Here is a 99,924-nt window from a genome sequence, read left to right on the forward strand (position 1 = left end):
ACAAAATGCACATGCATTGCAATCATCCTACGTTCTTAATGTCGTGCTCTACGCTTTGAATTTCGTCCTGCATGATGTCCTCAGTAATAATCCCATCTTCTTTGAATTTCACTAGCACCCACTTATACAAGTCAAAGTAGACACGTCCCCAACTGCTCAGAACGCCTCTATAAATGTGGTTGTCTCCTGAAACCACATTCTGTTCAGCATTTTCCTTTAGAGCATTTAAACATACCCTACGGGCCGAAACGGAGCCATTTCTAACAGCTGCAGTAATTTTATCAGACTGGTTCAGAAGCATTTTTTTGCAGTCATCGCGCACTTTGCCTGACAGAGAAGCTCCCTCTAGTGTACTACCAAAACGCTCAGAAATCTCCGTACTAAAAGCATCAAGGGCATTCAATACTTCTTTTATCTCTCTGGTTGTAAATAAATTAGAGAAAAAGTTCATGCGGTCTAGAGTTAGTGGTAAAAGAGTTTGAACTGCTGCTCATCGCAAAAGAATGCCGTAGTCTTTCCAGTTTCTTGGCTTAGGTACTGCTTTGGGAATCGGTAATGCTAACGCTCATTTCGTAGCGGTCAGCCTCGGCGGGTGCCCCGCTAGGTGGGGTAATGACGATTTCGTAGCGGTCCGTCGCATATTCGGCATAAATCCGGGTACGAGCGGCTTCTACAGCTTCTTCGGAGTTGGTAACGCCGGTTACTGTTACGGTGGTGGCATGGGAGCCAGGGCCGGGACTTTCAAAGAATACTTCCATCGTAGGAGAACAAAAGGGAGAAAAATAATGACATTGACTTGTGGAAAGTGCGCCCATATGGGCTTAGGCTTTTACTCTGATACCATTGGTCCTGCCGACTATCTAGAGGGTAAAACAACTGCGGATATTTGGATTGTAGGGCTCAACCCAAGCCATGACATTGGCCACGTTGAGCAGCGAACAGCCGCCGAGTTTGCAGATTTCGACCCTGATTGCCATAGCTATTTCAGGGATTTTAGAAAAGTCTCACCTGCTCTGTATGCGAATTGGAAAAGCCCAAACAGTCGTATTGCTCATACGGACTTGGTGAAGTGCTTCTCTCCAAGCTTTCCGCCCATTGTATCAGTTAATGGCTTTTCAAGGGCGGTTGACAAGAACCAGGTGGTGAATAACTGCAGCACGCATCTACTTGAACAGATTCGTCGATTCAGGCCCAAAGTGATTATCTGTAATGGTGCCCCGGTATGTTACACCGTCATGGGGTTCTTTCCTCCCAATATCGAGGCGCAGACCAATCGGGCTACCTCTTACAAGTACGACCTAGACTTGGGGAATGGCACAAAGCATTCCTTTTGGCTCGTGCTCTCGGGCTTTATCGGAAGGATAGACGACTGGAACAAAAGAAGGCTAGGGGTTGAAATTGAGGAAATACTGGCGAGTGAAGGAATTGAGCTGCATTCGGGCACAAGCAGCTACTCATAACCTTTGAGAAAGGTAAGCTGCTCCTGAAAGGCAGCCAGCGCCTCGGCCGATGACAATACAAAGCGGTGGGTTTTACTACCTGGTGGGTACTGCAGCAATCCAGTAGGCATGGCAAGGCTGCCGAGCAGCCGGTGTAAAAAGCGGGGCTGGGGCCCTTTGAGGGTGTTGTTTTTCAGGCCAACAACATTGGTGTAGGTTAGCTGCTGCGCGTCGCAAAACGACTTTAAGTTACCGCTACCAAGCATTTTCAGGCGGGCCTGGGCATAATGTAGAGCGTCCTCATAGGACACAGATAAACGCAAGTCCGGCAGGGTGAGCGGTGCTGCTTCTTGGCGGCATTCTTCTTTTATCATGCTTTATAGCTGCTTGAAGAGGGGCTGTAGGGGTGCCAGATGAGTTGGGAGCCACTCGGGGTAGAGTTTGTGGCAGAGATAGCCAAAGCTCAGGCTACCGGCCAGCATCAGCACCCAAATGATGCGCTCCGTGCGACGGGCAAAGACTAATTCGGTTTCAATGGCCAGCGCAGTCGTTTTATCCCCTTGGTGCAATGCTTTCAGCTTCAGGTCGACTTGGCAAAGGGCTGTTGAATTATCAATCAGCTGCTCTAGCAGCCGTTCGGATGGGTGGGAATAAGGATTCATCGGCAAGGGTACTAATGCATGATTAGGGGCGGTGCTGGGAACTGGGCTTGTACCCAATTTCCGAAAAGCCAAGCCAGGCCAAAAATGGCCGTAGTGCCGCCGATGATGATGGCGGCCACTGCGCGGTTGTACCGTTTCTGGTCCTGGGCCAGCTTTGGGAGTGCCTGGCGTAGCAGCTCGTCCCCGCGACGGCTGACCGCGTAAAGCGTCTGGCTTAACGGGTCCGTGGCAAGGGGAAGCGGTGGTAAAGGCCGGTGTTGCCGGCGACGAGGGAGGAACCTCATGCGGCGTAGGGCAATGCGCGCCACGCCAGCGCGGGGGCCTGGCCGCTGCTCAGCTGCTGCACCAGCGTATCGACTTCCTCCGGGCTGAGCATATCCCGGCGCGGGCCTAGAAACCGGATACCATCGAACAAGTCCCGCTCCCCGCTCACAAAGCGCACGGCGTACACGTTTTCGTAGTTGCCGGTGTAAGCGTAGCGGGTGAAGAGCGTAAGGGCCTGGGGGTCGATGTTGTACTCCTGGCAAATTTTAGCGGCCAGCGTTAGCGGGCACTGCGCGAGGCCGGCTGCGCCACCTTCGGCCAATTCGGTTGCAACGGCCCATCCCTGCTCGGGATGAACGACCAACTCGCAACGGGTCGGGGCCTGCTTCACGTCGTCGTATAGATGGAATGGCAGTGCATGAGTAACGCCGGCCAGCGTGACTAAGCTGTTCATAGGAAAGGAAAATAAGTGGTAGGGAAAGGCAGATTTAGGGGAGTGCTACAAGCCAGCCCTGACGCTGAAAACGCTCGCGCAGTTCGTCGGCCGACGTGTCCTCCCCGATGAATTGCAGCCACTCAGCCACGGTAGCCAGGTCCGGGGCTTCGGCCAGAAATTCGTTTGGGGTGTTGAGCGCAGTGGCCGCGGTCAGGCGCTGCTCCGGGTCGGGGTAGCGCAGTAGCAGCTCGGCCATCTGATAGAGCATCCCCCGGACGCCTAGCGTTGGCGGAGTTGATTCAAAGGGAATATCCATCCGGGCTGGCAATGGAAGGAATAGGGATTAGTGTTGCCGGGAAGGCCGGCCGGGCTGCGAGGCCGGAATCTCGCTGGGGTTCTGCATCTGGTAAACGGCCAACTGAAAGACCTGCTCCAAGTCCAGTTTGGCCAGCACGGCCAGCCGCTGCAGTTCGTCCAGCGTGGCGGTTTCGGGCTTCTGCATCCGGAGCGTAAGCGTCCGGTAAACGACGCCCAATTCCTGAGCGACTTCCGTTCGGGGGCCTAGCGCATGGATTAGCTCAGCCAGCGTATGGCAGGCCACCGGGCCGGGGCTGGTCGGTTGAAGGAGTGGCATAACTTGAATGCTGGGGACCGTCGGGGCTTTGGGGCTTTTCATGGGAGCAAAAGAAGGCTGCTTTTTTGTCAACATTACGGCTTACCGTAAAAAATGACAATTTGATGCCCTCACATTGCTCAACTCAAACAAGGCCGGCGCGTCGTAGCAGACTATCTGGAGGCCGTCCGGCTCGGTGATACAGGCGAGAAATATCAGCACATTGCCTTGCCGCGTCTGGCGCTCGCCGGCCCGCTGCAGGATGGCAAAAGTTGAAAAACCACCTTTTATAAGCCAAGGCCAAGCTATTGGCTAGGGTTGCTCGGACCAAGGGGCACTTGGTCAGGAATGGGCAAACTGTCCTCGGTGCGAATGCTGGGGCGCGGGCCGGTGGGGATAGCTGGCTCGTACCAGTCGCGGTAGGCCGTGTTAAGCCGGTCGGCAACGATGGCCAGTCGCTCGGGGGTACCCTCGCGCTTCAGCCAGATATGGGAGCTGCCGCAAACGACTTGGTAGCCCTCGCCCATAAACTCGCGGATGTAGGGCGCCAGCGCCCGCAAATCGTCCTGACGGGTGTGGGCCTGCACGTACTTGCGAATGGCCATCAGACGCTCCTTCTCGGCCGCGTCGGCGGGTTGTATCTCAATAGCCAGGTAGGATTCCTGGTGGTATGTGCTCATAGGGAAAAGAACAAAAGGGAGAAAAGAGACTGGGGGAATTAGACTAGAAGTAAAGAGTACTGCCCGCCTTGTTCCTCGCGGGTCCGGCGCAGGCCCTCCTGGGCTATCGGGCGGGCCGCTTTTACGAGCTTTAGCAGCGCCTCGTAAGCTTCGGGCGTGTCGATTAGCATACCCATGTGCTCCGCTACTTCCTCGGCCAGCACTTCGCTGTTGATGCCTTTGCCTAGTTGCTGCATCAGGGCCTCGACGTCGGCAATGGCGGCTATCACCTGGTTGCGGTACTGGTTCCACGTCGGGCTTTGAATGGTCGGGGCTTCGCTGGCTTTCATAGCGGGAGCAGATTACTTGACGGCCCATTGCAAGGCCTGCCATGTGGGTAAAAATTCGAGTTCGGCGTCCTAGCGCTGGGCGCTGGCGTAGGCTTTGCCCTGGCTGAGCACCACCGCCTGGGCGCTGTGAATCGGGGCCTGGTCCTGGACCCGAAAAAAATGGCCGGCGTGGTAGGGGTTGTAGCTGATGGGCTCTGTGGCCGTGGGCTGCGGAGCGCTACGGAAGGTTCCGATGGCGTAGGCGTGAACATTGCGCTGGCGCTGGGAAAGGACACGCTGCCGGCCTGATTCCGTCACTTTGAACACTACTCCGGTCAACTGCACCGTGGCAAGATGGGCCACTACCAGCCCCCCAAACTGCACCGAAAACAGGCCCTTGTATTTCAGGTTGCGGTACACCTTCACTTGCTGGCCTTCTAGGTCGATGGAAAGGGCTCGGGGGGCTTTCATGGCGCGGCGCTTAGAGGTGGGTATCGTAGCCGGTAACCGACGTAAAGAGGGCTTGCAGGTCATCGCCGTACACCATCTCAAAAACTTGCTCGTGGCTGATTACCGGCTCCCAATCCCAATCGACGAGCACCTGGCGGTAAAATTCCACTTTGTAGGTGTCGGAGGGCATGAGCGTAATTTTCATACGGTTGACCTGGGCCTGGTTCTTCCGCAAATTCATGCGAAGCCAAGGGTTCGGGTTGCTGTCTGACCGACCAGCTGCCATCAGCTTATCGGCTCCGGTCATCATCAGAAACTTATTGCCGCCAAGCTGCTGCAAAATGATGTAAGCTTCTTCTACTACTTCGGGCTTCGGGGCTGGGGCGTTGCTCATAGAAAAGGGCTTTTCGATGCGTTGCTGATACTTATTAAACGCAAAAGGACGTGTTTATGTTGCTTTTTTAGCAATAATAATCTTATTTTTTTGGCAATAAATTGGCATAAAAATGACTTTTCCCCTCTTGTAGTTTTTGTAATTGCAATCTCCTTTTGTGCCCTGCCCTGCCCCGCCCGGCTCGGGGCCGGGCAGGGCAGCCGCTCCTAGTAGGATTGTAGCCAGCTTAGCTCAGCCGTGTAAAATTGGCGGTCTGTCTCGTCGGCCAGTGGCTCGGCAACGGTCAGTTCCAGGCCCTCGGCCGTGTTGGTCAGCGTGGGCGTGTGGCCCTGGGCAGTCAGCGCCTCGGCAAAGCGCTCCAGGTCGCCAAAGCTGCTATCACTGGTGACGCTGTGGATGCCCTTGTTCTGTCCGTAGCTGGTCTGCATCGCGTGGCGCTGGCGGTGGTGCCAGTCATGGAAGGCAGCGAACTGCTGGGCTAGGCTGGGGGCCTCGCGCAAGTCGAGCGAGTCAAGGAAGAAACCGTAAGCCGCCGAGAAGCTGCGGCGCTCACTGATGTACTTGGCTCCGTAGCTCATGCGGTAAAGCTTGCCGCTCTCGTCTAGGCCTTCTTATAGCAGCGGGGGGATAAAATTACGCTAAGCTCTTTGTAGCGTTTTTAACATTGGTAAAAAGAAGAGCGTGTACTGGACCGGACCTTTGTGCCAGTACATTTCTTATTTGTCATGCAGTGGTTGTTATTGATATTGGCCGGGTTAGCCGAAGTCGCGTTTGCCTTTTGTCTCGGCAAGGCGAAGCTGGCTATTGGAGCCGAAGCGGTCGGGTGGTACGCCGCCTTTGGGGGGTGTGCGGTTCTGAGCTTTTACTTGCTCAACCTGAGCCTAGTGCAGATACCCTTGGGCACGGCTTACGCTGTCTGGACCGGCATCGGGGCGGTGGGTACGGCGGTGGTTGGTGTCGTGGCCTTCGGGGACCAGCTGACCGGGCCGCGCCTGTTTTTCCTCACCACCCTGATTGGGTCGGTGTTGGGCCTGAAAGCTGTAGCGCATTAGCGATGTGGCGCCTACTTGAGTTTGGCGCGCACGCGGCTCAGCGTGACTTGGGTAATGCCCAAATACGACGCCAGGTGCCCCAGCGCCACGCGGTGCAGCAGGTGAGGCTGCTGGGCCAGCAGGTCGGCGTAGCGTTCCTCGGCGGTGCGAAACTGCCGGGCAATCAGTTGCTGCTCGGTTTGCTGCCACACGCGCTCGACCAGCGCCCGCCCCCAGTTGGCCAAGTGGATGTCCTCCCGGTACAAGGCGTGCAGCGCCCGCATGTTGAGGCGAAACAGGCCGCTGTCTTCTAGCAGTTCTATCGTCTCGTAGCTCACGGCCTGCTCGGTATATCCCCGAATCGAAGCCAACACAGACCCCTCTTCGGAAAACCAAAACGTGACCTCCCGGTCCGCTCGGCGGGCATACACCCGCGCCAGGCCCCGCTGCACCACATACACGTGGTGCGCCAGCGCGTCGTCCCGAAACAAGACGGACCCCTTCGGCAGCTCCACGTATTCGGCCAGCGCCAGCAGCTTATCCAGCGAAGCGGGCGGCAACGGGTACGTGGCCAGCAGAATCTCGGAAAGGGTCAGGTTGGGGGACATGCCCGCAAGATAACCGCTCCTTTTTCTGGTGGGGCTCCGCCTTGCCGCCTTTTTTACCCTTCAACAACTCCCCCTATGGAACCCATCACCCTCCGTCAAGCCACTCCAGCTGACGTTAGCCAGTTGCAGCACATCGGCCGCCAAACCTTTTTCGAGACGTTCGCTGCCAGCAACTCCGAAGAAAACATGCGCGCCTACCTGGAAGAAGGCTTTGCGGCCGAAAAGCTGACGGCCGAACTGCAAGAACCACACTCCTCCTTTTACTTCGCCGAGCAGGCCGGCCGCGTTATCGGCTACCTGAAAGTGAACACCGGCCCGGCGCAAACCGAGCAACACGCACCCAACGCCCTGGAACTCGAACGCATTTACGTGCTGCAGGAATTTCACGGTCAGCGGGTCGGGCAGCTGCTCTACGAGCAGGCCCTGCACCTGGCCACGCAGGCGCGGGCCGAGTGCCTGTGGCTCGGGGTGTGGGAAGAAAACCCGCGCGCCATCCGCTTCTATGAGAAAAACGGCTTTGTGGCTTTCGACAAGCACGTGTTCAAGCTCGGCGATGACGAGCAGACCGACATTATGATGAAGCTGCCCTTGCCTCACAACGGCTAGCGATAAGGGCTATGCCAAAGAAACCGCTTTTTCTGGGCCTGCTGATTCTGGGCACGGCTTTTTGGGGCATTTCCTATTCGGTGGTGAAGACCGGCGTAGGCTACGCCGACCCCTACAGCTTTCAGACCTATAAATTTTTGATGGCCGCGGCGGCCGTGGCCCTGCTGTTTCCCCGCCAATTCGCCCACCTGAGGTGGCGCACGGTGGGCTGGGGACTGCTGCTGGCCCTGCCACAGTTCCTGGGCAGCACCCTGCAAACCATCGGCCTGCAAACCACCAGCGCCGCCAATGGGGCTTTTCTCACCGGGCTCAGCGTGTTGCTGGTGCCGCTGGGCAAGGCCCTGCTCTACCGCCAATCCGTGGCGCCTAAGATGTGGGCAGCGTGCGGGCTGGCCCTGGTTGGCCTCTACGTGGTGGCCGTGCCGGGGGGCTGGCACCTGCACGCGGGAGATGGCTGGATACTCGCCTGCGCCGTGGCCTTTGCCGGCTACGTGTTGCTGGGCGGGCGGACGGCCCGGGAGCCGCACTTGATGGCGATGCTGGTGGTGCAGCTGCTGGGCTGCGCAGGGCTGGCCCGGCTCTCGGGCTGGGGCGCGGGCTACGCGCTGGCCGTGCCCACGGCCGGCGCGTTCTGGCAGGCCGTTGGTTTTACGGCGCTGCTGGCCACGGCCTACGGGTACGGGGTGCAGCACTATGCCCAGCAATACCTGAGCGAAGAAAAAGTGGCCCTCACCCACTTAGGCGAACCCCTTTTCGCGGCCCTCGCGGGGGCCGTGTTGCTGCACGAGGCGCTTACGCCCCGCACGGTACTGGGGGGACTGCTTATTTTCGGGGCGATGGTGCTGGCGGAGGTACAGCTGCGCGGCTGGGGGCGCCGCCCGAAGCCAGCCAAAGCGCCCGTTCCGCCCCTTCCGAATTCTACCCTACCCTCCTTACCGTAACCTGCCCATCATGCCTACTTCCCTTTTCCGCGTGGACTTAGCCACGGCCGCCGACATTCCCGCCCTCTTACCGCTGATGGAGGGACTAGCCGACTTTGAGCACTACCGCGACACCTTCGCCATCACGCCTGAAATACTCTACCAGCAGGGTTTTGCCCAGCAGCCGCCCGATTTCTACTGCCTGGTGGCCCGGCACGTAGAGGGGCAACTGGGGGGAATGCTGGTGTATTACTTCCTTCCCTTTACGGCCAGCGCCAAGCCGACCCTCTTCATCAAAGAGCTATTCGTGGACGAAGCCTATCGAGGCCATCGATTGGGCGAGGAATTAATGCGTGCCGCGGCGCACGCCGCCGTAACGCACGGCTGCGGCGCGATACGCTGGGCCGTGGCGGCCTGGAACGAAGCCGGACGACGCTTCTATGAGCGCTTAGGTGCGCAGGCCAACCCCGTCTGGGTGGACTATAGCCTCAGTGGCGACGCTTTAGTGTCCCTCGCCAATACGCCATCCCGTAGCTAGTTGGCTCTGTGACGGAAAGCCGTGGCCGCTACGCTAGGTAGGTGTTATTCACGAATGCAATGATTCCTTAATGGGATAGCTGCCCGGAGTGCTTAGCGTAATTTTATTCCCCTGCTACTGTAAAAGGGCCCGGTAGGGATGGGAAGGGAGCGACCAGCGGGAGCTGTCCGTCAGGACCGGAGCGCAGCGCAGCCCTGGACAGCCCGGCCATCCGCCCAAATGTCTTCCAACTGCCTTGCTGTGGGCGTCCACTCCTCTAACTAGGAGGTTTTATAAGTACAACCCGATGCTCTTCTGGTCAGAGGCGTTTAGCGTTTTGAGCCAACGGCAATGGGCACTGATGGAGAATGGGCCAGCAGTAGTCCGAGTTGCGAAACCCTGCCTGGTTCACCTAAATAGGATTCTGAATCGAAAGAGGAGGAATTATAAGTCCCTTTTGCTTGACGTGGGGCCAATCTAAGTAGGAGGTTTTATAAGCCAGACGATATGAGTTGTCTGCTTAAGAGGGGTAGTGGCTTGCTAAGTAGGAGGTTTTATAAGCTGAAAGGGTGTTCTCACCTGTTGGGGAGTAGTTTCTGTAGTTCTAAGTAGGAGGTTTTATCAGTCAAAAAGGAGGCAATAAAGCGGTCAGTGAAAAGTGCTCTGGGGCGGAGGCGTAGCATATCTTTGAGTGGCTAGGGGGTATCCAGGAATGTTATATTAGTAAAATAGTAATAAATAGTAGAAAAGTGCAATCACGGTTTGTGCTATTATAAACCCTCCCTTTTTGTTGTTTTTTCGTTCTGGAGCCCCTCTTTTATACTTAAATGCTTTTTTTAGAGGGGCCATCACCAAACTTGTGGTATTTTAAGTATTTAACAGTATTTGTAGGGCGACGTAACAGCTTATTTACCAAATACTTATAGCACATAACTAGGAGGTTTTATAAGCCAACCAGGAGGTTTCATAAGCTTAGCAGGAGGTTTCATAAGCTAAGTAGGAGGTTTTATAAGTTGAAGCAGGAGGTTTTATAAGCTAAGTAGGAGAAATTATTACTTCCCTCCTACTTGGGTTTTTTGGCGTATGTTTGAGACGTCGAACCTTCCCTCGCTGCTATGTCTACCACTGCTGCTGAAACTGTTGCCTCTGTCCAGGTGCGACAACATAACGCCATCACCAACGCACGCTATGAAATGAGCGCTTGCGAGATGGACATTGTCTTTGCCTTGCTCTCCAAACTAAGCAGCAACGATAAGCCCGGCACTATGTACTTGGTACGGGTTCGGGAGCTGGAGCATTTGACTGGACGCCAGTGGAACTACAAGCAACTGCTTGATTCGACTGAGCAGCTCAACAGCCGCATCTACCATATCGAGGATAAGGCCAAAGTGCTACAAATAAGTCTACTGGCTTCGGCCGAGTACTTGAAAGGCAAAGGGGTGATTGAGCTGGAAATCTCGGAGAAGATGCGCCCCTACCTCATCGACCTGAAAAGCAACTTCACTAGCTACCACCTGCAAGCGGCCTTGAGCCTGACGAGCAAATTTGCGAAGCGTATCTACCAGCTGGTTTCGCAATGGAAAGACGTCGGGCACACGAAAACCTACACTCTGGATGAGTTTAAGTACATGCTCAACCTGAAGGACCCGAAAGGAAAAGAGCCGGAACAATACGTGGCGATAGCCAACTTCCAGCGTGATGTGCTGAAGGTGGCCATCAATCAAATAAACGAGCACACCGATTTACGGGTCAGCTACGAGCTGCTGAAGTCGAGCCGTGCATATGACCGGATTAAGTTCTACGTCAACGCACAAGAGCCCAAGCAACTGCTGATACCCTTTGAGTTGCCGGCCGATGATGCCAAAGCCCAAATGGCCAGCAAGCACCTAGAGTCGTTGGGCATTGTCGAGCCCAAATTGGTGCAGGAGATTTTGCAGAGCCCCAAGCATACAGAAGCCCTTTTCGGCTTCATTTACAAGCTCAAAACCGACAAAATCAAGGCCGACAAGAACCCTGGGGGGCTTTTCCTGAAAATGCAAGGGCTTCGCTAAACCAAAGCAAGTTGCACGCTGATGGATGAACAAGTGGGCGCAGCTAAACTTCCACCTCATCTGTCCCTCATTTGACCTATATGAAAAAAAGTATACTCGCAGCTTGGTGCTGCTTGGTGTTCACGTCGTGTAGCAGCAATGGCCCAAGCCAAGAAGAATACCAGCAGTTAAAGAAAGAGAACGAGGTTCTCACGCAACAGCTAGACCAGTGCCAAAACGGCTCGGCTCACTTGCTGGAAGGAGCCCGCATTTTGTTGAAGCGTCGGGACTTCCCGAATGCCTTGTCCACGCTACAGGATTTGCTGCGGCGGCATCCTGATTCGGAAGAAGCCAAAGAAGCGCGGAAACTGGTGGAAACGACTAAAGTAGCGGCCAAAAAAGCTACCGCAGCTGAAGAAGCCAAAGCCGATAAGCTGGCTGTACTCGGGGAGAAAAAGAAAGCGGAGCGCAGCCGAATAGAAGCCAAGTATCTGGCCATTATCAACACCTTTCAGGGGGAGACATTTGATGCGACGGCCTTTCAGGAGCGTATGAAAAGGGAGGGGTTTAAGCAAATTGGCGGCGACTATTCCAACAATTTCGATGGCCGATACAAAGGCCACTCAGTGGTCATCAAATATGGCGGTGCTACAGCTTCATCCAACGGCTGGGTTCAAAACTGGACAGTTACAGTAGAGTAATATATCAATACTATCCTTGTCTTTACTTAAACGCATGGACCCTCAACCACTAAGCTTCACCTACGACCTGCGGGATATGTCCCGGAGCATGAATACGCCTACGGAAGTCAATCTTTGCGACTGGGACCAACTGCAAAAGCTGCACCTCCGAGAGCTACGCCTCGCTGGCACTATAGACCTTTCCACGGCATCGCGATTGATAAACTTCAACGGATGGCTAGCCATAGCCAGCTTTTCGCTAATCGTGGGCAAGCAATTTGTGACCGAGCCAAAGGGATGCCACAAGGTCGAATTAAGCGACGAAAGCACGGTAACTATAACCGCCTCACTGACGTGTAAAAACGACTTCAACGCCTTGGCAATGGAAATGCTCGAACTACTACGCCCCATGCATGAGAGGCAGCAATAGGCAACGTTTTCAGCAATTATCCAATGATATAGCCGAACTTGCACTATGGGAACAAAACGACTCCGCGGCGAAGCCCGCATAGCTGATGCTCAGGGCCAAACTCTGATTCATGATAAGAATGCGCTAGTGGTCCTGAACCGAGACGCAGCCAACAATTTCACTTGGTCAGCCAAAATGGAACAGATGGATATTGGCATTTCCGCTTTTGGACTAAAAGGAGTGACTTATACCCTTCAGTTTCGCAATTCTTACTTGCGCTTCACCGGTACTGTTTCAGTGCCTGGGTTCCGGGGCAATCGCGGCCACGTTACCATTCACGCCGAAGGCCAAGGTGTACCTGCTGGTGTCAACCCGGCTACTGTTTAGCAGCAAATTTCTCTCTCGTTCGCGGCCTCCAATTCAATAAGGGAAACTCTCCTACTTGGAGGGTTTCCCTTATTTGGTTCACAACATCCTGATTTATAGAACGGGTTCTTTAAAATGCGCAGACGCTGGATATGGTCGTTAGTATCCTGGCCGGAAAAAGCCGCTTCCTGGCAATCATGCCCGACGAGCTGCCCCTGCGCCCCACCGACTTTGTGGCCTACTGGTACTGGCAGTTGCCGGCCGGGACGCATTCATTACCCTAGCCGTGAACCTTTTCGCGGGGCGTCATCTTGATACCCATTGGACCAGGCTGAATAAAGTCACCAGGAGCATGCTCCTACCCCTTTAAAACCAAAACAAGTCGTACCGTTCCCGCATGAGACAGCTTAAAATCAGCAAACAGATTACCAACCGCGAAAGCCAGTCCCTGGACAAGTACCTGCAGGAGATTAGCAAAGTGAGCATGGTGTCGATAGACGAGGAAGTAGAGTTGGCCCAGCGCATTCGCGAAGGTGACCAAATGGCCCTCGAAAAGCTGACCAAAGCCAACCTGCGCTTTGTAGTATCGGTGTCCAAGCAGTACCAAAACCAGGGCCTGACCCTGGGCGACCTCATCAACGAAGGCAACCTGGGGCTGATTAAAGCAGCCAAGCGCTTCGATGAGACAAAGGGGTTTAAGTTCATTTCGTATGCCGTATGGTGGATTCGCCAGAGCATCCTGCAGGCCCTGGCCGAGCAGAGCCGCATCGTGCGCCTGCCCCTGAACCGGGTGGGCTCGCTGAATAAAATCAGCCGCTCGTTCTCGGAGTTGGAGCAAAAGTTTGAGCGTGAACCCTCACCCGACGAGATTGCGGAGCTGCTGGAGCTGAGCACTTCCGAGGTGGTGGACACGTTGAAAATCTCGGGCCGCCACGTCTCAATGGATGCGCCCTTCGTGCAGGGTGAGGAAAACCGGCTCCTCGATGTGATGGCGAATAAGGACACGGAAAGTCCCGATGCCGGCTTGCTGAACGACTCCCTGCGCCGGGAGGTCCAGCGCGCGCTCTCGACCCTGACCCTGCGCGAGGCGGACGTCGTCACGCTGCACTTCGGGCTGAATGGTCACGCGGCGCAGACGCTGGAAGAGATTGGTGAGCAGTTCAGCCTGACCCGGGAGCGGGTGCGGCAGATAAAGGAAAAGGCTATTCGCCGCCTCAAGCACACCACGCGCTCGAAGGCATTGAAACCGTACCTGGGCTAGCATCAGCGGTCGTTCTGATGGTTCACTTCAGAAGTAAGGGGTTATAGGGTGTTGTTAAACCCCTGCTGTTGCGTGCGGCCGACGTGTAGGGGTAGCACAAGAGTAGGAACAGAAAATATCGCTAGGCCCATTCGCCAAGCGATGCTTCCTAGGGAGTGAGGGTGCGCAAGGGACGCAGTTGCCCGGCCGCAACGGCTTCGGGCAGCGTAAAATCGTAGCGGCCCAGCATATTCACGTGTTCGTGCAGCAAGGGGTGTTGTTAAACAAATAGGGCAAAACCTCCGACTCAGTTGCGTAACAGCATACTTTTCCCGCTTAGTACGCTATTTGACAGAAGCTTACCCGGAGATGGGGTAAAACGATAGTCTTAACGTTCGTTTTGGCTATTCTCTTCCGATTGTATTAAGGGACTTGTAAAACTATCGACGCTCGCTACTCTTATGGCACATTTGTGCCTTATCAGTAGCATTCAAGCTGTCTGGCTTCCGAGTCGGAGGTTTTGCCCTATTTGTTTAACAACACCTAGCTTTGGAGGGTGGGGGGTGGAGCGATAGGTTTGGGAAGTTGTTGAGGGTTAAAATAGGAAAGCGCGCCAGCCTCAAGCCCACCAACTCTCCGTGGAGACCAGCACCCACGCTAAAAAACGGGCCTTACCAACCAAACGTGGCGACATTACGCACCAAGCACCATGAAGATGATACAGGAACTGTTTTACGTTTACTGGCGCTGCAAAAAGTGCGGAGCCGAGAGCAACAAAGGCACTAGTAATGCTCCTGACCGTGACGGCTGTCCTAAAGCAGGTGGTCGCCACGATTGGGCATCGGTGTAAGTGAAAGTTCACCCAAACCGCCTCAAAAACACCCCGCGAAACGGTTATGCGGGGTGTTTTTAAAGGGTAGCTGATTACCCAAAAAACCCATGCCAACGGTCGACCAGGAAGAATACCAGAGCCATGAGGGCCGGGCGCATCACTTGGCCCGAGCCCAACCGCTCGACTATGCTGCCCTGCTGCGTGATACCCTGGCCCTGGCTAAATGGAAGCTCACCAGCCACGACGTGTACATGGTGCACATAAAGCACATCTACCGGGCCAAAAACCCGGCCGGCGCGTTGCAGCGCAGTGCTTTCGACTTCGACTATTTCCCGAAGCGCGACAGCCTGGTGCTGGTAGCCAACAACCCCACCTACACCGACGGGCCGACCGCGCCATGAGCACCGGCCTGCCCACCCGGCTGCTGGTGGCGCTGCTGCTGGCCGCCCCCGTTGCCCGCGCCCAAACCAGGCCCGCCCCCGCGCCCGCCGGCCCAGCCTGAAAACCTGGCCTTGGTTAAAAGTTTGGTCCAAAGGTTAAGCGGATTGCTTACGATGAACACATTCACCCTTCAAAATAGGGCGCCCACAGGTTAATGAGGCTGGCTTGTTCAGTAAAATGTCCGTATTCTGAAACAGCCGCCCACGCAGTTTTTCCCTACCGATACTTTCTGTTCCTACTCTTGTGCTACCCCGTGTACTGCAACTTCTCGGTAGGTTACCCACGTGTACGCCGAGGACTTATAACAGATATTCATCGCCGCCACCGGCTTTGGTACCGGCGGGGCCAAGGACGATAAGTAACGCGCCCCCGGCTTTGGCAGGGGAGGCGGTTAAAGCCGGATGCCGGCCGCAAGCCCCAGGCCCAGGAGCATCTGCCCATTGGAAAATCCCTCTATGCCCCCGTTGAAAAGGCCCCCGCTTACCGTCACGCGCACGGCGCTGATGGAGGCGGTGGCGCCAAATTCGGCGCCGTGGAAGGTGCGCTCGATGGAATTGAACACGTCCAGCAGCAGCCGCGGCTGGTGTTGAACGTCCCCAAAGAGGTGGCGCAGCGCGTAGCGGGCAAAGAGGCGTATCTGCGGCTGACTGGCCTTACTCGTGTGGTAGCCGTCAAATACGCGGTAGCTCAGCCCGACGCTGGGCGCTAGAATATTGACCGTCGTAGCCGAGTCGCGGGTGCTCCAGTTGGTGGTGGAATAGAGCAGGGTGCCGTCGATGCTGAGTTGGTGTAGTCCGTGGCCATAGGCCGCAAACGGAAGAAAGCTACAGCTTATCAACCCGGAGCTTCCATTTTGCGACAAGCCCCCAGGGGCCAGCAGCGTCTGGGCAAAGTTGCGCGAAATGTCCCGCGACGCGCGTTCTGACTTTGCGGCCCCGGCTTTGACGCCGGATGTCAAGGCGGCACCTTCCCCGAACAGGGTAAACAGCCCCGTGAAGGTGAAGGTGGGGACAAAGACGTTGCGGCGGCCCACCAGGACGGGGAGCTGCTGCTCGGTGCCATCGACTTTGCCGGTGTACGTGTACTTGCGGTAAATCGCCTTCATGCGAACGGCATCCAGCCCGATGGTGCCGGCCTTGGGGCTGGCTTGGCCGTTGCTGCCCGTGAGCTTGTTGAAGTCACCGTCGGCAATGACCTGGGGCAGCCACCAGACTAATTCTTTGTTGGTTTCCCATTCGGGTACCACACTGTCATACGCGGCCAGCAACCGCACATCGGCGGCAATGTCCACCTGCCCGAGGGGCAAGGTCACATCCTTTGTTAAATCTTCTGTGGGCTGGATGAGAATTTTGGGGGATAGGGCCAGGAGGAGCTTTTTGTTCTGGTCCACGGGCAAGAGCCCGCGAACTAAGCTATCGCGCAGCGTTTCGCGGATGTAGGACGTTTGGAATGTGATAACCGGCTGGAGTTGGGCACTGAACCCCTGGCTGGTTTGCCCGAAGGCGCGAGATAGTGAAAGAACGAAAAGGAAGCAGTAGAAAAGGTGTTTCATGGCAAAAGGGACTGAAGGTGAAAATATACAGGCTCTAATGTACCGGCCCCAAACGAAAGCGCCCCGGTCAACTGACCGAGGCGCTTTTGTTTAGTGTTCAGGTGGGCGAGGTTACCGGCTTTGGGCCTGCTTCCTTGCAAGCATCACGCTACCCACCATCGGGGCCAGCTCAGTAGCGCAGCTAAACAAACCCAAGTCGAGCATCGTGGGCTTGGGGCCATATATGAACTGCATTTCCTTGAACAGCTTCCCGGCCTGCTTGTAGTCGGCATCCAACCAATGGGCCATGTCTGCTACGGTCACGAGTTGGCCAGCCAACAGAAATTCTATGTTCGGACTCAGTTCTGCGAAGGGTTCCGGCTCGGGCTGCAGCCGTAGGCTTAAGTAAACCGTAGCCTCGTGCTCGGGCCAGGGTTCTGTGGTTACCCACGTATCCGCGGCCTCCGTGCCGTAGCCCTTCACCCTGGCGGCGGTGTAGGTTCCGGGGGCCGCGGTGCTGCCGGCCTGGCGGGTGGCTTCGGCCACAAGCTGCGGGCTGGTAAGGAAGTCATAGCCGGATGGGAACTGGTACGGCAAGCGGTGCTGGGCACTCAGGCGCAACTCGCCCAGCAGGTTGCGGCAAGCGCCCTGCATCCAAACGGCCTGCACCTGGCCGTTAATGCTCGAGAACTCCCGGATAGGTGCGGCCGTGTCGGCATTGCGGGTACTCATGTGGACGTAGGCACCGACGCGAAAGCCCTTCGCTGCGGCCTTAGCGCTGATTTCTTGGGGGGTTGGATAAGCCATAACAAAAGGGGGAAATGATAAGCAGGTTTTGCAATAGGAAAACGATGGTCCTAGGCGGCTGCCTGCACCTGCGCGGCCGTGGTGTTGGCCTCGCTCATGGGGTGGCGGGTGCCCCTGGCTCCTCCGTAGAAGTAGTACCAGGCCGTTTTGCCGTAGTTCAGCCGGTCTTTATAGAGCGCCAGGCCGCTTACCGTGTGGGTCGTGTGGGGGCTGAAAAAATGCACCTGGTGGCCTACCAAAAACTTAGGGGCCGGGCGCTCCTGGCGGTGACTCACGTAGGCGAGTTGGCCCACGATGCCGGCGCTGCCCCGAAACCGTACCTCGTCGAGCGGCCCGGCTTCGGCCCGCTGCTTCAGGTACTCTACTTCGCGCACCTGGTCAGCCAGGCCGACGGCTGCCGCGACCAGGGCAATGGCCTGCTCGGCGGTGTCGGCAAAGTATATCCGGTCGCCCTCTCCTGGAAGCAGCACCTCAAAATTGCCGCTTAGCACCTGCTGGGTGTGGGGGTTTACAAAGGTGAAGCCTGGCCACGTCGGGACGCTTAGCAGCTCAAACTTGCCCGCGTCGTCGCGGTGCCGCTTATCGACTTCAAGACTGAACTCGTGGCCGTTCCAAAAAATGGAGGTTACCAAGCCCTGCACGTTGGCGTAGCGAGTGCTGCGGACGGTGGCCCCGATGATGATGCGACCGGCGCTGGTTTCAATGGCGGTGAGGTTGGGTAGCATGATAAAGAGGTTTTGCAATTGTAAAATGATGGGGCTAGGCAGCCTGCTGGTAGTAGGGCTCCTGCACCCCGGCTCGGAATGATGCGGGGCTCAGGGCGGCGCGTACTGCCTCGGCGCGAGTGGCCGCGTTGCCTGTCTGTGTCCTGGCGGCGGGGCCTTGGCCCTGGCGCAACTCCCACACCCACCGGCTGCCCTGCTGGTGGACGTGGACACGAAAAACCGGGAGCATCCCTTAGTCGCGCTGTTCGTCGGCCGGGTGCTCGGGGTACTCGCTGCTGTCATGGTTGTCGTCGGCCAGCTCGTCGCCCTGGGGCGGGTACTCCGGAATCCAGTCGTCCGCCTGCTCTGGCCCGTCCTGGCTGTGTAGCTGCTCGGCACTGGCCAGCGCCTGCTTAGCCTGCTGGGTGCGCTGCATGGCCAGCTCGACCATCTGCAAGGCATCCTGGCAATGCTGCTGCTGCTTCTCCTGGTCGTGCGGGTACGCCTGCTTGGCCTCGCGCTGCTTCGCCCGATAATAGCGGCGGTCCTCGTCCTCGCGGGCTACGCAGATGTTGTAGTGCTCCTGGGCCTTGCCTATGGGGTCCGCTACCGGCTCAATCTCCACTACTTCGGGCACCTGGGGGGCGGCAGCTGGGCCGGGCGTGTAGGGCTCAAGCTCCCGGCCGAAAAAGTGCCCCAGCGTAACGCCGTGCTTCCGTAGGTGCTCAGGCATCGTGTCGGGTTGGCAAAGCACCCCTAGCCAGCCCTCGGCGTGAAAATACGCCTTTACTTCGGCCGGGCCGATGCCATTCATGTAGATGTGAACGCGGGCACCGATGGCGGGCACCTCGCCCTTGCCCGACCATTTGAGGCCGGCCGGTAAACCGGCGCGGGTGGGGAATCCTACCCACTGCGGGCACTGCTCGGGGTCGCCTACCCAATCCAGGGGGATAATTTGGGGCTGCTTGGGGGCGGGGGCTGGGGTTATCATAGCGAAGGGAAAAAGGAAGTGGTGAGAAGATGGGCCGGGGGCTAGGCGGCAAGGGTCAACTGGCTGCCGAATACCACTCCGGCGCGGGGGGTGATGCGCTTCCTGCGGCTGGCGGTCTTGGCGTGGTGGGTGGTTTCGGTGACTAGGCCCAAAAAGCCAGCAGCGTGGGTGTAGCCCTTCACCTCGGCCCGCTCCTGGTGTCCGTCGCGGTTCACCGTTACCGTAGCTCCGATGGCGGGCACCGGGGCTTGATTCGACCAATGCAGGCCACCGGGCAGCATGGTTAAGCGGGGCGCGGGCTCAAACTCGGGCGTGGGGTTCGTCAGCTGCTCAAGGGCATCCTGGCGGGCCTGCCAAGCTTCCTCGCGGGCCTGGGCCTTGGCGGCACTGGCGGCACGAATAACGGCCAAACGGGCGGCGGGAATGCGACGGGCGGGGCGAAAGGTTTGGGCGGTTTTCATAAGATATAAGCTGCTGGTGTGGGGCGAAAAAGAGGTTAGAACCAAGGGTTAGCTTCCCACTGTGCGACTGCGGCGGCGCTGGCTGGGGTCACGGTCTGGTTGGCTTCGTCGGCTGGGTCGTAACGGTCAGCGGCGACTTCTCCGGGGGCTAAATCAAAAGCTTCGTTAAGCATGGCTAAATGACTGTTTCTTTGTTCGTTGCTTATAATATATTAAACGAAAAGCGGCCCCTTTAAGTTGCCTTTTTAGCAATAGTAATCCTATTATTTTAGCAATAATTGGCACAGTGTTGGTATTTTCCCCTCTTGTTAATATTGAGGCTCTATATGCATAAAAAAGCCCTTCCTGTAGCGGGAGAGGGATTTTCATTTTGTCGCGGCCCTGGGCCGGCCGGGTGGTTCCGGCCGGCCTGTTGGCCCCTCCCCTACTCGCTGTCGGCCTCGCTGGCTTCGTAGCTGGGCACAATACCTAGAATGTGGTTAAGGGCTTTCTGTGCTTGGCTGGCGGCCGATATAATCAACGTCTTATCGTTGCGTAGGGCCTGCAACCAGCTTTCTATATAGGCGGCGGTGTTATTCTCGGTCACGCTCAGGTCGAGTCCTGCGGTGTTGCTCAGGAATGCGGCTCCCAATTCGGCCACCAGTTCTTCCTTGGCATAGGTCGGGCTACCAAAAGAAGCTTTTTCGGTCAGCGTCGCCCGGTCGAGGCGCTTGCTGTGGCCGGTGCTGTGGACCAGCTCGTGAAAGGTGGTAAGGTAATAATCCTCGGCTGTGTGAAAGGTGCTGGCCTCGGGCATCGTCACGGTGTCGGTGCTCGTGCGGTAGTACGCTTCGCTGCCTTTATGCTGAATGCGGGGGCCACCGGCATATCCGGCAATTATCTGCTCTGCGGCCTGCTGGGGAGTGTGCTCCCTGCTGGGCAGTTCGGGGAAGTTCCATGCTACTCCGTCAATCTGCGCGACATTAAAGACGGTGGAATACTGCAGGAAAGCTACTTTCTTCTCCTTGCCTTTGGCGTCTTCTTTCTTGCTCACCTTCCAGAAAACGACGGGCATGCCCTTCTCACCTCGGCGCACCTGCCCGCCTAATTCCTGGGCCTGCTTATAGGTCAGGTAGTACGGCTGCTCGTAGTCTAGCATTCCAAGCAAAAGGGCATTAACGCCGGTATATACGTGCTTGCTGCGGTAGTTTCTCGGCGCGCCGTGGGCCGCGTTCCACGGCTTTTTCCACGGCGTAACACCGTTTTCCAGGGCCAAAATAATGCGGTTCGTGATAATCTCCTGAACGTCGGTGCGGGGGGCGAAGGTGGTTGCAGCTTTCATGTCGAAGGGATTAAGGGGTGAGGTTGCGGGTTAATAGTTGTACTCAGGATGGGCAGGCGGCCCGGGCTGCTCCTGCTCTGCTTTCAGCTTTGCATCTTCCCATGCTTCGCTTTCGGCAATGGCCAGGGCTTTCCACTTCATCAGTTGGGCCGCGTCGGTGCTAGTGCTAATCAGGACCTCGGCTTTCTGGCGGCGCTCCTTGGTAAATGCGGGGTGGTTCAGGACTTGCCGAAGGTTGCGGCGGGCCGATGACACCATGAGCATATATCCGGAAGAAAGAACGGGGGCGGCGACGGTCGTTTCCATGAATAATAGCCTGTTTGTTTGCTTGTTACTTATAGTATTTAAACGCAAAAGCCTTGCTTAATGTTGCCTTTTAAGCAATAATAATCTTATTATTTTGGCAATAAATTGGCATGCTTTTGGTATTTTTCCCTCTTGTTCTCCTTTGCAATTGATGATAGGTAGCACCCGGCCAGGGTCGAGTAGCTATTTACCTGCTGCTGCTACCACCCCGGGGCATAAGCAATACTGCAGGCGCGTAGCGCGGCGTAGCACCAGCAGTATTGCAGGGCGGTTATTCCTTTGGTTCGCGGTAGGGATGGGAAGGGAGCGACCAGCGGGAGCTGTCCGTCAGGACCGGAGCGCAGCGCAGCCCTGGACAGCCCGGCCATCCGCCCATTTAATAGGTCTTGGGGTAGCCTGACGGTTGGAACGCACCACAATAAATAGCGCATTTGTTCACTAAAAACAGTGTTTTTGATACCGCCATAGCACTATCATGTGGAAACAACCCTTTCCCAAGGAGAATTTTAAAAATTATTTCGTACATTTGGGTCATTAATCCTTCGCACGCCACTGATTCAAGCGCATCTGCGAAGCTATTTTTACCGACATCACGGCGCCTCTGGCTTAATTGCTAGGGGCGTTGCTGTTTCTTAACGTTTGACAACTGCCGCCTCTCGCTGCATGAACTACTACACGAAGCAGCCACAAACAAGCGCGGCGCTCATCCAGCTACTCCTGAGCCGGGGCCTGCTGATTCCGGACCATGCCCGGGCCATTAAGTACTTGGAGAGCATCGGGTACTACCGCCTTAGCGGCTACATGTACCCCTTGCAGGTGCCCGGCAAGTTGCACCACTTTGTGGCAGGCATAAGCTTCGATGATGTTGTGTCCATGTACAAATTCGATAAGCGACTGCGTGCTATCGTTATGGAGTATATGGAACGCATTGAAGTAGCCTTGCGAGCCAAATTGACTAACTCTTATAGCGCGGTCCACGGCTTCTTTTGGTACGCCGATGCTTCCTTATTCAGCGATAAATCGACGGCAGCCGCTATCCTCTATGGCATTCAGGAAGACTTTAAGCTACCCAAAGACCAGTTTCTGAGGGCGTTTAAAAACAATTACCCTGGGGAGCCGCTTCCGCCGTCGCAGATGGCGTTAGAAACTTTGTCGCTGGGTGAGCTGGCCCGCTTGTACAAGGCGCTCACCACCGACCCGATAAAATTGCAAATCGCCTCGGATTTCCGCGTAGCTGCTTCCTCGCTGGAGACTTGGTTTGTTTGGTTAACCAATGTGCGCAATGTGTGCGCGCACCACTCCCGACTCTGGAACCGAAACATGTCCGCGTTGCGCCCGCACATGCCTTCGCGCAAGGCCTACAAGTTCGCGGTGCCCATGCCCGATGATGCCAACACGAATATGTACGGCGTCGTGGCGCTCATGCACCGGCTGCTGAAGTCCTTCAATCCGAACAACACTTTTGCCCGCCAGGTCGAGGCATTGATTCAGCTCCATGGGGTGGACGCGACGCTTATGGGATTCCCGCCAGCTTGGCAAACCGCTGCGGTTTGGCATCACGAATAAGGTAAAACGGTGATGCAAAACACGGACATTTTGTGAGGCACTGGCCTGGTAAAACCTGTATCTATTAGCAATTCTAAGTAGTAACTTGGGCTTCTCATTAACCCATTCCTACACATGGAACCCCAAAATCCCAACCAAGACAATCGCTTCAGCGGAACTATTAATGGCGGGTCTGCCTCTACGCGTGACGAAGACTTCAGCGGTACCATCGACGGTGGCAACGCTTCCACTCGTGACGAGGATTTCGCAGGCACCATCAACGGTGGTAACGCTGCTACTCGTGACGAGGATTTCGCCGAAACCGTTGATGGTGGCAGCACTTCTACCACCGACGAAGAATTCACAGAAACCATCGATGGCGGCAACGCCTCAACCACCGACGAAGAGTTCACAGAAACATTGGACGGTGGCGGAGCAGCCAGTTAGCCTAGTTGCCATTGCTGATGGGAGCCTTTACGCTAGTTGCCAGACTATCCGTAAAGGCTCCTTTCTAGGGGTAGCGCGAGAACAGGAACAGAAAACACCGCTAATGCATTTCGGCTAGGTGCTCTTCCCTGTTTGTCGGGCTGCACAGCGGATGAAGCTCCCAAACTACAATGCGGTCAGGCAGGGTGAAATCCTAGCGGTCCAGCATGTTAAGGTTCTCGTGCACCAAGCGAGAGAGACGCGCTGCAAATAGCGCGCATTCTACAGCACCCTCACATTGACGGCCTACATTTGCGCGACCACCTTATCCGCCTATCTGATGCGCCGTTTCCTGTTGACCGGATGTATTCACATCCTCGCCCTGAGCCAAGCTCATCTGGCTTCTGCACAATCCCCTCAGCAAAAGTTGCAGCAGAACGTGGCCAGTATTTACTTCAAAAAGGGTCTTAAATGGGCCTCAGCAACAGCGTTTATCTTAGACAACGGCGTCCTAGTGACTTGTGCGCATAATCTTCGCTGGTTAGGCGGGAATGTGACAAGATTGGAAATAACCTTGCGTGACTCTGTGCCGGGTGCCAAGGTCGAACGCCTGAACCTGCCGGCAGACTACATCAACCGCAACACGGTAACAAACGCCGACTTTATTTACCTGCAGGGCCGGCGTCACCGAAATGCCCGGGCGAAGTACGATTATGCATTCATCAAATTGAGTGATGCGATGATGCAGCCCTTGCGTGCAGGCTTAACGGCAGTCACGGTAGCCGATAAACTGCCCGTGTTAACCGATACCCTGTACTCGCTGGGCTACCCAATGGGGATACTCACCTATCAGGCCTTTGGCCCGGGCAAGTGGGCCTTGGCACAGGAGCGAGTTGAGGCACCGACTGCCCCACCCACCCGGGTGTGGTATAGCACAGCGAAATCAAAGGTTGGTGCAAGCGGTAGCCCGCTCTTTCAAGTCCAGGGTGGGGTCATTACCCTAGTTGGAGTCCACACCGATGGGGCGGAGGAGAAACCATATTCGCCAGGGGATGAGACCACCGGTGTGGCCAGTTGGAGTAAGTTCTACGAGGCGTATAAGGCGGCCTTGCTAAAAACAGGGCAATAAGGTTAAGCGTATTCCTACCTGTTCCACTGCTTGCTTTTACATATCAAAGCTTAGGACCGCGCCTCCGTGCTTCCTGGGCAGGCGGCTCGGGTTTATGCTGCACCGAGCCCAGCTCTCGCTTTACCACCTGCTGCATCTGGCTCTCCTTCAGGTCCTGGTTCCAATCCTTGCCCCGCGACTTGACGATTTCAATCTTATGGTCGAAAGTCAGACTCTGCGTCATGCCCTGATTGAAGGCCCCCAACGCCTCGCGGTTCATGGGAACGTGGAACTGGTAGGTATGAGGTCCTAGCTTGGTCGAGCTAATCAGCTCGTCGCGCAGGGTCTGACTGACGGCTTGCGTGTTCGTTTCGCCGCTCTGCTGGCCGTACTGGCGGGCGGTCTGGTCATTGTACGCCTTGAGGTGATTCGTCAGCGCCTGCACCCCGGCCGGGTTGATGGCCGTGACTTCGACGGTTAGCAGATGCTTATGCTCCCGAACAACTTTCATCGGATTTTGCTCACTTGCAAAGCCCGCGAGTAGGCGCGTGTCGTAGTGGTGGCCCTGGGTATCGTTATCAAAAGCGGCCTTGACTGTACAGATGCGTTCCTCGTTGAGCAAGCGCTTCATCTCAAAAATCTTGTTTTGAGTAAGTACGCCGGCTGTGGACGCATACAGGGCCTTTTCGCCAGGGTGCATCTGCGCGTAGGAAAGCGCATCGAGTGCCGATTCTGCCACTACCATGTGAGCAGCAGGCCGGCCCTCGGGTAGCTTACTTAGCCACAAAGAGCGGGAAAACTCGCTTTCCGGGGCCTGGCCCTTATAGCCCTCCCCTTTTAGCTCCAGGCCCACTACGCGCCCTTCATGGTATGCTGGGAAGGCAGTATTCACAAAAGTCTTGGCCGGCATCCCCTCCTTCTGCACGGTATGGAACTGGTTAAGGATGCGGCCAGCGAACTGCGGGGTTTCTATCGTGCTTTTGGTAATACCCCGGCTTTCCAGGTAGGTGGTATTTTCCAGCGGCCGGCAGTCCTTGGTGTAGATGCTTTGGAACTTCTCACCGGGCGCAGTCTCGCTGATGGGAGGCAATTCCAGCTTAGGACGCTGGTCCTCGGGCAAGTTCAGGTAAGCCCGGAAGTGGTCGTTCACGGTTTGCCACACGTTGCGACCCGGCTGCTGCTCGATGCCGACGATGCGGCCGGAGTTCACCCGGTTTTTCATCCAGTCGATGACGCTTCCCTTGTCGCGGTCGTCGTGGCTGTTGAAGTACATCCAATCGTTCCCGCGCCCCTTGAACACGACGAGCGTATCATCTCCCTCGAAAACATGCCACTTGCCTTTGCCTAAGTCCTCCCCTTTTTTAAGGTTGTAGCCGAAGTGGGTCAGCAGTTCGGGGAGTTCTACTTGCTCCTTTATCTTCTGGAAAGTCAGGGCGTGGTCCATGCAGGGGTCGTTAGGTGGGGAGGGTAAGTTAAAATGATAGAAGCCCGAAAAAGGATTTCCGGGCTTCTACGAGGTTCAAACGGCCTGCCGGGGCCGGCTCATTAGAGGCGCGGGGCGCGCTTCGTTAATTTCGGCGCTTCCACCTTGGCCGTTTCCACGGCAACCGCTGGGCGGGCCCCCTTCGCCGTCTGCTCGACGCGGGGAGCTTGGCGCTGCTGCAACTCATGCGCGGCGGGCCGAATCTCGATACACGCTTTTGCTGCGTTTACCTGCACGGTCCCATCAAACTTTCTACCACCGTCGCCACTGGCCATGTTGGCCAGGTCAACCGCTTTGCCTTCCTTCAGGTCGTGGCTCTGTTCAGGAGTCAGCTTTACGCCGGCGATGGTTTCGTGCAAAGTAACCTTGTTCTCCGGCAGAATGACAACTTTGTTCATGGACTTATCCACCGCTACATAGCCGTTGTACTCTTGGCCTTTCTCGTCTTTGAGGCCGCGAATGAGGCCGGCGTTCCCTTCCGTTTCGAGCTTCTGGCGCTGCTCCGGCGTGAAGGGCTGGCCGCCAATCTCGTTCGGTATCACGAGCTTTTCCTGGGGCAGTTCCAGTTTGAGGGTGGCCGTACCATCGGCCTCACGGTGCAGCACCATCTTGCCCTCAAACTTCACGGCTTCCTCCCCGTCCTTGCCGGCAACCTGCATGGGCAGCAAGTCGGTTTTCTGGCCATTCAGCAGCTTTTGCAGCTGGCCGTTCTGCTTAAGGTCAGCGGCGCTCAGGCCAAGCGAAGCCAGTACTTTTTGCGGCACGTCGGATGCCTGAAACTGTGCCGGGGCTTTGGCCGGGGTCAGTTGCTCGGGAGCAGCTTCGGCACCTGGTACTGCAGCTGACGCGGCGGCCACTGCCGGCGCTCCGGGGCCGGGGAGCACTTGGCCCTGGGGGGCCTGCTTAACCTGCTCGTCGCCCTGGTCCAGCTGCGCGGAGCCAGCTCTTTTCAATAAGCGAGCCTGCAACTCCTGACGGGTCTTATCATAGTCAACTTCCAGAGTCTGGCGGGTTTTGGGGTTCCCGGTCAAGTGCTGATAGAAGTTCTTTAGAAAGGCAGATGCGGGGTTGCCGCTGGTGTCGATATCAAAGATGCTTTTCCCTTCCTTCAGCACCTGCTCCTTGGTCTTGCCCTGCTGCTCGGCCAACTGCTCTACGCGCTTCTCTCCGGCGCTCTGCTGCACCTGCTCCGGCACAGTGAGTGCCGTTTTCGGCACGTCGGCCAGGTTGGCGCTCAGCGCGTCCCACTGCTTCGCACCAAAGGCTTCTTTTACCTGCTTGCTGCGCGTAGGTTCGTAGTCGTCGTCGTAGCCGACTTCCTGACGACGAGCGGCGGCCTGTGCTGGCTTTTCAACCACTTCCAGGCCGTTGCCCACCTGTTTGAAACCTTGCAAAATCCCTTCGAGCTGGGCCAGCTTGTTGGATTCCGGGTCATAACTCACGCCGAAGCTGCCGGTCAGCTTCCCATCTTCCCCACGTTCCATCTTCATAGCGCCGACGGCAACTCCGGCATCTTTTAGTTGGTCGAGGTAAGCGCGCATTTCCATCAGCGGGGCAACTTCGTCGCCTTTCTGCTTCCACTGAATTTGCACCTCCCCTACCGGGTCTACCGTGGGTGCGTCTGTGGCTCCTGGGACTGCTGCGGCAATGGATGTGAGCTGCTGCTCGGCGGCGGGCTGCTGGTCCGCAGTGCTCTCACTAGGTAGCGCCTGGCTCTTGTCGCGCAGCTCGTCAGCGTAAGCGGCCTTTCCGGCGTCCGGTCCTTGTTCGGCTTGGTTGGCTACCATGTCCAAATCCGCGGCAGCTTCGGTGCGAGTAGCGCCTGGGGTGCTGGTAACCTCCCTGGCTAGTCCTTCAGTCTCGACCGCCTGCGCGGCCTGCTCGCGGGCCTGGGGCGCTGCCTCACCAAATACGTTCAGTGCTGGCACCGGCGTGTCACTGAACCTGAGCTTGCCCATGTCGATGATTTTCCAGTTGCCCTCAATCAACTCAACCATCGTCGGCTTGTCTACCTTGATAAACTCCTGGCCGGGTTTGGGCAGTCCGTTTATCTGATAAGCCGGAGCCAGCACGTCGTTGAAGCTGGCAGCCAGCTTTCCATCGGCACCGGGGGCCGGGAGAAGCGCGGCCTGGTTGGGATTGTCGGGGTTGATTTGAAGCTGATACAAGGAATAGTGCTCGGCCTGGTCGGTTACGTCCTGACCGCTGATGTTGCCGTTGCTGGTAGGCACCGAACTCACGTAGCGAATGCTAAGCGACGTAGGGGCCGGCGTCGGATTTTCTGCTTGTTCTGCCATTAAGAAAGGAATTTGGTGGGAGGATTTTCCAATAAAAAAGGCAGGAGCCTGCTCGGCCCCTACCTACGGATTTACTCCATTATTGAAAATGGGTTACCTTATTGACCTCACCAATTAAGCTTGCCATTTAGCAGCAGTGCCCGCAACTCGGCTAGCTCCCGAATGTGCACCTCGTTGTACTGGTCGAGCTTCTTGAGCAGCTCAGCCCGAACACACGCCCCGGCATCCTGGGTCGCCTCCGTAAGCTGAAGCTTACTGACAAGGCTGTTATTCTCGCTCAGTATCCAGTTCAGGTTATAGCCCTCCTTTTCATAGAGGGCCATCACTTTCAGCCAGTTCTCAATCTGCCCGCCCTTGCCGTTTTCCATCCGATGAATGATGTTTTGGGTTAGGCCGGTCCGTTGAGCTACCCGCGCCTGGCTCCAGGCGTGTTCCCCCTGGAACCGGCCTAGCTCCTCCCGGATTGCGACCAGTCGCTTACCGACCCGCGCCGTCATAGGGTGCTCCGTAGGGCCACTGGTCTTATCCTTTGTCATTGTTATTCGTTCTTTTTCTTGATGAGGTGCTGCAAGTTCGGGTCATTCCCAATCCTGATTAGCTCCCGCTGGCAAAGCTCCTTCACATCGGTTTTAATCCGATTAAAGTTAGCCTTTATCATTTCTTCGGCTTCATCCTCCCCGGTGGCCGGGTTAATGAAGCTGGTAATGTCCGGGATGGGCTGGTAGTTTTTGGCCTCGGCCGTCACGGCTTTCACGTCCACCTGAATCTTGGCGTGAAATACCTTCTGGTCGATTTCCTCCCCGAAGTTATCCGCTACGGCGCCCACGAAATTACCTTGGGTCAGGTTGGCAATGGTGCTGGGCGGAATCATGCTGTCCATCTGCGTGGATAAGCTGGTGCTTGTCTCGCGCATGTTGATGCTCAGGCTCTGGCGCTGCTGCAGGATTTTGCCGAACCGTTCGCTCAGCCACTTGCCACTATTACCGGACACCTGGCCACTGAAAACGTTGCCTACCGTGTTCTTAATTACTTCGGCCTCCTTCTGGCCGTAGTCGCGCTCAAGCTGGGAGAAGTCCTGAAAGCCCAGGCAGGTACTCACCTTGTTACTACGAGCCGTAGCAATGAGATTGTCGAGACCTTTGAAGTAGATGGTTGGCAGCTCGTCAATGATGATGGAGGATTTGCGCATGCCCTTCTTGTTGACCAGCTTCACGAGGCGGGCATTGTAGAGCCCCAACGCGGCCCCATAGATGGCCTGCCGCTCGGGGTTGTTACCTACACAAAGCACCTTGGGTTCCTCGTTGCTGTTGATGTCGAGCGTGAAATCATTGCCCGACATAACCCAATACAGCTGCGGGCTGGCCAGTCGGCCTAGTGGAATCCGGGCGCTGGCAATCTGGCCTTCCAGCTGCTCAATCGCGTCCTTCTGGAACGCCGACACGAAGGGCTTGACCAGGTTTTCAATCTCGGGGTATGAAGCCAGCACCGGGAAAATCTCCTCGTAGTCGCGGCTCAGGAACTCAATCACGTGGGGGAAGGTGCAGTACTTGCCCTTCTCAAACAGGCGCAGAAACCAGATGATAGCGGCCACAAAGTTTATCGGGCTCTCCACAAAGAAGTCCCCCTGCTTGCTTATCCAGCTTTTGTTAAGGTTGAGCATGATGGTCGAGGCGCTTTCGTAGGCGTCTACAATGTCCGTCATCATCTCCGGCAGCAGCGGATTGCAGCGGTGGCTTTTGCGCGGGTTATCGAAATTGATAACGTAGAAGCCCACCGGCTTATCGAACTTGTCCTGGTGCTTCAGTAGCTCATTGTAGCAGATGCGGCTCAGGTCGTCAAACTTGTAGTCGTAGATGTACATGCAGAAGCCCTTAGCCAGGTGCTGGCGGATGAACTCGTTGATGACCGCGAAGCTCTTGCCGCTGCCCGGGGTGCCGAGCACCATCGTGGCCCGGAAGGGATTTACCACGTTTAGCCAGCCCTTATGCATCTTTCCGCGCAGCTGGTAAGTGGTGCGCAGGTTCACCGAGTACTCATTTTCCATCAGGCGTTCCTCCTGCGGGAAGCTCTCGTTGTCCTTATTGAAAATGTCTTTCATCAGGTTGTTATTAAACAACCGGCTCAGCCAGGCCCCAGCGCTCAACAGCAGCAGAAACCCGCCGCTGACGGCCGCCACGTAGATGATGGTAGCCAGCCCTGGGCTCATGCTCATAGAGCGTACCACATCGGACCCAAACAGCAGCGCAACGCCTATCACGGCATAGCCTAGAATCGTCTTGCCTTGCAGCTTTTCATCAGCACGCCCCTTGGTGCCAAGGCAGCTCAGCAGCAGAAAGACCGCTGCCATTGCCTTGCTTATCCAGCTAGCCTTGAACAGAAAGGTGTTCCGGGTGAAGTTGCCCATTATCGTCTCAATGACTTTATGGCTCCATCCCATAGACTTGAAGTAGCCGAAACAGAAGTAGTAGATGTTCACAACCAGGAGCGCAATGGCGAGTAGGCGCATGAACTCCATTATCTTCTTTAGTCCTTTTTCATCTTCCATTGCTGGGTAATGGGTGTAGGTTGATAGGTAGAAAAATACAGTTTAGAGGCGTGGGCCCCGTTTTTTCGGTTCTGGGATGGGCTGCCTGGGCACGGGGGCTACTTGCTGCTGCACCTGGGCCGGGGTTGGAGCGGCTTGGAATGCCTCGCGCAGCTCGGCCCCTTTAAAGCCGACTTCCTGGCCCTTTACGGCTACTCCGTTCAGTTCAAAGCTCACCCCGCGTAGTACTCCCCCTTTGTCGTGGGTGTAGCGTACGGCTATCTGCTGCCGCCGGAGCTGTTCCTGGAACCACGACTCCCCTCCCCTACCCTGCTCAGTCAACAGGCGCTGCACGGCCTCCCGGATGGCCTCCCGCGCTAACTCCTTACTCGGGTCCACGTCCTTGATGCTCTGCCGGCGCTCCGGTAGCGGCTGCATCCCGAGTTCTTCGCTTATCTGCTTCGTGATAGCTGGCTGCCGGTAGAAGTTGTTGCTCGTGCGCAGGGCGGGGCCTCCATCGAGGGGAACCCGGTTCAGGTAGATGTGGACGTGGGCATGCTGCTTATCCTTGTGCTCATAAACGACTACCTGGTGCCGCGCCACGGGAGCGCCCATCAGCTCACAATACCGCTTCACGGCCGCAACCTTTTGCGCTTCGGTTACCACCTCTCCTGCCTTCCATGAGAGCACGGTATGCCACACTGGTTTCTGTATGCGCCTGCTCTCGGAAGCTACGCTTTGCATCTGCTGGGCCATGAGCTGCGGTGTGGCTCCCACCAGGTTTGAAATGTATAAGGGCTGTACTTCACCCGGCTCTTTTGCTTTGCCTTTTCGCAAGCCGGCACCGTAGGTCAGGGCTCCTTCAAAGTCGCTGCCAGTAACTGTCTTTGCTATCATGCCAGGAAGCCAAGGATTGTAGACAGGGCCTGCTTTAGCTGGGCTTCGTGGCTGTGAAACGGCTTGCCGGAATGAGCCATCCGGGCAATCTGATTTAGGTTGTTTCCAATCCCGACAAGCTGACGCCTTACTTCCAATGGAAGCTTCTCTCTTATCTCGGTGCCCTGGCCCAAGTCCCGCAGGTATGCGGATACGCTTTTGTATCCGGCCTGACCAGCCTTCAATTCAATAGCCTTTTTCTCATCCTCCGAAACGCGAACGGGTATCATCTTGTCGCGGGCGGGTTCCTTTGCTTCGGTCGCGTTATCGACAGTCATTCTCTGTTTTGTAGACTAGTTGAGCCTAAGTACGGCAAATTCAGTTTTAAGGCTACTTTTTAGGTCGTCTGCTTTAGCAAGCCAAGCCAAGTGAGCCTGCGAACCTGGCGGTGCCATTGTATGATGCAAACGAAGTTTGTATATACAATGGCATGGCTTGCTGGACGAAAGAACGAGCTAAAAGAACGGGGGCGTTGAACGATTCCAGAACGAGGCTAGGACTAAGCTAGAATGAGGCTTTGACGCTTTGATACTTTGAGGCTATGAGGCTCATCCACCAATCTCAATTAGGCTTCTGATTAGGAGGGAAGGGCTATGCTACTTGGATGAAAGGTGAGTGCTATAGGCAGTGGTTTTTTGAGGCTGTGAGGCTATGATACTTTGAGGCTATGACGCTGTGATAACGCGAGGCTTTGAGGCTGAATCTACACTGGTTGATACCCGTACTAAAAACCACGAGCCACACTTGATACTTTGAGGCCTTGAGGCGAATGAGCTTTGGGGTTTTGGCTATTTGAGGCCGCGGTACTTTGAGGCTTAGAGGCTGTGATGTTTTGAGGCCCTGAGCCTATGACCCAAAGATTTTTTGAGTCTATGATACTTTGAGGCTAAGAGGCTGTGATAACGAGAGGCTATGAGGCCTTGATATTATGGGGCGCAACCTCAAAGTTTCTTTGAGGCTATGAGGCTTTGAGGTTTCGTAGTTCCGTCTATCTTTGTTTATCCCCTAACTAAAAAACTGACCCATGAGCGAACCAATAGTAATTGCCTTTGCCACCCAAAAAGGGGGTGCGGGCAAGTCCACCATCGGCGTACACGTTGCCTCAGCCCTGGCCTATGTCTATGGCTACAAGGTGGCTGTTTTGGACTGTGACTATCCCCAAAACACTGTCCAGGTATACCGCAACAACGAGTTACAGAAAATCAAGACGGACGAGTCGTTCAGTAACCGACTGCTCAATCAGGGAATCACTCCCTACCCGGTCAGCATATCGAGCGTGGAAAAGGCGGTAGATTCCATTGAGGCCCTGGAAAAGCAGGGCTTCGATTTCATTTTGGTAGATACACCTGGTACTATCAACATCACCGGCCTGCCCGAATTGCTTCGCATGGTGCAGTACATTTTCCTGCCGATGGAAGCCGACCAAGGCACCGTAGCATCTACGGTGGGCTACATGCAGGTTTTGGCGAGCTTCCTAAAGTCAGCTCAACCAGACCCCGACGAATCCAACCTACTCGGGTACTACGCCTTCTGGAATCGCTATGTAAAAGCGGAGAAAAAAGCCACTTACGACAACATAGAGAGCTTTTTCAAGGAAAAGGGCTTGCCCTTGCTGCAAAGCCGGGTAGAACTGCTGATTGGCTACAAAGAGAAGCGTTCGACGCTCTTCGCGCTTCCTGAGCGTGAACTGGAAAAGCTGGGTCTGGGCAAGCTGATAATGGAAATCCTCTATATCGTCCTGGGGCCTGGTAAAACAACACCCTCCGGCAAAGCCATTGAGATGCCGGCTATCAATGCAGTCGAGGCCGCGGCTTCGGATGATTCGCTTTAACACCTAGTGCACGCACACCCTCTAAAAGCCCTACAGACCCATGGCCAAACCTAAACCAAAAAGCGACGAGGAGAAGAAAGCCGCGCTTTCTCAAATGCTCAGCTTAGCCGAAACCACAAATCACCTCACCAACGCGGGACCTGCAGCAGCACCAGCAGGGTCGGAGAGTGGCCAGCAGGCATCACCCACGCCGGCACCCACCTCGGATAATCAGGAACAAAAGGGAGAAAATGTTTCGGTGGCACCGACCCCTGAAGCCGCAGTTCCGGCTGCCTCTGAGCCGGCGACTAGCCCTGCGCCGGAAGTCCCTGCGCCGGAACCCACGGCTTTGACGCCGGCGCCGGTGCCAACACCCGAACCTGAACCGAAAGCACCCGCACCAGCGGCGGCTGCCGCAACTAAAGACAACGACTCGGCCGTAGAACCGTCGCCAGGGGCTATACCTGACTCAGTGACTACCGTAGAGGTGGGGGCAGTGGAGTTGGCGTCGCTTTTCAAGCCCTCAGCCGACAAAAAGGTATTTACCATGCGGCTGACAGATGCCCATTACCAATATCTCCTCCTGCTGGGCACCATCGTAGGCAATGGGGCATCCGCGCCCGATATCGTGCATAACATCATCGAGCACTTCATCGACAAAAACGACCAACAGATACAAAAGGCCATCGCGAAGCAGCTGCGACAACGCCAGGCCAAAAAGTAAAACCCAACCTTTCATTTCCTTTCCAAAATGCTTAATCAGTATACCTGGGGTGACTTTGCCCTTTTTGTCCTGGTAGTGGTCACCCTCTACTACTTGGTGGTCGGCTTCCTGTATTACCGGCAAGAATTGACAGATTTCTTAACCCGGAAGGGTAGGGGAGGGGCACAACTCGCCGGGGTGGGGGCTGCCTCTGCAGCCTCAGTTCCTCCTTCGCTGGTCCGTACTCAGTCAGCCTTTGTTGTAGCTACCCCTACCGCAACGGAATCGAAAGCCGACGTAGAAACCCCGGAAGTAGAGGACGGCGCTGCTTCAAACCTGCCTGATGGCCAGGAGGTAGCGGAAGTAACCGGGTCGCTGCCGGATTCTACGGCAGCAGCTACCGGCCTGGATGATGGTGAGTCCGCCGCGGTGCCAATGGATTCAGCTGGTGGAGCGGAAACAGAAACCGACACAGCCGCCGAATACGACGAGCAGCGCACAGAGGAACTGGACGAGGTAGATACCGAACTGGCAGCCCGGGCACGGCAACTAGCCGCTCAGATGCCGGTCGAGGAAACCAATGGGGAGGAGGAAGGCGTTATTGAAAAAAACAATAACGAAATAGTCGATATTGAAACCATCAGTACCTTCAGTCACGTAGAGGCCGAGACAGCTTATGAGCATGGCTCTTCAACCACTGGAGACTTGCTCTATGAGTTTCAGGAACCCATCGGTTCAACCGCCGATGTATTACCTGCTGCTGAACAGCTCTTTTCGGCTACTTCAGTGGTGGACTTCATCGCTCAGGCGCGAGCTGGCAACCGGCCAGCTGGACCAGTTGCATTGAATGAAACTTCCCTGGCTACGCTAATTGCAGACAAGGTTTCAGCAAGCAATCAGGAATTGAATGCCCTGTTCGGAGAAGACGAATCGTAGCGCTTCCTTTTCCCTTCCTACCAACACCATCTTCCTTTCCATCTTCTATGAAAAACCAACGCACTGTTCGCACCCTTTCTACCGCCATACTATTACTGGCTACCCACGTAATGTATGGTCAGGGCGGCAACGGCACGGCTGGCATCCAAGATGCTACGACGCAAGTAACAAGCTACTTTGAGCCGCTAACCAATCTGATGTATGCCATTGGCGCGGTACTGGGCCTGGTAGGGGCCATAAAGGTGTACAGCAAGTGGAACTCGGGCGACCAGGACACGCAGAAAACGGCCGTGTCGTGGTTTGGCTCGATGATTTTCCTGGTTATCGTGGCTACGGTCATCCGCTCGTTCTTCCTGTAGCCCTGGGCTATGCCTGCCTATGACCTAAACCGGGGCATTAACAAGCCCGTCGAATTCAAGGGGCTGGTGGGAAGCAACATCTACTTCCTGGTGGCTGGCATCGGCCTGACGTTCGTTCTGTTCGTGGCCATGTACCTGGCCGGCGTTCCGCTAGTGATTACGATGCTGGTAACCTTCGCCGTGGGCGGGGGAATGTGGGCTGGGGTATTTGCCCTCAACCGCAAGTATGGGGAGCACGGCCTGATGAAAGCCAGTGCTCGGCGCTCATCGCCCAAGTTCATTACGAACCGGCAGAGTCGCTTATTCCAACATCTCAACGAGGACCGGACCGGGCGCGCATAGCGCCCGGTTTTGGTTACTCTCTACCGCATGAGCAACAAAGTTCTGCCTTCCGTTTCCCTGGAATCCAAGCAGCCCATCTACAAGGTTGAAAAGGACTGCCTCATCTCGAAGAACGCCGATGTTACGGTAGCCTTTCGGCTGGACCTGCCCGAAATCTTCACCCTCTCGCGGGAAGATTACGCGCAGCTGCAGTCGGCCTTTGTCAAGGCCGTGCGCCTGTTGCCGGACCACTCCGTAGTGCACAAGCAGGACTGGTACGTGGAAGACAAATACGCACCAGGCTTCGAGGCGGAAAGAACGTTGCTCTCGGCGTCCTACGAGCGCCATTTCAACGAGCGGCCCTTCCTCAACCACTTTTGCTACATCTACATCACCAAGTGCGCTTCGGAGCGTCCGGATTGGGGAAGTGCCTCGGGTCTGCTGGCCCGGCGCAACATCGTGCCCAAGGAAATGCTGGACCCGAAGGAGCTGGAGGCTTTCTTTGACAGCGTAGGTCAATTCGTGCGGACCCTGGAAGGAGTGGGGCCAACCAATGCGCCCTACATCAAGTCGCATCGGCTCACGTCCGACGAGCTAGCCGGCACCGAGCAGGCGGCGGGGCTGCTGGAAAAGTACCTGGCGCTGGACCTGTCCGACCAGGCCGTACAAGTAGACCTGGACCTGACCGAAGGGCTGAAGGTGGGCGCGGAGATATGCAACATGTTCTCGGTCGCTAACTTGGATGATTTACCCATTGGCGTAGAAACGGATATTCGCTACGAGCAATACAGCACCGAACAATCGGACTTTCCCATCAGCTTTGCCGCGCCTCTGGGGCTACTGCTGGGGGCCAACCACATCCTGAACCAGTATGTGTTCCTGGATAACACGGCCAAGACCGTGAAGATGTTTGAGCAGAAGAAGGACCGGCTCAACTCGCTCTCGCTCTACTCGCGGCAAAACGCCATCAACTTCGAGTACTACAACTCCTTCCTCAACGAGTTGATTGCGACCAAGCGCCGCCCGGCGCGGGTGCACTGCAACGTGCTCACCTGGGGCCAGAATGAGGACCAGCTGACGGAGGTTCGCAAGCTGGTGAACGCCGCCTTCAACGCCATGAACTGCAAGCCGCGGCAAAACACCGTGGACATTGCCGCGCTCTATTGGGGCGGCATCCCGGGCAACGCCGGCGACTTCCCCTCGGAAGAGACCTTTTACACCTTCATCGAGCAGGCTGTTTGCTTCTGGGCCAGCGAGACCAACTACCGCTCCACGGGCGCCACGAAGGGCATCAAGCTCTCCGACCGCCTCACCGGCAAACCGGTGCTGGTCGATATCTCGGATGAGCCGATGAAGAAGCAAATCATCTTCAACCGCAACAAGTTTGTGCTCGGCCCCTCGGGCTCGGGCAAGTCGTTTTTCACCAACCACATGGTACGCCAGTATTACGAGCAGGGCGCGCACGTCCTGCTGGTCGATACCGGCAACTCCTACAAAGGGCTATGTGAGTTGGTGGGCGGCGTATACTTCACCTATGAGGAAGATGACCCCATCGCCTTCAACCCCTTCCTGATTTCCGGCAAGCTCGACGTCGAGAAAAAGGAATCCATCAAAACGCTGCTGCAGGCGCTTTGGAAGAAAGACGACGAAAGCGTGAGCCAGTCGGAGTACGTCTCGCTCTCTACGGCCGTGAGCACCTACTACGTGATGCTGGAAGCCAACCCGGCTGTTAAGCCTAGCTTCAACTCGTTTTACGAGTACGTGAAAGGCCCTTATCGCAAGCTGCTGGAAGAAGACAAGGTCCGGGAGAAAGATTTCGACATCGACAACTTCATCTATGTCCTGAAGCCTTATTACCGGGGCGGAGAGTACGACTACCTGCTCAACTCGGAAAAGGAGCTGGATTTGGTGAACGCGCCTTTCATCGTTTTCGAGCTGGACAACATCAAGGACCACCCCATCCTGTTCCCGGTGGTCACGCTCATCATCATGGAAACCTTCATTTCCAAGATGCGGAAGTTGAAAGGCATCCGCAAGATGATTCTGATTGAGGAAGCCTGGAAGGCCCTCACCACGCCGGGTATGGCCGCCTACATCAAGTATCTGTTCAAAACGGTGCGGAAGTTCTTTGGGGAAGCCATCGTGGTCACCCAGGAGATAGATGACATCATCGGCAACGAGATTGTCAAGGATGCCATCATCAACAACTCGGACTGCAAGATTCTGCTCGACCAGCGCAAGTTCATCAACCGCTTCGATGAGATACAGGCGCTGCTCTCCCTGACGCCCAAGGAAAAGGACCTGGTGCTGAGCATCAACCGGGACAACAAGTCTACGCGGGGCCGCTACACCGAGGTATTCATCAGCCTGGGCGGGGTCGTATCGAAGGTCTACGCCATCGAGGTGTCGAAGGAGGAATACGTGACCTACACCACCGAGGAAACCGAAAAGGTGAAGCTTTTCGAGAAGTTCAAACAGACCGGGGACATGCCCACGGCCATCAAGTTGTTTGCCGCCGACCTCCGCGAAGGCCGGGCGTAAGTCTCACTTCAACAAAAGGGGAAAAACATGAAAACGAAAGTCACCATCCTTGGCCTAGCTGTCCTGTGCCTGAGTGCCGGCGAAGCCTCCGCGCAGCTCGTCGTAACCGCCCCGGTGCTGGAAGTCCAGTCGGGCGTACAGACCGGCCTACAGAACACCATGAAAGGCCTTTCCAAAGCGGCCAATGTGCTGGTGAAAGCCGGCGTGAAGGAGCAGGAGTTGACCAAAGTCTTCTCGGAGAAAAACCTGCAGTTGGCCAAGACCTGGTACGACGGGCTGCTGCAGGTCAGCTCGGCCGTTCGGAATTACCGGCGCGTTCAATCTGTGTTTGAGAAGCAGGGAAAAATCATCCAGACGTACTCAACTGCCATCGAAACGCTGCGGCAGTCGCGCTATGTGCAGCCGGAACAGCTCTCGCTCATGACGGCGACCTACACCAAGATGCTGACCGAAAGCGCTAACACGCTTTCTGACCTGCAAACCATCGTGAGCCCGGCCATGCTCAAAATGACGGATGCCGAGCGGATGCGCTTCATCGATAAGCTGGACACCAAAATATCCGACCAGTTGGGTCTAATCCAATATTACACGGAACGCAATTTCGTGCAGATGCACATGGCTGAGCAAAAGGCGCAGGACACGCAGGCACTCAACGCCTTCATGGGTGCCCGCTAGTCCTGTTTACTCCTTACCTCTCTCTACTGCCATGAAAGCAACTACTAAGATATTCGCCCTGGGCCTGGCCCTACTTGCCGCTCCGTCTTATGCCCAATCGGTTATCTCGGCCCCCATTGCGGAAAGCCAATCCCGTAAGCAGGTCGTTCACCAAGGCGTTTCTACCACCCTGCTGGGGCAAGGCAAACTGCTGGCCAACGACATGAAAGTGGTCAGCGGCAAGATTAAGGGCATCATTGACAAAACACAGCAGCTGCACGACCAATGGTATAGTAGCCTGCTGCAAATCAGTGCCGGGGTCCGCAACTATCGCCGGGTACGCGAGATTTACACGCACCAAAGCGAGATGATTAACCAGTTCGCTACCGCTATCCCGGAACTGCGGACCAAGCAGCTCTCGCCCGCGCAGCTTAGCGAAGCCTCAACGGTGTACCAGGCGCTTTTGCAAGAGAACGTAGCCTTGCTGGGGGAGCTGTCCGGGGTGCTCAGTGCCAGCCGAGCCAAAATGACGGACCCGGAGCGAATCGAGTTCATCGACAACATCGCGGACCGCATCGCCAGGCAGCACCACTTGATGAACTACTTCAGCAACAAGTGCCGGGCCATCGCGCAGCACCAGGCCCAGCAGGTGCAGGACCGCGAAGCCATGAGTGCCTTTATGACTGCCCGCTAAGAGCGCAGTCCTTCGTCCACCTATCGCCTTTTGTGTTATGAAAACCTCCCTTATCCTGGGGCTTGGGATACTATTGGCTGGCTGCGGCTCGGACGCAACAACCAGCACGGCAACAACGACGGCTCCGGCCGTTACTGCTTCTGCAGCCAGTGCCAACCCGGACCCCCGCGTAGATACCGTTCGCCAGCAGCACCAGCGGCTGCTCAGCATCCAACAAGAATACCTGGTGCAGCTCGGCCAACTTAAAGGCAACGAGAAGTTGAGCCCGAAACGGGTGCAAAAGTCCAAAGAGGACTACACCTACTTCATCGGACAAAGCCAGGCCAATCTTACCGCCCTCGACCAACTCGACCCTTCCAAAGCCCAAGACCCGGCACAAGTCGCCCTGGTCGGGGAAATAGCCGAAAAGCAGGCCAGCGTGCTGAACCTGGCCAAGAAAAAGCTGGCTGGCATCCACAACGAGCATTACCTGCCCCAATAGGCCCGTTCTGGCCCTTTTACCCCCATCCTGAATTCTCCTTTCTCTCCAATGGACCCTACCGCTATTGATTTGAACATGGCGGCTTATGAGCAAAAGCTCGAAGCCATTTACACGGAAATGCTCACGTTTACCTCCCTGTTTATCAACCTGGGCCGCGCCGTTGGGGGCATTGGAGCCCTGTTGTTCATCAGCAGCCGGGTATGGGGCAACATTGCCCGGGCTGAACCCATCGACTTGTTTCCCCTGCTCAGGCCGTTTGCTATCGGCTTGGCTATCCTGCTGTTCGTGCCCCTGTGCGGAGCGCTGCGGGGCATAACCATGGCCGTGGCGCACGGCACCGATGACATACGGATGGGACAGATAGCCGAAGTCAACCGGCTCACCGCTACCCGGGACCAATTAGCCGCCGACGCCAAAGCCAAGTCGGATATGGCCATCAACGAGGAATATGAGAAGGAGCTAGGCAAGCTTGGGGCGCTGGACGTTGGCCGCAAAGCCAGCCTGGCCTTTAACCAAGTGCAGTACTCAGTGGGCCAGAATTTCCGGGAGTGGACCAAATCCATCCTGGAGCTGGGCGCCCTGGCGGCGAAGCTGGCCATCAGCCTTATCTCCACCTTCCTGCTGGTGCTGCTTAGCGTCGCCGGACCGCTGGCCTTCGGCATTGCCATCATCCCCGGCTTTGGGGGCGGGCTGATGAAGTGGTTCGGCTACTTCCTCACCATTTCCCTGTGGGTGCCCGTCGCGAACATCTACGCGGCGGTACTGGCGCATGTGCAGGTAACCATGCTCAATGAGAACATCCGGCAGTTGCAGGCAGGCGGCAGTGTGGAGTCGGCCGACATCGCCTACCTGTGTATGCTCGTGCTGGCTATCGTGGGCTACATTTTTGTTCCCAAAGCAGCGGATATGCTCATTGACGGCTCGGGCGTGGGTAACGCGGCCACCTCGTTCATTACGACCACGACGGCTACGACGGCGGCCGTTGCCGGTGCTGCGGGTGGTGCGGGCGTTCGGACCGGCGCGGATGTACTCGGCGCTGGGGTAGGGGCTGGTCAGGGAATACTCGGCCGGGCAGGTGCCGGCGAGAATGCGACGCGGGGAGAAGCCTTTGGTCAGCGGGCGGGCGCTTACGTGCGGGACCGGCTTACGCCCCGCAAGCAAAGCTAACCGGGGCAGCTCTACCCTTCACCTCAAATTCAGACCTACATGTTTGCTTCCCTTAAAACCATCGACTCTGCTTTTCAGCAGGTCAAAACGCTGGCCTTGATTTTCATTGTCGCGGTGCTGCTGCTGGCCGGCACCATTGCCTACTTCGCGTTCAAAACGACCAACGCGGCAGCGAACCGCATCTACGTGTTGGAGAACGGCCAGCTGCTCACCGCCGGCGCGCAGGATGCGCGGGCCAACCGGCCCGTCGAGGCCCGCAGCCACGTCACCCGGTTTCATGAGTTGTTCTTCACCCTGGACCCGGACCAGAAGGCCATCAACAACAACGTCAACAAGGCCCTGTACCTGGCGGACAACTCGGCGAAGAAGCAGTACGAGAACTTCAAAGAGAAGGGCTTTTACAACGACCTGATAGCGGCCAATATCAGCCTGGAAACGACTGTGGACAGCGTGGTAGTAAGCGGCTCGCGGCCCCTCACCGCCCGCTGCTTCTCGCATCAGCGCGTTATCCGGGCTACGTCGATAACCAACCGCAATCTCATTTCGGAGTGCTCGCTGCGCGACGTGACGCGCTCGGAGAACAATCCCCACGGCTTCCTGATGGAAAACTGGCGGGTGCTGCAAAACAAAGACCTGAATACTACCCCCCGCTAGTACCTATTCTCATGGCAACACCTGCTAAACCACACGACGCGCAATTCTTACGAACCCGTAAAATGGCGACCTTCCTACCCATCGTAGGGGTACCGTTTATGGCGGTCATGTTCTTCCTGGGTGGCGGTGGCAAAGGCACCCCGGCTGAAGCGCAAAACGTCGAATCCGGCTTTAATACCGAACTACCGACTGCTGAAAAGGCTACGATAACGGATAGTAAGCTGGAAGCCTACGCCAGCCCGGTTGACTCCATGCGCAACCGGGGCCTGGTTGATTCCAGGATTGATACCGCGTCGGGTGGAGGGCTTTCCTATGGCATCCAGGCCGACGGGAAAGCCGGCCCGAACGGCTCGGTTGATAATTCGGTCGCCGCGGCCCAAGCGCAGCTCATTGCCGCGCAGCAGGCCCAATTGAACGGGGGCAACACCACCGTGCAGGCGGCCACGCAACCGGGCTTCCTTACCCCAGAAGAAAAGATGGAACTGATGCGGACGGAGCACGAGCGGGAATTAGCGGAGGCGCGGGCACAGGCGCAAATGGCTACGCTTATGGCGCAGTCGAATGCAGCCAGTGCCGGTGCAGCCCCTCGCACGGTGGCCGCAGCCCCCAAAAAGAAAAAGCCGGTCACCAAGGTGCGGGCCATTGACGAGGACGCGGTGGTGTCGCGGCTGGGCTCAAATGGTACCGGCCGGAAGCGCACGGCTTCATTCCAGGGCTTTGATTCGGAAGGCAACGCGGGCACGGAAGCCAACACCCTGCCGGCGGTCATCCACGAATCGCAGGAGGTCGTTTCGGGCTCCCTGGTGAAGATGCGCCTAACGGAACCGGCCGTCATCAACGGACACAAGCTGCCGGCCAACACCTTTATCTACGGCAAGTGCAGCCTGGCCGGCGAACGCCTCAGCATTGCCATTGAAACGCTCAAATCCGGCAACAACGTGTTCCCTGCCTCGCTGGAAGTGTACGACGTGGACGGCCTGGAAGGGCTGCACATTCCCGGCGCTATCACGCGGGACGCGGCCAAACAGGCCGGCGCAAACAGCATGGACGCGGCCGATATGATGACGATGAGTGCCGACCCGGCAATGGCCGCGGCGGGGGTGGCGGTTAGTGCCGCCAAAGGCCTCGGCAAAAACAAGATTCGGATGGTGAAAGTCCGCCTGAAGGCCGGCTACAATATCATGCTCAAAGTGGACAAAGAATAACTCTTCCTTATGAAAACGACCTCCTGTCTGGCGCTGGCCCTGGTGCTGCTCACCGTTCGCCCCACTAGTGCGGTGGCTCAAACTACCGCGTCATCTCAGAAGCTACCCAATGCGACCGAAGCCACTAAGCTACCCACCTTGCCACTTTATGTGAGCGACCAGAAAACGACCCACCTGGTCTTTCCCAGTCCGGTTACCTATGTCGATTTGGGCAGTACCGGCCTGATTGCCGCCAAGGCAACCGGCTCGGAAAACATCGTGCGCGTAAAGGCCGCCAGCGCGGGTTTTGGGGAAACCAACATGACTGTGCTAACGACGGGCGGTAAGCTCTACTCGTTTGTGGTGAATTACCAGCGGAGCCCGCGCATGGTGGGCATAGACCTGGGCACGGCCAATGGCAGCGCCGATAAGGGCAGACTGCCGACTACAGCGCTGTATGTGAGCGACCAGAAAACAACCCACTTGGTCTTTCCTTACCCGGTTACCTATGTGGACCTGGGCAACTCGGGCATCATCGCGGCCAAGGCCACCGGCGCGGAGAATATCGTGCGCGTGAAAGCAGCGGGCACCCGCTTCCCCGAGACTAACATCACGGTGCTTACCTCGAACGGCAAGTTGTATATGTTCACGGTGAACTATCAGCACGACCCCAAGGTGCTCAGCCTCGACATGGGCGCGGCCTCTTCGCAGGTTACGAGCAGCGAATCAGGGGAGGCCATCCTGTCGAACTCGCCCATTCCCCAAGGCAACCTGGATGCCTACTCCAAACAGGCGCTGGCACGGGGCGGCTCGTCGGCCGGCGAAAGCAAAAACCAACTTACCGTTAAATGCGGCGACGTTGGCTACAAGCAAGAAACGCTGTTCTTCCCCCTGCACATTGCCAACAAGTCGAACGTGACCTATGACGTCGACTTCGTGAAGTTCTACATTCAGGATAAGAAAGTAGCCAAGCGCACGGCGGAGCAAGCCATTGAAATTACCCCTATCTACGTCTATAACGGCTCCCAAAAGAAGATTGACGTAAAAGGCAAACTGGAACAGGTGTACGTCTTTAAGAAGTTTACCATCCCGAACCAAAAGCAGCTCATCATCGAAGTTTACGAGAAGGGGGGCGGGCGTAACGTCAAGCTCCACCTCGCTAATTCAGACCTGCTCAAAGCCCGCACGTTCCAGTAAGCTGTTCGCGCCTCTCTTTTCATCAAACCGCTCCCTAGCCCATGAAAAGCACTCAATCACCCCGATTAGCAGCGTTGATGGCTACGCTGTTTGAGAATCCTAGCCCTAATTATGCTTTGGTGGCAATGATGGCCTTGGTCGCTGGAGCTACGGTGGTTTTCGGGGGTAACCTTGTGCCAGGCATAGCTACGCACAGTGTCATGCTGCTGTCCCTGCTGGCCACGTCGCGTCTGTTCAATGCGGGCTGGCTGCGTGCATTCTGGTATCTGACTATGGGCCTGATTGTCTTGGCACTGGTGCTCGATGTGGCAGTGCTGATGGTAGCGGGTCAGGGTGATGCGTTGTAGAAAAACGTCTTCAGACCATGCCTAACTACCAGCAAGGCTACGAGGATGGCCGCTCCGCTCAGCGCTACTCTATCCAAACCTCCCGCCAGCTCGGGAAAGGCTTGGGCGCCCTTATTGCTTGGGCATTTATTGCGGGTACTCGGGTTACAGTTGAAGCCCTGGTAGCGGCTCCCTTTCTAATTCTCGGCTTTATTGTAATGGCTCCGATGGATTTCCTAGGTCCAATGCTTGGCATTGTGCGCCTGACCGGCATCGTCCTGGTGGCTTTCCTGGCTTTTGCGGGGCTCTACTGGCTCAAAGGGTGCGTAGTGGCATTGCGGCACCGACAGGGGCGGCTCTGGCTGCTGCCCTTCTCACTGTGCGTGTGTGTGGCTTGCGTGCTACCGGGCTGGTTGGTTCGTTCACTTGTCATCAGCTCGTTTCCCACTGCTGGCCCGCTGTGGGGATGGGGACTGGGCCTAGCCTTTGCCCTGTTTGCTTTCGGCCGTTACCGTTTCACGGAGCATAGCGCTCCAGACTTGATGGACTGGTCGTATAGCCACGGCTATCGGTGGACCAATAAGTAAGTAGTGCTTCTGCTTTAACCCAATTTAGGCCCTCGGCGCTTCGGCTCGGGGGCTTTTTGTAATTTGGGAGTGGACGGGGTAGGCAATGCATCCTCCCCCTTAAGTTCATTTAGCGGCATGCCCTGCTGCACCGTCACACCTGGCTGCTGCTGGGTGAGTTGGGTCCGGAACGCCTGCACGGCCTGGCCGACTGCTTGGGAGTAGCGCAGGAGGATGGCCTTATCAGATAACTGCGCCGCAGGGGAAGCGGCAACGACTACGTAGGGCTTCTGCAATTCATCAAGCGTGGCTTGCTCGGTGAGGGCTGGGGGACGGGCCATCACGGCGGCCTGCACATAAGTAAGCAGCGGGGACATAATCACTGCCCCATTGGCGTCCTTTAAGGGAGCCCCGGTTTCCTGGGCGTGACGGATGCCTACTCGCTGGCTGCTGGCCTTCAACTCGCGCAGGGCCTCTAACTGGGCTACCTCCAATGTGGGAGCGCTCAGGGGGCGGGCCTGACTTGGATGGCGGGCGGCTTTGGCTGCGGCACCGGGCAGTTCAATAGTGGCTGCATCGAGCAGGTAGCGTAAGCGGGTCTGGTTTTCGTGGACGCTGGTCGAGATGCCCACTATGCCGGTATCCCGGGCAAGGTTGAACTCCTTATACACCTTCTGGAAATCGAGGCGGTACCCGGCCTGGTGGCCTAGCTGCATCAATACCGCCTGCATCGTGCGGCCGTTGCCCTCGCGGAAGGCGTGCACATGGTTGAGGTGGTCGAGATAGTACGCGGCCCGTTCCACGAACTGCGACTTGGATAGTCCTTTCAAGTTGTTTTCAGCATGAAGCTGCGCGCTGATGGCGCCCACGTCGCAGCCAATGCGGCGGTGGTTGGCGTAGGTCATCATGTGGTCGGCCTGTATGTTCATCGCAGGCTTATAGCCCTGAAACCCCCGGTCCTGGCGGGTTTCGCCGGCCCACGGATACACGTCGTGGAATAAGTAGCGGTGCATAGCCCGCAAGTGCTGCTCGTCAAACGTGAGCGGGATAGGAGGGATGGCGTAGGCCGGGCCAACCATGGGCGCTACTGGCTGCCGGGGGGCTGCCAAACCAACCTGTGCCCGAACAAACATCAGCCGCATTATCGACAAGTCGGCTTCCAGACGGTCGAGCTGTGTCTCGCTGGTTGCGCGGACGTTGTTATAAAGCAGGCCATCGGCCGGGTTGGTAAAGAGGTCAGGCATGAATAGCGAGTAGCAAAAAGCCCGGCAGGGAGCCAGGCTTAATGGGGGTGAGCGTTACTGCAGCTGATAAGCGAAGCGGAATAGCAGCTGCCATGCGATGGGGGTTAGAGGCTAACGATGCGTTCCTCAAAGTGCAAATACGGGCTGTACTCGTGCGCGGGCTCCACCTGGGGGCCTTCGCCGGGGGCGTACTTGGCCAAAGGGTCAGGACCTGGTGCCGGGGCGTACTCGGCATCGAGGACGGCCGATAACTGCTCCAGGTCAATCTCCCCGGCGATGTAGCGGTTCTGCAACTCCACAAGTTGCGCCGAAGGGTGCCGGTTCTGGCTCATGGACACACCGACGGCGAACTTTACTACGTCGCGGCGCTGCTGCTCGGTGCGCTCGTTGTCGGAGAAATACGGGGTCTTTTCCATACTACAAGATACGTAATTGGGCTAGAAACGGGGGCCTCGGCGGCGCTGTTTGTCTGCTGGGGGAGTAGCAGGGGAAAGTGGGGGAGTGGGCAGCTTTTTCAAGCTGGGGTGGTCGAGGGCCGGCGTATCAAAGGAGCGGCGAACCTTCAGCAACTCGGCGATTTCCTGGCCTCGCTGCTGCTGTTCCGGGGTGCCTTTCAGCAGCTGCCCCACGCGGCTCTCAAAGACCCGGGCTACGGCTTCTTTCACGCCCTGGTCGGGCTGCTTCTGCTGCTCGGCCAGCTTCATCCAATCCAAGCAGTGCTCCCGGTCAATGCACGGCATGATGCCGCTCAGCTTGAGTAAGGGATTCTCACCGCCTAACAGTTGGTCGCGGGGGATGGCAATAAAGAACTGCTTACCGACGCCCTCGCCCCAATGCAGATTGTTACGGGTATGGCCTTCGCCAAACTCGGCCGGCTGGGCTACCTGCACCTGCTCGGCCCTCAGTTCCCGCTGCAACTGGTAAAGCGCAACGTTCTGGCTATAGAGATGGGGGCTGTCCGGGTCCGGGCGGTAGGGGCCAACCTGCAACGCTTCGGCCAGACCCCGCGCCTGCACCTGGTCTTTCTCGGTCAGGTACTTCATCAGCGTTTCCGCGTCGGTGAAGTAAACGCTGGCCGTGCTCGTGCTCTTTTTGATTACGTCGGCATCCCGAAAGTCGAATTGCACCAACATCTTGCCGGCCGGCAGTCCTTTCTTGGGGTGCTCCCACTGGTCCACTCCGGGGTAAAGGGCATTGCCCTGGTCGGTCATCGCCTGGCGAGCGGCAGTACCGGCTGGGGGAATCTTTACGCTCACTCCTTATGCCTCAAATGAGAACTTGCGGGCAGGCTGGTTGGGGATGGCTTGGGCAATCCGCACAAAGTGACGGCTGTCGTGCAAGCCATCTACCGAAAGCTTGATAGTGGGCGGGAAAACAAAGTGCTCCTGCAACAACGCCACGTCGAGGGGCTGGGTAAAGCCGTAGGTACCCAAACCGTCGCGGTTGACCTGGAATGCGTCGCCGGCTGCCGGCGTGTTGCCCTGGGCCTTCAGAAAGTCGATGACGGGCAGGAGGTGGTCCGTGTCGGTGCCGTTCGGCGCGTCCTGCTTAATAACGGTTTTAGTCAGGGCCTGGCTCATAGCTAACGTCGGCTGATTGGCGGGCAAGTTAAGAATTGGCTGGGGCTTCTGCCGCTGCTGTTGCCGGCGCTTTAGCGCGGAGGAGGAAAGGGAAAGGCTCACGGCAGGGCAAGAATGTTATGCTTGAGCCGGTTCCCAGAATACGCGCACATTGGCCACGGAAGTCCGCTGGCGGGCCAGGGCCAGGTCATAGCGCTCCTGGACGGTCAGCCAAAACTCGGCCGTGGTGTTTCGGAATGCCGCGGCCAGACGCAAGGCCATTTCCGGCGTCACGCCTTGGCGCTTGTTGAGAATGGCCGACAAGGTTTTGCGGGTGGTGCACAAACCCTCGGCTACTTCTTCCAACGTCAGTTTTTCCCCGGTTTCTTCGCGCAACCCCTCAATGGTTTCGCGAATCAAATCGCCGGGGTGGGAAGGATTGAACATGGGCATGATTAGGGTGTCTTTCTTAACTAGTGGTGTCAATGATAATCGAGGTAGTCAACGTCTACGGCATCCTCGCCCTCGAAGCGAAAGATGATTTTCCAGTTGGCTTTGATTTTAACCGAGTAGAAGTCCTTGCGGTCGCCCTTCAACTGGTGATAGTCGGAGCCGGGCGTGTTCATTTCCTCGGGACGCTTCACCGCATCCAAGCGGGTGAGAACGTTGGTAATTCGTACTAAATGGTCTGCGGGCAACTTGGAAGCGTCGCCTTTTTCGTAAAGCAGCTTAAGCGGTTTGCTTTGAAAGGAAAGTATCATGGACTACTCTGGTGTTTTTTAAATTAATCTTTATCATCCTATTAGGGGTTATTGGTGGTTGGTTTCAGGGTTATAACGCAAATGTAACCTGACACGTTCCATGTTACAGCATTTTTTTTAACATGCCATAAGGTGTCTATCAGTTTGCCATTGGTTGGCCGGGTATACATGGGCACTGCTGTGCTGTAGGGCAGTGACCATGGCTACTTCCCTGCTTCGTTACTTTCTGCAGCAAAACAGCGCTACTTCGGTGGCCATCTCCCTGCTGGTGGCACTGCCGCTGCTGGGCAGCTCGTCGGCGACTCTAGCATTGCCCTCGGGCTGTCCGGTAGGACAACCTCGCACTGACTGTTAAATATATGAATTCAGTTATATTTTCTGTCTCCAAGCCCACATTTGCCGAAGCCCTGCGCTTCTGGCTGAAGCTGGGCTTCATCAGCTTCGGCGGCCCGGCGGGCCAGATTGCCATCCTGCACACCGTGCTGGTGGAGCAGAAGCGCTGGATTTCTGACGCCAAGTTTCTGCACGCACTCAACTATTGTATGCTGCTGCCCGGCCCGGAAGCGCAGCAGTTGGCCACCTACATCGGCTGGCTGCTGCATGGCACACGGGGTGGGATGGTGGCGGGCGTTCTGTTCGTGCTGCCGTCGGTGTTCATCCTGCTGGCGCTGAGCGTGCTTTACGTGACGGTGGGGACACTGCCGGCCCTGCAGGGCGTATTCCTGGGCCTGAAGCCAGCGGTGGTGGCCATCATCGTGCTGGCCATGGTGAAGATTGGGCAAAAGTCCCTGCTCAGTCCGTTGCATTACGCAGTGGCAGTGGCCAGCTTCGTGGGCATCTTCTGGCTGAACGTCCCTTTTCCGGCGCTCATCCTGGGCGCGGCGGCCGTGGCGCTGGTAGCACGCCGATTCTTTCCGGCCCCCGTGGCCACGGCCGCCGCGCAGGCCCGCGCCGTGCAGGCCGAAGAAGGGTACTACCTGACGACGCATTCTATTGTGCCCGGAACCGGTTTTTCGGCTGCCCGGCTGCTGCGACAGTTGGTCGCTGCCGGGGCGCTGTGGGCTGCCCCGCTGGCCCTACTGGGAGCCTTCGCGCCGGACTTCGGGTTTTGGCGGGGATTGAGTATGTTTTTCACCCAGGCCGCACTAGTGACCTTCGGCGGAGCGTACGCCGTGCTGCCCTACGTGGCGCAGGTGAGTGTAGAAAAGCTGCACTGGCTCACGCCGGGGCAGATGCTCGACGGGCTGGCCCTGGGCGAAACCACGCCCGGGCCACTTATCATGGTGCTGGCCTTTGTGGGCTTTATGGGCGGATACACCCACTTTGGCGGCTCGCTGCTGCTGGCGGCGGGCGGGTTGCTGACCACTACCTACTATACCTTTCTCCCCAGCTTTGTCTACATTCTGGTGGGGGCTCCCCTGATTGAGCGGACCCAACACAATGCCTCGCTGAAAGCGGTGCTGAGCATCATCACGGCGGCCGTGGTGGGGGTCGTCCTCAACCTGGCCGTATACTTGGGCCGGGCGGTGCTCTTTCCGGCTGGACAGCTTTCCCCAGCACAGTTGCACTGGCCCAGCCTCTGCTGGTTGGTCGTATCGCTGGTCGCGCTTTACCGCTTTAAGGTGAACATGATACTCTGGATAGGCGTTAGTGCCGGAACGGGGCTGCTCTATTATCTGCTGACTACTTTCATCGGGTAATTCTCACTCCTTATAGTATATGCTGCTCTGACTCACTTTATGACCGACTCCCGTTTTTCCCGCCGCGACTGGCTTAAGACGGCGGCATTGGCTACCACGCCGGTGTTGCTGGGCGCGCTGCCGACCGTATCCGATGCCGCCCCACCAGTGCCCGCAACGGCCAAAACCCCGGCCTTGAGCGCAGCCGACATTGCCGCCATCGAAGCCGCGCTGGGCAAGAAGGGCACCTACGTGGAGCCCCAGGCCACACACACCACCCCGCTGCCGCGCAATGATTTGAAGGTAACCATCAAGGGCGAGCCCGTGCCGATTTCGTTCGGTTTTGGCGGTTGGGTGGCCATTAAGCACACGCTCGACGGCAAGTCGGCCATGCTCATGAGCGACACGGTGCTGCTGCAGGAAGAGGTGAACCCGCTCATGTCGGCGGCGCTGGCCCAGGGGCTTGAAATTGGGGCCGTGCACAACCACTTTTTCTACGAGGAGCCGCGCATCTTCTACATGCACATCCACGGCATGGGCACGCCCGGGGAGTTGGCCAGGAAGTTTGCCGCCGCCCTCAAAGACTCGAAGCTGCTGCCGGCCAACCAGCCCAAACCAGTAGCCGCTGCCGCTCCCGCGCAGCCGGGCAACAACGCAACGCCAAGCGCCGGACCGCCGACGGGCAAGGAGCTATTCGACCTACCGGCCCTGGACAAGTTAGTTGGGTACCAAGGCGTGGTGAACGGGCCGACCTACAAATACACGGTGGGTCGGGCCGACCTGCAATCCATCATGATGGGCACGGAGATGACCGCCGCCATCGGCCTGAACTCCTGGGCAGCCTTTGCCGGCAAGCAGGCCGACGCGCACATTGCCGGCGACATTGCTATGCTGGAAAGCGAGGTAAACCCGGTGATTAAAACCCTGCGGGCCCACAACCTCGAAGTGGTGGCCGTGCACAACCACATGCTGTTTGACCAGCCCCGCATGATGTTCCTGCATTACTACGGCCGGGGTCCGGCCGCGCAGTTGGCCACCGGCTTTCGTGCTGCGCTCAATCAATTGGGCAAAGGCAAAGCAGCAGGGATGCAAGACATGAAGCACTAAGGCAGTACAATCAACTGGGCCTTGCAAACGAACGTGTAAGGAATGGCAAGAATTGAGGTATAGCAAATCGAAAACGAGCGGGCTGAGTAGTCCGCTCGTTTCGTTTGTAACTGCGGATGTGGTTCGTTGCAAATGGGATGGACTGCCTGAACCATCATACCAAAGGAACGACAAGTAATATCGACAGTTTAGGTACGATAAGGCTTTCTTCTGCACGCTTTTATTCTTTCTAGAAAAGCTAAGCTTTAAACCAAGGGCTGCTCATTTATTCAATGTCAGATGATTTGCTTCGGATAAAGCAAGCGACGTCTTTAGAATATGCACAGAATCCCCGCCTAGCTTGCCGACAGGCAGCTGTCCACCTCCGCGGCGCCTCTGCAAGCTCACGATGGCTAAAATGCCGCCTTTTTTCAGTTGCCTCCAGCCCGAAACGGGAGTTCAGCCCCCTCTGGCCGGGCGCTACCCCTACCACGACAACGACCAGTGCCCGGACGGGCAAGCCGTAAAACAGGCAGGGCAGTGGCAGTACTACGAGCCCACCACCGTGGCCGAAACCCGGGCCCGCTGCCCGCGCTGCGTGGAACTGGACCCCACCCACCGACGCACCGCGTAGCCTTAGAGGCAAAAAACTATCAACGGCAGGAGAGGAGCTTGTTAAGTCCGGCCCGGGCGTGCGGCACTGCGGCGGAATCTTTTTTACTGATTGTCCAAAAAAGGTTGTCACGCCAGAATGCCGACAGAATGGGCGGGTAGGTTTGCGGCATCCCTTCACCTAATTCCCAATCCCATGAAGAAGTACCTGCTGCTATTGGCCCTGCTGCCGCTGGCCGCCCTCTCCGCCCAGGCCCAGAAAGTGGCCGAAAAGCAAGTGCCCGCCGCCGTGCTGGCCACGTTTAAGCAGGCCCACCCCACAGCCAAGGGCGTGAAGTGGGAAAAGGAAGACGCCAACTACGAAGCCGGCTACGAGCAGGGCGAAGAAGAGCTGTCGGTGGTGATTACGCCCACGGGCACGCTGCTGGAAACCGAAACCGAGATGAAAGTAGCGCAGCTGCCGGCTCCCGTGCGCGCCGCCCTGACCAGCCAGTACCAAGGCTATAAAGTGAGTGAAGCGGCCCGGATAGTAACCGCCGCCACCGGCACGACGGTGTACGAGGCCGAAGTCAGCCGGGCGGGCAAGAAGCAGGACCTGCTCTTCAACGCCGACGGCACGGTGGTTAAAAAGTAGCCGAACGCTCAGATTGGCCGAAGAGCCACCAATTACCCAGAGGCAGTTCCTGACAGGGGCTGCCTCTGCGCTTTTACCGGAAGGGGGGGCACCGATGCAGCCTGGTCTGCTGCCCGGCTAAATCCCCTGTTCACAACGCTCTCCGGAATCCAGATTCTCGACAGATTTCGCCGCTAGGTTTGCCGCATTTCGGGCGAAGCACCGCGGCTGCCCGGGACCTATTGTTTCACGCCAGCTGTCCGAAAATGACGTTTATTGCCACTTCCCGCGCCTTGGTCGCGGTTGTTTTCCTCGGGCTCGCGGGGCCCGTCCGGGCACAGATTCCTCAGAATCCGACGCCGCCGGCCGTAGCCGATTCGCTGCACAAGTTCGAGAAGCCGGTAACGGCGGTGTTGCTGCCGGCCAAGCCCTGGTACCGCGGCAAGCTGGTCAAGGCCACCATCGTGCCGGCCCTGCTTATCGGCTACGGGGCCTACACCTTCAACGGCGGCGGCTTCTACACCAACCAGGAGGCCAGCCGCGACATCCACAAGGTGTTTCCCACGTTCCGCACCCGCGCCGACGACATCCTCATCTTCGCGCCTTACCTGGAGCTGGGGGCCGTTATCCTGTCCGGCGTGGAGTCGCGCGACGACCGCCTCAACATCGGGCTGGTGCTGCTGAAAAGCGAGCTGATTATGCTCACCACGGTGTTTGCGGTAAAGAACCTATCCCAGGAAACCCGGCCCGATGGCTCCGACAACCTCTCCTTTCCCTCGGGCCACACCGCCCAGGCCTTTTTGGCGGCCAGCATCGTGCACACCGAGTTCCGGGACAAAAGCCAGTGGTACGGCATCGGGGCGTATACCATCGCCACGAGTGTGGCCGCGCTGCGCATGATAAACAACAAGCACTGGCAGAGCGACGTGGTGGCCGGCGCGGGCTTTGGCATCCTTTCGGCCCACCTGGGCTACCTCACCCACCGCAACCGCTGGGGCCGCAAGCCGACGCTGGTGGGCCTGAACGTGGCCCCGGCCTACTTCGGGGGCGGCACCCCGGGCCTAACGCTGAGCTGGCGCGCCCACTAAACGGGCGAAAGGCGCCTTGCTGCTCCTTACTCTTCTGCCTTTGCCATGACCATTCTCACCTCCCTGCTTGGCTTTTTCCGCCTGCTCTGGCAGCAGCACCGCAGGCTGCTGCTCGGGCTGCTGCTGGGTTTTATCGGCCCCTGGTGCGTGTTTATCAAGGTGGCCCAGGAAGTGTGGGAAGACAAGGGCTTCCGCGGCGACCAGGCCATCCTGGAGTTCCTCTATGCTCACGCCAACCCAGGTCTGAACGCGGTGGCCCTGTGGATGGCCCGGGCCGGCGGCACGCTCTGGACGCCGGTGGTGGAAGCGGCCGTGCTGCTGGGCCTGTTGCTGGCCCGTCAGCGCCGGGCAGCCCTGTTTTTTATCCTTTCGGTGGGCGGGGCCGGCGCCCTGAACCTGTTTGCCAAGCTGCTGCTGGCCCGCGCCCGCCCGGCGTTCTGGGTTTCTATTGCCCCGGAAACCACCTACAGCTTTCCCAGCGGGCACGCCATGGGCGCGGCGGCCCTGGCCCTGACGCTGGGGGTGCTGCTCTGGCCCACCCGGGCCCGCTGGATGGCCGTGGTCCTGGGCATGGCCTGGGCGCTGCTCATGGGCTGGTCGCGCATGTATTTGGGCGTGCATTTTCCCTCCGACGTGCTGGCCGGGTGGGTGGGCTCCATCGGCTGGGTCGGGGGCATGCACCTGCTCTTCGACCGCTACGCCCTAGACCTGCGTCGGCTGTGGCGCGACACGCGCACCTACTGGCTGGCCCGGCACGGTTCGCAGCACCACTAAATGGCTTCCGCTTCAGAATTGCTTCAGATTGCTTCCGTATGATGCTTTTGCCCGCCCGGCTTTCGGGTAAGGGCTCCGTTTTACCACTTTCTCCGCTCTATGAAAAAGCTTCTTGTCTCCGCCGTGGTGCTGGGCGTTGTAGCCCTACTGGCCTTCTTCTGGTTTCGGGTAGCGGCACCCGAGCGTCCCCGTTCCGCCGCTTCCATTCCCGCCGCCGTGATGACGGCCTTTCAAACGGCGTACCCCAACGCCCGCGCCGTGAAGTGGACCCGGGAACACGGGCAGTTCGAGGCCGAGTTCAACGACGGCGCCACCGAGAAAAAGACCTGGCTCATGTTCACGAACGCCGGCGCCGTGACGGAGACCGAAGTCGAGATTGACCCGGCCGAGCTGCCGGCCCCGATAAGCGCCCGTCTGAGCACCTACTACAAGGGCTACGACGTGACGGAAGCGGCCATCATCAAGCCCGACAGCGGCGGCACGATTTACGAAGCCGAAATTACGCAGGGCACCAACCAACGCGACGTGTACCTGCTGGCGGACGGCACCGAAGTCAAAAACACCGAAACCAAGAAGGCCGACGCGACGGGGCTGTAGCCCCTTCCGCAACCGAGCCGCTTGGCTAAGCTACCCAACAGCGATTCTGCTGTTGGAATCTGCGATTCGAGCGCCGGGATGGCCCATTCAGATTTGCTTCAGAAAGGGCACCGAAACTTGTGCGAATCATCGCCTCCCGCGCTTCACCCGCGGGCCTCCTTTCCGGCCCGCGCTGCAGTAGTAGAACAGTCCTTTTGTTGCACCAACACCCGTTGCCGTGACCGTTACCCCCCCGAATCACCTCCCTGTTACCCCGGCCACCCCGCCCCGCTGGCGCGGCCTGTGGCTGCTGGCGCTGCCCTTGCTGCTGGCGGGCTGCGCCGGCACCAAGTCCACTTACACCCGCGAGCACGTGGCCCGGCGCCTGCAGGCCCGCGGCGGCTATGACATTGGGACGGCCCGCACGGCGGCGGCTCCGGCCCCGGCGCTGCCCAACCTGCAGGACGGCCTGAGCGAGGACGAAACCGTGAACCTGGCCCTAACGCGCAACCCCGCTTTCCAAGCTGACCTAAGCGCGCTGGCCCTGGCGCAGGCCGATTTGCAGGACGCCGGTCTGCTGGCTAACCCCGTGCTCAGCGGCGTGACGGCCTTTGGCACTTCGCCCGTGTCCCTGGCGCTGAACTTCGCCTCCGACCTGCTCTGGCAGCGCCCCGGCCGGGTGAGTGCCGCTCAGTTTGAAACCCAGCGCGTGGCCGAAAGCCTGGTCACCCGCGGGCTGCTCGTGAGCCGCGACGCCCAGGTGAGCTACACCGACATCACCCTGGCCGACGAACGGCTGCGCATTGCCCGCGAGGCCATCACCATGCGGGCCGAAGTGGCGCGCATCGTCCGAGCCCGCTACCGCGTGGGCGAGGCCAGCGAACTGGAAACCGTGGCGCCAAGTGCCGACTCCCTGCGTGCCGTGGACGACTACTACCGCGCCCGCCGCGACGCCCAGGTGGCCCGCCTGCGCCTGTTTGCCACCCTGGGCCTGGATTCGGTGAATGCCGATTCCGTGCGGTTCACGGTAGTTCCGGCGGCAGCAACCACGGTGCCGCCGCTGCGCACGCTGCTGGATTCGGCTTACGCAGCCCGGCCCGACCTGTGGGCGGCCCGCATCGGCATCGAGGGCATCGGCAAGCGATTGCGCTGGGAGCGCAGCCGGGTGTTCTCGTTCGTGCTTTCGCTGAATGCGCGCCTGAATGACCCCAATCCTGTGCATCTGGGGCCGGGCGCGGCTATTGGCCTGCCCATTTTCAACCGCAACCAGGGCCGCATCTCGCGGGTAAAAGCCGAGCTAGAGCAAGCCTCCTGGCAGTACCTGGCCCTGCGGCAGACCGTGAACCTGGACGTGCGGGAGGCCTACGCTCAGTACGAGCAGGCCACCCAGAGCGTGGCGCTGTGGGAGCGCAGCTACCTGCCCAGCCTGACCGACGCGCTGCGCCGCTCCACCAAGGCTTTCATAAACGGGGACTTTCCCTACGTGCAGGTGGCCGAAACCACCCGCCAGCTGCTCGACGCCCGCCAGCGCGCCGCCGATGCCCGCGCCGACCAGCGCCGCGCCCTGGCCCGGCTGCGCTACGCCGTGGGCGGCCGCTTCTAACTCTTAGCATTCTTTCCTCTATGTATTTCCCCTCGTTCGCATCCCCCCTGCTGGTGGCTTCCCGCTGCCTGGCACTGACGGGCCTGCTCGCCGGCGCGGCCGCCTGCGGCAAAGAAGAAAAGCCCAAGGCCATCAGCCCCTCCGAAGTTGAGAACCCGGTCAAGGAGTCGGAGCTGACCACCGTGACCATCACCGCGGACGCGGAAAAACGGCTGGGCATTAAAACTGTGGCCGTCAAAACCGACAACGTGCAGGCCACGCGGGAGGTAGGCGGCGAAATCCAGGCGGTGCCGGGCCAGGCCGTGACCATCGTGGCGCCCGTGCAGGGCACGCTGCGCGGCGGGGCGGGCCTGACGGCCGGCCAGCGCGTGCGTCAGGGGCAGACGCTTTATAGCCTGGTGCCGCTGCCCGCCGAGCGCGACCTGCTCACCCTGGACCAAGGCACGGCGCAGTCACGCACCCAACTGCAGGTGGCCCAGGCCCGCCTGCAGCGAGCCGAGGAGCTGCTGGCCGACCGCGCCGGTAGCGTGCGGGCCCGCGACGACGCCCGGGCTGACGTGGCCCTGGCCCAGCGCGCCCTGGCCGACGCCCGCGCCCGACAAGGGGCAATGAACGGCAACACCGGCGGCGGGCAGGCCCTGCCCATCCGGGCGCCGCTGAGCGGGGTGGTGCAGCGCGTGAGCGTGGCGCCGGGCTCACTCGTTACGGCCAACACGGTTTTGTTGGAGCTGGCCGCGCTTAACAAGGTGTGGGTGCGCGTGCCGCTCTTCGTAGGCGACTTGCGCCGCTTGGGCAAGGAGCAGTCCGTAACGGTGCGGCCCTTGAACGGGGGCGCGCCGCGGCAGGCCCGGGCGGTGGAAGCCCCCTTGCTCAGCGCCTCGGCAGGGACCGGGACCGCCGGCACGGGGACGGCCAGCACGGGCACAGCCGACGTGTTTTACGAAATTGACAACACCGACGAAGCGTTCCGGCCCGGCGAGCGGGTGGCCGTGGACGTGACGCTGGGCAACGCCGCGAGCGGGGCCACCAACGGCGCCACGGGAGCGGTGGCCAGTACGCCGGCGCTCACCATCCCGGCCGCCGCGCTGCTCTACGACGCCTCGGGCGGGCAGTGGGTGTACGTGCGCACCAAGCCCCTGCAGTACACCCGTATGCGGGTGGAGGTGCAGCGGGCGGTGGGGGACCAAATCGTCATCTCGCGGGGCGTGAAAGCCGGCGCGGAGGTCGTGACCGACGGGGCGGCGGAGTTATTCGGAACTGAATTTGGCGGCAGCCACTAAATCAACGGGTGACCAAGCGAATAGCGGGACGGGTAAAGGCTCCAGTGGGGTTCTTTTCCCTTCGCCTAGTTGGCTGCTTACCCCTTTAGCCTAGACTTATGAAGTGGATAATAGAATCGGCGCTGCGGCTGCGGCTGGTGGTCGTCATCTTGTTTGGCGTCTTGTTGGTAGCGGGCCTGCAGGTGGTGCGCAACACCCCGCTGGACGTGTTTCCGGAGTTCGCGCCGCCCTACGTGGAGGTGCAGACCGAGGCGCCCGGCCTGAGCACGGCCGAGGTGGAAGCGCTGGTGAGCGTGCCATTGGAAAACGCGCTGAACGGCACGCCGGAGGTCAAGAAAATTCGCTCCAAATCGGTGCTGGGCCTCTCGTCGGTGGTGCTGTACTTTCCGCAGGGCATCGACATCAACAACGCCCGGCAGGCCGTGCAGGAGCGGCTGGCGCGGGTGGCGCCCACGCTGCCCGGCGTGGCCCGCCCGCCCGTCATGCTTTCGCCGCTGTCGTCAACCAGCCGGGTGCTCAAGATTGGGGTGTCGTCGGACAGTCTGACGCAGGTGGAAATGACGACCCTGGCCCGGTGGAGCATCCGTCCGCGCCTGATGGCCGTGCCCGGGGTGGCCAACGTGGCCATCTGGGGCCAGCGCGACCGGCAGCTGCAGGTGCTGGTGAACCCCGAGCAGCTGCGCACCCTGGGCCTGACGCTGGCCGAGGTGGAAAAGGCCGCGGCCGACGCCACCACGCTGGCCGGCGGCGGCTTCATCGACTCGCCCAACCAGCGCCTGGCCGTGTCGCAAAGCTCGGCCATTCAGACCGCCGCCGACCTGGCCCAGATGCCCGTGACCTTCCGCAACGGCGTGAGCCTGAAGCTGGGCGAGGTGGCGCAGGTGGTGGAGGGCTTCCCCGCGCCCATCGGCGATGCCGTGATTAACGACGGCCCGGGCCTGCTGCTCATCGTGGAAAAGCAGCCCGGCGCCAACACCCTGGAAGTAACCCGGCAGGTGGAAGCGGCCCTGAACGCCATGCGACCCGGCCTGAAAGGGCTGGACATCGACTCGACCATCTTCCGGCCCGCGACCTTCATTGAGATGTCCCTGGCCAACCTGAACAAGTCCCTGCTCATCGGCTGCGTGCTGGTGGTGCTGGTGCTGCTGTTCTTTCTGTACGAGTGGCGCACGGCCCTCATCAGCGCGCTGGCCCTACCCACCTCCCTCATCGCGGCGGCCTTGGCCCTGCGCTACTCCGGCAAAACCATCGACACCATGGTATTGGCCGGCCTCATCATCGCCCTGGGCGAGGTGGTGGACGACGCCATCATCGACGTGGAAAACATCATGCGCCGGCTGCGGCTCAACCACGAGGCCGGCTCGCCCAAAACGGCGTTTGCCGTGGTGTACGAGGCCAGCATGGAGGTGCGCTCGGCCGTGATTTACGGCTCGGTCATTGTGGCGCTGGTGCTGCTGCCCATTTTCCTGCTACCGGGGTTATCGGGGGCGTTTTTCCAGCCGCTGGCCTTTGCCTACGTGCTGGCCATCCTCGCCTCGCTGTTCGTGGCCCTGACGTTGACGCCGGCGCTGGCGCTGATTCTGCTGCCCAAAGCGGCTGAGAAGAAGTCGAAGGACTCGCCCGTCGTGGCCTGGCTCAAGCGGCACTACGCCCGCATCCTGCCCGGCCTGCTGGCCCGGCCCAAGGGCGTGGCCTGGTCGCTGACGGCGGCCGCGGTCATCTCCATGCTCACGCTGCCGTTTTTCGGCCAGGAGTTTCTGCCCAACTTCAAGGAGTACGACTTCCTGATGCACTGGGTGGAGAAGCCGGGCACTTCGCTGCAGGCCATGAGCCGCATCACCGTGCGGGCCAGCAAGGAACTGCGGGCCATCCCCGGCGTTCGCAACTTCGGCGCCCACATCGGGCGGGCCGAGGTGGCCGACGAAGTGGTGGGTCCCAACTTCACCGAGCTGTGGATTTCCGTGGACCCCAAGGTGGACTACGAACAGACCGTGGCCAAAATCCAGACCGTGGTGGACGGCTACCCGGGCCTGTACCGCGACCTGCTGACTTACCTGCGGGAGCGAATTAAAGAGGTGCTCACCGGCACTTCGGCCACCATCGTGGTGCGCATCTTCGGCCCCGACCTCGACCAGCTGTACACCAAGGCCAAGGAAGTGGGCGCCAAGCTCGAAGGCGTGGAGGGCGTGGTCGACCTGAAAGTGCAGCAGCAAACGCTGGTACCGCAGATTCAGGTGAAGATGAAGCCCGAAGCCGCGGCCCGCTTCGGCCTGAACCCCGGCACCGTGCTCCAGGCAATCAGCACGCTGGTGAAGGGCCGCAAGGTGGGCGAAATCTACCAGGAGCAGAAGATTTTCGACGTGGCCGTGTGGGGCCAGCCGGCCGTGCGCTCTGACTTCGGCGCCGTGCGCGACCTGCTCATCGGCCTGCCCGGCGGCGGGGCCGTGCCCCTGCGCGAAGTGGCCGACGTGCGCATCGTGCCCACGCCCAACGAAATCACCCGCGAAGCGTCCTCCCGCCGCATCGACGTGACGCTGAACGTGCGCGGCCGCGACCTGGGCTCGGTGGCCCGCGACGTGCAGGCGCAGGTCGACGGCGTGGCCTTTGGCAACGGCTACCACCCCGAAATCCTGGGCGAGTACGCCGAGCGACAGGCCTCGCAGAACCGCATGCTGAGTCTGGTGCTGCTCTCGCTGGTGGGCATTTTCTTGGTGCTGTATACTGACTTCGGCACCGTGCGCCTGGCGGTAATCGGGATATTGAGCTTGTTCTTCGCCGTGTCGGGCTGTTTGCTGGCCGCGTTTCTCTCCGGCGGGGTACTCTCGCTGGGCTCCATCGTGGGCTTCATCACGGTGCTGGGCGTAGCCGCCCGCAACAGCATCATGCTGGTCAGCCACTACCGCCACCTGGAGGTGGAGGAAGGCATGCCCTTCGGCAAAGAACTGATTATTCGCGGCTCGCTGGAGCGGGTGTCGCCCATCATCATGACAGCCCTGACCTCGGTGCTGGCCCTGCTGCCCATCATCCTGGCCGGGAACGAGCCGGGCTCGGAAATCGAGCACCCCATGTCGGTGGTGATTCTGGGCGGCGTCATTACCTCCACCGTGCTCAACCTGCTGGGCATGCCGGCGCTCTACTGGGCCTTCGGGCGCAAGGCGGGTGCGGAGCCCGTGCCAGCTGAGCCAGCTGTTTCGTAGCGGTTATGACAGGCATCTGCCTCACCGTAAAAGCCATAAGCCGGCCGCCCGCGGCTTGGACCGGTACCGTGCTCGTGTTGCTGCTCAGCAGCTGCCTGACGCCGCGCACGGCCCTGCCGCCCCCGGTGGCGGTGGGGCCTGAAACGGTGCGGGTGGGGCCTGAAACGGTGCGGGTAGGGCCTGAAACGGTGCGCACGGTGGCCGGGGCCCAGTACGAGCGGGGCCGGCTGCACCGCTGGCTCTGGGGCACCCACTACCGGACCATCTGGGCCACACCCGTCACCGTGCCCGTGCTGCACCTGGCCACGGCCGTGCCGGGCGGGTTCACCCCGCTGCGCGAGGGGGGCTCGTTTCAAACCAAAAACCTGCGCCTGGAAACCCCCACGGGGCGCCAGTACGTGCTGCGCTCGGTGGACAAGGACGCCACCCACGCGCTGCCCGCCAGCCTGCGCGACGGCTGGGTGGGCCGGCTGATGAAGGACCAGACCAGCGTGATTCATCCCTACGGGGCCTACATCGTGCCGGCCCTGGCCGATGCGGCGGGCGTCTACCACACCAACCCGCGCCTGGTGTACCTGGGCGACGACCCGGGCCTGGGCGAGTTCCGGGCCTCGTTTGCCAACGCCCTCTACCTGCTGGAAGAGCGGCCCGACGGCGACCAGCGGGCCGTGGCCAGCTTCGGCCGCTCGGCCCGGGTGGTCAGCTCCCGGCAGGCGTTCGAGCACCTGCGGGCCGACAACCGCCACCGCGTGGACGCCCGCCACTACCTGCGCAGCCGGCTGTTCGACATGTGGCTGGGCGACTGGAGCCGGCGCGAGGACCAGTGGCGCTGGGCCACCTACGCCCGGCCCGACAGCGCCGTGCTGTACCGGGCCATCCCGCGGGACCGGGACCACGCCTTTTTTAAGTTCGACGACGGGGTGCTCACCCGCCTCATCAGCTACGTCAAGGCCAACTACCAGAGCTTTGGGCGGGAAATCCGGCTCGCCGACGTGGAGGGCCTGAACCAAGCGGCCCGGCCCATGGACAAGTCGCTGCTGGTGTACCTCACCGCCGCCGACTACCAGCAGGTGGCGGACTCGTTGCGCCAGCAGCTCAGCGACGCCGTGATTGACCGCGCCCTGCAGGCGTGGCCGGCGCCGGTTCAGGCGCTGTCCGCCCGCGAGTTCGGCGACAAGCTGCGGGCCCGGCGCAGCCAGCTGCCGGCCGTGGCCGGCCGGTTCTACGAGCTGCTGGCCCGCGACGTGGAGCTGCCCGGCACGGACCGGGCCGAGCGTTTCGTAGTGGAAGGCGTGGAAGGCCGCCAGCTGCGGGTGCGGGTGCTGGACGTTGCCAGTGGGGCGCTGGTGGGGGAGCGCACCTTCGACGCCCAGTTCACGCGCCGCCTGCACCTGTTTGGGCTGGGGGGGCGACGACGTGTTTGAGGTGCGCGGCCACCTGCCCGCCGGGCTGGCCGTGGCGCTCTACGACGGCGCGGGCCGGGACCGGTTCACGTTTGCCCCCGACCTGCAGGCGCCGGACAAGGTCGTGGTGCGAGAGAGCGGCGACGGCAACCAACTGGCCGAACACCCAGCAGTCAAAACCGAGGCGTACCGGCCCCAAGCCGACGAGTTCGACGCCGCCGGTTGGCTGCTGCGCCACCGCCTGTATTAGCCGAAAATAGATGGCTTGGGCAGTTACGTCGTAGCTGCCGGGAGCGCCAGCCCCGTTCACCAACTTTTCTCACCTTATTTGCCCGTCCCATGTGGTGGCACTACGCCTTGCTTTCCGCCCTGTTTGCCGCACTGACTGCCGTCCTGGCCAAGGTGGGCATCAGGGGCGTGGATTCTAACCTGGCCACGGCCGTGCGCACGGCCGTGGTGCTGGTGCTGGCCTGGGGCATCGTGTACTTTCGGGGCGGGCTCGCCGGCCTGCCCGCGCTCACCCGCACCAACCTGTTGTTTCTGGGGCTGTCGGGGCTGGCCACGGGCCTGTCGTGGCTCTGCTACTTCCGGGCCCTGCAGCTGGGCACGGTATCGCAGGTGGCGCCCGTCGACAAATTGAGCGTGGCGCTGGCCATCGGCCTGTCGGTGGCGTTTCTGGGCGAGCGGCTGAGCTGGCAGACCGGCGTGGGCGCCGCCCTCATCGTTGCCGGCACGCTGGTGCTGGTCTGGAAATAAACCCCCACCTAGGGAATGCCGGGCATCTACCCTATAATAAGGAGCGAAAAAGCCGCTGCTCAGAATTCCCACAGAATCGAATGGCTTCTTTGGTCTTTATCCCCTGACCCTCCCTTATGAAACTGCTGCTGGTAGAAGACGAAGCGGCCCTGCGCCTGACCCTGGTGGACGCGCTCCGCCAGGGCGGCTACGTGGTGGAAGTGGCCGCCGACTTCGCGCAGGCCTACGAGAAAATCAAGCTTTACCAGTACGACTGCGTGCTGGTGGATTTGACCCTGCCCGACGGCGACGGGCTGGATTTGGTGCGCACGCTCAAGGCCGACGGCTCGCTGGCCGGGGTGCTGGTACTCACCGCCCGCGACGGCATCGACGACCGGGTGCAGGGCTTGGATTTGGGGGCCGATGACTACCTGGTCAAGCCCTTCCACCTCTCCGAGCTGAACGCCCGGCTCCGGGCCCTGCTGCGGCGGCGCCAGTTTCAGGGCCAGCACCACATCGTGTTTCGCGACCTGCTGGTCTGGCCAGAGTTGGCCGAAGTGCACGTAAGCGGGGAACTGCTCACGCTCACCCGCAAGGAGTACGATTTGCTGCTCTACTTCCTGGCCAACCCCGGGCGCCTGCTCACCAAGGAAGCCGTGGCCGAGCACCTGTGCGGCGACCAGGTGGACGCGGCCGACTCGTTCGACTTCATCTACACCCACATGAAGAACCTGCGCAAAAAGCTGCAGGAAAAGGGGGCCGACGGCTACATCCGCACCATCTACGGCGTGGGCTACAAGCTCAGCACCGAATAATAATGCTTACGCCCCCTGTTTCCGCCGCATGAAGCTGCTCGCCGCCACCACCCGCTACTACCTGCGCCTGACGGTGGGCCTGTTTGCCCTAGCCAGCGTGCTGCTTTACCTGGGCTTCGACTGGGCCTTGCGCAACGAGATAGAGGAGTTGCTCTACAACCGGCAGCTGCACCTGCAGAAGCAGGTGGCCCGGGGCTTGCCCTTGCCCGCGCCCGCGTTTGCCGACAACCTGGACCGCAGCCCGCAGCCCCGGCCGCTGGGGTTTTCCGATACCCTGTTGCTGGACCCGGTGGAGGACGAGATGGTCCCCTACCGCCAGCTCACCTTCCGGCTGCAACCGGCAAGGGCGGGCAGCGCGCCGGAGTGGGTGACGCTGCGCAAGTCGCTCGTCGAAACCGAGGACGTGCTGCTCGTGGTGGTGGGGGTGCTCATCGTGGTGCTGGCGTTGCTGCTAGGCGGGGTGGTGGCCCTCAACCACTGGCTGGCCCGCCGCATCTGGGCCCCGTTTCAGCACACGTTGGCCACGCTGCGCGGCTACGATTTGCAGCGCCACCAGCCCCTGTCCCTGCCCACGCCGACCATTGACGAGTTTGGGGAGCTCAACCAGGCCCTGAACACGCTGAGCGAACGGCTGGTGCGCGACTACGAGAGCCTGCGCCAGTTCACGGAAAACGCGGCCCACGAAACCCAGACGCCGCTGGCCATCATTCAGGCCAAGCTGGAGCAGCTGCTGCAGGCGCCCGCGCTACAGGACGACGAGGCACTGGCCACCCTGGTCAGCGACGCCTGGGGCGGCACCCAGCGCCTGTCGCGCCTGCACCAGTCGCTGACCTTGCTCACCCGCCTCGAAAACCACCAGTTCGCCCCCGCCCAGGCCGTGTCGGTGCAGCTGGAGCAAGTCCTGCGCGACCGGGTAGCCATGCTCGAACCCCTGCTCGAAGCCCGCCAGGTGCAGCTCACCCTGCACGCCGACCCGCCGCTGCCGGAGCTCACCATGCACCCCGGCCTGGCCGACTCGCTGCTGCAGAACCTGCTGCACAACGCCATCAAGCACAACCACCCCGGCGGACGGGTGGACGTGCGGCTCAACCGCCGGGGGCTGGAAATCAGCAACACCGGACCGACCTTAACCACCGACCCGGCGCAGTTTTTCGAGCGGTTCCGCAAGCACAACGCGGCCTCCGACTCGCCGGGGCTGGGGCTGAGCATCGCCCAGCACATCTGCGCTTACTACGGTTTCGGCATTGCCTACGACTTCACTCAAGTCGGCAACCGCCACACCTTGCGCGTGCAGTTTCCCTGAGTTTGTCCTCTCTGTTATTCTTATCCGGTATTACCATGCGCTCTGGACGTATTTTCTTACCGACACTGTTAGCGGGCGGTCTGCTGATGGGCACGGTTCCCGCACTGGCCCAGCAGCCCATGGCGGCCGACTCAGCGGCACCCACCACCCGGCCCACGCTGCTGCGCCGCAGTGCGCGTTGGGCCATCCAACCGGCTGGCCGGCGTGTGCTCGTGCCGGTGCTGCTGCTGGGCGCCGGGGCCCTGACCACGCACCGGATAGAACTGATTGAATTCGATGAGGAGGTACGCGAGGAGCTGCACGAGCACCTCCGGCCAGTCCGCACCTCCATCGACGACCAGCTGCGCCACGTGCCGGCTTATGCCACCGTGGGCCTGAGCCTGCTGGGCGTCAAGGGCAAGCACAGCACCGTCAACCAAGCCTTATTATTCGCCTTGACCTACACCATTAACAACACGCTGACGAGTAACCTCAAGCGCCTGACTCACGTCGAACGGCCGCAGGGCAGCAGCTTCGACTCGTTTCCCAGCCAGCACACCAGCGCTGCCTTCTCCGCCGCCCGCTTCCTGGACCGGGAGTACGGGGAGCGCAGCGTCTGGTACAGCGTGGGCGGCTACGCAGTCGCGACGAGCGTGGGCGCATTGCGCGTGGTCAAAGACAACCACTGGTGCTCCGATGTGTTGGCCGGCGCGGGCGTGGGCATGATTTCCACCGAGCTGGCTTACTGGGTGTACCCCCACCTGCAGCGCCTGCTGCCCAAGGGGCTGCAGGAACGGGCGGTGATTCTGCCTTACTACCAAAGTGGGGCCACCGGCTTGTCCGTGGCCGTGGTTCTTTAGGCCAGTTCGGGCACGATGCGGTGCCGTGCCAGCTAAACGCGTTACGCCTTGCTGGCTGAATTTTTAGTTTAGACCCTCCTTTCCAATCTTGCATGTTTGCTTTGCCCCGCCTGTTTCTGCTGATGGCCATCGTCTGGTTTGCGCTCGGGTGCAGCTCTACCTTCAAAGAGGTAAACCAGGAAGCCTCGGCCGCGCCGGTTTTCAATGTTCCCGCGCTGTTCGGGAAAGACATCGACCAGGTAGCAAGCGCCCTCGGTCGACCCGAGTGGGACAGCGTCTCGTCGGACGCTGCGGAAAGCATCCGACTCTTTCGCCGGGACACCGTTTTGCTGCGCGTCGGCTACGCTGCGCCCACCCGTAAAGTGCACAGCTTTCTAATCCAATCCGCCCACGCGCAAACCGGCGACTACCGGTCCTTGCTGCGACTGGTCAATCTGACTGGCAGCGAGCCCGTGCTGGTCGTGGTACCACTCGTTTCCAACACCAATTCCGGCAGGTACAGCGGAGTCAAAGTGTTTGTGAAGGACGGCGCGGGGCTTTAGCAGCAGGGCGGGCAAATTTCCAGAGATTAGGAACGATAACCCTTAATTATCATCCCTAATCTTTTCGTACTTTTGCCCGGCCGATTTTTACCAAACCAGCCGCGCCCGGGCGTTCGTGAGCACTGCGCCGGATAGTCATTCACGCCTGCACCCATGAACGAACAAAAGGGAAAGAAAGAGCAAGTGGCCGTCGTGCCCGCCTCGTCGCTGGCCGAGATGGGCGAAGCCCTAGCCGCGCACGTCGGCCGCTACTTTGTCGAGGGGCTGCACGGCGCGGACAACACACGCCTGGCGTATTCGGCCGACCTGAAAAGCTTCGAGGCGTACTGCGAAGCCAACGCCCTGACGCCGTACCCGGCCGACGCAGCGACCCTGGCCGCCTACATTGCCCACCTGGCCGACCTGCCCCGCAAGCTGGCCACCATCCGCCGGCACCTGGCTGCCATCCAGAAGAAGCACGAGTTGCACGGCCACCCGTCGGCCGTGGGCTCCAAGCCGGTCGAAACCGTGCTGCGCGGCATCGGCCGCGTCGTGGGCAAAAAGCAGAAGCAGGCCCCGGCCTTCACCGTCGAGGCCCTGAAGCAGGCCATCCGCGGGCTGGACCTTACCACGCCCGTGGGCCTGCGGGACCGGGCCATCCTGCTGCTCGGCTTCGCGGGGGCCTTCCGGCGCTCGGAGCTGGTGGCTCTCAACGTCGAGGCGCTGGAATACAAAAACGGAGCGCTGGTGCTGCACCTGGATAAAAGCAAAACCAACCAGCAGGGCGAAACCGAAGACAAGGCGGTGTTCTACGCGCCGACCCCGCTATTCTGTCCGATTCGGGCCTGCGAGGAATGGCTGGCGGTGCTGGGCCGCACGTCCGGGCCGCTGTTCGTGTCGATGGTGCGCGCCAAGCCGGGACAGCCGGGCCGGCCGGGCGCCCGCCGCCTGACCGATGGCCGGCTGAATAGCGTGGTGAAGGCTCACTTGGGCGACAAGTACTCGGCCCATTCGCTGCGGGCGTCCTTTATCACCGTTGCCGTGCTCAACGGCCAGTCCAATAACTTCATCAAGAACCAGACGAAGCAGAAGACCGACGAAATGATTAGCCGCTACACCCGCCTGACGGATGTGATTGCATACAATGCGGCGCAATCCCTAGGGCTGTAATGCCGGCGTCGATGTAATTACAAAAAAGGCATTAGGAGAAACGCTTTTCTAGAGCCCAAAAACCGTTATTCGTTCTTACGGCACCTAATAGATGGCCTCTATCTGCCTCCGCTACCTGCCATCTTCCCGTCGCACAATAAAGCGTTACTTTAGCTTGGCCAAACTACATCCAAGTAATATAATGGACCTTTTCTGGGCGTTTTTACCGAAAAAGACAAACCCGTCCGCAGTCGGCCGGTTCTGCGCGCTGGTTCTCGGGATGCTGCTGGTTTTGCCGCCGTTGCGCGGGCAATGCCAAGGCAACGCAGTAATCGAAGATGAAATCAAAGCGGTGAAGGAGGCCTTAGCCAAGAACAGGAGGCCGACCACCTTTTCCAACACCGTAGAGGACATGTATTTTGACTGCGCAGCCCGCAAGCTGGCCTCGCAGTATTTCAGCTTAACCGAGGCGGAAAGAAGCAAGGTTAAAAAGCTGGATTTTTACGCCCTCCATATGAAAAGCTACGCCGCGGCGTGCATCAACAACGTGATGGAGGAGGTCAAGCGCATTAACAAAAGCAGAAATGTGAAGGTGGAAGTTTACCGCGAGCAGGCGTTTAAGGAATATTTGAAAAAGGAGCTAAGCAAGGACATTGAGAGCGACGAGACCACACGCGGCAGAGTGAATTATGAGGACTTGTGTAACTGCATCTACAGCAAAGTCAAGTACACGCCTTTGGAAAACGGGAAACTAATGGACATGGGGGACCCCAAGGGCTATTACAACACTCATGTACTGCCACCATGCATCAGCGTTTCCTTGATTGCCGTGGACCCCGACGCGAAAGCGAACGAGGCCAAGGCCGCCTTTTCCGCGAGTCTCTACGACGATGTGAGCGGTACCTTGCCGCAGGAGCGCATCAAAACGCTGCCCTATAAGGGTACGCGCACCATCGCCTTCTCCATCGGCAAAACGGCTTACGACGGCGTGATTGATTCCGGCGCTTCGTACTTGGTACTGACCACCGACATTGAGCGCGAACTACTCCTAGAGGGCATCATTGACAAGTCGAAGTACCTGGAGCCCGTTGAACTCGAAGTGGCCGATGGCCGCAGCATTTCAGTCCGCCGGATGGTTATCCCGAACATCGTGCTGGGCGGCTTCACGATTCGCAACGTCGTCGCCTGCGTCGTGCCAAGCGCAAAAACCATTTTAGTTGGGAAAAGCCTGCTCAATAAATTCAGGCGGTGGAGCTTCGACAACGAATCCGGCGAACTGCTGCTCGACAACCGCACCGCCCAGCAGCTCGCCCGGCCCTCTTTTTTGCAAGCCAAGCGTTCGGAATCGCGGACGCCCTGCAGCCCCGCCCCCGGTAATGAGGGGAAGGTGTATACCTACGTCGAACAGATGCCCCGCTTTCCGGGGGGGCCGGATGCCCTGCTGCCGTACATCCTCAATGCTCTTGTACGCCAGGACTCTGCGGGCAGCGGTGCTGAGGACCGGACCACGGGCAGCATCTACGTCAGCTTTACGGTAGACTGCGGTGGCAACGTAGTGGACGTCAGAATGATTAAAAAGAGCCCGACCCTCTCCGAGTACCTGCACAACGAAGTTATGCGGGTCGTCAAATCGTTGCCCGCGTTCACGCCCGGCAAGCAGAATGGCAGAGCGGTCGATGTATCGTTCACAATGCCCATCACCGTCAAATAGGGGGCTCCAGCTGGTCTTTCCCGGTTAGCCAGTTGGCCTTGGCAATGTTACCCAATACGAGTACTTATGCCACCGTAAGGTGGCCAAGCCATGAGCATCAAACGAATACTTTTCGCACTAGCCCTGGTTCTCAGCTCGCTTACAAGCTACTGTAAATCAATAGCCAGCAACCACGACTACAGCGTTACGGCTTCAGAGTTACGTATACGGTCGAAGCCAGATGGAAAGTCCGATGTACTAGGTTCGCTTCGTAGAGGTGATATAGTCCGCGTTGTGGATACAGAAGAGCAATGGGCCAAAATACGAGTAGCTGGTTCAGTCGGGTATGTAAAGAGCGAGTTCCTGGGGGAAGCTCAGCCTCTTATCAAACAGGCAACCACCTTTAAAGCCCGCTTCCTGCTGGGGTTTAGGTTCTTCATGCTTGTGCTGATAGGAATGGGAAGTATTCGCAGCATCCAGACCAGAAACAAAGATGGTCGCTTTAAAGGCGGGTTCCGCTTGAAGAAGCCCGATTTTGGCGATATGGTTTTTATCGTTTTCTCTAGCCTTGTGATTTGCTCGATAATAGGACTTGTTATCGGAGTGGCTGGCTTCTTTTAGGTGTAACTAGCTTTTCGTTAGCCTGAGTTATGTCTGAGCCCGATAAATTCAAGCCCTGCTCCAACCGTTGAACATGGAATTCCTGCAAGTATTTTCTTATGTTTCTATCTTCCTGTTCAGCTACACCTTGCTCTACGCCTGGTTGTCAATCGCTGCCGGCTCACCTTCACATTCTTCGGGGAAGCTGCGAGGTCAGTTAGTGCTCCTGCTCACAGTTGTGATAACATTCAGCGTTTATGGGTTCACATCAAAGCTCACACAGCCTCTCTATGCGCTTCTCCCAATCTTGTTGGTAGTAATTCTACTGTCGGCCTCCCGTGTTGGCTATGAGAAGGATTACGATACCAAGTCGTTCGCAAGGAGCTTCATGGTTAAAATGGGTATCTCACTGATTGTGGCTTTCTGCGCCTCTTAGACAAGAAAATTACTATACATTCACCTTTGCGTAGCTCCGCAGTCTCCAAGGCTAAGCCATTAACTTATGGTAGGAGGGCAACGTAAACTGTCACTATGAAAATTACCCAACAAGCCTCCTCGGACACCGTTACTCTCGCCCTTGACGGTGAACTGGATGCCAGTTCTTCCTCAATCCTTGACGAGAGCCTGGGTAACCCCGAATTGTTAAAATACAGCAAGGTCCTCATCGACTGCTCGAACCTGAAGTACATATCTTCAGCTGGGCTCGGGGTATTCATCTCCCACATAAAGCGCCTGCAGGATGCAAACGTTAAGCTGGTGTTCTTCAATATGAAGGACAAGATTTTTAACGTATTTGAAGTCCTGGGTCTCGATGCCCTGCTGACCATCGTTCCCACAGAGGTTGAAGCAGCATCAGCGTAATGACCAGCAGGGGCCTCGGCTTGCAACCTAACAGCCGTTGAAGTTTGGATTATTGACGAAAGAATTCATCCGCGTTGATAGGAGCTTGCGCCATATTTCCACCAGACACAGTATATAGCGTAATGGAACCAGTAGTGTAGCCCCTGCTATTGCTCATTACCTTGATGAGATTGCCCTCGTCCTTTGATTCGCTAAAACTTTGGTCAGAATCAAAATAGCCCTTTGTGCCACAGGCACTTTTACGAGTCGGATTCCAGTCTTTACCCGAAAACACTTTAAGATAGTATGTACCCGCAGGGATGCGTGACATTTTAAAGTCTGTTCCGCTACGAATGTATTCATTGCGGATTACCTTGTTATCGCTGGCCCTGGCTAAGCAGACAATGGCATCGGTACTGTTATTAGAGTTACTGAAGTTTATCCAAGCACTGCCCGAATATCGGCCTTTGCCAAAGCAGTTATCCAGTGGCGATTTACCATTTGACAACTGATTTCCCGCGTAGGGGGATACCGGCGGCTCATAATCAGCGGAGTCAAGTACGGTAGGGCCTGGTGCCGCAGTGGTAGCTTCTGCAGTACTGTTACCAGTTGTATCAGTTGACGTCGTGCTATCACATGCTGATAACGCTGCAACAAGTAGCAGCAGCAGAAAGGAGTTAAACCCTTTTGGAATCCAACAGAACAGCTCTTTGGACCGCATATTCCCGCTCAAGCCGACATCTAATCGTTGGAAAAGATTTTCGGTGGGTGCTGCACTGATGCTTTCCTTATGCTTATCAAAAGATTCAGTTTTTTTTGGGTAAAGCTTTACCATAAGGGTAAAATTCAAAAGTGCGTTTTCTCCGCCACAATATATGGGGAGTAAGTTGATAGCTAGGCACTAGGCGGGCCGTGTACTACAATTGCCGGTACCGAACTTCAAATGCTTCAATCTGGGTTTCGTTGCCTAACACCAGCAACACATCTCCGATAGCGGGGCAGTAGTTAGCGTCCGGGCTGACCACGAGTGTACCATTTTGTTGGCGCAGAGCAATGACATTCGCTCCGGTAAGGGAGCGTACATCAAGCTCACGGATGCTTCGTCCCTGCATTTCCCGACGGAGCTGCTGAAAACTGAGTTCTTCCAGGCGGAGCTTGTCAGCGCTTAGACCTGATATTAGGTCGAGGAACCGGATAACCTCGGGGCGGACGACTAAGTCAGCCATATGAGACCCCCCGATTTCATCAGGCATAACCACTGAATTAGCCCCTGCCGCTATAAGCTTACGCTCAGAGGTTTTTTCGGAAGCACGGGCAATGATGTTCAGCCGCGGATTAAGGGCTCGGGCAGAGAGTGCCACCGACATGTTATCAGAGTCTTTCGGCAGGGCCGCGATAATGGCGGATGCCCGCCCAATACCGGCTTGCTCCATAACCGGGTCTAGCGTGGCATCGCCAAACACGTAGAATATTTTTCCACCTGGGACGCCATCGCCGTCAATATCTGCGCCATTGTACCCTTCACTGAGCTGTCTGATAAGCTGCTCATTCTGTTCTATCACGACGACCCGGACGCTGTTGTTCAGTAGCTTTTGATACGCTTTACGGCCGTTGCTGCCAAAGCCGCAAATGATAACATGTCCACTGAAGCGCTTAATTTCTTGGTCTGTCCGGTACATCTTGAAAATCTTGCGTAGCTCGCCATCAAAAATGAATGTGGTTATGACCGACACTAAGTAGGCGACGACCAACAGGTTATACAGAATATAAAACGAGGTGAAGATGCGCCCGGCCTGGGACAGGGGACGAAGGACTTCATATCCGCCACCTGAGACCGTTATAACGGACATGTAGAACGCATCCGGCACATTGAAGTGCTCAATGGTCATAAACCCTGTCACGCCAATGGCCACGCTCGTTAGAGTAAGCCCGGCAGCATACTTAAGGCTATTAATCTGGGAAGGTCGCAGCATATCTAGTAGCCTCAGCTGGTGACGTCGGGTGTACGGGTAGCGAGCAGAGAAGAGGCCCGGCTATAGGGCCGGGCCTCCATCATAGGGCTTGCAAGGAAGGAGATGGCTATTTGCTGCCGGCAGTCCACTTGAAACCGAAGCCGTAGTGATTATCCGCCGCGCTGTGCCCGTTGAAGTACCGCTCTTCTTTGGTCATCACAACACCTGCCTCGGTGAACTGAATCAGTGCGGCTGCGCAGAAAATCTGGTTTTCTCCAGGGTTGTTAAGCTCCAACTTGATTTCTTCGCCATTGCTCATTTTGAAGTGCATACGGCCGTTTACCGTGCGGAAGTCCTTTGCTCCGGCATAGATGAGCGCGAATACCATCACGCGCTTGATGGTATCTGGCCGTACAATGGCCATGTTCTCGCCATCAGCTGCTCCCCCGGTACGGTCGTCCTTATCGAGAAAAATGAAGGGTGGCTTCGTAAGCGAGCCGAAATTATTGCCCAAGGGCTGAATCACGCCCTTAGAGCCGTCGTTTAGTTCGTACATGCATCCCAAATCAAGGTCAGGGGCCGCTGCTGCAGCTCCACCGCCGAATAGCTTGCCAAAGAGACCGGTGCTTTTGGTTTCCCCGCTGTTCCAGTTCAGGTTTACCTCAACTTTAAGCTGAACCTTCTGCTCCTTGCTGAGATTGATTTGGTGCTTGTCACCACGTTTTTGTAGAGTAATTGCCATGTTGTAGTTGGGTTGAATGGTGTTGGAGTAAAGGGTTGCTGCGTGGAAGTCGTGCTGGGAGTAGGCTTCTGCTTAAGGCATAATGAGGTCCCTCAGTTTGTTGGCGGCTTTGCGCTTCAGACAGGGAATGGTTAGTGAATTGCCATACATGCGGATGAACATATCCGTACCGAAAAGCCGCTGGTCAATCTCAATGTGGCGCACGGAGGTGAATCGAAACTTGTTCTCGTCGATGCCAATCAAGTACCAGTTGCGCTTGCGTACCGTAATGAAATTATTGGCAGCATCCACTTCCACAGTCCATGGAATGATGGCATTCCAGAGCTGACCGCGAAGCATCAAGTTGAAGGAAGAAGACTTGAACGTTTCAATCATGAGGGATAAGCGATAAGGGTCAAAGTATAATGCTAGTACCCATCATGGTGCACCAACGCCGTCAGCAACCCAATAGCCCGCTCAAAAGCGGGCTGCAGGTGATAGCTATTGCCGTAGGCGTAGTGCAGGAGCGTATGCCGAAAAGTCTTCGACTGGTAGTGAATGAAGGTGGTAAATTCCGCAAAGTCCGCACACAAGATGTACTTGACTACTCGAGTGTTGAAAAGAAACTCATCATTCTTGATGATGTCGTCAATGGATAGCAGATTGCGAACGGCAGCGTAATTAAGGTAATTTTCTACGGTTGGGTCGCACTCCTGGGGCCTGGCCACTTGAGCGAAATAGAGAAACAGATGAGACTGCTCGACTAGCCCCGTCCTTTCAAGAAGGTGGCATATCCGTTCTTCATGCGAGCCGGTAACGCGGATGTCGTCCAGGAATATCAGCGTTTTGCCGCGGGCAAACTCTACATCGACATAAAAGTCATCGCCCGAAATGGCTTTATCTCGCTGGGCCTTGGACATAGCTCCATAGTCCTCGTTGTAGCTATAGCTGCGAAATATCTTCCCCTCCTGCAGCGGTGCCAAGCCGTGACGGGGTATGGCGACCTCGTTGTACCTAGCTACAAAGTAATCCTTTAAGGCAAAGGTCGCTGTGGGCACAAAGTTGAAAGGCGCCGGATAGATAACGACACCTTTCGGGTTCGCCAGAGCGGGCAAAAAGCTGTTGAATCTGTCCGATTCAAGCAAGCTGTTCGCTAGCTCGCGGCCAAAGCGCCGGGCTAGGCTTTTGGAGCCGTACTTAAGTCGGCTGTACTCGTGCGGCTGAAAGCCGAAGTCGTAGTCCGCCAGGGTGGCCGTGGCGGCAGGGGGCTCAATAAGGTGGGCAGCAAACTGCTCACCCGTTCTTAAGGCGGTTGTAGGCATCTGTTAGAGTATGTTCATAAGGACCATGGACACCGATAAAAGCTACTCCCGCCTGTCGAGCGCCGAAAGCATCGGTGCGGGGGTTGTCCCCGATATGTGTATCAGGACGATGATGCGCGAGACTAAAAATCCGAGGGTCCGGCTTAGCTAGCGACACTTCATCTGAGAAAATCAACTGGTCAAAAAAGTCCATCCAGCCAAGCGACTGCAGCCATGCGCGCAGGGTTATTCCCGAGACGAAAAGCGTATTGCTTATCAAGACCAGCTTGAAATCACGAGCTAACAACCTCAGGTTCTCAGTGGTGTTTGTATCGTAGGGAAGCGCTGGAAACTTATAAGCGGCAGCTTGATATTTATCAATGAATTGTGCTAAATGCCCGAATGGGTATTTTTCCGGAACCAACTCAAGTCGGCACAGCCAATCACTGTAAAGGGTCGCCTGGGTAGGCTGCACCCCCCACGCTTCGACCAAATGGTCATAATGAAGCTTAACCGCTCGTTGCGTGTCCAGAATCTTTTCCGGGTCGAGGCCAGAGTGAAAGTGCTCCTGAACCAGATTGATTTTAGCTTGCTTAAAGTCGGTATTAGCACGCACAAGCGTCCCCCACAAGTCAAGCGATATAGTTTGTACAGCCATGTAGTAGTATCAGTCAGTAGTTTACTACTATAAGCTGTCCGGCTTTAAGTAAGCCGTTGGCGATTAGAAGCAGACCAGTCAAACAAGCTTAAAATCAGGGTCTACCAGGCTTGTCCAAATCGGGGCAGCAAGATAGCGGATAACCCCATCACTGTTTGAAAAAATGTCCTACATTTGGCTTACGTTGGAATCTCATTTTTCTAGTCAGAGTACTAATTTATGGCAATCAGTCTACAAAAAGGACAAAAGATAGATATTGGCCTTTCTCGCATTAGCGTTGGCCTGGGCTGGAACCCCAATGAAGGCAGCGGCCATGATTTCGATTTGGATGCTTCTGCCTTCATGATTAACGCGGCGCGCAAGATTCCAGCAGAAGAGTACTTCATCTTCTATGGCAACACTGACTCGCCTGACCAAGGCCTGCATCACACTGGCGATGACCCTACTGGGGGCAACAGCGCTGATGGCGATGATGAGACCATTGAGGTTGACTTGAGTAAAGTGGGTGACAGCATCCAGGAAATACTTTTCGTGGTGACCATCCACGAGGCAAGCCTACGCAAGCAGAATTTTGGACAGGTTCGCAGCTCTTACATTCGCATCGTTGACCAGGGAAACGGTTCGGAAATCGCCAAGTATGAGCTGGGCGAAGACTTCTCGATTGAAACCGGTGTAGAATTTGGCCGGCTCTATCGCCGCGACAACAAATGGCGCTTCGAGGCCTCTGGCATTGGCTACAAGGAAGAACTGGCTTTCTTCCTTGGCAAATATTACTCGGGCCAGATTATCAACTAGCTCGCCTGCGCTGTCACAATTCCTACTTAAAATATTCTGGAAGCGGCTGCAGCTACCTTCCGTAGCTATCGCCCTGTATGTATTAGCCTGTTCGTCTAGTGACTATCGCCCCTTCCTTGCGCGATTACTCGCTGGCTACAACCCACCATTCACATCACCTAACACCTATCAAACCTCTTTTCTCAAATGGCAATCTCCCTACAAAAAGGTCAAAAAGTTGACGTTGGCCTGTCTAAAATAAGCGTTGGCCTGGGCTGGAACCCTAACGAAGGCACCGGCCAAGCATTCGACCTCGACGCCTCCGCATTCATGCTGGGCGAAGGCCGTAAGCTGGTTTCGGACGCGCACTTTATCTTCTACAACAACACGGATTCCCCTGACCAGGCTGTTCATTACAGCGGTGACGATACGACCGGGGGCAATTCGGACGGTGACGACGAGACTATCCTGATTGACCTGCAGAAGGTCAGCGCAGACGTTCAGGAAATTCTTTTCATTGTAACCATCCACGAAGCCGCTACCCGCAAGCAGAATTTTGGCCAAGTGCGTAGCTCCTACATCCGCATCGTAGACCAGGGCTCCAGCTCGGAGATTGCCAAATACGAGCTAGACGAGGATTTCTCGATTGAAACCGGCATCGAATTTGGCCGCCTTTACCGTCGTGACGGGCAGTGGAAGTTCGAAGCTTCCGGCATCGGGCAGCAGGAAGAACTGGGCTTCTTCCTCAGCAAATACAACGCGTAAATCTGACTTCTGAACCTGCCCAACTCTTTCAAAGATGGCTATCAATCTAGTTAAAGGTCAAACGATTGACCTTCGGAAAAATGCTCAAGGGGAGTCCTTTGATTTATCCACTGTGACTATCGGCCTTGGCTGGGATGTACGCGGTGGTGGGGGCGAAGCTTATGATTTGGACGCTTCCGCCCTCATGCTCAATGGCAGTGGCAAGCTGGCTGGAATCAATGACGTGGTGTATTTCGGCAACCTCAAACACGCTTCCGGTAACGCCTGGTCCAATGGCGACAACCTGACCGGAGCTGGAGCTGGTGACGACGAGCAACTGGTGGTTAAGCTGGATGCCATGGGCTCACAATTTGATAAGATTGTGTTCATGGTCAATATCTACCAGGGGCGGACCCGTGGCCAGCACTTTGGCATGGTCCAAAATGCCTTCATCCGGGCTGTAGACAAGAACGGTAAGGAGATTGTGAAGTACAGCCTGTCGGGCGACGGTACCTACAACAACATGTGTTCCGTGATTTTTGGCGAAGTCTACCGCCGCGAGGGCAGCTGGAAATTCCGGGCCCTGGGCGAAGCGCTACCAGTGGATAGCCTGAACGACGTCATCAAAAATTACCAATAGTCAATCAGGCCCGTTCCTAACCAAAAGCGGTAGGAACGGGCTTTTTTGTGCGCTAACCGCGCCTTAAACCCCTTACTGAAAATGAGAAGATTACCCGTCTATCTGTTGCTGGATACGTCCGGCTCCATGAGTGGAGAGCCCATTGAAGCGGTTAAAAACGGCATGCAAGTGTTGGTCAGTGCCCTTCGGCAAGACCCCTATGCCCTGGAGACTGCTTACTTAAGCGTTATCACGTTTGATAACACCGCTCGCCAAGTAGTGCCTCTAACTGAATTATCTGATTTTCAGATACCTGACCTGAAAGCTACGACTACCACCAGCTTGGGCGCGGCCCTGCAGCTATTGGCCGAAACCACTGACCACGAAGTTAAAAAGTCAACTGCTGACCAAAAAGGTGACTGGCGGCCTGTCGTTTTCATCATGACCGATGGGGAGCCTACCGATGACTGGCGCAAGGGCCTGGCTGAATTCAAGAAACGTAAGTTTGGAATCGTTGTCGCGTGCGCGGCAGGTGCGGGTGCTAACACAAGCGTCCTACAGGAAATCACTGAATCGGTGGTGCAGCTCGATACGGCTGACTCCAAAACCATTCAAGCGTTCTTCAAGTGGGTTTCTGCTTCGGTTAGCAGCAGCAGCCGTTCGGTTGAATCGGCCGGTAAAGAACTCATTGGCCTGCAAGAGCTGCCTCCTCCTCCGGCGGAAGTTAACGTAGTCATTTAATACCTTTCCTGAATGCGCCGGCTGCCCGTCTATATACTGCTTGACACTTCGGGGTCAATGCGTGGCGAACCCATTGAGGCTGTGAAAAACGGGCTTGAAGTGCTGGTGCGTACGCTTCGGCAGGACCCCTTCACACTCGAATCGGTGCACCTGAGTCTGCATACGTTCGACCGGGAAGTTAAAATCCTGCTTCCGCTCACTGCGCTGGAAGATTTGCAGCTTCCCGATGTCACAACTCCTGACTCCGGGCCTACTCATTTAGGGGCAGCGCTGGAACTGCTATGTGCACAGTATGACAAAGAGATTATTAAGGGCACAGCCACCCAAAAGGGCGACTGGATGCCGTTACTCTTCATCATCACCGATGGCAGTCCTTCTGATTTACAACTCTACCGCCAAATGGTTGAGCAAGTGAAGAAGCGGCGCTTTGCTAGTATTGTGGCGTGTGCGGCCGGCCCGAAAGGGAAAGATGAGTACCTGAAAGAGCTAACGTCAACGGTGATTCACTTGGATACTGCGGACAGCAATACCTTTCAGCAATACTTTAAGTGGGTATCCGCAACGGTCAGCAGCGGCAACCGCAGTTTGGGGGCCAGCGATTCCCTGCCACCCCTGCCGCCCCCACCGCCCGAAGTTCATTTATTGATATGAGCAAACCTCTCCCACAGCGCAGTGGGAAGAATCATTCTATTCCATCAGTAGGAAAATGCCCCTATGAGCCCCGAACACCCTATTTCTGCTCAACCGTCCTCCGAACCAACTCCGTCAATTGAAGGAACTCCCCCCGCCGAGACCACAGCGGGGCAAGCGTCTTCAATTGAGAACCAAGCAGCCATATCACCTGATTCGGAACAGTTCCCGTTGCCTGATGTAGTGTCCTCGCCGGCTCAGCCAGAGCCGCTGGAAGCAGGTGCAGCACCCCAGCTTAGCCAACCGGCAGAACTGGTATACCCAGCCCCCCTTACCGAAGGAACCCCGATTGTTCAGCAGCCAGCGCCGGCCAGCGAAGCGCCAACTGCGGCTCCTGAAGAAGTGGCACCTGCAGTCGCGCCAACCGCAATTGCTGATGAGGTAATCGCAGTAGTTGAGCCTGTTCCACCGGTAGCGCCTCAAGCAGTAGCGGCACTAATAGAACCTGCACTGCCTATAGCCCCCGCTGTTGCGCCAGTAGTGGAGGCTTCTAACGGGGTATTCGTCAGTGGTAAAGCCATCGTTCTGCCAAATGGTAAGGTCGGTGAATCCTATTCGTTTAAATTCACCCCGGATGTAGTTGACCTGGGCTCCTGCCTCAATATTCGGGTGCTAGGTCCTGAGGGGCTCGGCCTGACATTTGACCAAGCTACGCAGGCTTTGGCCGGCATGCCTTCGCTAGCTGGACAGCACGAGCTACGGCTGAGCTATCAGCCGGCGACGGCTAAAGCTGGTGACCCTGCGCACATTCGCGCCTTGCAGTGGTATGTTAACCCTGACCCTCGCTCCCTTTGGACGGAACATGAGCCAGCGGCCGACTTGTTGGCACGCAAAGACCATGTTGCCCATCAAATAGTAGCGGAGGGCCCGAAAACGATTGTTGCCGCTAGCCGGCGCGGGAGGTCCCACGCCAAGGATGCCAAGTTTCGGGAAGATGACTTCCGGTGTTATTTCCAGACTGAATCAAAAAGCTATGTCCTAGCCGTTGCTGACGGTGCAGGGTCAGCTACCATGTCTCGTGAGGGCTCACGCCTGGCTTGTGAAACGGCCACTGACCACGTTTTAAGCGCCCTTAGCGGGGAAACGTCAGCCAAGCTTCGGCAGCTCACCGATGCGTACGATGCAGCGGAAGGAAGTCCTGAATCCCGCAAGGCCCTGCAGGACGAACTATACAAGCTGCTGGGCAATGCAGCGCTGTTAGCCGCCCGGCAAATCACCCAAACGGCAGAAGCTGCAGGGCACGTCGCCCGTGATTATGCCACAACACTGCTGCTGGCACTTTGCCATCCCACAGCGAACGGCTGGCTTGTCGGGGCTTTCTGGATTGGCGATGGTGGACTGGGGCTGTACCGGCGTCAGGAAGGTATCCGCCTCCTGGGGGAGCCGGATGGAGGAGAGTACTCCGGTCAGACCCGCTTTCTGACTATGAAAGAAACATTTGAGGCCAGTTCGCTCTATGGCCGGGTACGCTTTGAACTGGTGCCGGATTTTGATGCGCTGGTACTCATGTCTGATGGCATCACTGACGCTTTGTTTCAGACGGATTCTAACCTGGCTAAATCCGAGAAATGGGGAGAACTGCTGGATGGCATCAACAGCGCAGCGCCGTTGCAGCGGGATAATCAGGAGTTAGGGGCACAGCTCAGCGAATGGCTTAATTTCTGGGTTAAGGGAGAGTACGACGACCGCACCATTGCCATCTTGTTCTAAGCACTATGGCCAACGTCATTTCGCTTACGGCACACGACGGCTCGCTTGTCGAGTATGTAGATGCCATCATTGGGCAGGGGGGCATGAAGGACGTATACTTCAGCCCCGATAAGAGCTACGTGGTATGCTTTTTCCGCACGAAGGCGGATGCGGCTACCCGCGACCGTCTTCTAACGATTGCCGCCACGTACCGGGACCGTATTTTCAACCAAGCCGGGGGCGATTTCTGGCAGAACCTGTTTTGCTGGCCCACCAAAGTCGTCGAGCACGAGGGGCGGTTGGGGATTGTAACGCCAACGTATCAGCCGCAATTTTTCTTTAAAGTAGGCTCCCGCAACAACGACTTCCTAGCCATCAAGGGCAAGGAAAAAGAGGGCAAATGGTTTGCCTCGGCATTCCACCAGAATAAGAATCTGGACCCGCAGGAAAAGGGCGACTTCTACAAGTACCTACAAATCTGTCTGAACATCAGCCGGGCCGTACGGCGCATGCATGCTGCAGGCCTGGCCCACTCTGACTTGTCATACAAGAATGTCCTGATTGACCCAACTTCAGGCAAAGCAGCTATCATTGACATTGACGGACTGGTGGTACCAGGGAAGTACCCACCCGACGTAATCGGTACGCCCGACTTCATTGCCCCGGAAGTTCTTGCGACTCTGAGCCTGGATTACCACGACAAAGGGCGCAAGTTTCCAAACATAGCAACCGACCGGCACGCCCTGGCCGTGATGATATACATGTACTTGCTGCGGCGGCACCCGCTGCGGGGGCGCAAAGTCAATGACCCAGACCCCACCCGGGACGAGGAGCTGTCGATGGGAGCCAACGCGTTGTTCGTCGAGCATCCAACCGACAAAAGCAACCGGCCCAATCCGGCCGATATGAAGCCCAGCTACCTGCCCTGGGGCGACATTGATAAACTATCCTATAGTATCTGTGGCCCCTATCTCAAAAAGCTTTTTGACCGCGCCTTCACGGTAGGACTCAAAACGCCATCTGAGCGGCCGACTGCCGATGATTGGGAAACCGCGCTTATCAAAACAGTGGACTTGCTGCAACCGTGCTCCAATCCGGCGTGCGAACAGAAATGGTATGTGTTCGACAACTCGACCGTCCCGAAGTGCCCCTACTGTGGCACGGCCTACGTTGGCCCCCTGCCCATGCTCAACCTCTACGCCAAGACACCTAAAGGGCAGTTTAGCTTTGAGAACCACCGCCTAATGGTGTATAGCAACCAATACATTTACCGCTGGCATACCCTACGTAGCGTGGTTCCTAACGAAAAGCTCAAAGCTGACGAAAAGCAGCCCGTCGGCTACTTCGTTTTCCATAATGGCCGCTGGGTCCTGGTAAATCAGCGCATGACCGGGCTGCGCGATATTGACGAAGGCAAGGACATTCCTACCGGGCAAATGCTGGAGCTGCGCGACGGCCAGAAAATTCTACTTTCCAACGAAGACGGGGGCCGCTTGGCCATTGTACAAATCAGTAACGGCAAATAACATGACGAACTATCTACAAGAGATTATTAACAACCCGTTGCCCTCGTTGGCGATTGTGGGGAACCTGTTCATCATCGAGAGCATGCTCTCGATTGATAACGCCGCAGTCTTGGCTACGATGGTTTCAGACTTACCAAAAGCTCAGCAGCAGAAAGCCTTGCGTTACGGCATCATCGGAGCCTACGTTTTTCGTGGCCTCTGCATGTTGTTTGCGTCTTTTCTGATTCAGTTTTGGTTTCTGAAGCCTCTGGGGGGACTGTATCTGCTCTACCTGGTATATGACAATTTCAAAGACAAGTCCTCGGATGGGGACGAAGAGATTGATAAGCAGGGAAACTGGCTGTATCGTAGCACCCTGGGACTGATGGGACCGTTCTGGGCTACGGTGGCCCTCATTGAATTGATGGACCTGGCGTTCTCCATCGATAACGTGCTGGCTGTAGTTGCCTACACAGACAACCTTATCTTGGTATGCGTTGGTGTTTTCATTGGCATTCTCGCAATGCGTTTGGTTGCACAAGCCTTCGTTCTGCTGATGGGAAAATACCCCTTCCTCGAAACAGCGGCATTCATTGTGATTGGGATTCTAGGGGCCAAGCTCATGCTCTCGCCCTTCGAGCACTTCATGCCCACGCATCCGTTTAGCCATTTTCTAAGCAGCCAGGCAACCGAAATCGGGATGACAGTTCTCACCATCCTCATTTTTGTCGTGCCTATTGTCTATACCATGCTTACCAAACGGAAAAAGTCCAACGCTGCCGGGGCCTAGCTTAAAAATTGGTGTAGTGATGTATGAAGTTGTCCATCCGGCTTATAAGGTGGGCACTCAAGGGTAGGCTTAGCGCCTACCCTTTTACCATTAGCCATTTAGAAGAGTACTACTGAACTCGTATGAAAAGACTTTTACTTATTGTAGTATGTTGCTTGACATTCCAACAAGGGTGGTGTCAGCAGCTCATTGACGTTGCCGACCTGACTCTTAAGCTTAGTGCAGGAGAGACTAAAGACCTTTACTACACTTTTGATAGCAATGACCAGATTGTCTTCGGTTTTGAGGAAGTTAATCTCAAGCCGATAAAATCTCTTGCCATTATAGAAGAGGCGTCTCAAAGCGTCAAGTACGAAGACTATGAGGTTGCCCAAATAAAAGGGAAGGCCATCTCCGTCTACAAAAGGGGTATTTACAAATTTCGTTTTGTGAATGCCTCTCTGCTGAAGGGAAAAGTGTGCAAAATAAAAATCCAGCGCCAGTTAGCTGCTGGTGGACGTGCCGACTTCAACACCTCCGTCAAATGGGTTGAAAAAGCCGACACTACCTACAACACCTACACGAAGAAGGTGGTAACCGGCCAAAGGGAATACGATGTACAAAGGTCCCGGCGTGTACTGGCCAGAGTTGATACCTCCATCGTGCCGGTGGTAAACAGAGTCGAGCGGGTACACTCGAAAACGAACCTCGACCGCCCCAATTACTCGCTCATCAACTTTAGTCTACCTACCAACCTAGCCGAGCCAAATGTCTTCCTGCCCTACAGAACTACGGAGGTCGTGTCTTGGGCGTACAGCGTCGGCGTTGGAGAATCAGGGCAAGCTTGGTACAAGGACGCGAACAAAAAGGCGGGGGCCAGGGCTGTGGCAAACCTGACGGTACAAGCAGGCTTGGCTACGGGGGGAACCGGGGCTCTGGCTATGCTAGCCCTTGAGGGCGTATCGCTTTTCAGTAACCCTCCAAACGGAGACAACTGCATTTTCTCAGTGTTATTCAGCCAGAATGGCCAGAATTACATTCTCAAAAATGCTTCAGGCAATAGTGTAGCGGCTTCCGGGCAGATTACTTCCTTGAAACAGGGCAGTATGACGTTGAAGCTCGAAAACGATAATACCATCGACGCAATCAATGTGGATGTAAAAATCGTGGCCTGCGTGATTACCAAAATCTATCAGGACGAGGCGTACACGGTTAAGAAGAGTGAGCCGATTGAAGAGCTTAAAACCTTCAAGGAGCCCAAAATTGCCATGAGGAAGGTCCCGGTGATGATGGATTAGACTTGGCTTCCCGGCTTACCGATATTTTCTCTCAGCAGGCCTTGGATGGTATAGCGCGTAGGCCGCAAACAGGCATTTATAGGCCGTCATATTGAGTCTTTTCCTTCCCAGCCACCATTTTCCACATAGTTAGTTGTATGAGTTTTAGAGGAGCCTTACGTTCTTTTGCTGCTGCAGGCCGTCGCATCGAGCGGGAGCAGCAGCGGCGTGCCCGCGAAGCAACCCGGCACTACAAGCAACTACAAAAACAGCAGGAATCGGCCAACGCGGCGGAGGCTGTTGCTCAGTATGAGGATTACTTGTCGGTTATAAAATCCATCCATCACGATTGCGGCGACACGATTGACTGGCAAAGGATATGGAATGAGCCAGCTCCGGTGCGTCCACCCCGCAATAATGTGCACGAGGCCGCCGCTTCTGCAGCTCTGGAAGGTTATCGACCCGGGCTTATGGATAAGCTCCTGAAACGGGAAGCTGACCGGATGGACCAACTTCGCCAAGAACTGGAAAAGGCTAAAGCCCGCGACCAGCAGGAGCGGACAGCTCAAGTGGACGAGTATCAGCGGCAGTTAGACGATTGGAGAGGCCGCCAAGAACTGGCTAAAGCTTGCATTGCAAAGGACCAGGCCGTGTACCAGCAGGTACTTGAAGACTTCAACCCTTTCGATGGCGTGAGTGCCCTGGGCTCCCAACTTGGCTTTCGCTTCTTCTCCAATCTGGTTGAAGTAGACTTACACGTAAACAGTCCTGAAGTGATTCCGGACTTCATCTTGACTCGCACAGCTGGCGGCAAGCTTTCCCGCAAAGCGATGCCGACGAGCAAGTTCAACGAAATCTATCAAGACTATGTCTGCGGGTGCGTGCTGCGCATCAGCAGGGAAATCACGGCGCACCTTCCCGTAGACCAAGTGGTGGTTAATGCCATGGGCTCGATGCTAAATCCCGCTACTGGGCTGATTGAGGAGCAAGTAATCGTGTCCGTCGCTATTCCCCGGGCCACACTCAGCCGACTTAATTTTGCTACCCTGGACCCCTCGGACTCCATGCGCAACTTCAATCACAACATGAAGTTTGCGAAGACTACCGGTTTCCAGCCGGTATCCCGTGTTGCTCCGGTAGGTGGCAGACCCTAACCATCAGCATAGTCTAATCTAAGAGATTGGCAATTTCCGGAAGCTTCACTCCGGCTACATAATCCACTAATGGGGCTGACGTGGTAAATGTCCGAAACAACGCTATCTCTTTGACATCCTTATTATAGTACAGCTCGGCAAAGAAACCGCCGGGTAGGTGGTATAGATATAAGCATGTCGCTTGCTCTAAACGACGTGCTAGTAATGTAGCGGTAGCGAAGATGGCAACAAGTTGCCGCTCATACGGCAAGGCGTCAAACTGAGAAAAGGTCATTTGTAATGAATATTAGATTTTGCTACCTATAAACAGCAAACCGAGTAAAGAAGCTGAATTGGCCGTTCACTACAATGGCAACTAACTTAACAGCTTATCTGTAAATTCAGTAAGGTGCTTAGCCCTGTGTAAACCACACAACAAAGTTACCTTATGATAAAGGCTAAAGGTGCCTGCACTTGTAGTACTATAAGAAGAAGTTGCTACTACTATGGCCTGTAATTTCACTTTCCCTTGTACTCTTGCGCCCATTTACGGGAGTAGTAATAAAGTAGAAATGGGAAACAACGCGTTGCAGAATTAGTGCTTCAGCCTTTCCGCCTCGGTGTAGCTCACGTATCTCTCCACTGACACTTGTAGTGAGAATGCCCAGCAGAGTAATATTACCGGTAAGCCATAGGAATGATGTTTAAGGTACTCCCTTCGTCTTCAAGTTAAACGCCAGATTAGTCGGAGCCTCGCCCTCAATGCATTGCCAATTATTTTAGTTAAATTTTATACTAATTTTATTGGCACCCGTTTACTTTGCAGTCCATAAAATTCGGCTGCACTATGAAAGACGTTGATATTATCGCGGTGCCTGAACCTGGCTCTGAACGGTTTTTACTGCCCCTATTCAGCTATTTGGTACCTGCTGGCTTTCCCTCACCGGCTACTGACCACCTCGAAGGACTCTTTGATTTGAACCGGTTGCTGCTGCGGCACCCCGATGCGACCTATCTGCTGCGAGTCAGTGGGGAGAGCATGGCAGGGGCAGAAATCCACGCCGGCGACTTGCTAGCCGTGGACAAGCATTTAGAAGCTGACCACAATCATATTGTGGTCGCTGTAGTGCACGGCGAATGCACTGTGAAGCGCCTAGTGCGCGAAGGGCAGAAGTGGTGGCTCAAGCCCGAAAACCCGGCCTATCAGCCTTACGAGATTACCGATACCGACGAGTTGCGGATTTGGGGCGTGGTTACCCACGTCGTGCATGAGCTGATTCCCGGCAAGCTGACTGCGTTAATCCAAAGCCTTGATTAGCTATGTTCGGCCTGGTCGATTGCAACAATTTTTACGTGAGCTGTGAGCGGGTCTTTCAGCCGCGCTACGAGGGCCGGCCGGTGGTTGTGCTCAGCAACAACGACGGCAACATCATCAGCCGCTCCGCTGAAGCAAAGGCCCTGGGCCTGCGAATGGGCGACCCCTATTTTCAGGTCAAGCCCCTGTTACAGCAGCACAACGTGACCGTGTTTTCCAGCAATTATGCCCTGTATGGGGACATGAGCCGGCGCGTCATGTGGTATCTTGGCCAATCGGCTCCGGGCGTTGAAATCTATTCTATAGACGAGGCATTTCTGGACCTAGCCGGAATGGAAAAGCATCTGGGGAGCCTGGATGCTTTCGCCCGGAAGATTCGGGCCGGGGTGAAGGCGCGAACGGGCATCCCGACCTGCGTCGGGGTTGCACCGACCAAAACACTAGCCAAGCTGGCGAACCGCATCGCCAAAAAAAATCCGGACCTGGGCGGGGTGCTCTACCTCGACAACGCGGCGCGGCGGGCCTGGGCACTGGGGCAAGTGGCCGTGGGCGACGTGTGGGGCATCGGCCGGCAGTACGCTCAGAAGCTCACTGCGGCCGGTATCGACACGGCGGCGGACCTGGCCCGGGTATCCGACACCTGGGCGCGTAAACACCTGGGCGGCGTGGTCGGGGCGCGGCTGGTGCAGGAGTTGCAAGGCCGGCCCTGCGCAGGCCTGCATCCGTCGGAAGATGGCACCCTAGCCCGGCAAAGCATCAGCTGTTCCCGAACCTTTGGCCGGCCCCTGGCGGCTTTTGCCGATGTACAGGCGGCGGTGGCTTCGTTTCTGTCGCGGGCAGCGGAAAAACTGCGTCGACAAAACGACACTGCTCATGTGTTGACGGTGTACTTGAGCAAAAACCGCTTTGCGACCAACGTGCTCCCACCCTTCTCGCGCTCGGCTACCCTGACCCTGCCTTCCGGGCCTACGGCCGATACGACGGTGCTCCTGAGCTATGCCCGCGCTATGCTCAGCCGGCTATGGGAGCCCGGCACGCTCTACCACAAGGCGGGGGTAGTGCTTGACGGCTTGGAGCCGCCCGGTACTGGCCAGCAGCTTTCCTTGTTTGAGAAGCCGGCCTCGATACCGAACAAAAGGGAAGAAAAATCGCTGAAGGTAGACCGGCCCGGCCTGATGGCCAGCCTTGATGCGCTGAACCAACGCTTCGGCCGCGGCACCGTGCGCGTGGCTTCGACGGTGCTGCCGCCTGCTCCTGGAGGACGGCCCGTCCCGGCACCCTGGGAGGGGAAGGCACAGTGGCGCTCACCGGCCTACACTACCAGACTGGAAGATTTGCTTATTGTGCGCTAGCGTGCATATCGCCGCTACACGCCACATGTGCTACTTTTAGCAACCGCTGTTTGCATCGATTCTTTTTTAAGGCCCCATCTCCCATGCAGGAAGTCGAAGTTTTATTCATGGTTACCCGCAACGGCGGCGGAACCCGCGAGGAACGAATCAAAACCCGCGTTGATAGCTCGACGCTCAGCGCTGCCTCGGGCGACGTGGGAAGAAGGAAGCTGGACGGATGGGCCAAGCAATTCTTTCCAGCAGACAAGGAAGCGCGGGTACTCTATATGAAGCGCCTCTAATGAGCACGACCCACGTCTTTGGCATGGCCAAATCAAGTCTGGACCTGCTGGGCGCGAAACGGCAGAAGCTGGAATTAGACTTCCTGCGCCTGGTGTACGCCTGTCAGCACTATCAGGCTAACGGCTGTCAGGCCTTCGGCTACCTCGCGGTCACCTCGACCGCGATTGAGCAACAGGTGGCGAAGTGGGCGAAAAAGTACCTGGTCCCTCCCGGCCTGGTGCAGTTGGTTGTGCCCAAACTCTCGGATGTGGAGCAACAATCGCTGCTGGCCGAAAAGGGCCGGAACCGGCTGGGCAATCTGGCCAAGGCCGATGCAGCGGTCCTGCTAAAAGACGCCGATGGCTCTTTTGGGCGGGATTTGCTGGAAGCGGCGCTGGAATCCTCTATCCTGGACCAACACGCGGCCCTTCGGGTCTTGGAACAACACGCAGCAATTCGGGGAAGCGCAGCCGTAGGGGGCTACCCGATGGGCGTGCAATGGGACTATTACGGCTGCTACTAATGGCCATTCAACTTCATTTCCGGCACGCGCAGGGGCTTCCGATGGGAGAGCCGCTGGCGGCGTGGGAATCGCCGCCATTCCTCATTTTTCCCTCGGTCCAGGTCTTGCAGGAAGCTGCTGACGCGCAGGGCCTCAAGGAGCTATTCTACGATGGACCGGATGCCCTATTTCCTGACTGTGCTCCCGGCAAGGCCAACTTTTGGGCAGATGCCGAAGAACTAGTCTGGGAGTTAGCCTGCGACCACACCGACGACCCGGAAGATGCGACGACATGGCCCGCAGGGTATGCTTTGCTTCAGTTCCTGACCTTTTGGCGCCTGGCGCTTAACGAAGACGGGGCTCACTTAGAGCTGATTCACTTTTGACCTTTCACCCTCCAAACTTTTCGCATGTTAACGCTTGTCAATGACCCGAAACAGGTAAAAAAGTTATATGCGGAATTTCGGCTGCTACTGGACAGTAAAACCTTCTTCCCCGTCCCTCTCCCGGATTTTAACATTGGCCACCGGGGCGGTACTGCGGCTACAGATGCTGACTACTCACCCAAGCTAGACGTCTGGACGAGTCCGGGGAACCTGCATTGGAATGCATTCGGTGTCGGTAAGAACCCATCGATGGTCGTTCAAATCAACTTCCAGGATTACGACCACAAGCCCCGTCGTGTAGGAGCGGCCTTTGCCTTAGATGCGGACAACAACCCGGTTGTTATCCACCGTGGCCACATTGGAGGGGGCAAAATAGGCGTCGGGCTTACCCTTATGCTCAACGAATGCCGTTCCGAGCACGTTTGGTTACGCGAAGAGGACGACCAGGAAACGGAGTGTTTTGTTGTCGGCCAACTGCGCTCCAAGTTCTTTTCCCAACAACTAGCCAACTTCGTCTGGGAGGTAAGCCGGGTAAAAAACCTGGGCGACATCTCTGGACTAAGTGGCATCGCAGCGTCGCTGCTGTCCAGTGACAAGAAAGGGTTCACCAACGAAAAATCCGGTGCGGCCATTCGCACGAAGGTTGGGCAAACAGAGTTTACGCATGGTTTAGTGGTCAATGAACTGGCCAAGCGCTTACGCATACCCGCAACAAATAAGGGCTGGAGTGTGCGTAACGACCGCCATCGTGACCTGATGCTCACCGAAGGCGACGAGCTGCGGGTGTTATTTGAAGTAAAAACCGGCGTTACCACTCAAAGCATCTGTACCGGATTGGGTCAGCTGCTACTCTACAGTGCTACCAGTACATCTGCCGGCCTAGTGCTGGTCTTACCGGAGAAGCTGCCTACTGACGTTGCCGAACAGTTAAGACGGTGGAATGTACAAATCCTCTATTACAGCTGGGTGGATACTACTCCCCGATTTCGCGACCTTAGCAAACTATTGGCACGGCTATAGAATTGAAGCAAACCAATGAGTGGCTTATGAACGATGAACTATACCGCTTGTATCAAACCAGGCTAACTGACTTTGAGCGTGTTATCCTGCAATTCAGCGGCACTGACCTGGCTGGCCCCTTGCTCATGTCGCCAAACGCAACTTATGGCGAGCAAGAAAATCCATTGCTGATAGTCGGGCAGGAAACGAAGGGCTGGGGCTACCTTCAGGGACACGACATAAGAAAGCAAATGGTTGTTTATGAGGAATTTAATTTAGGAGATGGTTATTATTCTTCCCCTTTCTGGAATGTCACCCGAAAAGTTGAGCGGGCACTTGGCGCTGTTCCTTACTCGTGTGCTTGGACCAATCTCAGCAAGTTTGATGTGGATGGTGGGCGCTCCTATGGTGAACAAGAACAGCTAATTGCTACCGTAGATGACCTCTTGGTAGCAGAAGTCAATATCCTTAAACCGAAGGTTTGCCTGTTTTTTACGGGTCCGGATTTCGATTCCCGCATCCAACGCATTTTCGCGGGTATAACCTATCAGAGCGTACCCGATTGGCCCATTCGAGAGATGGCACTTCTCAAACATCCTGATTTGCCAGCCTATACGTTTCGGACTTACCATCCAAACTACTTACGCCGGAGCGGTCTGGAACCGGGCTTCATAGAGTTTATAAGTGGGCTTCCTTTTTCGGCTGATGTTCCTCCTTCAATTCTATGATAGCTACTCCCCTCTTCTCACCTGAATCCTTACTCATTCCCCGGCATCCCGTTGAAAGCTGTCATTTGTCCCAAGTTGAACTGCTGACGCTCGAAGAGGACGATGATGAACGCGCCCGCGTGGCACAACTCCTGCGCTGGGGCAGTGCGACCCCTGATTCAGGGAAAAAACTAACCCGAACAAATTAGCCGTTATATTCTTCTACTTTAGTTCTCATGCTGGCGTTTAGTGGTTGGACCAATGAGTAGTAGCAGCTTCGGCGTCAGACCGAAAAGGGCAACTCATCGGGCAGGAATTTGGATTCGAGGTACTCTTTGGACATCATAGCTCCCAAGAAATCTTTGGCTTTGCTCTCTTCAAAAAGCACCTGGTTACTGCCAGATGCTAAGCCTAGTGATTTGCGAACGTAGTCCTTATAATCATCGGCAGCATTCCAAACCGTGGCCAGCACGCAGGCTTGGGCATTGCTTTTCAGCGCTTGGGCGATTATGTCGTTAATGTGGTCATCGGCGAAGCTGTAACCGATGCATACAATGAGCCGCAAGTCAGTCAGAAAGCAGAGCCGCCGAAACTCATAGATATAGAAAAGGTACGGGTCGATGGCGCGCAGCTTGTTGCTCGTTCCAAAAATTAGGACTGGGTCGCGGGACGGGTCTTCTGCCTGCATCAGCTTGTGCGTTTTGGGGTCGGTGTACCAGTCCAGCGAGCCGTGTAGCTTGTATAAGGTAAAGTTCTTTTCATCGCCTCGCGTGAAGCTATTATAGCTCCACTCACGGGTGTTCTCATCAAACCCCAGTTCTATGTTGTCCTTGCCCACAACCTTTTCAAAGCAGAGGTCATAGTTTAAGCTAAACACCTTGATGTTGATGCCAATGCCGTTGTTGCCGAACATCAAGTCCTTGAACCCGCCGTAGTACGCGGCATCCTTATACAAGGAGGGCTTCACCCAGTCGCTGACAAGCTCGTTTGTTATCAAGCGTTTGAACTCCGTTAGGTGACTAAACTCGGGACCGGCCAAGTCCAACAGGCGGTTGTCCCAAGCCCCTATAAATGGATAAATAAGGTTACGCTCCTTCTTCTCGATTTCAGACATCACGATGATGAGCTTTTCGATGTTGAAAGAAGCCTGAAAGTTGCCAAAAATGCCGTCCGCGAATTGAATGGAGCTACGCAGGTAATAGTACAGGTCTTTGTACGGCTTCCAAGCGGTGTCTTCGTTCACGAGGCGGTGCACGGCGTTCACCATCTCCGCCGACACGGGTATGCCAGCGTCCCGGCTGCAGCCAGCTCCCAGCAAAAACAAGACGTTGTCGCGCTCAATGCTCATAAATAACGGCTTACAGGAACCAGGGAGAATGCAGTGACAGCATATCCTTTCGAAAATCCGGGAATTGCTCGAAATGCGTGCAGTAATCCGCGATGATGGAGGAGTAATAAATGGAGATGACTTTCACCTTGGCGTTGAAGCCCCGCCAGTTGGTACCGGTCAGGTTGATAGCATCCTGGAGGTAAGGATAAACAGACTCCCGCGAAGTATGAGCCGAGTGCAGGAACTCAATGTGCACCGGGGGGCTAATGCGCTCATTAAGCACTTCCTTCCCTTGCTGCAAGCCTTCAAACCACACCAGGAATTCATGCGGGTTTAGCTCAACTAAGGTGCTGGCGTAGGGGGTCTTTGTGTTGTGGTTACTATAGCCAAAGAATTTATTCTTAACATTGATTTTAAGCACCTTGAATTCCATGCTGCGCACTTTCCCAATAGCGGCTTTGATGGAATCAATTTCTTGGTGCTTGATTTTGAAAGGCAGGTGCAGGGCGCACTTGGTGTAACCAGCAAACTCAGGGCTCCCCAACAAGCTCACCAAGTTGCGCTGCAAGGCACTCAGATACGATTCTTCGGAATGGTCATCGGCTAGCACTTCGAGCTTTCGGTAAATCCCGGAAGAATCCAGGCAAACGGAATACGCAAAGAACCGCTCAATCTGGCCTTGGTCATTGAATTTGTGGGCACTGCCAATGCCTAAAATCAGGCAGTTGGAAATGCTCGGCTTCACTATCCAGGGAATGCCGCCCAGCTTGGCAAATAAGGCTAGGCCGATATTGGATGTGGACCACTTCAGCGTACTGTCCACACTAATTTTCTCGTGGCTGAGCACCTGCAAGGGAATTTGCAGCTTGGTCAGGTGGTACTTGAGGTAGTAGTAGGTTTCCGAAACGCCCGGCTCGTCGGCGTGGTTGTTTTCTTCTACGAAGATGGTTATCAGGTGCTCGTTTGGGCGTTCGGTCTGCAGCTGTCGTACTTGCTCTACAGCGCCAGCTAAGTGCGGCTCGCTGGTGTCAAGAAGCGGTATTTGCACGATGTTATTCTTGCCAATATCCACTTGAAACATTTCGTGCATGCCCTTGAAAGTATCTGGGTTGCGCTTGCCGGTAAGGCTTAAAAACAGCTTGTTGGCGAAGGCTCGGTACCGCTCTTCGAGAATGAAGACAAACGTGCAATCCGACGGACCTTGCCGGTACGGACCGTAGCGACGGATACCGCTAAATTGATTGTAATCGTAATTGTCGTTTTTGAAGATGTATTGTTTTTTGGCCAGCGTCGTCGCTGTAACGGTGGAAAATGCTTCGACCAGCGATAACTGCAGGTCCTGCCAAGCCAGCGGACCGAGCTGGGGCAAGAGCCGACTGAGCTGCGCGGTCACGTAGTTGTACTTGTCGCCGTAAAAATTTTTGTTTACACCACCGTTACGACTGTTGCTAAAACTCAATTGTAGCGTTTCTGCATCGCCCTTTGGATAGCTCTTATTTGCTCGGAAGCGCACATCCACTAAGAAGCCGAATTGCCGCTTGCTCTCCAAGTAGTAGGGCTCTAGCACGAGGGCCCGCTTGCCCTTGGTGAAGCTTTCGGTGTATAGGTCAATAGAATTATGAAACCCCCGTAGCTTGGTGGAATGGTCGATACCAGCGGCCTCCGCTCGCTGCTGCACCATGAGCGTGAGCACCCGGCACGTTAGATTGCGGTTGGCGCGGGCTGGACATTCATAGGCAACAAAACCCGGTACAGGCTCAAAAGCCACGTAATAGCGCTTGAATTCATCGTCGCCCGGCTCTTCAGGTAAGGGGTATATCCACAAGCTGTCCTCCGTCTTCGGCGCGCCGTCATAGAGTTTTCGATACACCGTAAATGCAAACGGCTGCTCCCGAATAGCTAGAAAACTTAGTAGAATGTCGGTCATAAACGGAACGGCGATAAAGTGACCACCAAGAATGTCCTGGCAGCAGGCAACGAATGAGAATAGCTGCTCAGGCCTCTTTATAAGGCTGCGTGATGTCGAGGCCCCGCTTGACTAACGGAATAAGGTCAGCGGAACCGTAGCTACGCTCAATGGAAAGTTGCAACCCTTCCAATTGAGCCGCTTCATCGGAGGTGAGCTTACGGCCCCTTCTAGGTTTCAAAAAAGCCTGGATGGCTTTGGTAAGATGGCCTTTCACGGCAGCTAGCTGCTTTTCAGCAGTCCCCAAACCCCGTAGTTTTAACTGGCCGGATTCGGTGTTCTGAAGGTTGCGAAAAAAATCGCACGAAGCACCTTTTTGGTTACGCTCACAGCCGTGGGCACGCCGGATGAAGGCTTCGTAGCTCATGGGGGAAATGTGGTCTTCCATTGTAGTCAAGCGAAAGGGTTGATTTAAGCAGCGTATGTGTCTTCCGGCTCCAGGTGGCGCACCAGTGACATCATGGCCAGCGTATCGAGCAGCGGCTTCACCTTGTCGGCCTTCGTGCGCCGGAACCGGGCCGCTACCTGGGCGCTGCTCAGAGCCTCGCCAGCAGCCTGGTGGACGATTGCGCGCACGGCTAACATTTGCTGAGCTAGCTCAGCTGGCCACGGCTGGGCCGTGGCGCCAACGGCTGCCGTCGTGGTGGTCGCGGTCGCCGGTAGCGCCAAAGCTGCCTGCTGGCCGGGAGCCTGGTACTCGGGGCGCAGGTAGCGCACAGTACCCCCCGCTTCCTCGGCAGCGCGTTGGTGATTGAGTTGAGCCAGGCGGGCCAGCTGCTCGGCCTCGGTTAAGTTAGAAGGCCAGCCGTAGGCTGCAGCTACCGCTTGGTCAAGCTGCTGGTGCAAGCTCAATACAACACCAGCCAGGCCGTTATCCTTGATAACTTGCTCATCGGGTGTAAGCAGCTGTCCACTGCGTAATTTTTCGACTACGTTATACAAGTCGGTTATTTTAAGACTGGGGTGCTGGGCCTGCTGGCGCTTGCGATGCGCGTCCAGTTGCTCGGCTAACAGCCGTATTTTTCCCTTTTGCTCATCCGTTGCTGCTGGAAAAGGGAAAGGGTCAAAGCATGTCACCTTGCTATAAACGGGGCGGTCCTCCAACCGTCCACCAGTTGCTAATGACCAAGCAACGTGAACACCACTCGACAATACTCCAAGATGGTAAGCATCATTGGACGCTATCACAAATAGCTTACAGTCAGGCACTGTTCCCTTATCCAAGAACGTAAAGACCCTGTGTTTCGCGGTTTCATTGGTGGCAATGAAACGTGGCAGGCCATCTACTGCCCGACGCATCGCAGGTTGATTTTCAAAAAATAACCACCAACGCTCACGCCGGCTTTTTCGCGGATTAGGGTCACGCTCTGGCTTTACCAGCTCCCAAACTCGTTGATAAACTGCCGGGTAGCGTTCCAGGACTTCATCGACCGTTAGGCCAAACAGGTCTATTACAAGTAAACCACGACTTTGCTGAAGTATGTCGCGCCCATTGAGGTAAGGACGAATGTAGTTTTCCAACCCGGTTACCTTACCTAACCCTAGTCCTTCGGCTTCGGCGGGCGTAACCTGGAACCCTTCGCCTCCCAGCTTCACTCCCTGATTACAAAGGCCGGCGTTAGCTCGTAGCGCAACCGTTCCTACGACGTTCGTATCAACGGTCAAATCAGCATGGATAACGCCGACCTGCTCGGTAAACTCTATTTCGTAAGCATCTCCTTCGACTAAGGTTTCATTTGTCACTTTGAGTAGCGCCCCTGGTAGTACTCCTCGTTCGCCAACAGTGAAGGCCACTCGCACGGCTGCCCCATCCGCTGCAGTTACCCAGGCATGGTCTGGAATAGCGTAAATAAGGGAGAGTGGCTGGGCTGTATCTGTTAGAAACTCCTGCACTAAACGCCGATTGAGCGCCTGTGTAATGGAGTTAGTGGTAATCAAGCCAAATCGCTCTATCTGGCCTTTAACCACAAGCTGCGCGGCGCGATACCACCAATACATCACTAAATCAGCGGAGTTCGGCACTTGGCCATCATAAGCTTTGCGAAGTGCTTTCACATAGTCATCGCCTAATGCGCGCTTCATAACATTGCTGCCTACGAATGGCGGATTACCCACAATAAAATCAGCCGCTGGCCACTCGGCCGGCCACGTCTTGCTATAATCGGCATTGTGGCCCAACACAGCATCCTGCTGCGTGATATTCTGGTAGTTGTCAAGCAGTGGCTCTGCTAACTGCGTCAGACCATGGGTGCGCAAATGCCACTGCAAATACCCAATACGCAACACCACGTCGGCAATGGCGGCAGCTCGTGGATTCAACTCCATCCCCAGCAGCTGCCGGGGACTTACTGTCGTTCCGTCGCCCAGTTCCAAGCGGCCGGAACCGCCAAGCTGTGCCAGTGTCGTCAATACCTCACCCTCCAACCGTTTCAGGTGTTCTAAGGTCACATACAAGAAGTTGCCCGAACCACAAGCTGGGTCCAAAATCTTCACCGATGTGAGCCGGCGCAGGAATTTCAGTATTTCCTCACGGGCTGCGTCCACGGCTTTCTTGCCCTTGCCCTCGTCCAGCCGGGTAGCGCTGGCCGCCTGTGTAGCAGCCCACTCGCGCCGTAGCGGCTCAATGACTGTGGGTAGTACCAAGCGCTCAACGTAGCGCCGGGGGGTGTAGTGCGCGCCCAAGCTGTGGCGCTCGGTCGGGTCCAGCGCCCTCTCTAGCAAAGTGCCAAAAATAGCCGGCTCGACTTCCGTCCAGTTAGCGGCGGCGGCAAGCTCCAGTAGTTTTATTTGGTCTGCATTTAGGGGCAACGCCTTCGCTTCGTGGAAGAGCTGCCCGTTGAAACGACGTAGCTTCTTGCGCAGCTCGGGCGAAAAACCACCCTTATCCATCACGGCCCACAAACCCTCCAAAGCGTCGGGCAGGTAGCCCCGGGATTCCTCTGATTCTGCATAGGTGGCCAGCAGGCCCTTGAATGAATCTGCAGGAATTAACTCTACGTCCTCGGCAAACATGGTAAAAAGGCAGCGCATGAGAAACTGCGCAACCAAGTCGGACGAGTGGCCCGCCTTTTCAAGCTGGGTGCTCAGGCCCGCCAGGTAGCCGGCGAGCTGGCGCGTAACCAGGGCGGCGCGGCGGCTGGGGTCGAGCTGCTGCGGGTCGGTAAAGAGCTGGTGCAGCTGCGCCCGCAACTCCGGCTTGGCCAGCGCCGGCAGAAAGAAACGGTAGTGCCCCGAATCGGGAAAGGGCACGTAGTTGTCGCCTACGCCGGCAAAGTTGCTATACACGTCAAAACAGTGGCCAACGTCAACTACGACAATAAACGGGGGCCGGGGCTCGCTTGCCGGCAGCGCCCGCACGTAGCGTAGTGCCTGCTCGTAAGCGGCTTTCATCATTTGCTCCCATTTGGCGGTCCCGCGCACGGCGTGGCCTTTGCGGCGCTTCGCGGGCGGCAAGCCTAACTGCGCCAGCTCTGCGGCGGCCTGCTCGTCAGGACTGTTAGTGCCCTGCTTAGTTTCCAAGACGAAACAGCCCCGCTTGTACAAGTCAATTCGCCCGGTGGTCTGCTTACCGCCTCCCTCGTTAAAAGTTACAGCCCGCTCAAAGACATAAGCGTCTTGCGCGGGGTCATCCGTTGTACCATCTGGTCGCGGGACACCGAGTAAATCACACAGTTCTTGTAGAAACGGCGCATAGTTAGCGCGTTCGGCTCCGCCTGATTTTAGCCAGCGGTTTTCAAAGTCGAGGTATTGCACGGTGCAAAATACACCCTTCTAAGCTTGAACAGAGGCCAAACCCTTCGCTAGGCAAAATTATATTCCCAAGCGAGCTACTCTACTTCAATCGAGGATAAAAACCGACTCGCACCGAGGGACTTTTGCCCATTGGGACCTACAAGCGCAGTAGCGCGTGCAATCCAGAAAAAAGAGTCATCAAAGAAAACGATATAAGTAGAGGTATAAAGCCTACCATCCAGCTTTAATGATAACTCAGAAACGATAGCGTCTTTGTTAGCGAATTTGGTTTTGGTCCTTTTTACCAATTTACAGTCAGTGGACATGTTGCTAAAAAGCGTAAACATTCTTTCAACTGATTGTTGCGCTGCTACTTGATAATCACCTATAACCTCTCCTTGCGTTATATTAAACGTATTTTTATCTGCATTATCCAAAATACAGTAATATGAAATCGTATTCTTTATCCCTTCTATCTCAAGGTTTGCATTGGAAGGATTGAGCTTGAATAAATCAGGAGCAACTGCCGTGATTTTAGTGTTACCCAATTTGACTCTTGACCAGCTCGCGTATTCCTGGCTTGATACACCCCCCTCATTCTTTAGCTCACTAATGGCTATTGATGACAGTAGTTTGGCAGCATCCGATTTTGCGGCAATATCATCCGGATAATGGGCCTCTATCACCCAAGAGTATTTTGCGTCATTGATACCAATCCAAGTAAGAAAGATTGTATACCCTTGTATTTTACATTTAGTATCTACTCTGATTGCTTCGCGACCTTGAATTGTGAGCTTATCCCTTTTTATAAGTACGGTTGACGCATTTCTTACTTTTGAACGGTCCAGATAAGCATCGGCAGATTTGGCTAACTGGAAGTCCCCCTCTTCATTATAATGCTCCGTGACGCTGTAAGCATTCGTTTCGCCCATTTGAATGAAGGACACCACTGTTGTTCCAACATTATGCGGCACAGTATTCGGGTTCTTAGAAAATACTCCGGGTGAGTTTAGAATTATGCGTGTAGTACCAACTTTTGCCTTTTTCCAAACAGGTGGCTGACTTTTACTTGCTCCAAGCGCTACACTAACGCTGATGCACATTACAAACAATGAAAGGCAGAATAAAGGATTTAAGTATTTTTTGCTCATAATTTATATATTTTTAGGAAAACGCCAAAGGGTATTAGTGAAAGGCAGTCAGGTTAACTGCGCATAAATTGACCCGCGATACTCATAAAGCCCAATATTGCCCATATGGCCCATAACAAGCTTGACATACTTTTCTTGGGTTTATTGAATGCATAAGAGTAAGTCCTAGCAACACCTAGCACTACTAGCGGTACTATCATAAGTGCCACTGCTCTTCCCATAAGTGATGATATAAACATCATGGTAAATCGTGATGCATTTCCACCTGTGTTAGGGCCTCTTATGGAATCATAATCCAATATCAATGCCAGTGCCAGCCCAACCATCAGTGAGGCAATAGCCATATTCCTCAGCAGCTTCCCGTCTTTAGGAGACTCTTCATGAGTCAACTCCTCGTAGTCTTCCATGTACTTGTCCAGTGAAGGTATGCCCTTCGCATTCATAGGGCAAAAGGGTAGCGTACTCTTTAAATCCAAAATTGGAGGGTGCAAGGTATGTATCCAGCACGATTTTGCACCGTTCTAGCCCTTCACGCTGAAAACCAACCTGGCTTCAGCAGTGCTGCCACCTAGCCACCCGGCTCCGGGCGGGCGGCGCGTCCGCCCTGGGAGGGCAAAGCGCAGTGGTGCTCTCCGGCTTTCACTACCCGCTTGGAAGATTTATTGCAAGTAGATTGACGGTGAAAAAGTCCTCGACAAGAATCAGGCTTACAGCGATTTGATAC

114 protein-coding genes and 1 pseudogene are annotated in these 99,924 nt (G+C 56.9%); 70 read left to right on the plus strand and 45 right to left on the minus strand.

The window, feature by feature from the left end:
* Positions 1–22: 22 nt before the first annotated feature.
* Together MTP16_RS24670 and MTP16_RS24675 are read right to left on the minus strand one after the other, a co-directional pair.
* On the minus strand, positions 23–451 hold the full coding sequence (locus MTP16_RS24670; protein ID WP_243520794.1) for a hypothetical protein: 429 nt from the start codon (positions 449–451) through the stop codon (positions 23–25).
* 79 nt (positions 452–530) lie between these two features.
* Positions 531–758: a hypothetical protein gene (locus MTP16_RS24675; RefSeq protein WP_243520796.1), complete on the minus strand. Its 228-nt coding sequence runs from the start codon at positions 756–758 to the stop codon at positions 531–533.
* A gap of 57 nt (positions 759–815) precedes the next feature.
* On the opposite strand from MTP16_RS24675, the gene MTP16_RS24680 reads away from it, so the two are divergent.
* Positions 816–1,460: a uracil-DNA glycosylase family protein gene (locus MTP16_RS24680; RefSeq protein WP_243520798.1), complete on the plus strand. Its 645-nt coding sequence runs from the start codon at positions 816–818 to the stop codon at positions 1,458–1,460.
* On the opposite strand, the gene MTP16_RS24685 is transcribed toward MTP16_RS24680, so the two are convergent.
* From MTP16_RS24685 to MTP16_RS24730, 10 genes are all read right to left on the minus strand, one after another.
* Positions 1,451–1,813, minus strand: a complete 363-nt coding sequence (locus tag MTP16_RS24685) for a hypothetical protein (protein ID WP_243520800.1) — start codon at positions 1,811–1,813, stop codon at positions 1,451–1,453. The genes MTP16_RS24680 and MTP16_RS24685 overlap by 10 nt on opposite strands.
* 3 nt (positions 1,814–1,816) lie before the next feature.
* Positions 1,817–2,101 (minus strand): hypothetical protein, encoded by a 285-nt coding sequence (locus MTP16_RS24690; protein ID WP_243520802.1) that lies wholly within the window; start codon positions 2,099–2,101, stop codon positions 1,817–1,819.
* A gap of 280 nt (positions 2,102–2,381) precedes the next feature.
* Entirely contained in the window at positions 2,382–2,819 is a 438-nt protein-coding gene (locus tag MTP16_RS24695; RefSeq protein WP_243520804.1) for a hypothetical protein, read from the minus strand.
* A gap of 34 nt (positions 2,820–2,853) precedes the next feature.
* The gene (locus MTP16_RS24700; protein ID WP_243520806.1) at positions 2,854–3,057 is read right to left on the minus strand and encodes a hypothetical protein; all 204 of its coding nucleotides are present in this window, start codon (positions 3,055–3,057) and stop codon (positions 2,854–2,856) included.
* A gap of 87 nt (positions 3,058–3,144) precedes the next feature.
* Positions 3,145–3,435, minus strand: a complete 291-nt coding sequence (locus tag MTP16_RS24705; protein WP_243520808.1) for a hypothetical protein — start codon at positions 3,433–3,435, stop codon at positions 3,145–3,147.
* A 284-nt stretch (positions 3,436–3,719) separates the two neighbouring features.
* The gene (locus MTP16_RS24710; protein ID WP_243520810.1) at positions 3,720–4,094 is read right to left on the minus strand and encodes a hypothetical protein; all 375 of its coding nucleotides are present in this window, start codon (positions 4,092–4,094) and stop codon (positions 3,720–3,722) included.
* A gap of 38 nt (positions 4,095–4,132) precedes the next feature.
* Positions 4,133–4,423, minus strand: a complete 291-nt coding sequence (locus tag MTP16_RS24715; RefSeq protein WP_243520812.1) for a hypothetical protein — start codon at positions 4,421–4,423, stop codon at positions 4,133–4,135.
* 69 nt (positions 4,424–4,492) lie between these two features.
* A complete protein-coding gene (locus MTP16_RS24720; protein ID WP_243520814.1) occupies positions 4,493–4,873 on the minus strand; it encodes a hypothetical protein in 381 nt (126 codons plus the stop codon).
* 10 nt (positions 4,874–4,883) lie between these two features.
* Entirely contained in the window at positions 4,884–5,246 is a 363-nt protein-coding gene (locus MTP16_RS24725) for a hypothetical protein (RefSeq protein ID WP_243520816.1), read from the minus strand.
* Positions 5,247–5,452: 206 nt separating this feature from the next.
* Positions 5,453–5,824 (minus strand): hypothetical protein, encoded by a 372-nt coding sequence (locus MTP16_RS24730; RefSeq protein ID WP_243520818.1) that lies wholly within the window; start codon positions 5,822–5,824, stop codon positions 5,453–5,455.
* Positions 5,825–5,971: 147 nt separating this feature from the next.
* On the opposite strand from MTP16_RS24730, the gene MTP16_RS24735 reads away from it, so the two are divergent.
* Complete coding sequence (locus MTP16_RS24735; RefSeq protein ID WP_243520820.1) at positions 5,972–6,298, plus strand: DMT family transporter; 327 nt, start codon at positions 5,972–5,974, stop codon at positions 6,296–6,298.
* 11 nt (positions 6,299–6,309) lie between these two features.
* On the opposite strand, the gene MTP16_RS24740 is transcribed toward MTP16_RS24735, so the two are convergent.
* Complete coding sequence (locus MTP16_RS24740) at positions 6,310–6,885, minus strand: Crp/Fnr family transcriptional regulator (protein ID WP_243520822.1); 576 nt, start codon at positions 6,883–6,885, stop codon at positions 6,310–6,312.
* A 75-nt stretch (positions 6,886–6,960) separates the two neighbouring features.
* Between MTP16_RS24740 and MTP16_RS24745 the strand changes: the two genes are divergently transcribed.
* The 9 genes from MTP16_RS24745 to MTP16_RS24780 all read left to right on the plus strand — a co-directional run bounded on the left by MTP16_RS24745 (position 6,961) and on the right by MTP16_RS24780 (position 14,886).
* Positions 6,961–7,491 (plus strand): GNAT family N-acetyltransferase, encoded by a 531-nt coding sequence (locus MTP16_RS24745; RefSeq protein WP_243520824.1) that lies wholly within the window; start codon positions 6,961–6,963, stop codon positions 7,489–7,491.
* An 11-nt stretch (positions 7,492–7,502) separates the two neighbouring features.
* Positions 7,503–8,432: a DMT family transporter gene (locus MTP16_RS24750; protein WP_243520826.1), complete on the plus strand. Its 930-nt coding sequence runs from the start codon at positions 7,503–7,505 to the stop codon at positions 8,430–8,432.
* A gap of 10 nt (positions 8,433–8,442) precedes the next feature.
* The gene (locus MTP16_RS24755; RefSeq protein ID WP_243520828.1) at positions 8,443–8,949 is read left to right on the plus strand and encodes a GNAT family N-acetyltransferase; all 507 of its coding nucleotides are present in this window, start codon (positions 8,443–8,445) and stop codon (positions 8,947–8,949) included.
* A gap of 1,094 nt (positions 8,950–10,043) precedes the next feature.
* Positions 10,044–10,979, plus strand: a complete 936-nt coding sequence (locus tag MTP16_RS24760) for a replication initiation protein (RefSeq protein ID WP_243520830.1) — start codon at positions 10,044–10,046, stop codon at positions 10,977–10,979.
* A gap of 71 nt (positions 10,980–11,050) precedes the next feature.
* Positions 11,051–11,659 (plus strand): tetratricopeptide repeat protein, encoded by a 609-nt coding sequence (locus tag MTP16_RS24765; protein WP_243520831.1) that lies wholly within the window; start codon positions 11,051–11,053, stop codon positions 11,657–11,659.
* A 34-nt stretch (positions 11,660–11,693) separates the two neighbouring features.
* Entirely contained in the window at positions 11,694–12,068 is a 375-nt protein-coding gene (locus tag MTP16_RS24770) for a hypothetical protein (RefSeq protein ID WP_243520834.1), read from the plus strand.
* Positions 12,069–12,565: 497 nt separating this feature from the next.
* On the plus strand, positions 12,566–12,697 hold the full coding sequence (locus MTP16_RS25965) for a hypothetical protein (protein WP_262922686.1): 132 nt from the start codon (positions 12,566–12,568) through the stop codon (positions 12,695–12,697).
* A gap of 113 nt (positions 12,698–12,810) precedes the next feature.
* Complete coding sequence (locus MTP16_RS24775) at positions 12,811–13,674, plus strand: sigma-70 family RNA polymerase sigma factor (protein ID WP_243520836.1); 864 nt, start codon at positions 12,811–12,813, stop codon at positions 13,672–13,674.
* A 918-nt stretch (positions 13,675–14,592) separates the two neighbouring features.
* Positions 14,593–14,886: a hypothetical protein gene (locus MTP16_RS24780; protein WP_243520838.1), complete on the plus strand. Its 294-nt coding sequence runs from the start codon at positions 14,593–14,595 to the stop codon at positions 14,884–14,886.
* A 431-nt stretch (positions 14,887–15,317) separates the two neighbouring features.
* Here MTP16_RS24780 and MTP16_RS24785 read toward each other — a convergent pair whose 3' ends face one another.
* From MTP16_RS24785 to MTP16_RS24815, 7 genes are all read right to left on the minus strand, one after another.
* Positions 15,318–16,478, minus strand: coding sequence for a hypothetical protein (locus MTP16_RS24785; protein ID WP_243520839.1), 1,161 nt, complete (start codon positions 16,476–16,478; stop codon positions 15,318–15,320).
* A 111-nt stretch (positions 16,479–16,589) separates the two neighbouring features.
* Positions 16,590–17,264 (minus strand): hypothetical protein, encoded by a 675-nt coding sequence (locus tag MTP16_RS24790; RefSeq protein ID WP_243520841.1) that lies wholly within the window; start codon positions 17,262–17,264, stop codon positions 16,590–16,592.
* 50 nt (positions 17,265–17,314) lie between these two features.
* On the minus strand, positions 17,315–17,989 hold the full coding sequence (locus MTP16_RS24795; RefSeq protein WP_243520843.1) for a hypothetical protein: 675 nt from the start codon (positions 17,987–17,989) through the stop codon (positions 17,315–17,317).
* 232 nt (positions 17,990–18,221) lie between these two features.
* Positions 18,222–18,959, minus strand: coding sequence for a hypothetical protein (locus tag MTP16_RS24800; protein ID WP_243520845.1), 738 nt, complete (start codon positions 18,957–18,959; stop codon positions 18,222–18,224).
* 41 nt (positions 18,960–19,000) lie between these two features.
* Positions 19,001–19,420 (minus strand): hypothetical protein, encoded by a 420-nt coding sequence (locus MTP16_RS24805; RefSeq protein WP_243520847.1) that lies wholly within the window; start codon positions 19,418–19,420, stop codon positions 19,001–19,003.
* 424 nt (positions 19,421–19,844) lie between these two features.
* Entirely contained in the window at positions 19,845–20,741 is an 897-nt protein-coding gene (locus MTP16_RS24810) for an ArdC family protein (RefSeq protein ID WP_243520849.1), read from the minus strand.
* A gap of 30 nt (positions 20,742–20,771) precedes the next feature.
* Entirely contained in the window at positions 20,772–21,047 is a 276-nt protein-coding gene (locus tag MTP16_RS24815; RefSeq protein WP_243520851.1) for a hypothetical protein, read from the minus strand.
* Between the two features lie 663 nt (positions 21,048–21,710).
* Between MTP16_RS24815 and MTP16_RS24820 the strand changes: the two genes are divergently transcribed.
* The 3 genes from MTP16_RS24820 (at position 21,711) to MTP16_RS24830 (ending at position 24,147) form a co-directional block, all read left to right on the plus strand.
* The gene (locus tag MTP16_RS24820; RefSeq protein ID WP_243520853.1) at positions 21,711–22,613 is read left to right on the plus strand and encodes an Abi family protein; all 903 of its coding nucleotides are present in this window, start codon (positions 21,711–21,713) and stop codon (positions 22,611–22,613) included.
* A 114-nt stretch (positions 22,614–22,727) separates the two neighbouring features.
* The gene (locus tag MTP16_RS24825) at positions 22,728–23,039 is read left to right on the plus strand and encodes a hypothetical protein (RefSeq protein ID WP_243520855.1); all 312 of its coding nucleotides are present in this window, start codon (positions 22,728–22,730) and stop codon (positions 23,037–23,039) included.
* Between the two features lie 319 nt (positions 23,040–23,358).
* Positions 23,359–24,147 carry a trypsin-like serine peptidase gene (locus MTP16_RS24830; RefSeq protein ID WP_243520857.1) on the plus strand — a complete coding sequence of 263 codons (789 nt, stop codon included), beginning with the start codon at positions 23,359–23,361 and terminating at the stop codon, positions 24,145–24,147.
* A gap of 43 nt (positions 24,148–24,190) precedes the next feature.
* Here MTP16_RS24830 and MTP16_RS24835 read toward each other — a convergent pair whose 3' ends face one another.
* From MTP16_RS24835 to MTP16_RS24860, 6 genes are all read right to left on the minus strand, one after another.
* Positions 24,191–25,570 (minus strand): toprim domain-containing protein, encoded by a 1,380-nt coding sequence (locus MTP16_RS24835; RefSeq protein ID WP_243520859.1) that lies wholly within the window; start codon positions 25,568–25,570, stop codon positions 24,191–24,193.
* Positions 25,571–25,671: 101 nt separating this feature from the next.
* Positions 25,672–27,906: a DUF3945 domain-containing protein gene (locus MTP16_RS24840; RefSeq protein WP_243520862.1), complete on the minus strand. Its 2,235-nt coding sequence runs from the start codon at positions 27,904–27,906 to the stop codon at positions 25,672–25,674.
* Between the two features lie 107 nt (positions 27,907–28,013).
* Complete coding sequence (locus MTP16_RS24845; protein ID WP_243520864.1) at positions 28,014–28,274, minus strand: hypothetical protein; 261 nt, start codon at positions 28,272–28,274, stop codon at positions 28,014–28,016.
* A gap of 170 nt (positions 28,275–28,444) precedes the next feature.
* Entirely contained in the window at positions 28,445–30,451 is a 2,007-nt protein-coding gene (gene mobC, locus MTP16_RS24850) for a conjugal transfer protein MobC (protein WP_243520865.1), read from the minus strand.
* A 42-nt stretch (positions 30,452–30,493) separates the two neighbouring features.
* The gene (locus MTP16_RS24855; RefSeq protein WP_262922687.1) at positions 30,494–31,327 is read right to left on the minus strand and encodes a relaxase/mobilization nuclease domain-containing protein; all 834 of its coding nucleotides are present in this window, start codon (positions 31,325–31,327) and stop codon (positions 30,494–30,496) included.
* Positions 31,324–31,644 carry a plasmid mobilization protein gene (locus MTP16_RS24860; protein WP_243520867.1) on the minus strand — a complete coding sequence of 107 codons (321 nt, stop codon included), beginning with the start codon at positions 31,642–31,644 and terminating at the stop codon, positions 31,324–31,326. The genes MTP16_RS24855 and MTP16_RS24860 overlap by 4 nt, the downstream gene beginning before the upstream one ends.
* A 746-nt stretch (positions 31,645–32,390) precedes the next feature.
* On the opposite strand from MTP16_RS24860, the gene MTP16_RS24865 reads away from it, so the two are divergent.
* From MTP16_RS24865 to MTP16_RS24935, 15 genes are all read left to right on the plus strand, one after another.
* Positions 32,391–33,197 carry a ParA family protein gene (locus MTP16_RS24865; protein WP_138082082.1) on the plus strand — a complete coding sequence of 269 codons (807 nt, stop codon included), beginning with the start codon at positions 32,391–32,393 and terminating at the stop codon, positions 33,195–33,197.
* A 40-nt stretch (positions 33,198–33,237) separates the two neighbouring features.
* Complete coding sequence (locus tag MTP16_RS25970; protein ID WP_262922688.1) at positions 33,238–33,900, plus strand: hypothetical protein; 663 nt, start codon at positions 33,238–33,240, stop codon at positions 33,898–33,900.
* Between the two features lie 27 nt (positions 33,901–33,927).
* The gene (locus MTP16_RS24875; protein WP_243520869.1) at positions 33,928–34,815 is read left to right on the plus strand and encodes a hypothetical protein; all 888 of its coding nucleotides are present in this window, start codon (positions 33,928–33,930) and stop codon (positions 34,813–34,815) included.
* Between the two features lie 47 nt (positions 34,816–34,862).
* Entirely contained in the window at positions 34,863–35,174 is a 312-nt protein-coding gene (locus MTP16_RS24880; protein WP_138082088.1) for a DUF4134 domain-containing protein, read from the plus strand.
* Between the two features lie 9 nt (positions 35,175–35,183).
* The gene (locus MTP16_RS24885; RefSeq protein WP_138082090.1) at positions 35,184–35,516 is read left to right on the plus strand and encodes a DUF4133 domain-containing protein; all 333 of its coding nucleotides are present in this window, start codon (positions 35,184–35,186) and stop codon (positions 35,514–35,516) included.
* A 27-nt stretch (positions 35,517–35,543) separates the two neighbouring features.
* The gene (locus MTP16_RS24890) at positions 35,544–38,036 is read left to right on the plus strand and encodes a TraG family conjugative transposon ATPase (protein ID WP_243520871.1); all 2,493 of its coding nucleotides are present in this window, start codon (positions 35,544–35,546) and stop codon (positions 38,034–38,036) included.
* 27 nt (positions 38,037–38,063) lie between these two features.
* Complete coding sequence (locus MTP16_RS24895) at positions 38,064–38,711, plus strand: hypothetical protein (protein ID WP_243520873.1); 648 nt, start codon at positions 38,064–38,066, stop codon at positions 38,709–38,711.
* A gap of 31 nt (positions 38,712–38,742) precedes the next feature.
* Complete coding sequence (locus MTP16_RS24900; RefSeq protein ID WP_243520875.1) at positions 38,743–39,384, plus strand: hypothetical protein; 642 nt, start codon at positions 38,743–38,745, stop codon at positions 39,382–39,384.
* Between the two features lie 37 nt (positions 39,385–39,421).
* On the plus strand, positions 39,422–39,865 hold the full coding sequence (locus MTP16_RS24905; protein ID WP_243520877.1) for a hypothetical protein: 444 nt from the start codon (positions 39,422–39,424) through the stop codon (positions 39,863–39,865).
* Positions 39,866–39,913: 48 nt separating this feature from the next.
* Positions 39,914–41,032 carry a hypothetical protein gene (locus tag MTP16_RS24910; protein ID WP_138082100.1) on the plus strand — a complete coding sequence of 373 codons (1,119 nt, stop codon included), beginning with the start codon at positions 39,914–39,916 and terminating at the stop codon, positions 41,030–41,032.
* 39 nt (positions 41,033–41,071) lie between these two features.
* The gene (gene traK, locus MTP16_RS24915) at positions 41,072–41,686 is read left to right on the plus strand and encodes a conjugative transposon protein TraK (protein WP_243520879.1); all 615 of its coding nucleotides are present in this window, start codon (positions 41,072–41,074) and stop codon (positions 41,684–41,686) included.
* A 62-nt stretch (positions 41,687–41,748) separates the two neighbouring features.
* Entirely contained in the window at positions 41,749–42,891 is a 1,143-nt protein-coding gene (gene traM / locus MTP16_RS24920) for a conjugative transposon protein TraM (RefSeq protein WP_243520881.1), read from the plus strand.
* 9 nt (positions 42,892–42,900) lie between these two features.
* Complete coding sequence (traN, locus tag MTP16_RS24925) at positions 42,901–44,067, plus strand: conjugative transposon protein TraN (RefSeq protein WP_243520883.1); 1,167 nt, start codon at positions 42,901–42,903, stop codon at positions 44,065–44,067.
* A gap of 41 nt (positions 44,068–44,108) precedes the next feature.
* Entirely contained in the window at positions 44,109–44,414 is a 306-nt protein-coding gene (locus MTP16_RS24930) for a hypothetical protein (protein WP_243520885.1), read from the plus strand.
* A gap of 17 nt (positions 44,415–44,431) precedes the next feature.
* Positions 44,432–44,980, plus strand: a complete 549-nt coding sequence (locus MTP16_RS24935; RefSeq protein WP_243520887.1) for a hypothetical protein — start codon at positions 44,432–44,434, stop codon at positions 44,978–44,980.
* 14 nt (positions 44,981–44,994) lie between these two features.
* Here the strand turns inward: MTP16_RS24935 and MTP16_RS24940 are convergent, their stop codons facing one another.
* The 6 genes from MTP16_RS24940 to MTP16_RS24965 all read right to left on the minus strand — a co-directional run bounded on the left by MTP16_RS24940 (position 44,995) and on the right by MTP16_RS24965 (position 48,523).
* The gene (locus MTP16_RS24940) at positions 44,995–46,203 is read right to left on the minus strand and encodes a Fic/DOC family protein (RefSeq protein ID WP_243520889.1); all 1,209 of its coding nucleotides are present in this window, start codon (positions 46,201–46,203) and stop codon (positions 44,995–44,997) included.
* Positions 46,204–46,307: 104 nt separating this feature from the next.
* Positions 46,308–46,619: an antitoxin VbhA family protein gene (locus tag MTP16_RS24945; RefSeq protein ID WP_138081925.1), complete on the minus strand. Its 312-nt coding sequence runs from the start codon at positions 46,617–46,619 to the stop codon at positions 46,308–46,310.
* A gap of 21 nt (positions 46,620–46,640) precedes the next feature.
* The gene (locus tag MTP16_RS24950; RefSeq protein WP_243520891.1) at positions 46,641–47,459 is read right to left on the minus strand and encodes a hypothetical protein; all 819 of its coding nucleotides are present in this window, start codon (positions 47,457–47,459) and stop codon (positions 46,641–46,643) included.
* A 3-nt stretch (positions 47,460–47,462) separates the two neighbouring features.
* Positions 47,463–47,783, minus strand: a complete 321-nt coding sequence (locus MTP16_RS24955; protein ID WP_243520893.1) for a hypothetical protein — start codon at positions 47,781–47,783, stop codon at positions 47,463–47,465.
* A gap of 117 nt (positions 47,784–47,900) precedes the next feature.
* Positions 47,901–48,209 carry a HigA family addiction module antitoxin gene (locus MTP16_RS24960; protein WP_243520895.1) on the minus strand — a complete coding sequence of 103 codons (309 nt, stop codon included), beginning with the start codon at positions 48,207–48,209 and terminating at the stop codon, positions 47,901–47,903.
* 35 nt (positions 48,210–48,244) lie between these two features.
* Complete coding sequence (locus tag MTP16_RS24965; protein ID WP_243520897.1) at positions 48,245–48,523, minus strand: type II toxin-antitoxin system RelE/ParE family toxin; 279 nt, start codon at positions 48,521–48,523, stop codon at positions 48,245–48,247.
* 359 nt (positions 48,524–48,882) lie between these two features.
* On the opposite strand from MTP16_RS24965, the gene chrA reads away from it, so the two are divergent.
* The 22 genes from chrA (at position 48,883) to MTP16_RS25075 (ending at position 70,947) form a co-directional block, all read left to right on the plus strand.
* The gene (gene chrA, locus MTP16_RS24970) at positions 48,883–50,223 is read left to right on the plus strand and encodes a chromate efflux transporter (protein WP_243520899.1); all 1,341 of its coding nucleotides are present in this window, start codon (positions 48,883–48,885) and stop codon (positions 50,221–50,223) included.
* 39 nt (positions 50,224–50,262) lie between these two features.
* Positions 50,263–51,309, plus strand: coding sequence for a DUF1259 domain-containing protein (locus MTP16_RS24975; protein WP_243520692.1), 1,047 nt, complete (start codon positions 50,263–50,265; stop codon positions 51,307–51,309).
* Positions 51,310–51,706: 397 nt separating this feature from the next.
* Entirely contained in the window at positions 51,707–51,922 is a 216-nt protein-coding gene (locus MTP16_RS24980) for a hypothetical protein (RefSeq protein ID WP_243520694.1), read from the plus strand.
* Between the two features lie 174 nt (positions 51,923–52,096).
* Positions 52,097–52,534, plus strand: a complete 438-nt coding sequence (locus MTP16_RS24985; RefSeq protein ID WP_243520696.1) for a PepSY-like domain-containing protein — start codon at positions 52,097–52,099, stop codon at positions 52,532–52,534.
* A 245-nt stretch (positions 52,535–52,779) separates the two neighbouring features.
* Positions 52,780–53,601 carry a phosphatase PAP2 family protein gene (locus tag MTP16_RS24990; protein WP_243520699.1) on the plus strand — a complete coding sequence of 274 codons (822 nt, stop codon included), beginning with the start codon at positions 52,780–52,782 and terminating at the stop codon, positions 53,599–53,601.
* Positions 53,602–53,646: 45 nt separating this feature from the next.
* Positions 53,647–54,375 carry a phosphatase PAP2 family protein gene (locus tag MTP16_RS24995; protein WP_243520701.1) on the plus strand — a complete coding sequence of 243 codons (729 nt, stop codon included), beginning with the start codon at positions 53,647–53,649 and terminating at the stop codon, positions 54,373–54,375.
* Positions 54,376–54,474: 99 nt separating this feature from the next.
* Complete coding sequence (locus MTP16_RS25000) at positions 54,475–54,972, plus strand: PepSY-like domain-containing protein (protein WP_243520703.1); 498 nt, start codon at positions 54,475–54,477, stop codon at positions 54,970–54,972.
* 217 nt (positions 54,973–55,189) lie between these two features.
* The gene (locus MTP16_RS25005; protein ID WP_243520704.1) at positions 55,190–56,554 is read left to right on the plus strand and encodes a TolC family protein; all 1,365 of its coding nucleotides are present in this window, start codon (positions 55,190–55,192) and stop codon (positions 56,552–56,554) included.
* A gap of 20 nt (positions 56,555–56,574) precedes the next feature.
* Complete coding sequence (locus tag MTP16_RS25010; protein ID WP_243520706.1) at positions 56,575–57,834, plus strand: efflux RND transporter periplasmic adaptor subunit; 1,260 nt, start codon at positions 56,575–56,577, stop codon at positions 57,832–57,834.
* A 98-nt stretch (positions 57,835–57,932) separates the two neighbouring features.
* Positions 57,933–61,031, plus strand: coding sequence for an efflux RND transporter permease subunit (locus MTP16_RS25015; RefSeq protein WP_243520708.1), 3,099 nt, complete (start codon positions 57,933–57,935; stop codon positions 61,029–61,031).
* Between the two features lie 5 nt (positions 61,032–61,036).
* Positions 61,037–62,455 (plus strand): hypothetical protein, encoded by a 1,419-nt coding sequence (locus tag MTP16_RS25020; protein WP_243520710.1) that lies wholly within the window; start codon positions 61,037–61,039, stop codon positions 62,453–62,455.
* Positions 62,427–62,684 (plus strand): hypothetical protein, encoded by a 258-nt coding sequence (locus MTP16_RS25025; RefSeq protein ID WP_243520711.1) that lies wholly within the window; start codon positions 62,427–62,429, stop codon positions 62,682–62,684. The genes MTP16_RS25020 and MTP16_RS25025 overlap by 29 nt, the downstream gene beginning before the upstream one ends.
* Positions 62,685–62,773: 89 nt before the next feature.
* Positions 62,774–63,190, plus strand: a complete 417-nt coding sequence (locus tag MTP16_RS25030; protein ID WP_243520713.1) for an EamA family transporter — start codon at positions 62,774–62,776, stop codon at positions 63,188–63,190.
* 116 nt (positions 63,191–63,306) lie between these two features.
* Positions 63,307–63,984: a response regulator transcription factor gene (locus MTP16_RS25035; RefSeq protein ID WP_243520715.1), complete on the plus strand. Its 678-nt coding sequence runs from the start codon at positions 63,307–63,309 to the stop codon at positions 63,982–63,984.
* 28 nt (positions 63,985–64,012) lie between these two features.
* The gene (locus tag MTP16_RS25040; protein WP_243520717.1) at positions 64,013–65,287 is read left to right on the plus strand and encodes a sensor histidine kinase; all 1,275 of its coding nucleotides are present in this window, start codon (positions 64,013–64,015) and stop codon (positions 65,285–65,287) included.
* Between the two features lie 35 nt (positions 65,288–65,322).
* Complete coding sequence (locus tag MTP16_RS25045) at positions 65,323–66,126, plus strand: phosphatase PAP2 family protein (RefSeq protein WP_243520719.1); 804 nt, start codon at positions 65,323–65,325, stop codon at positions 66,124–66,126.
* Between the two features lie 92 nt (positions 66,127–66,218).
* Entirely contained in the window at positions 66,219–66,668 is a 450-nt protein-coding gene (locus MTP16_RS25050) for a hypothetical protein (RefSeq protein ID WP_243520721.1), read from the plus strand.
* Between the two features lie 153 nt (positions 66,669–66,821).
* Positions 66,822–67,817 (plus strand): tyrosine-type recombinase/integrase, encoded by a 996-nt coding sequence (locus MTP16_RS25055; protein WP_243520723.1) that lies wholly within the window; start codon positions 66,822–66,824, stop codon positions 67,815–67,817.
* A gap of 181 nt (positions 67,818–67,998) precedes the next feature.
* Positions 67,999–69,507, plus strand: coding sequence for an energy transducer TonB (locus tag MTP16_RS25060; protein ID WP_243520725.1), 1,509 nt, complete (start codon positions 67,999–68,001; stop codon positions 69,505–69,507).
* Positions 69,508–69,597: 90 nt separating this feature from the next.
* Positions 69,598–70,107 carry an SH3 domain-containing protein gene (locus MTP16_RS25065; RefSeq protein ID WP_243520727.1) on the plus strand — a complete coding sequence of 170 codons (510 nt, stop codon included), beginning with the start codon at positions 69,598–69,600 and terminating at the stop codon, positions 70,105–70,107.
* Positions 70,108–70,180: 73 nt separating this feature from the next.
* Positions 70,181–70,522, plus strand: coding sequence for a hypothetical protein (locus MTP16_RS25070; RefSeq protein WP_243520728.1), 342 nt, complete (start codon positions 70,181–70,183; stop codon positions 70,520–70,522).
* A 95-nt stretch (positions 70,523–70,617) separates the two neighbouring features.
* Entirely contained in the window at positions 70,618–70,947 is a 330-nt protein-coding gene (locus MTP16_RS25075) for an STAS domain-containing protein (protein ID WP_243520730.1), read from the plus strand.
* Between the two features lie 49 nt (positions 70,948–70,996).
* On the opposite strand, the gene MTP16_RS25080 is transcribed toward MTP16_RS25075, so the two are convergent.
* From MTP16_RS25080 to MTP16_RS25105, 6 genes are all read right to left on the minus strand, one after another.
* A complete protein-coding gene (locus MTP16_RS25080; RefSeq protein WP_243520732.1) occupies positions 70,997–71,761 on the minus strand; it encodes a hypothetical protein in 765 nt (254 codons plus the stop codon).
* Between the two features lie 82 nt (positions 71,762–71,843).
* The gene (locus MTP16_RS25085) at positions 71,844–72,899 is read right to left on the minus strand and encodes a potassium channel family protein (protein WP_243520734.1); all 1,056 of its coding nucleotides are present in this window, start codon (positions 72,897–72,899) and stop codon (positions 71,844–71,846) included.
* Between the two features lie 106 nt (positions 72,900–73,005).
* The gene (locus MTP16_RS25090) at positions 73,006–73,620 is read right to left on the minus strand and encodes a hypothetical protein (protein WP_243520736.1); all 615 of its coding nucleotides are present in this window, start codon (positions 73,618–73,620) and stop codon (positions 73,006–73,008) included.
* Positions 73,621–73,692: 72 nt separating this feature from the next.
* Positions 73,693–73,995 carry a hypothetical protein gene (locus MTP16_RS25095; RefSeq protein ID WP_243520738.1) on the minus strand — a complete coding sequence of 101 codons (303 nt, stop codon included), beginning with the start codon at positions 73,993–73,995 and terminating at the stop codon, positions 73,693–73,695.
* 32 nt (positions 73,996–74,027) lie between these two features.
* Positions 74,028–74,921, minus strand: a complete 894-nt coding sequence (locus tag MTP16_RS25100; RefSeq protein ID WP_243520740.1) for a phosphoribosyltransferase family protein — start codon at positions 74,919–74,921, stop codon at positions 74,028–74,030.
* Positions 74,893–75,558 (minus strand): HAD family hydrolase, encoded by a 666-nt coding sequence (locus MTP16_RS25105; protein WP_243520741.1) that lies wholly within the window; start codon positions 75,556–75,558, stop codon positions 74,893–74,895. Before MTP16_RS25105 ends, MTP16_RS25100 begins: the two co-directional genes overlap by 29 nt.
* 219 nt (positions 75,559–75,777) lie before the next feature.
* Here MTP16_RS25105 and MTP16_RS25110 point away from each other — a divergent pair, with 219 nt between their 5' ends.
* The 10 genes from MTP16_RS25110 (at position 75,778) to MTP16_RS25155 (ending at position 85,520) form a co-directional block, all read left to right on the plus strand.
* Positions 75,778–76,353, plus strand: coding sequence for a TerD family protein (locus MTP16_RS25110; RefSeq protein WP_243520744.1), 576 nt, complete (start codon positions 75,778–75,780; stop codon positions 76,351–76,353).
* 186 nt (positions 76,354–76,539) lie between these two features.
* Positions 76,540–77,097 (plus strand): TerD family protein, encoded by a 558-nt coding sequence (locus MTP16_RS25115; RefSeq protein ID WP_243520746.1) that lies wholly within the window; start codon positions 76,540–76,542, stop codon positions 77,095–77,097.
* Positions 77,098–77,131: 34 nt separating this feature from the next.
* Positions 77,132–77,716 (plus strand): TerD family protein, encoded by a 585-nt coding sequence (locus MTP16_RS25120; protein WP_243520748.1) that lies wholly within the window; start codon positions 77,132–77,134, stop codon positions 77,714–77,716.
* 81 nt (positions 77,717–77,797) lie between these two features.
* The gene (locus MTP16_RS25125; protein WP_243520750.1) at positions 77,798–78,436 is read left to right on the plus strand and encodes a vWA domain-containing protein; all 639 of its coding nucleotides are present in this window, start codon (positions 77,798–77,800) and stop codon (positions 78,434–78,436) included.
* A 12-nt stretch (positions 78,437–78,448) separates the two neighbouring features.
* The gene (locus MTP16_RS25130; RefSeq protein ID WP_243520752.1) at positions 78,449–79,087 is read left to right on the plus strand and encodes a vWA domain-containing protein; all 639 of its coding nucleotides are present in this window, start codon (positions 78,449–78,451) and stop codon (positions 79,085–79,087) included.
* Between the two features lie 63 nt (positions 79,088–79,150).
* Positions 79,151–80,836 (plus strand): PP2C family serine/threonine-protein phosphatase, encoded by a 1,686-nt coding sequence (locus tag MTP16_RS25135; protein ID WP_243520754.1) that lies wholly within the window; start codon positions 79,151–79,153, stop codon positions 80,834–80,836.
* Positions 80,837–80,841: 5 nt separating this feature from the next.
* Complete coding sequence (locus tag MTP16_RS25140; protein WP_243520756.1) at positions 80,842–82,341, plus strand: helix-hairpin-helix domain-containing protein; 1,500 nt, start codon at positions 80,842–80,844, stop codon at positions 82,339–82,341.
* A gap of 1 nt (position 82,342) precedes the next feature.
* Positions 82,343–83,110: a TerC family protein gene (locus MTP16_RS25145; protein ID WP_243520758.1), complete on the plus strand. Its 768-nt coding sequence runs from the start codon at positions 82,343–82,345 to the stop codon at positions 83,108–83,110.
* A 122-nt stretch (positions 83,111–83,232) separates the two neighbouring features.
* Entirely contained in the window at positions 83,233–84,387 is a 1,155-nt protein-coding gene (locus MTP16_RS25150) for a hypothetical protein (RefSeq protein ID WP_243520760.1), read from the plus strand.
* A 137-nt stretch (positions 84,388–84,524) separates the two neighbouring features.
* Positions 84,525–85,520 (plus strand): hypothetical protein, encoded by a 996-nt coding sequence (locus MTP16_RS25155; protein ID WP_243520762.1) that lies wholly within the window; start codon positions 84,525–84,527, stop codon positions 85,518–85,520.
* Positions 85,521–85,533: 13 nt separating this feature from the next.
* Here MTP16_RS25155 and MTP16_RS25160 read toward each other — a convergent pair whose 3' ends face one another.
* Entirely contained in the window at positions 85,534–85,794 is a 261-nt protein-coding gene (locus MTP16_RS25160) for a hypothetical protein (RefSeq protein ID WP_243520764.1), read from the minus strand.
* Positions 85,795–86,346: 552 nt separating this feature from the next.
* Between MTP16_RS25160 and MTP16_RS25165 the strand changes: the two genes are divergently transcribed.
* The 8 genes from MTP16_RS25165 to MTP16_RS25200 all read left to right on the plus strand — a co-directional run bounded on the left by MTP16_RS25165 (position 86,347) and on the right by MTP16_RS25200 (position 91,230).
* A complete protein-coding gene (locus tag MTP16_RS25165; RefSeq protein WP_243520766.1) occupies positions 86,347–86,817 on the plus strand; it encodes a LexA family protein in 471 nt (156 codons plus the stop codon).
* Positions 86,818–86,819: 2 nt separating this feature from the next.
* Positions 86,820–88,166: a Y-family DNA polymerase gene (locus MTP16_RS25170; RefSeq protein ID WP_243520768.1), complete on the plus strand. Its 1,347-nt coding sequence runs from the start codon at positions 86,820–86,822 to the stop codon at positions 88,164–88,166.
* 83 nt (positions 88,167–88,249) lie between these two features.
* Complete coding sequence (locus MTP16_RS25175; RefSeq protein WP_243520770.1) at positions 88,250–88,447, plus strand: hypothetical protein; 198 nt, start codon at positions 88,250–88,252, stop codon at positions 88,445–88,447.
* Positions 88,447–88,950 carry a hypothetical protein gene (locus MTP16_RS25180; protein WP_243520773.1) on the plus strand — a complete coding sequence of 168 codons (504 nt, stop codon included), beginning with the start codon at positions 88,447–88,449 and terminating at the stop codon, positions 88,948–88,950. Before MTP16_RS25175 ends, MTP16_RS25180 begins: the two co-directional genes overlap by 1 nt.
* Positions 88,950–89,315 (plus strand): hypothetical protein, encoded by a 366-nt coding sequence (locus MTP16_RS25185; protein ID WP_243520774.1) that lies wholly within the window; start codon positions 88,950–88,952, stop codon positions 89,313–89,315. Before MTP16_RS25180 ends, MTP16_RS25185 begins: the two co-directional genes overlap by 1 nt.
* Positions 89,316–89,339: 24 nt before the next feature.
* Positions 89,340–90,335, plus strand: coding sequence for a hypothetical protein (locus MTP16_RS25190; RefSeq protein ID WP_243520776.1), 996 nt, complete (start codon positions 89,340–89,342; stop codon positions 90,333–90,335).
* A gap of 26 nt (positions 90,336–90,361) precedes the next feature.
* Positions 90,362–91,042 (plus strand): hypothetical protein, encoded by a 681-nt coding sequence (locus tag MTP16_RS25195; protein WP_243520778.1) that lies wholly within the window; start codon positions 90,362–90,364, stop codon positions 91,040–91,042.
* A complete protein-coding gene (locus MTP16_RS25200) occupies positions 91,039–91,230 on the plus strand; it encodes a hypothetical protein (RefSeq protein ID WP_243520781.1) in 192 nt (63 codons plus the stop codon). Before MTP16_RS25195 ends, MTP16_RS25200 begins: the two co-directional genes overlap by 4 nt.
* 74 nt (positions 91,231–91,304) lie before the next feature.
* Here the strand turns inward: MTP16_RS25200 and MTP16_RS25205 are convergent, their stop codons facing one another.
* From MTP16_RS25205 to MTP16_RS25230, 6 genes are all read right to left on the minus strand, one after another.
* The gene (locus MTP16_RS25205) at positions 91,305–92,369 is read right to left on the minus strand and encodes an SIR2 family protein (RefSeq protein ID WP_243520783.1); all 1,065 of its coding nucleotides are present in this window, start codon (positions 92,367–92,369) and stop codon (positions 91,305–91,307) included.
* Between the two features lie 10 nt (positions 92,370–92,379).
* The gene (locus tag MTP16_RS25210) at positions 92,380–94,278 is read right to left on the minus strand and encodes a Piwi domain-containing protein (protein WP_243520784.1); all 1,899 of its coding nucleotides are present in this window, start codon (positions 94,276–94,278) and stop codon (positions 92,380–92,382) included.
* A 67-nt stretch (positions 94,279–94,345) separates the two neighbouring features.
* On the minus strand, positions 94,346–94,705 hold the full coding sequence (locus MTP16_RS25215) for a hypothetical protein (protein WP_243520786.1): 360 nt from the start codon (positions 94,703–94,705) through the stop codon (positions 94,346–94,348).
* Between the two features lie 23 nt (positions 94,706–94,728).
* Entirely contained in the window at positions 94,729–98,070 is a 3,342-nt protein-coding gene (locus tag MTP16_RS25220; protein WP_243520788.1) for a class I SAM-dependent DNA methyltransferase, read from the minus strand.
* Between the two features lie 74 nt (positions 98,071–98,144).
* Positions 98,145–99,200 carry a hypothetical protein gene (locus MTP16_RS25225; protein ID WP_243520790.1) on the minus strand — a complete coding sequence of 352 codons (1,056 nt, stop codon included), beginning with the start codon at positions 99,198–99,200 and terminating at the stop codon, positions 98,145–98,147.
* 53 nt (positions 99,201–99,253) lie between these two features.
* Positions 99,254–99,643, minus strand: coding sequence for a hypothetical protein (locus MTP16_RS25230; RefSeq protein WP_243520792.1), 390 nt, complete (start codon positions 99,641–99,643; stop codon positions 99,254–99,256).
* Positions 99,644–99,805: 162 nt separating this feature from the next.
* Here MTP16_RS25230 and MTP16_RS26135 point away from each other — a divergent pair.
* Positions 99,806–99,877, plus strand: a pseudogene (locus tag MTP16_RS26135) (hypothetical protein); the annotation flags it as partial.
* Positions 99,878–99,924 lie beyond the last annotated feature (47 nt).

This window comes from Hymenobacter monticola (assembly GCF_022811645.1).
Classification (GTDB): domain Bacteria; phylum Bacteroidota; class Bacteroidia; order Cytophagales; family Hymenobacteraceae; genus Hymenobacter; species Hymenobacter monticola.

Coding starts and splice junctions, on each gene's coding strand:
- traM (WP_243520881.1), top strand. CDS start 41,749: ATGGCGACCTTCCTACCCATCGTAGGGGTACCGTTTATGGCGGTCATG.
- MTP16_RS24990 (WP_243520699.1), top strand. CDS start 52,780: ATGACGTTTATTGCCACTTCCCGCGCCTTGGTCGCGGTTGTTTTCCTC.
- MTP16_RS24820 (WP_243520853.1), top strand. CDS start 21,711: ATGAACTACTACACGAAGCAGCCACAAACAAGCGCGGCGCTCATCCAG.
- MTP16_RS25160 (WP_243520764.1), bottom strand. CDS start 85,794: ATGACCTTTTCTCAGTTTGACGCCTTGCCGTATGAGCGGCAACTTGTT.
- MTP16_RS25140 (WP_243520756.1), top strand. CDS start 80,842: ATGGCCAACGTCATTTCGCTTACGGCACACGACGGCTCGCTTGTCGAG.
- MTP16_RS25030 (WP_243520713.1), top strand. CDS start 62,774: ATGTGGTGGCACTACGCCTTGCTTTCCGCCCTGTTTGCCGCACTGACT.
- MTP16_RS25195 (WP_243520778.1), top strand. CDS start 90,362: ATGAACGATGAACTATACCGCTTGTATCAAACCAGGCTAACTGACTTT.
- MTP16_RS24780 (WP_243520838.1), top strand. CDS start 14,593: ATGCCAACGGTCGACCAGGAAGAATACCAGAGCCATGAGGGCCGGGCG.
- MTP16_RS24685 (WP_243520800.1), bottom strand. CDS start 1,813: ATGATAAAAGAAGAATGCCGCCAAGAAGCAGCACCGCTCACCCTGCCG.
- MTP16_RS25215 (WP_243520786.1), bottom strand. CDS start 94,705: ATGGAAGACCACATTTCCCCCATGAGCTACGAAGCCTTCATCCGGCGT.
- MTP16_RS24720 (WP_243520814.1), bottom strand. CDS start 4,873: ATGAAAGCCCCCCGAGCCCTTTCCATCGACCTAGAAGGCCAGCAAGTG.
- MTP16_RS24740 (WP_243520822.1), bottom strand. CDS start 6,885: ATGTCCCCCAACCTGACCCTTTCCGAGATTCTGCTGGCCACGTACCCG.
- MTP16_RS25000 (WP_243520703.1), top strand. CDS start 54,475: ATGAAAAAGCTTCTTGTCTCCGCCGTGGTGCTGGGCGTTGTAGCCCTA.
- MTP16_RS24680 (WP_243520798.1), top strand. CDS start 816: ATGGGCTTAGGCTTTTACTCTGATACCATTGGTCCTGCCGACTATCTA.
- MTP16_RS25165 (WP_243520766.1), top strand. CDS start 86,347: ATGAAAGACGTTGATATTATCGCGGTGCCTGAACCTGGCTCTGAACGG.
- MTP16_RS25040 (WP_243520717.1), top strand. CDS start 64,013: ATGAAGCTGCTCGCCGCCACCACCCGCTACTACCTGCGCCTGACGGTG.
- MTP16_RS24875 (WP_243520869.1), top strand. CDS start 33,928: ATGCTTAATCAGTATACCTGGGGTGACTTTGCCCTTTTTGTCCTGGTA.
- MTP16_RS25130 (WP_243520752.1), top strand. CDS start 78,449: ATGCGCCGGCTGCCCGTCTATATACTGCTTGACACTTCGGGGTCAATG.
- MTP16_RS24730 (WP_243520818.1), bottom strand. CDS start 5,824: ATGAGCTACGGAGCCAAGTACATCAGTGAGCGCCGCAGCTTCTCGGCG.
- MTP16_RS24735 (WP_243520820.1), top strand. CDS start 5,972: ATGCAGTGGTTGTTATTGATATTGGCCGGGTTAGCCGAAGTCGCGTTT.
- MTP16_RS24675 (WP_243520796.1), bottom strand. CDS start 758: ATGGAAGTATTCTTTGAAAGTCCCGGCCCTGGCTCCCATGCCACCACC.
- MTP16_RS25100 (WP_243520740.1), bottom strand. CDS start 74,921: ATGCCTACAACCGCCTTAAGAACGGGTGAGCAGTTTGCTGCCCACCTT.
- MTP16_RS25060 (WP_243520725.1), top strand. CDS start 67,999: ATGGACCTTTTCTGGGCGTTTTTACCGAAAAAGACAAACCCGTCCGCA.
- traN (WP_243520883.1), top strand. CDS start 42,901: ATGAAAACGACCTCCTGTCTGGCGCTGGCCCTGGTGCTGCTCACCGTT.
- MTP16_RS25110 (WP_243520744.1), top strand. CDS start 75,778: ATGGCAATCAGTCTACAAAAAGGACAAAAGATAGATATTGGCCTTTCT.
- MTP16_RS24900 (WP_243520875.1), top strand. CDS start 38,743: ATGAAAGCAACTACTAAGATATTCGCCCTGGGCCTGGCCCTACTTGCC.
- MTP16_RS25965 (WP_262922686.1), top strand. CDS start 12,566: ATGGTCGTTAGTATCCTGGCCGGAAAAAGCCGCTTCCTGGCAATCATG.
- MTP16_RS25045 (WP_243520719.1), top strand. CDS start 65,323: ATGCGCTCTGGACGTATTTTCTTACCGACACTGTTAGCGGGCGGTCTG.
- MTP16_RS24750 (WP_243520826.1), top strand. CDS start 7,503: ATGCCAAAGAAACCGCTTTTTCTGGGCCTGCTGATTCTGGGCACGGCT.
- MTP16_RS24715 (WP_243520812.1), bottom strand. CDS start 4,423: ATGAAAGCCAGCGAAGCCCCGACCATTCAAAGCCCGACGTGGAACCAG.
- MTP16_RS24845 (WP_243520864.1), bottom strand. CDS start 28,274: ATGGAAAACGGCAAGGGCGGGCAGATTGAGAACTGGCTGAAAGTGATG.
- mobC (WP_243520865.1), bottom strand. CDS start 30,451: ATGGAAGATGAAAAAGGACTAAAGAAGATAATGGAGTTCATGCGCCTA.
- MTP16_RS25170 (WP_243520768.1), top strand. CDS start 86,820: ATGTTCGGCCTGGTCGATTGCAACAATTTTTACGTGAGCTGTGAGCGG.
- MTP16_RS24810 (WP_243520849.1), bottom strand. CDS start 20,741: ATGAAAGCTGCAACCACCTTCGCCCCCCGCACCGACGTTCAGGAGATT.
- MTP16_RS24700 (WP_243520806.1), bottom strand. CDS start 3,057: ATGGCCGAGCTGCTACTGCGCTACCCCGACCCGGAGCAGCGCCTGACC.
- MTP16_RS25190 (WP_243520776.1), top strand. CDS start 89,340: ATGTTAACGCTTGTCAATGACCCGAAACAGGTAAAAAAGTTATATGCG.
- MTP16_RS24960 (WP_243520895.1), bottom strand. CDS start 48,209: ATGTTCAATCCTTCCCACCCCGGCGATTTGATTCGCGAAACCATTGAG.
- MTP16_RS24985 (WP_243520696.1), top strand. CDS start 52,097: ATGAAGAAGTACCTGCTGCTATTGGCCCTGCTGCCGCTGGCCGCCCTC.
- MTP16_RS24895 (WP_243520873.1), top strand. CDS start 38,064: ATGAAAACGAAAGTCACCATCCTTGGCCTAGCTGTCCTGTGCCTGAGT.
- MTP16_RS24745 (WP_243520824.1), top strand. CDS start 6,961: ATGGAACCCATCACCCTCCGTCAAGCCACTCCAGCTGACGTTAGCCAG.
- MTP16_RS25180 (WP_243520773.1), top strand. CDS start 88,447: ATGAGCACGACCCACGTCTTTGGCATGGCCAAATCAAGTCTGGACCTG.
- MTP16_RS24670 (WP_243520794.1), bottom strand. CDS start 451: ATGAACTTTTTCTCTAATTTATTTACAACCAGAGAGATAAAAGAAGTA.
- MTP16_RS25065 (WP_243520727.1), top strand. CDS start 69,598: ATGAGCATCAAACGAATACTTTTCGCACTAGCCCTGGTTCTCAGCTCG.
- MTP16_RS24855 (WP_262922687.1), bottom strand. CDS start 31,327: ATGATAGCAAAGACAGTTACTGGCAGCGACTTTGAAGGAGCCCTGACC.
- MTP16_RS24860 (WP_243520867.1), bottom strand. CDS start 31,644: ATGACTGTCGATAACGCGACCGAAGCAAAGGAACCCGCCCGCGACAAG.
- MTP16_RS24865 (WP_138082082.1), top strand. CDS start 32,391: ATGAGCGAACCAATAGTAATTGCCTTTGCCACCCAAAAAGGGGGTGCG.
- MTP16_RS24710 (WP_243520810.1), bottom strand. CDS start 4,094: ATGAGCACATACCACCAGGAATCCTACCTGGCTATTGAGATACAACCC.
- MTP16_RS24940 (WP_243520889.1), bottom strand. CDS start 46,203: ATGCCTGACCTCTTTACCAACCCGGCCGATGGCCTGCTTTATAACAAC.
- MTP16_RS24800 (WP_243520845.1), bottom strand. CDS start 18,959: ATGATAACCCCAGCCCCCGCCCCCAAGCAGCCCCAAATTATCCCCCTG.
- traK (WP_243520879.1), top strand. CDS start 41,072: ATGTTTGCTTCCCTTAAAACCATCGACTCTGCTTTTCAGCAGGTCAAA.
- MTP16_RS24930 (WP_243520885.1), top strand. CDS start 44,109: ATGAAAAGCACTCAATCACCCCGATTAGCAGCGTTGATGGCTACGCTG.
- MTP16_RS24945 (WP_138081925.1), bottom strand. CDS start 46,619: ATGGAAAAGACCCCGTATTTCTCCGACAACGAGCGCACCGAGCAGCAG.
- MTP16_RS24770 (WP_243520834.1), top strand. CDS start 11,694: ATGGACCCTCAACCACTAAGCTTCACCTACGACCTGCGGGATATGTCC.
- MTP16_RS24980 (WP_243520694.1), top strand. CDS start 51,707: ATGCCGCCTTTTTTCAGTTGCCTCCAGCCCGAAACGGGAGTTCAGCCC.
- MTP16_RS25230 (WP_243520792.1), bottom strand. CDS start 99,643: ATGAATGCGAAGGGCATACCTTCACTGGACAAGTACATGGAAGACTAC.
- MTP16_RS25015 (WP_243520708.1), top strand. CDS start 57,933: ATGAAGTGGATAATAGAATCGGCGCTGCGGCTGCGGCTGGTGGTCGTC.
- MTP16_RS24910 (WP_138082100.1), top strand. CDS start 39,914: ATGGACCCTACCGCTATTGATTTGAACATGGCGGCTTATGAGCAAAAG.
- MTP16_RS24840 (WP_243520862.1), bottom strand. CDS start 27,906: ATGGCAGAACAAGCAGAAAATCCGACGCCGGCCCCTACGTCGCTTAGC.
- MTP16_RS25225 (WP_243520790.1), bottom strand. CDS start 99,200: ATGAGCAAAAAATACTTAAATCCTTTATTCTGCCTTTCATTGTTTGTA.
- MTP16_RS24725 (WP_243520816.1), bottom strand. CDS start 5,246: ATGAGCAACGCCCCAGCCCCGAAGCCCGAAGTAGTAGAAGAAGCTTAC.
- MTP16_RS24935 (WP_243520887.1), top strand. CDS start 44,432: ATGCCTAACTACCAGCAAGGCTACGAGGATGGCCGCTCCGCTCAGCGC.
- MTP16_RS25070 (WP_243520728.1), top strand. CDS start 70,181: ATGGAATTCCTGCAAGTATTTTCTTATGTTTCTATCTTCCTGTTCAGC.
- MTP16_RS24690 (WP_243520802.1), bottom strand. CDS start 2,101: ATGAATCCTTATTCCCACCCATCCGAACGGCTGCTAGAGCAGCTGATT.
- MTP16_RS24825 (WP_243520855.1), top strand. CDS start 22,728: ATGGAACCCCAAAATCCCAACCAAGACAATCGCTTCAGCGGAACTATT.
- MTP16_RS25150 (WP_243520760.1), top strand. CDS start 83,233: ATGAAAAGACTTTTACTTATTGTAGTATGTTGCTTGACATTCCAACAA.
- MTP16_RS24880 (WP_138082088.1), top strand. CDS start 34,863: ATGAAAAACCAACGCACTGTTCGCACCCTTTCTACCGCCATACTATTA.
- MTP16_RS25085 (WP_243520734.1), bottom strand. CDS start 72,899: ATGCTGCGACCTTCCCAGATTAATAGCCTTAAGTATGCTGCCGGGCTT.
- MTP16_RS25020 (WP_243520710.1), top strand. CDS start 61,037: ATGACAGGCATCTGCCTCACCGTAAAAGCCATAAGCCGGCCGCCCGCG.
- MTP16_RS25095 (WP_243520738.1), bottom strand. CDS start 73,995: ATGATTGAAACGTTCAAGTCTTCTTCCTTCAACTTGATGCTTCGCGGT.
- MTP16_RS24705 (WP_243520808.1), bottom strand. CDS start 3,435: ATGCCACTCCTTCAACCGACCAGCCCCGGCCCGGTGGCCTGCCATACG.
- MTP16_RS25105 (WP_243520741.1), bottom strand. CDS start 75,558: ATGGCTGTACAAACTATATCGCTTGACTTGTGGGGGACGCTTGTGCGT.
- MTP16_RS24790 (WP_243520841.1), bottom strand. CDS start 17,264: ATGGCTTATCCAACCCCCCAAGAAATCAGCGCTAAGGCCGCAGCGAAG.
- MTP16_RS25210 (WP_243520784.1), bottom strand. CDS start 94,278: ATGACCGACATTCTACTAAGTTTTCTAGCTATTCGGGAGCAGCCGTTT.
- MTP16_RS25145 (WP_243520758.1), top strand. CDS start 82,343: ATGACGAACTATCTACAAGAGATTATTAACAACCCGTTGCCCTCGTTG.
- MTP16_RS25135 (WP_243520754.1), top strand. CDS start 79,151: ATGAGCCCCGAACACCCTATTTCTGCTCAACCGTCCTCCGAACCAACT.
- MTP16_RS24805 (WP_243520847.1), bottom strand. CDS start 19,420: ATGAAAACCGCCCAAACCTTTCGCCCCGCCCGTCGCATTCCCGCCGCC.
- MTP16_RS25175 (WP_243520770.1), top strand. CDS start 88,250: ATGCAGGAAGTCGAAGTTTTATTCATGGTTACCCGCAACGGCGGCGGA.
- MTP16_RS25200 (WP_243520781.1), top strand. CDS start 91,039: ATGATAGCTACTCCCCTCTTCTCACCTGAATCCTTACTCATTCCCCGG.
- MTP16_RS25055 (WP_243520723.1), top strand. CDS start 66,822: ATGAACGAACAAAAGGGAAAGAAAGAGCAAGTGGCCGTCGTGCCCGCC.
- MTP16_RS24890 (WP_243520871.1), top strand. CDS start 35,544: ATGAGCAACAAAGTTCTGCCTTCCGTTTCCCTGGAATCCAAGCAGCCC.
- MTP16_RS24835 (WP_243520859.1), bottom strand. CDS start 25,570: ATGGACCACGCCCTGACTTTCCAGAAGATAAAGGAGCAAGTAGAACTC.
- MTP16_RS24755 (WP_243520828.1), top strand. CDS start 8,443: ATGCCTACTTCCCTTTTCCGCGTGGACTTAGCCACGGCCGCCGACATT.
- MTP16_RS24965 (WP_243520897.1), bottom strand. CDS start 48,523: ATGATACTTTCCTTTCAAAGCAAACCGCTTAAGCTGCTTTACGAAAAA.
- chrA (WP_243520899.1), top strand. CDS start 48,883: ATGAATTCAGTTATATTTTCTGTCTCCAAGCCCACATTTGCCGAAGCC.
- MTP16_RS25125 (WP_243520750.1), top strand. CDS start 77,798: ATGAGAAGATTACCCGTCTATCTGTTGCTGGATACGTCCGGCTCCATG.
- MTP16_RS25185 (WP_243520774.1), top strand. CDS start 88,950: ATGGCCATTCAACTTCATTTCCGGCACGCGCAGGGGCTTCCGATGGGA.
- MTP16_RS24785 (WP_243520839.1), bottom strand. CDS start 16,478: ATGAAACACCTTTTCTACTGCTTCCTTTTCGTTCTTTCACTATCTCGC.
- MTP16_RS25115 (WP_243520746.1), top strand. CDS start 76,540: ATGGCAATCTCCCTACAAAAAGGTCAAAAAGTTGACGTTGGCCTGTCT.
- MTP16_RS24975 (WP_243520692.1), top strand. CDS start 50,263: ATGACCGACTCCCGTTTTTCCCGCCGCGACTGGCTTAAGACGGCGGCA.
- MTP16_RS24955 (WP_243520893.1), bottom strand. CDS start 47,783: ATGAGCCAGGCCCTGACTAAAACCGTTATTAAGCAGGACGCGCCGAAC.
- MTP16_RS24830 (WP_243520857.1), top strand. CDS start 23,359: ATGCGCCGTTTCCTGTTGACCGGATGTATTCACATCCTCGCCCTGAGC.
- MTP16_RS24760 (WP_243520830.1), top strand. CDS start 10,044: ATGTCTACCACTGCTGCTGAAACTGTTGCCTCTGTCCAGGTGCGACAA.
- MTP16_RS24815 (WP_243520851.1), bottom strand. CDS start 21,047: ATGGAAACGACCGTCGCCGCCCCCGTTCTTTCTTCCGGATATATGCTC.
- MTP16_RS25080 (WP_243520732.1), bottom strand. CDS start 71,761: ATGGTAAAGCTTTACCCAAAAAAAACTGAATCTTTTGATAAGCATAAG.
- MTP16_RS25970 (WP_262922688.1), top strand. CDS start 33,238: ATGGCCAAACCTAAACCAAAAAGCGACGAGGAGAAGAAAGCCGCGCTT.
- MTP16_RS24695 (WP_243520804.1), bottom strand. CDS start 2,819: ATGAACAGCTTAGTCACGCTGGCCGGCGTTACTCATGCACTGCCATTC.
- MTP16_RS25205 (WP_243520783.1), bottom strand. CDS start 92,369: ATGAGCATTGAGCGCGACAACGTCTTGTTTTTGCTGGGAGCTGGCTGC.
- MTP16_RS25035 (WP_243520715.1), top strand. CDS start 63,307: ATGAAACTGCTGCTGGTAGAAGACGAAGCGGCCCTGCGCCTGACCCTG.
- MTP16_RS24995 (WP_243520701.1), top strand. CDS start 53,647: ATGACCATTCTCACCTCCCTGCTTGGCTTTTTCCGCCTGCTCTGGCAG.
- MTP16_RS25155 (WP_243520762.1), top strand. CDS start 84,525: ATGAGTTTTAGAGGAGCCTTACGTTCTTTTGCTGCTGCAGGCCGTCGC.
- MTP16_RS25090 (WP_243520736.1), bottom strand. CDS start 73,620: ATGGCAATTACTCTACAAAAACGTGGTGACAAGCACCAAATCAATCTC.
- MTP16_RS25120 (WP_243520748.1), top strand. CDS start 77,132: ATGGCTATCAATCTAGTTAAAGGTCAAACGATTGACCTTCGGAAAAAT.
- MTP16_RS24905 (WP_243520877.1), top strand. CDS start 39,422: ATGAAAACCTCCCTTATCCTGGGGCTTGGGATACTATTGGCTGGCTGC.
- MTP16_RS24885 (WP_138082090.1), top strand. CDS start 35,184: ATGCCTGCCTATGACCTAAACCGGGGCATTAACAAGCCCGTCGAATTC.
- MTP16_RS25075 (WP_243520730.1), top strand. CDS start 70,618: ATGAAAATTACCCAACAAGCCTCCTCGGACACCGTTACTCTCGCCCTT.
- MTP16_RS24775 (WP_243520836.1), top strand. CDS start 12,811: ATGAGACAGCTTAAAATCAGCAAACAGATTACCAACCGCGAAAGCCAG.
- MTP16_RS25010 (WP_243520706.1), top strand. CDS start 56,575: ATGTATTTCCCCTCGTTCGCATCCCCCCTGCTGGTGGCTTCCCGCTGC.
- MTP16_RS24795 (WP_243520843.1), bottom strand. CDS start 17,989: ATGCTACCCAACCTCACCGCCATTGAAACCAGCGCCGGTCGCATCATC.
- MTP16_RS25050 (WP_243520721.1), top strand. CDS start 66,219: ATGTTTGCTTTGCCCCGCCTGTTTCTGCTGATGGCCATCGTCTGGTTT.